Raw genomic sequence first — 111,428 nt, forward strand, 5'->3', positions numbered from 1 at the left:
CCTGTTCAATGCGGTGCCGGAGTTGGTGAAGAGCCTGTGATCGCGTGCCCGGGCGGCCCAGGGTCGCCCGGGTAGCTCGGGTCAGCCTCTTCGCGCCTTCACCGCCCCACTCAACACCTCCAGGCACTCCAGCGAATCGTCCCAGCCCAGGCAGGCGTCGGTGATGCTCTTGCCGTACTCCAGCGCGGCGGGATCGTCCTTGCCGGCGTTGAACTTCTGAGCGCCGGCCTTCAGGTGGCTTTCCACCATCACGCCGAAGATGCAGCGGCTGCCGTCGCGCAGCTGCTGTGCCACGTCGCGGGCCACGTCCAGTTGGCGCTCGTGCTGCTTGCTGCTGTTGGCATGGCTGCAATCCACCATCAGCGCGCAGTCCAGGCCCGCGGCTTCCAATTGCTGGCACGCGGCGGCCACGTGCGTGGCATCGTAGTTGGGCGCCGTGCCGCCGCGCAGGATCACGTGGCAGTCGGCATTGCCCGACGTCTCCACGATGGCCACCTGGCCGTTCTTGTGCACCGACAGGAAGTGGTGCGGCCGTGAGGCCGACTGGATCGCGTCCATTGCGATCTTGATGTTGCCGTCGGTGCCGTTCTTGAAGCCGATCGGCGCCGACAAGCCCGAGGCCAGCTCGCGGTGCACCTGGCTTTCGGTGGTGCGCGCGCCGATGGCGCCCCAGGCGATCAGGTCGCCGATGTACTGCGGCGAGATCACGTCCAGGAACTCGCTGCCTGCCGGGATGCCCAGCCGGTTGATGTCCAGCAGCAGCTGCCGCGCCATGCGCAGGCCTTCGTCGATGCGGAAGGTCTCGTCCAGGTAAGGGTCGTTGATCAGGCCCTTCCAGCCGACCGTGGTGCGCGGCTTCTCGAAGTACACGCGCATCACGATCTCCAGCGTGTCGGCGTACTTGTCGCGCTGCGCCTTGAGCTTCCTCGCGTAGTCGATCGCGGCCTCGGGGTCGTGGATGGAGCACGGGCCCATGATCACCAGCAGCCGGTCGTCCTGCTTGTGCAGGATGCGGCGGATGGCCTGCCGCGTGTCCACCACCAGCTTCTCCATCGCCGTGCCGCGGATGGGGAAGAAGCGGATCAGGTGTTCAGGCGGAGGCAGCGGCACGATGTCCTTGATGCGTTCGTCGTCGGTACGGCTGGTGCGGTCGGGCGGCGCTTGCCAGCCTTCGCTGGCGGGGGAGCTGGTGGTGGTCATGGCGGTGTGGCTCGGTGGTGGGGGCTGCAGGGGCGAAAAAAAACCGCCGGGGGGTGCCCGGCGGTTTGTGGATTCGGTTTGCTCGTTCTTTTCAGCTACGCGCTTGCCTCTCCAACCGCTGGGCGGTGCGAGAACCAAAAGTAGCCAAAAAAGAACGTGGCGAATTTCATAGGTGGCGCAATGTAGCCGTGCGCTGCGGGCCGCGTCAAGCCGTGCCGCCGACGGTCAGGCCGTCGATGCGCAGCGTGGGCTGGCCCACGCCGACCGGCACGCTCTGGCCTTCCTTGCCGCAGGTGCCCACGCCGGAATCGAGCTGCATGTCGTTGCCGATCATGCTTACGCGGGTCAGTGCGTCCGGGCCGTTGCCGATCAGCGTGGCGCCCTTGACGGGGTACTGGATCTTGCCGTTTTCCACCCAGAAGGCCTCGCTGGCCGAGAACACGAACTTGCCGCTGGTGATGTCGACCTGGCCGCCGCCGAAGTTGGTGGCGTACAGCCCCCGCTTCATGCTCGCGACGATCTCTTCCTTGGTCTTGTCGCCGCCCAGCATGTATGTGTTGGTCATGCGCGGCATCGGCACGTGCGCGTAGCTCTCGCGCCGGCCGTTGCCGGTGGGCTGCACGCCCATCAGACGCGCGTTCATCGAATCCTGGATGTAGCCGCGCAGGATGCCGTCCTCGATCAGCACGGTGCGCTGCGAGGCGTTGCCCTCGTCGTCCACGTTCAGGCTGCCGCGGCGGTCGGGCAGGGTGCCGTCGTCCAGCACCGTCACGCCCTTGGCGGCCACGCGCTTGCCGATGCGGCCGCTGAAGGCGCTGCTGCCCTTGCGGTTGAAGTCGCCTTCCAGCCCGTGGCCGATGGCCTCGTGCAGCAGGATGCCTGGCCAGCCGGGGCCCAGCACCACGGTCATCTCGCCGGCCGGCGCAGGCCGCGATTCCAGGTTCACCAGCGCGGCGTTGACCGCCTGGTCGACGTACTGCTCGATCTGCTCGTCCTGGAAATAACCCAGGCCGAAGCGGCCGCCGCCGCCGCCCGAGCCGACCTCGCGGCGCACCACGCCGCCCACGGTCTGCTCGGCGATCACGGTGACCGACAGCCGCACCAGCGGCCGCACGTCGGCAGCGCGGGTGCCGTCGGCACGGGCCACCATCACCACGTCGTACTCGGCGGCCAGGCCGGCCATCACCTGCACGATGCGCGGGTCCTTGCTGCGGGCGAGCTTCTCGGTCTTCTCGAGCAGCGCCACCTTCTGCGCGCTGTCCAGCGTGCCGATGGGGTCGGTGGGGCCGTACAGCGTGCGGCTGCCCACCACCTTGCCCTTGCCGGGCACCTTCACCCGCACGCTCTGGCCGGCCGCGGCGATGGTGCGCACGGTGCGCGCCGCATCCAGCAGCGAGGCTTCGGAGATGTCGTCGGAGTAGGCGAAGGCCGTCTTCTCGCCCGCCACCGCCCGCACGCCCACGCCCTGGTCGATGCTGAAGCTGCCGCTCTTGACGATGCCTTCCTCCAGGCTCCAGCCCTCGTGGCGGGTGGTCTGGAAGTAGAGGTCGGCGTCGTCGATGCGGTGCGCGCTGATCGTGCGCAGGGCCTTGGTCAGCGCCGCATCGGTGAGCCCGAAGGGTTCGAGCAACAGGCCTTGCGCTTGCGCGAGGCGTTCGAGGGTGGGTTCGCGCGAAATCATGCGAACCAGTATAGGGAGAGGCCCCGCCTGCGACACGCGCAGGGGGACTGGCGGCGCGCTCTCAGCCGCGCAGCGCCAGCGCCCGCTGGTACAGCGCGTTGCGCGGCGCGCCGCTCACGGCCGCGGCCAGCGACACCGCCTGCTTCAGCGGCAGCTCGGCCAGCAGCAGGCCCAGCACGCGCTCGGCCTCGGGCGGCAGCGCTGCATCGTCTTCCGCGCCAGAGGCGGCCGGCGGCGCATGCACCACCAGCACGAACTCGCCGCGCTGGCGGTTGGCATCGGCGGCCAGCCAGCCGGGCAGCTCGGCCGCGGGCATCGTGGCCACGGTCTCGAACTGCTTGGTCAGCTCGCGGCCCAGCGTCACGCGGCGTGCGGGCGCGGCCTCGGCCAGCTCGCGCAACAGGGCTTCAATGCGGTGCGGTGCCTCGAACAGCACCTGCGACAGCGGCTGCGCCAGCAGCGCCTGCAGCGCGGTGCGGCGCTCGCCGGCCTTGGTCGGCAGGAAGCCGGCGAAGGCGAAGCCGCGGCTGTCGGCATCGCCCGCCACGCTCAGCGCAGCCAGCGCGCTGCTGGCGCCGGGCAGCGGCATGGTGCGCAGGCCGGCAGCCTGCACCGCGGCCACCAGGCGCGCACCGGGGTCGGACACCGCGGGCGTGCCGGCATCGCTGATGTAGGCGATGCGCTCGCCGCGCGACAGCCGGTCGACGATGGCGGCGGCGCCTTCGAATTCGTTGTGCTCATGCAGCGCCACCAGCGGCTTGTGCAGCCCCAGGTGGCGCAGCAGGCCGGCGCTGACGCGGGTGTCCTCGCAGGCCACCGCATCCACCAGCGCCAGCACATGCACCGCCCGCAGCGTGATGTCGGCCAGGTTGCCGATGGGCGTGGCCACCACGTACAGCGTGCCGGGCGGATACTGCTGCGCACCGGCCGCCTCGGCGGCGGCCTGCACGACGACGGTCAGGGCACTGGACATGTTCAACAAGCGGCGGTTGGGCAGTACGGGCGGTACCGACGGCACGAAGGCCAGCACGAAGGAAACCGGCGCCGCGGGCGAGGAGCGTGCGCTGGCGCATCTGCGGCGCCACGGACTCACGCTGGTGGAGCGCAATTATCGGGTGGCCCGCGGGCCCAGCCGCCGCGCCGGCGAGGTGGACCTGATCATGCGCGATGCCGATGGCACCCTCGTCTTCGTCGAAGTGCGGGCCCGCGCCGGGCGCAGCCACGGCGGCGCGGCCGGCAGCGTCACCGGTCTCAAGCAGCGGCGCGTGATCTACGCGGCCCAGCACTACCTGATGCGCATGAACACGCTGCCGCCCTGCCGCTTCGACGTGGTGAGCATCGAGGGCGACGAACTGCAATGGCTGGTGGCGGCGTTTGATGCGGGTTGACAAAGCAGCAACCGCGCGGGAACCGTCTTGGTGCATCCCTGTCATATCATGCGCCGCCATGCTTGAACAGCGTATCCAGCAGCAGTTCTTCGAGAGTGCCGACCTCCAGGTGCAGGCCGCGGACAGCCTTGCGCGCCCGCTGGCCGATGCGGTGCATGCGGTGCTTGGCTGCATCACCGCCGGCGGCAAGCTGATGGTGTGCGGCAGCGGCGCCTCCACCGCCGACGCGCAGCACCTGGCGGCCCAGTTCGTCGGCCGCTTCGAGCGGGAACGGCCGGGCCTGGCGGCACTGGCCCTGGGCACCGATGGCGTGCTTTCCCTGGCCCTGGCCCGCGAGGCCGGCCTGAACGAAGTGCTGGCCAAGCAGGTGCAGGCCCTGGGCTTGCCAGGAGACGTGTTGCTGGTGCTGGCCCCTGCGGGCGACGACGAAGGTGTCATCGCCGCGGTGCAGGCTGCGCATGGCAAGGAAATGACGGTCATCGTCTTCACCGGCCGCCAGGCCCCCGGGCTGGCGGCGGAGCTGATCGAGACCGATGTACATGTGGCCGTGCCGCACGACCGTGCGGCGCGAATCCGGGAAGTTCACGTGCTGGCGCTGCACTGCCTGTGCGATGCGGTGGACGTGCAACTGATGGGCGAACAGGAACCTCTTCCATGAAGTCAACGAATCACCGCTTCGGCCGCCCGGCCGTCCTGCTGCTGTCGGCGCTGGGCGCCAGCTTGCTGCTCAGCGCCTGCGCACCGCTGCTGATCGGCGGCGCGGCCGTGGGCAGCGCGCTGGTGGTCACCGACCGCCGCTCCACCGGCACCCAGCTGGACGACCAGAGCATCGAGCTCAAGGCCGTCAACCGCATCTCGCCGATCGCCGGCGACCGCGGCCACGTGAGCGCCACCAGCTACAACAAGGTGGTGCTGCTGACCGGCGAGGTGCCGGACGAAGCCATGCGAAGCCGCGTGGAACAGCAGGTGCGCGGCATCGAGGGCGTGCGCTCGGTGGTCAACGAGCTGGCCATCATGGGCCCCAGCTCGCTGACCGCCCGCTCCAACGATTCGCTGCTGACCAGCCAGGTGAAGGCCACGCTGGTGGACGCCAAGGACGTGCAGGCCAGCGCCATCAAGGTGACGACCGAACGCGGCACCGTCTACCTGATGGGCCGCGTCACCGAACGCGAAGCCGCCCGTGCCAGCGACCTGGCCCGCAGCGTCGGCGGCGTGCAGAAGGTGGTGCGCGTGTTCGAGGTGATCTCGGAAGCCGAGCTGGCCAACACCAGGCCGGCGCCCGTCGTCGAGAAGTGAGCCACCGGGCCGGCGCCGCCACGCCGGCCGGGGCACCGCATCACAGCATGCGGTCGATCAGCTTGACGGCCACGCCGGTGCCCGGCACGACGGCGTTGGCCACCTCGGAGCTCACCTCGATCAGCATCTCGCGGGTCATCACCCGCTGCAGCTTGTCCTTGAACCACTGGCCGTTGGCGATGCCGTCGCCGGTCAGGCCGTCGATCTCGATCACGCCGGTCCGGCCGTTGGCGGTCCACACGTACTCGAAGGCGAACACCGGGCGCCAGTAGAGGTACAGCTTGTCGATCAGCAGTTCGTCGTGCGCGATCTCGTGCGCGGCGATGGCCTCGCCGGTCAGGCGCGAGGTGGCGATCTGGATCACCGAGGCGATGGACACCAGGGATTCCACCGCGTTGTCCGCAGCCATCGCCTCCACGTCCTGCGCCTTGTAGTTGCGCACGTAGGCCTCCAGCGTGCTGGCGCGGATCTCGCGCTTCAGGCCGTCCAGGTGCGTGGAGAAGTCGATCTTGCGGTGGCAGGTTTCCACCGCCGGCACCACGATCTGCCGCTTGCTGCCGCGTGCGGCCACCTCGGTGGCGAAGCTGCCGATCTGCACCCGCTGCGCATGCGCGTTGTCGATGCCGACGGTGTATTCGACCTGGCAGGTGTAGTCCACCGAGCGGCGGGCGCTCACCAGCCAGAAGGGTTCGAAGCGCAGCTCCGACTTCGACAGCGACACCGTCTCGGGCTTCGGCCCGCCGGCGATCAGCGACTGCACCCGCGCCACGGTGCCGAAGGCGCCGAGCTTGCGCTTCTCGGCCTGCTCGCGCGCCGCGCGCTCGGAATACACCTCGTCGAAGACGAAAATCCGCCGTGCGGCTTCGTCGAACTTGATCTCGATGGACACCTCGCGCCTCCGCTCGCCGGTTCTGTTACAGGCGAGTTTAGGGTCGCTCGGGCCTCAGATGATGGTCAGGTGCTCGGTGCCCGAAGCCAGGTCGGCGCCGCGCAGGCGCTTGCTGTTGAGCTTGATCTGCAGGCGCAGGTCGTTCACCGAATCGGCGTTGCGCAGGGCGTCTTCGTAAGTGACGGCTTGGGCCTCGAACAGGTCGAACAGCGCCTGGTCGAAGGTCTGCATGCCCAGCTCGCGGCTGCGCTTCATCAGCTCCTTCAGCTCGCCCACCTCGCCCTTGAAGATCATGTCGGACACCAGCGGCGTGTTCAGCAGCACTTCCACCGCCGCCACGCGGCCCTTGCCTTCCTGGCGGGGCAGCAGGCGTTGCGAGACCAGTGCCTTCAGGTTGAGCGACAGGTCCATCAGCAGCTGCTGGCGGCGCTCCTCCGGGAAGAAGTTGATCACCCGGTCCAGCGCCTGGTTGGCGCTGTTGGCATGCAGCGTGGCCATGCACAGGTGGCCCGTCTCGGCGAAGGCCACCGCATGTTCCATCGTCTCGCGGTCGCGGATCTCGCCCATCAGGATCACGTCGGGCGCCTGGCGCAGCGTGTTCTTCAGCGCGATCTCCCAGCCGTCGGTGTCCAGGCCCACCTCGCGCTGAGTGACGATGCAGTTCTTGTGCGGGTGCACGAACTCCACCGGGTCTTCGATGGTGATGATGTGTCCCTGCGAGTTCTCGTTGCGGTAGTCCACCATCGCGGCCAGCGAGGTGCTCTTGCCCGAGCCGGTGGCGCCCACGAAGATCACCAGCCCGCGCTTGGTCATCGCCACCTCCTTCATCACCGGCGGCAGGTTCAGGCCGTCGATGGTGGGCAGCGCGGCGGGGATGGTGCGCAGCACCAGGCCCACGAAGCCCTGCTGCACGAAGGCATTGCAGCGGAAACGCCCCACGCCCTGCGGCGAGATGGCGAAGTTGCATTCCTTGGTGCGCTCGAACTCGGCCGACTGCTTGTCGTTCATCAGCGCCCGGGCCAGCGCCAGCGTGTGCTGTCCGGTCAGCGGCTGGGGCGACACCTTGGTGATCTTGCCGTCCACCTTGATGGCGGGCGGAAAGTCGGCGGTGAGGAACAGGTCGGACCCGCCGCGGGCGATCATCAGCCGCAACAGGTCGCTGACGAACTTCGAGGCCTGTTCTCTTTCCATGATGTGTGATTCCTCGTACTGCGTTCAGTGATCTCAGGCCGGCGACAGCAGCGCGCCCAGGCGGGCGCTGAGCTGCCGCACCCGCAGCGACAGCCGGCGCGACAGCGCGGCCATCAGCGCCAGCGCGATGCGCGGCTGTTCCTGCATCAGCCGGTGGAAAGGCTCGGCCTGCAGCACCGCGATGCGGCAGGTTCCGACGGTGGTGACGAGCGAGAAGCGAGAGCCGGAATCCAGCAGCGACATCTCGCCCAGCATGTCGCCGGCGCGGGCCTCGGCCAGGCGCATGGGCTTGCTGCCGGGCACGGTGCGCTCCACCAGCAGCACGCCTTCCAGCACGATCAGCAGGTAGTCGCCGAATTCGTCCTGGCGGATCAGCGTGCGGCCGCCGGGCACCTCCACCACCTGCGGCCAGCCGGCCAGGCGCTGCAGTTCGTCGTCGGCCAGCGGCAGCACATGCGGCTCGCGCTGCCACACCTGCACGAACAGCGCGGCGCCTTCGTCGGCCGGCAGCGCGCGTGCATCCACCTGAGGCGCACGCTCGGGCCAGCTCACCCGCACGGGCGGGGGGCTGTCGTCGGCCTCGGCGGGCAGGTCGGCGGCGGGCAGGGGCAGGGGACGTGTCACGGCGGTGCTCAGCCCGGGAAGTTTTCGGGCGTCTTGGCCTTGCTGCGCGCTTCGGCCGGGGTGATGACGTTGCGGCGCACCAGGTCGGTCAGGTTCTGGTCGAGCGTCTGCATGCCCAGGCCCTGGCCCGTCTGGATGGCCGAGTACATCTGGGCGATCTTGTTCTCGCGGATCAGGTTCTTGATGGCCGAGGTGGCGATCATGATCTCGTGCGCCGCCACGCGGCCGCTGCCGTCGCGGGTCTTGCACAGCGTCTGCGAGATCACCGCCACCAGCGATTCGGACAGCATCGCGCGCACCATGTCCTTCTCGGCCGCCGGGAACACGTCGACCACGCGGTCGATGGTCTTGGCGGCGCTGCTGGTGTGCAGCGTGCCGAACACCAGGTGGCCGGTCTCGGCCGCGGTGAGCGCCAGGCGGATGGTCTCCAGGTCGCGCATTTCGCCCACCAGGATCGCGTCCGGGTCTTCACGCAGCGCCGAGCGCAGCGCGTTGGAGAAGCTCAGGGTGTGCGGCCCCACCTCGCGCTGGTTGACCAGGCACTTCTTGCTCTCGTGCACGAACTCTATCGGGTCTTCCACCGTGAGCACATGGCCGTACTCGTTCTCGTTGAGGTGGTTGACCATGGCGGCCAGCGTGGTGCTCTTGCCCGAGCCGGTGGGGCCGGTGACCAGCACCATGCCGCGCGGGCGCAGCGCCAGGTCGGCGAACACCTTGGGCGCCTGCAGCTGCTCCAGCGAGAGGATCTTGCTGGGAATGGTGCGGAACACCGCGCCTGCGCCGCGGTTCTGGTTGTACGCATTGACGCGAAAGCGCGCCAGGCCCTGGATCTCGAACGAGAAGTCGCACTCCAGCGTGTCCTCGTAGGCCTTGCGCTGGGCGTCGTTCATGATGTCGTACACCATGTCGTGCACGGTCTTGTGGTCCAGCGCCTCCACGTTGATGCGCCGCACGTCGCCATGCACGCGGATCATCGGCGGCAGGCCGGCGGACAGGTGCAGGTCGGAAGCCTTGTTCTTGACCGAGAACGCGAGCAGCTGGGTGATGTCCATCAAAGCGGTCCGCCCGCAGGGGCGGCTGGGTTAGGCTCGGGATTGATTATGGTGAGCATCCCGACCCGGTTGGAACAAACTCGCGCGCGCATCGCCGCTGCCTGCAATGCCGCGCACCGCCCGCTCGACAGCGTGCAGCTGCTGGCGGTCAGCAAGACCTTCGGCGCCGACGCGGTGCAGCAGGCCTTCGATGCCGGCCAGCGCGCCTTCGGCGAGAACTACATCCAGGAGGCCCTGGCCAAGATCGACGCCCTGGCCGCGCTGCGCACGCAACTCCAATGGCACCTTATCGGCCCGATCCAGAGCAACAAAAGCCGGCCGGTGGCAGAAAGTTTCGATTGGGTGCATTCGGTCGACCGGTTGAAGATCGCGCAGCGGCTGTCGGACCAGCGGCCGCCCACCCTGCCGCCGTTACAGGTCTGCCTGCAGGTCAACATCAGTGGCGAGGCCAGCAAGAGCGGCCTGACGCCGGCCGAGCTGCCTGAAGTGGCGCGCGCCGTGGCGGCGCTGCCGCGGCTGGTGCTGCGCGGGCTGATGGCCATCCCCGAGCCGGCGCAGGACGAAGCCGCGCAGCGCGTGCCGCACCGGGCGCTGCGCGGCCTGCTGGATGACCTGCGTGCCCGGCTGGGCCATCAAGCACCGCAGCTCGACACGCTGTCCATGGGCATGAGCGCCGACCTGGAAGCCGCCATCGCCGAAGGCGCCACCATCGTGCGGGTGGGCACGGCCATCTTCGGCGGCCGCGGGTAAACGCGCCCGCCCTTCGGGACTCCCACCTTTGATGGTGGCCCGCGGCGTGCGGCTGCACTAAGTTGGTCTGCAAGGGCCTGCTTCCCCGGGCCCGGCAGGAGTGCCGCCATGAACGAGACCGCCGTCGCCGCCGACCAGGGCCTGGTGTTCCAGTGGATCGTGGGCGGTGCCGTCGTGGTGCTGTATGCCCGCGACCGCTTCCGCAACCCGCGGCCGATGCGTGCCAGCACCACTTTCTGGCGCTACTGGTCGGCCTGGTGCGGCTACCTGGGCTCGATGCTGATGCTGTTCGTGGTGCTGGGCGGCGGCATCATTGCGGTGGACACCGCCACGTTGCAGGCGGTGCTGGGCATCGACGCCAAGCAGGCCACGCTGCCCGGCCCGCTGCTGGCGGCGCTGATGCTCACCTCGCTGCTGCCGCATTCGCCGGTGCTGGGCAAGGTGGACGAAGCGGTCAAGCAGTGGTTCCAGCGCGTGGGCAACATCCCGTTCGAGGTGCGCGAGCTGAGCGCCCACCTGGCCGGCGCGCGCTACGAGCCGCCGCCCGAGCTGCTGGCGCGGCTGTTGCCCACGATGGCCGAGCTGGGCGTGGATCCGGCCTGGCTGCGCGAACCGGCCGACACCCTGCGCCACCGCTGGGCGCGCAGCGTGGCGCTGTTCGCGCATGTGCAGCAGTGGGAGGGCGCGCGCGGCTATTCGCGCTACGTCGACGAGCACCGCGCGGTGCTGGCCGAGCTGCGCAGCCGCATGACGGCGCAGGCCGAGGTGCTCACCCCCGCCGCGCTCACCGAGCTGGACCGCAACACCGACTCGCTGCTGATGGCCCACCTGCGCAAGAAGCTGGCCGCCGACATCGTGGCGCTGCAGCGAGCGGTGTGCGATTTCGCCAGCGGCGGCGTGCTGCACCGCGGCTGGAACCAGGGCCAGCGCCGCATGGCGCTGCAGGAGATGGGGCTGTCGGCCGAAGGCGAGGTGCGCGGCCCGCTGAGCTCGCACGACATCGTGCTGGTCACCGGGATCGTGTTCCTGGCGATGCTGTTCGTGCCGCTGACGATGCGCCGCTTCGTGGACCCGGAGCCGCTGTCACTGAACCTGCGCGTGCTGGTGATGGTGCCCATCATCTACGCGCTGGCCATCGTGCTGGCGGTGTATCCCAAGTCGGTGTGGGCCTTCGCCACGCGGCGTCCGGGGGAGCGGCGGCCGGTGGCGGCCTATGCGGTCTCGGGCGCGCTGGCCGCGGTGGCAGCCTTCTTCGTCTCGCTGCTGTTCCGCTATGCCTTCGAGACGCCGGGCAACCTGCTGCAGGTGCTGTCCACGCCCGGCACCTTCGCCCGTGCCTGGCACCTGACGGTGGAGCGCTGGCCGTGGCTGTTGATGAGTTTCTTCGCCACCATCGCCATCGCCTGGGCGGCCGACGACCATGTGGCCACCGACCGGCCGCCGCCTCCCTGGCTGCGCCCGGCGGAGGCCGCGGCGCTGGCGGGCGTGTTCATGCTGCTGCAGTGGACGGTGGTGGAGGTGTTCGGCTACATCCTGCCACCGCAGCGGGCTGCCGCCATGCTGGCGAACCTGCCGCGCATGCTGCTGACCTCCGCGCTGATCGGCGCCACCATCGGCTGGTACGTGCCGCACCTGTGCCGCACCCACGGCAGCCGACGGGTGGGGGCGGCATTGCCCGGGCCGGCCCGGCTGGGCACGGCCTGAGCGGCGGTCTCGTCAGGGCCGCTTGCGCGGCCAGCGGTGCAGGATCTCACCCACCACGCCGCGCCGGAAGGCCAGCACGCAGATGATGAAGATGAGCCCGGTGACCAGGCTCACCGACTCGCCCAGGCCGTTGAACCAGGCCACGCCGGTGAGGTCGGCCAGGGCCTTGCCCAGGTCGCCGATCTTGTTCTCCAGCGCGATGATGATCAGCGCCCCGACGATGGGGCCCAGCAGCGTGCCCATGCCGCCCACCAGCGTCATCAGGATGACGGCGCCGGAGGTGGTCCACACCGCGTCGGTCAGCGTGGCGAAGCCCAGCACCAGCGTCTTGGTGGCCCCGGCCAGGCCGGCCAGCGCGGCCGACAGCACGAAGGCCACCAGCTTGAAGCGGTCCACGTCATAGCCCAGCGAAGTGGCGCGGGCCTCGTTCTCGCGGATCGAGGTGAGCACCTGGCCGAACGGCGAATTCACCGTGCGGTAGATCAGCCAGAAGCCGAAGGCGAAGAAGGCCAGCACCACGTAGTACAGCGTCAGGTCGCTGGTCAGGTCCAGGCCCAGCAGCGTGCCGCGCGGCACCGATTGCAGGCCGTCTTCCCCGCCGGTGAAGGGCGCCTGCAGGAAGAAGAAGAACAGCATCTGCGACAGCGCCAGCGTGATCATCGAGAAGTAGATGCCGCTGCGGCGGATGGCCAGCCAGCCGAACGCCAGGCCGGCCAGTGCGGCCATCAGCACGCCGAAGCCGATGCCGGCCAGCGTGGGCACGCCCCACACCTTGAGCGCATGGCCGGCGCCATAGGCCGCCGCGCCCAGGAAGGCTGCATGCCCGAAGCTCAGCAGCCCGGTGAAGCCGATCAGCAGGTTGAAGGCACAGGCGAAGAGGGCGTAGCACATCACCTTCATCACGAAGATGGGGTACGCGCCCAGCAAGGGCAGCACGGCCACCGCCGCGAACAGCAGTGCATAGCCCAGCAGCGGCGACCGCGCCGGGGCGGCCGCGGCCGCAGCCGCGGGGGTGGAGGTGGGAGAGGTCACAGGGGCTGTGCTCACTTCATTTTTCCTTGCCGAACAGGCCCGCCGGGCGGATGAGCAGCACCACCGCCATGATGAGGAACACCACGGTGGCCGAAGCCTCGGGATAGAACACCTTGGTCAGGCCCTCGATCACGCCCAGCCCCAGCCCGGTGAGGATGGAGCCGAGGATCGAGCCCATGCCGCCGATCACCACCACCGCGAACACCACGATGATGAGGTTGCTGCCCATCAGCGCATTCACCTGCAGGATGGGTGCGGCCAGCACGCCGGCAAAGGCCGCCAGCGCCACGCCGCCGGCGTAGGTGAGCGTGATCATGCGCGGCACGTTGATGCCGAAGGCCTGCACCAGCTTGGGGTTCTCGGTGCCGGCGCGCAGCGTGGCGCCGATGGAGGTCTTCTCGATCAAGGCCCACACCGCCAGGCACACCACCACCGAGGCCACGACCACCCAGGCGCGGTAGTTGGGCAGCACCATGAAGCCCAGGTTGGTGGCGCCCTGCAGCGCATCGGGCACCGGATAAGGATTGCCCGAGACGCCGTAGAACGAGCGGAACAGGCCTTCGGTCACCAGCGTGATGCCGAAGGTGAGCAGCAGGCCATACAGGTGGTCGAGCTTGTACAGCCACTGCAGCAGCAGCCGCTCGATCAATATGCCCAGCACGCCCACGATCAGCGGCGCCGCCAGCAGCATCATCCAGTAGTTCAGGCCCAGGTACTCCAGGCCCATCCACGCGATGAACGCCCCCATCATGTACAGCGCCCCATGGGCGAAGTTGATGATGTTGAGCATGCCGAAGATGACGGCCAGGCCCAGCGACAGCATCGCGTAGAACGAGCCGTTCACCAGGCCGAGCAGCAGTTGGCCGAGCAGGGCCGGCAGCGGAATATCAAACAGGTTCGACATCGGATGTCCTGGTCACAACCCCGTCGAGCGGGGCATCGCCCCGGCCGCCGCCGGGCCGCGCCAAGGCGGCCGGGCTCCCCCTCGGGGGGGCGACGCCGCAGGCGTCTCGGGGGCCGACGATCACTTCTTGACGAGAGGGCACTTGCTGTCGGCCAGCTTGGTATAGGCCTCGGCGGCCGGGATGGTCTGCACCACCTTGTAGTAGTCCCACGGCTCGGTGGAGTCCTTCTGCGCCTTCACCTGCATCAGGTACATGTCGTAGCGCATGCGGCCGTCGGGGCCGATCTCGCCGTTCTTGGCGAAGAAGTCGTTGATCTTCGTCGCCTTCATCTGCGCGATCACCTTGTCGGCGTCGTCGGTCTTGGTGGCCTCCACCGCCTTCAGGTAGTGCATGGTGGCCGAGTAGTCGGCGGCCTGCAGCATCGACGGCATGCGCTTCATCTTCTCGAAGAAGCGCTTGGCCCAGGCGCGCGACTCCGCGTTCTGGTTCCAGTACCAGCCGTCCGTCAGGTACATGCCCTCGGTGGCCTTCAGGCCCAGCGAGTGGATGTCGTTGATGAACATCAGCAGGCCGGCCAGCTTCATCGTCTTGGTGATGCCGAACTCGTTGGCGGCCTTCACCGAGTTGATGGTGTCGGCACCGGCGTTGGCCAGGCCCAGGATCTGGGCCTTGCTGCTTTGCGCCTGCAGCAGGAAGGAGCTGAAGTCGCTGGCGCCCAGCGGCGCACGCACGCTGCCCACCACGTTGCCGCCGGACTTCTGCACCACCGCCGTGGTGTCCGCCTGCAGCGAGTGGCCGAAGGCATAGTCGGCCGTCAGGAAGTACCAGCTCTTGCCGCCCGACTTCACCACCGCATTGCCGGTGCCGTTGGCCAGCGCCACGGTGTCGTAGGCGTAGTGGATGGTGTAGGGCGTGCAGTCCTCGTTGGTCAGGCGGGCGGTGGCCGCGCCGATGGAGATGAAGGGCTTCTTCTTCTCGGCCGCGATCTTGGCCATGGCCAGGTTGGTGGACGAGTTGGTGCCGCCGATCAGCATGTCCAGGCCCTGGGTGTCGATCCACTCGCGTGCCTTGCTGGCGGCCACGTCGGCCTTGTTCTGGTGGTCGGCGTACAGCACCTCGATCTTCTTGCCGGCCACCGCGCCCTTCATGTCGGCGATGGCCATCTTGATGGCCTCCACGCCGCCGGCACCGTCGATGTCGGCATACACGCTGGACATGTCGGTGATGATGCCGATCTTGATCACGTCGCCCGAAACCTGGGCCTGCACGGCACCGGTGAAGCCGCAGGCCGCGGCGGCGGCGATCGCGATGCGTCGAATGTTGGAAGTCATGCTCGTCTCCAGGGAAGGGATGGGTGGATGTGTGGTGGGAACGGCGATCACACGCTCAACAGCTCGTCGAGCACGGCCTGCTTCTCGGCCAGTTGGGACGCGGGGAACGATTCGACGACCTGCCCATGCTCGATCACGTGGAAGTGGTCGGCCAGCGGCGCGGCGAAGCGGAAGTTCTGCTCCACCATCACGATGGTGAAGCCCTGGGCCTTGAGCGTGGTGATCATGCGGGCCAGCGCCTGCACGATCACCGGCGCCAGGCCTTCGGAGATCTCGTCCAGCAGCAGGATGTCGGCGCCGGTGCGCAGGATGCGGGCCACGGCCAGCATCTGCTGCTCACCGCCCGACAGCCGCGTGCCCGGGCTGCTGCGGCGCTCCTGCAGGTTGGGGAACATCGCATACAGCTCGGCCTCCGTCATCGCCTTGCCGCGGCCGGCGGTGAGCTTGGGCGGCAGGCGCAGGTTCTCCTCGGTGGTGAGTGCGGCGAAGATGCCGCGCTCCTCCGGGCAGTAGCCGATGCCGATGTGGGCGATGCGGTGCGTGGGCAGGTTGATGGTCTCGGTGCCATGCACCTTGATCGATCCCTTGCGGTCGCCCGTCAGGCCCATGATGGCCCGCAGCGTGGTGGTTCGGCCGGCGCCGTTGCGGCCCAGCAGCGTGACCACCTGGCCGCTGTGCACCGTCAGGCTGATGCCGTGCAGGATGTGGCTCTCGCCATACCAGGCGTGAAGGTCTTTGATCTCCAGGGCGGGGGTGCTCATCAATGCGCCCCCTGCAGTTCGGTCGCCTCGCTGCCCATGTAGGCCTCGAGCACCGCCGGATGCCTGGACACCTCGGCGTAGTTGCCCTCGGCCAGCACCGCGCCGCGGGCCAGCACGGTCAGGCGGTCGGCGATGCTGGCCACCACGCGCATGTTGTGCTCCACCATCAGCACGGTGCGGCCTTCGGCCACGCGCTTGATGAGCTGGGTTACGCGGTCCACGTCCTCGTGGCCCATGCCCTGGGTGGGTTCGTCCAGCAGCATCAGTTCGGGCTCCATGGCCATGGTGGTGGCGATCTCCAGCGCGCGCTTGCGGCCGTAGGGCAGGTCGGCGGCCTTGGCCTGCGCCATGTCGCGCAGGTCCACCAGGTCCAGCAGCGCCAGCACCTTGGCATCCAGCAGCCGCAGCGCGGTCAGCCCCTTCCAGAAGTGGAACGAGGTGCCGGTGAAGCGCTGCAGCCCGATGCGCACGTTCTCCAGCACCGTCAGGTGCGGGAACACCGCGGAGATCTGGAACGAGCGGATCACCCCGCGCCGGGCGATCTGCGCCGACTGCTCTCCGGTGATGTCGATGCCGTTGAACAGGATGGTGCCGCGCGTGGGCGTGAGGAACTTGGTCAGCAGGTTGAAGCAGGTGGTCTTGCCGGCGCCGTTGGGGCCGATCAGCGCATGGATGTGCCCGCGCTGCACCTGCAGGTTGACGCGATCGACCGCGGTGAAGCCCTTGAACTCCTTGGTGAGGTCGCGGGTCTCGAGGATGTAGTCGCTCATGGTTGTCTAGACAGGCAGCAAGGTGGTGCTCTTCACTTCTTCGATCACCGCATAGGTGCGTGTTTCACGCACGCCGGGCAGCGTCCAGATGCCGGAGCTGATGAGGTCGCGGTAGGCGGCCATGTCGGCCACCCGGGTCTTTAGCAGGTAGTCGAACGAACCGGCCACCAGGTGGCATTCCAGGATCTCGGGCCGCGCCAGCACCTCGGCCTTGAAGGCGTCGAGCTGCCGCGGCGCGGTGCGGTCCAGCAGCACCTCCACGAAGATCAGCAGGCCAGCCCCCAGCAGCTGCGGATTCAGCCGCGCCTCGTAGCCGAGGATGAAGCCTTCGCGCGTCAGCCGTTTGACACGCTCCAGCACCGCCGTGGGAGACAGCTGCACCACCTCGGCCAGCCGCAGGTTGGACATGCGGCCATCCGCCTGCAAGGCCCGCAGGATGTTGGTGTCGATCTTGTCGAGCGATCTGCTGGCGGAAAGATCCATCATGGTGCAGAACCCGTCCAATCAGCCGTTTCCAGCGGATTTCCTTCGGCACTGTGGGGTACAGCGCGGCGGATTCTGTAGCCAACGGGCGCAGGCGGGTCCCCGCATCAACCCTCTGCGGGCAAACGCGAATGCCGCGATTAATCCGGCGCGGTGCACCGGTGGCTGTGGATCTTCCTGCCGGGCGGCAGGCGGGCCTCAGCCCGGCCGGAACATCGGGATGGCGCTGCCGTCCTCGGCCGGCTTGAAGGTCACCGTCACCGCCATGCCGATGCGCAGGCTGTCCAGGTCGGCATCCACGATGTTGGTCAGCATCGTCGGGCCCTCCTCCAGCGTCACGTAGGCCACCGCGTAGGGCACCGGCGCGTGGCGCGTCACCGTCACGCTGTAGACGGTGCCGCGGCCGCTGGCCTCCTGCCAGGCGGTGCGGGCGCTGCCGCAGAGCGGGCACACCGGGCGCGGATACCAGTGCGGCTGGCCGCAGGCCTCGCAGCGGCGCAGCAGCAGCCGGCCCTGGTCGGCGGCGTCGAAGAAGGGCGTGGTGAAGGCATCGCGCACCGGCGCGGCCAGCGGGCGGTCGGCTGCAGGCAGCGTCATCGGTCAGGCCCTTTCGAGGATGAGCGTGGCACTGCCGTGCCGCGTGCCCAGCAGGCCGCCGGTGCCATTGGCCAGCGCCAAGGTGCAGCCGGGCACCTGCACCGCGGGATGCGCTTCGCCGCGCAGCTGTCGCACCGCTTCGATCACCTTGGTGATGCCGCCGCGGTTGGCGGGGTGGTTGTTGCACAGCCCGCCGCCATCGGTGTTGAAGGGCAACCGGCCCACGCCCGAGATCAGGTTGCCGTCGGCCACGAAGCGCCCGCCCTGGCCCCGCGCACAGAAGCCCAGGTCTTCCAGCTGCATCACCACGGTGATGGTGAAGCTGTCGTAGATGGACGCGTACTGGATGTCCGCCGGCCGCACGCCGGCTTCCTCGAAGGCCTGGCGGCCGGACAGCAGGCTGCCGGAATGGGTGAGGTCGACGCGGCCGCCGCCCTGGCCCTTGATGGATTCGCCCGCGCCCAGCAGGTTGACCAGCGGCCGCTTCAGGCTGCGCGCGATCTCCGGCCGCACCACCACCAGCGCGCCGCCGCCATCGCTGACCACGCAGCAATCCAGCTTGTGCAGCGGGTCCGACAGCATCGGCGAGGCCAGCACGTCGGCCACCGTCACCACCTGCGGCAGCATCGCATGCGGGTTGTGCTGCGCATGGTGGGAGGCGGCCACCTTCACCCAGGCCAGCTGCTCGGCGGTGGTGCCGAACTCGTGCATGTGGCGCGCCGCGGCCAGCGCATAGGCGTTCAGCGTGATGAGGCCGGCATGCTGCTCGAAGGCGAATTCGGGCACGCCGGGATGGGCCGAGGCGGCGACGCCACGCGCCGGCTCGGAGCGCGGCCGGCCTGCCAGCGTGATCAGCGCCACGTCGCAGTGGCCGGCGGCGATGGCCTGCGCCGCATGGGCCACATGCACCAGGTAGGAGGAGCCGCCGGTCTCGGTGCCGTCCACATGCCGCAGGCGGTCCAGGCCCAGGTAGTCGGCCATGCTCAGCACGCCGAAGCCGGGCGCGTCGCCGGCGCAGAAGTAGCCATCGACATCCGCCAGCGACAGGCCGGCATCGGCCAGCGCGCCCTGGGCACACTCGGCATGCAGCTGTGCCGTCGTCTTGTCGGGCGCCTTGCGCGTGGGGTGTTCCCAGGCGCCGGCGATGCAGGCTTGCCGTTTCAGGCTCATGTGGGGCGCTCCGTCAGCCGGCCCGTTCCTGCCGGGCGACGCGCCGTGCCAGCGCGCCGCCGCCCAGCAGCGCGGCGGTCATGGCCAGGAACAGCGGGGCCAGGCCGAGGGCCGCGCCCAGCACGCCGAACACGAGCGGCATCGCCGTCTGGCTGGTGTTGATGAACATGGTGCGCAGGCCCACCGCCTCGCCGGCGCGGCCTTCGGGTGCCGAATGGTGCAGCAGCGTGAGCACCATCGGATGCGGCGCGCCCAGGCTGGCGCCCAGCACGAACATGATCGCCATCAGCGTGCCCACGCTGTGGCTGAACGGAATGGCGGCGTAGCTGGCGGCGGCCAGCAGCATCGAGGCGGTGATGAGCTGCCAGGGCCGCACGTGGCTGGCGACGAAGGGCATCGCCAGCCGCACCATGAAGCTGGCCGCCGCGAAGGAGCCCATCACGATGCCGATCTGCGAGGCGCTGAGGCCGATCTGCGTGCCGTACAGCGGCATCGCGAAGGTGTAGATGTCCCAGGCCACCGTCAGCACTGCGATGGCGATGAAGAGATGGCGCATGCGCGGGCTGCGCAACAGGTCGAACATGCTGGGCTTCTCGCCGGTGGCGCTGTCCACCGGCGCGGGCACCTTGCGGCGCGTGTCGGGCAGGCCCACCAGCGCCAGCACCAGGGCCGGCATCACGGTGAACAGGGCCAGCACCAGGAAGCTGGTGCGGTGGCCCAGCTGGTCGATGGCCACGCCGGTGAGCAGCGGCGCGATGAAGCTGGAGGTGGAAAAGCCCAGCGCCACATAGCTGAAGTTGGCGGTGCGGTCGTCGGCAGTGCTCAGCTCGCCCACCGCGTGGTACGCCGCCACGTTAATCAGCATGAACGAGATGCCGATCAGCACGCTGGCCACGTACAGCGCCGCGATCTGCGGCAGCAGGAAGGGCAGCAGCGTGCCGATGCCCACGCCCACCGAGCCCACCATCATCGGCCTTTGCACGCCAACGCCGTCGATCCAGCGGCCGGCGGGCACCGCCAGCAACGCGGGCAGCAGCGCGAAGGAGGCCATCAGCAGCCCCACGGTCAACGGCGTGGCGCCCTGCGAGATGGCGGTGAGCGATACCGCGATGCGGCTGCCGTTGAAGGCAACGTGGTCGAGCACCAGCAGGATGATCAGCAGGGGCAGCGGTCGCATGAAGCAACCCACTCTACCCCGCCCCTGGCGGGCCGCGCTGGCGCGGGGGCTTGGCGGCCGGCGCTCAGTCCAGCTTCAGGCCGATGCGCTCGATGATGGCGCCCCAGCGCTTCATGTCGCTGTCCACCACCTTGCGGAAGTCCGCCTGGGTGCCGCCGACGATGGTCAGGCCCTGGTTGTCCATCACCGTCTTCAGCTGCGCATCGGTGAGCGCGGCGTTCACGTCGGCATTGATCTTCTGCACCACCGCCTCGGGCGTGCCGGCGGCCACGAAGAGGCCGTTCCACGCCAGCGATTCCACGCCCTTGACGCCGCCGTCGGCCAGCGTGGGCAGGCCCTTCAGGCTCTCGGGCACCTGCGCGGCGCTCACCGCCAGCAGCCGCACCTTGCCGGCCTTCACGTGGTTGAGCAGTGCCGGCGCGGTGGTGAACGTGGCATCGGTATCGCCCTGCGCCACGGCCAGCGCGGCCGGCGGCGAGCCGTTGTAGGGCACGTGGGTGCCGGTCAGGCCGGTCTGCGACAGCAGCAGTTCCATCGTCAGGTGGCTGGAGCTGCCCATGCCCAGCGACGAGTAGTTCATCTTGCCGCCCTGCTGCTTCACCCAGGCCAGGAACTCCTGCGTCGTCTTGACCGGCAGGTTGGCGTTGACCGCCAGCACGTTGGGCTGGGAGGTGGTCATCACCACCGGCACCAGGTCTTTCGCCGGGTCGTACGGCATCTTGCGGTACATGAAGGGCGCGAAGGCGATGGGGCCGTTGAAGCCGATGGCGATGGTGTGGCCATCGGCCGGCGCCTTGGCCGCCACGTCCACGCCCAGCATGCCGCCGGCGCCGGGCTTGTTGTCCACCACCACGGGCTGGCCCCAGCGGTCCTTGAGCTTCTCGCCCAGCAGCCGGGCGATGATGTCCAGCGAGCTGCCCGCGGGCGCCGGCACCACGATGTGCACCGGCCTGCTCGGCCATTGCGGCTGCGCGGCGGCGGGTTGGGCCAGGGCCAGCACGGCGGCGGCGGTGGCGAGCAGGGCGGGCAGGACGGTACGGCGTTGCATGGGCGAATGAAAAGCGTGCCTCGAAGGGCCCGCATGGTAGACGCGCCGCCCCTGCCGCACCGCAGGGGTTGACGCGGGGGTCAGGGGTACAGGCCGCGCTCCTCGCGCGCCGTCAGGATGCGCTCGCAGGCCACGGCAAAGGTGGCGGTACGCAGCGTGATCTTGTGCTTGTCGGCCGTGTCCCAGATCTTGCACAGCGCGTCGACCATGATCTTGTCCAGGCGCACGTTGATCTCGTCCTCGCTCCAGAAGAAGCTGGAGAAGTCCTGCACCCACTCGAAATAGCTGACGGTCACGCCGCCGGCATTGCAGATCACGTCCGGCACCACCAGCACGCCGCGGTCGGCCAGGATGTCGTCGGCCGTCGGCACGGTCGGGCCGTTGGCGCCTTCCAGCACCAGCTTGGCGGTGATGCGCTGGGCGCGCTCGGCGGTGATCACGCCTTCCAGCGCGGCGGGCACGAGGATGTCGCAGCGCACGTCCCAGAACTCTTCCGCGTTCATGCGCTCGGCCCCGGCGAAGCCGGCGACGCCGCCGGTTTCCTTCACCGCGGCGGTGAGCGCGGCCACGTCCAGGCCGTTGTCGTTGTAGATGGTGCCGCTGTGGTCCTGCACCGCGACGATCTTGGCGCCCGCCTGGGCGAACAGCTCCGCCGCCGACGAACCCACGTTGCCGAAGCCCTGCACCGCCACGCGGGCGCCTTCCAGGCTCATGCCCAGGCGGCGGGCCGCCTCGCGCCCGGTGACGAACACGCCGCGGCCGGTCGACTTCACGCGGCCCAGCGAGCCGCCCAGGTGAATCGGCTTGCCGGTGACCACGCCGGTGGCGGTGCCGCCGACGTTCATCGAATACGTGTCCATCATCCAGGCCATGATCTGGCCGTTGGTGTTCACGTCCGGCGCCGGGATGTCCTGCTGCGGGCCGATGATGATGCCGATCTCGCTGGTGTAGCGGCGCGTCACGCGCTCGATTTCCTTGCGCGAGTACTGCTTCGGGTCGATGCGGATGCCGCCCTTGGCGCCGCCGTAGGGCAGGTTCACCGCAGCGGTTTTCACCGTCATCCAGGCCGACAGCGCCATCACTTCTTCCAGCGTGACGTCGGGGTGGTAGCGCACGCCGCCCTTGCCCGGGCCGCGCGACAGGTTGTGCTGCACGCGGTAGCCCTCGAAGTGGGCGACGGTGCCGTTGTCCAGCTCGATGGGGATGTCGACGATCAGCGTGCGCTTGGGGCGCTTGAGCGTTTCGATCCACTTGGCGAGGTGGCCCAGGTATGGCGCCACGCGGTCCACCTGCGACAGGTAGGTGCCCCAGGGGCTGTCGGCGGTGGGGTGGACAAAGGACAAGGCAGCTTGTGACATGGCTTCTCCGGTGCCGCGGTTGCGCGGCCACACGATGTTTTCGTGCAGCCAATGTAGTCACGGGGCGCTTCCAGCGGGAGACGCAAACTATGCGTGTTGTGCATGAGCGGCCAAACCTACACTCGCCGCCATGAGCGAACAGAGCACTTCTTCCCCGGGCACCGTGGCTTTCATCGGCGGCGGCAACATGGCCAGTGCCATCGTCGGCGGGCTCGTGCGCGCCGGCCGCGCACCCGCCTCCATCCTGGTGGTGGACCCTGGCGAGGCCCAGCGCGCCAAGCTGGAGGCCGACTTCGGCGTGCGCACGCTGCCCGCGCCGGGGGCCGCGCTGGCCGAGGCGCGGATGGTGGTGTGGGCGGTCAAGCCACAGCTGTTCAAGGAGGCCGCTCGGCCCAGCGCGGCGCATGTGGCCCAGGCGCTGCAGCTCTCCGTGATGGCTGGCATCCGCAGCGACGCGATCGCCAGCGCCACTGGCAGCCCCGCCGTGGTGCGCGCCATGCCCAACACGCCGGCCCTGATCGGCCAGGGCATGAGCGGCCTCTTTGCGCGGCCGGCCGTCAGCGCCGCCCAGCGTGCCGAGGTGGAGCAGGTGCTGGCACCTACCGGGCGCATGCTGTGGGTGGGCGAGGAAAGCGCGCTGGATGCGGTGACCGCGCTGTCCGGCTCCGGCCCCGCCTATGTGTTTTATGTGCTGGAGGCCATGATGGCCGCGGCCGAAGCCATGGGCCTCAGCGCCGAGGAAGGCAAGCAGCTGGCGCTGGGGACCTTCGCAGGCGCCACCGCGCTGGCGCAGCAGAGCAGCGAGCCGCCTTCGGTGCTGCGCGAACGTGTCACGTCGAAAGGCGGCACCACGCATGCGGCGCTTACTTCGCTGGAGTCGGATGGCGTGAAGGCCGCCTTCGTCAAGGCCTTGCAGGCGGCGCAGCGGCGTGCCGTGGAACTGGGCGACGAATTCGGCGCCGCCGGCTGAGCTTCAGCGCAGCGCCAGGTCGAGGGCGGTGCCCAGGAACACCGCAAACCCCACCCAGTGGTTCAGCCGGAAGGCCTTGAAACAGCCTTCCCGGCTGCGATGGCGGATCAGCACGTAGTGCCAGGCCACTTGCGCCGCCGCCGCCGCGACGCCGGCCAGGAACCAGCCGCCCAGTCCCAGCAGACGGCCGATCACCGCCCAGGACAGCAGGTGGATGGCATAGAAGGCCATCACGCCCGCCACGTCGAAGCGCCCCAGCGTCAACGCCGAAGTGCGGATGCCGATGCGGACGTCGTCGTCGCGGTCGACCATCGCGTATTCGGTGTCGTAGGCCAGCACCCAGAAAAGGTTGCTGACGAGCAGCCACCAGGCGTGCGGCGGCACCGCGTCGGCCACCGCGCGCCAGCGCCAGTCGGCCGCGCCGAGCACCGCGCTGAACGCCATCGGGATGCCGAAGCTGAAGGCCACCCCCAGCACCGCCTGCGGCATCGACACGAAGCGCTTGGCGTAGGGATACCCGATGGCGATGGCCAGCGCCGCGAAGGACAGCAGGATGGTCGGCGCATTGGTGGTGAGCACCAGGCCGAAGGCCACCACTGACAAGGCGGCGCCCAGCAGCAGCGCTTCCTTCACCGACACCACGCCGCTGGTGACCGGCCGGCGCGCCGTGCGCTTGACGTGGCGGTCGAACTCGCGGTCGGCCACGTCGTTCACGCAGCAGCCGGCGCTGCGCATCAGCACCGTGCCGGCGGTGAACACGGCCAGCAGGTGCCAGCCCGGAAAACCGTCCGCCGCGATCCAGAGGGCCGACAGCGTGGGCCACAGCAGCAGCAGCCAGCCGGCCGGCCGGTCGAAGCGGATGAGGTCGAGGTAGAGCCGCAGCTTGGACTCGCCCGGGCTGTTCAGGGAGGACGCTTTCACGCGCCGATTATCGGCGCCGCCGGCAAGTCGGCCGTCGCTTGGCCGCCCATGAAAAAGCCACCGGCCGGCGTGGCGGGTGGCTCGTGTGCGCCGCGGCCTGCAGCCGCGCGCGAGGTGGTTCAGGCGCGGCGGCGGCGTGCGAACCAGGCCAGCATGCCCAGGCCGCCGGCCATCAGCGCGTAAGTGCCGGGTTCCGGCACGGCGCTGACGTTGACGCTGGCGAGCACCGAGCCCACGTTGTCAACGTTGGCCGAGTCCCAGTAGAAGAGCTTGAGCGTGCCGGCCGTGCTGGCGGTGCCGCTGTAGTTGGTGCCCACCAGGAAGTAGCTGCCGGAACCAATCTGGGCCACCAGCGCGCCGAAGGGAGCGCTCAGGTTGCCCATCTCGAGGTTGCCGAAGCCTTGGCCGATCTGGACGCCGGCGGCTGCACCGCTTTCGTCGCTGCCCGTGGCGAACAGGTTGGACACCAGGCCGTCGGCGTTGGACCAGCGGGGCAGCTCACCCGCGCTCCACAGGTCGGTGGCCGCCACGCTGACGGTGAAGCCCTGGCCAGCAGCCAGCGAGACCGTGGCCAGGCCGTTGGCGGCAAAGCAGGCGCAATGGTCCACCGCGCTGACGGTGAAATCGGCAGCGCTGGCGGCGGAAGCTGTAACGGCAAGCGCTGCCGCAGCAACAACGGATTTGAAAGTGCAAGGACTCAATTGAAACTCCCTGTGAATTTGTGGCCGATTCTTAGGGATCGACTGCTTCTCGCCAGTCCCCCGAGCGGGGGGTGAACCTATCAGCCTTCCATCTGTCGCTGGAACACCAAGCCGGCGTGTTCACGCAGCGCATGGAACTTGATCTTCGGCCAGTTGGACTCGATGGCCCGCAGTTCCGGCGCGTACTCCACCAGCACCGTGGGAGCGTTCACGGCGTCATAAGCCACACGGTGCGAATTTGCATCGATGAAGCGCTGCAGTTCGCGCGCGCCGCCGTCCGCTTCGTCACAGGTCACCCAGCGCGCCACCTGGAAGCGGCTGGGCATCACGCGCGCCTTGACGCCGTATTCATGCTCCAGCCGGTGCGCCACCACTTCGAACTGCAGCTGTCCGACCGCGCCCAGCAGCAGCACCGAGCCCATCACCGGCCGGAACACCTGGATCGCACCTTCCTCGCCCAGCTGCTGCAGGCCGGCCTTCAGCTGCTTGGTGCGCAGCGGGTCGGCCACTTCCACGCTGCGGAACATCTCGGGCGCGAAGAACGGCAGCCCGGTGAACTGCAAGGATTCACCTTCGGTGAGGGTGTCGCCCAACTGCAACACGCCATGGTTCGGGATGCCGATGATGTCGCCGGCAAAGGCCTCGTCCAGCAGCTCGCGGCGCTGCGACAGGAAGCTCACCACGGTGTTCGGCCGCAGCTCCTTGCCGGAGCGCACCACCTTCAGCCGCATGCCGCGCTCGAAGTGGCCCGAGGCCACGCGCACGAAGGCGATGCGGTCGCGGTGCGCCGGGTCCATGTTCGCCTGGATCTTGAACACCACGCCGGTGAACTTGGGCTCGTCCGGCTTGACCTCGCGCTGCAGCGAGCCGCGCGGGCCGGGCGACGGCGCCAGGTTCACCAGGGCGTCGAGCACTTCCTGCACGCCGAAGTTGTTGACGGCCGAGCCGAAGAACATCGGCGTCTGCCGTCCGGCGAGGAAGTCGTCCAGCACGAACTCCGGCGCAGCCTCGCGAACCAGTTCCACCTCGCCCTGGGCCTGCTCGTACTGCATGCCGAAGCGTTCGGCGTAGACGGGGTTGTCCAGGCCGTCGATGACCTCTTCGCCACCGGCCACCCGGTCCTCGCCGGGGCTGAACACGCGCATCTGCTGCTTGCGCAGGTCCATCACGCCGTGGAAGAACTTGCCCATGCCCACCGGCCACGTGAAGGGCACGACGGTCATGCCCAGCTCGCGCTCGATCTCGTCCATCAGGGCCAACGGGTCCTTCACCTCGCGGTCCATCTTGTTGACGAAGGTGAGGATGGGCGTGTTGCGCGCCCGGCAGACCTGCAGCAGGCGGCGAGTCTGAGGCTCCACGCCGTTGGCCGCATCGATCACCATGAGCGCGGCGTCCACCGCGGTGAGCACGCGGTAGGTGTCCTCGGAGAAGTCCTGGTGGCCGGGAGTGTCCAGCAGGTTGATGACGCAGTCGCGGTATTCCATCTGCATCACCGAGCTGGCCACCGAGATGCCGCGCTGCTTCTCGATCTCCATCCAGTCGGACGTGGCATGCCGGCTTGCCTTGCGTGCCTTCACGGAGCCGGCGATCTGGATGGCGCCGGAGAACAGCAGCAGCTTTTCCGTCAGCGTGGTCTTGCCCGCGTCGGGGTGGCTGATGATGGCGAAGGTGCGACGGCGGCGCACCTGGGGCGTGAGGTCGGACATGGCGGCGCGGTGCGCCCCGGGTGGCGGGGTGCACCGACGATTGGTTGGGGCAAGCGCGGGATTATCGGCGCTCGGCCGATTCCGCCTGCAGTAGCCGGTCCGCCCGCCCGGCGGGTGGCTTCATGTACCCATGAAGCCGGGTGCCCCATCAATCTTCGAGGATCGACCGCAGCATCCAGGCCGATTGCTCGTGCACCGTCAGGCGCTGGGTCAGCAGGTCGGCGGTGGGCTCGTCGCTGGCGCCGTCGGCGATGGGGAACACGCTGCGGGCAGTGCGGGCCACGGCCTCATGGCCTTCGACCAGGATGCGCACCATCTCCATCGCGTTGGGCGGCGTGCCCGGCGCGTCCTTCAGCGAGGTGAGGGCGCCGTACTGCGCATAGGAGCCCGGAGCCGGGTGGCCCAGCGAGCGGATGCGTTCGGCGATGGGGTCGACCGCGTTCCACAGCTCGGTGTACTGGGTCATGAACATCGCGTGCAGCGAATTGAACATCGGCCCGGTGACGTTCCAGTGGAAGTTGTGCGTGGTGAGGTACAGCGTGTAGGTATCGGCCAGCAGGCGCGACAGGCCGCCGGCGATGGCGGCGCGGTCCTCCGGGCTGATGCCGATGTGGATCACCGGCGCGCTCACCGCGGGAAGCGACTTGTCCTTGCCCTTGTTCTTGCTCATTCGGTCGACTCCTGTGAATGTTCGAGACGACTGTAGCGCAGGGCTTGGCGTCCCTTCAGGCCGTCAGGCGCTCCACGCCGTCCAGCTGGCAGGCATACACCGCATTGCGCAGCGCCGCGATGGCTTCGTAGCGCGTGAAGGTGCGCCGCCAGGCCAGCACCACGCGCCGCGTGGGCACCGGCGGCTCGAAGGGCACGTAGGTCACCAGCCCCGAGGATTCCTTGGGCACCGACAGCTGCGGCACCACCGTCACGCCCATGCCGGAGGCCACCATGTGCTTGATGGTCTCCAGCGAACTGCCCTCGAAGCTCTTGCGAATGCCCTCGGCGTCGCTGGAGAAGCGCGCGTACTCCGGGCACACCTCCAGCACATGGTCGCGGAAGCAATGGCCGGTGCCCAGCAGCAGCATCGTCTCGCGCTTGAGCTCGTCGGCGCCCACCGCCGGCCGCTTGGCGAGCGCATGGCCCTTGGGCACGGCGATCATGAACGGCTCGTCGTACAGCGGCGCGATGGCCAGGCCGGTGTCGGGGAACGGCTCGGCCATGATGGCGCAGTCGAGTTCGCCGGTGCGCAGCATGTCCACCAGCTTGCTGGTGAAGTTCTCCTGCAGGATCAGCGGCATCTGCGGCGTCATCTCGATGGCGTGGCGCACCAGCTCCGGCAGCAGGTAGGGGCCGATCGTGTAGATGATGCCCAGCTTGAGCGGGCCGTTCAGCGGGTCCTTGCCGCGCTTGGCGATGTCCTTGATGGCAGCGGCCTGCTCGATCACCGATTGCGCCTGCCGCACGATGGCCTCGCCCAGCGGCGTGACGCTCACCTCGTTGGTGCCGCGCTCGAAGAGCTTGACGTCCAGCTCCTCCTCCAGCTTCTTGATCGCCACCGACAGCGTGGGCTGCGACACGAAGCAGGCTTCGGCCGCACGCCCGAAATGCTTCTCGCGGGCCACGGCGACGATGTAGCGCAGTTCGGTCAAGGTCATGCAGACATTGTCGGCAAATGCCGGGCCTTGTGTAACGCGGGGGCCGATCAGGCCTTCAGGTATTCCGCCCGCGTGGCCAGCCAGCGCTCCAGGTGCGCGCGGGCGGCGGCGGGGTGGCGCTCGAACAGCAGCGCCGCGGCGTCGCGGGCATGGGCCAGCAGCGGCGCGTCCTGCGCCAGGTCGGCAAAGCGCAGCAGCGCATCGCCGCTCTGGCGCGCGCCCATGAACTCGCCCGGGCCGCGGATCTCCAGGTCGAGCCGGGCGATCTCGAAGCCGTCGTTGGTCGAGGCCATGGCCTTCAACCGCGCCTTGCCCGAGGGCGACAGCGGGGCCGTGTACAGCAGCACGCAGATGCTGGCCACCGCGCCGCGCCCCACGCGCCCGCGCAGCTGGTGCAGCTGCGACAGGCCGAAGCGCTCGGCATGCTCGATCACCATCAGGCTGGCGTTGGGCACGTCCACGCCCACCTCGATGACGGTGGTGGCCACCAGCACCTGCATGCGGCCGGCGCTGAACTCGGCCATCACCGCGGCCTTGTCCGCCGCCGCCATGCGGCCGTGCAGCAGGCCCACGCTGCGGCCGGGCAGCGCGGCGCACAGTTCGGCATGGGTCTCGGTGGCATTGCGCAGGTCCAGCGCTTCGGATTCCTCGATCAGCGGGCACACCCAGTACACCTGCCGGCCGGCGGCCACCTCGTCGGCGATGCGGGCGATGACCTCGTCGCGCCGGCCGTCGGCGAACACCTTGGTCAGCACCGGCGTGCGGCCGGGCGGCAGCTCGTCGATGGTGCTCACCGCCAGGTCGGCGAAGTAGGTCATGGCCAGCGTGCGCGGGATGGGCGTGGCGCTCATCATCAGCAGGTGCGGCTCCAGGGCCGCGGCTTCGAGCTTGTCGCGCAGCGCCAGCCGCTGTGCCACGCCGAAGCGGTGCTGCTCGTCGACGATGGCCAGGCCCAGGCGATGGAACAGCACGTCGTCCTGGATCACCGCATGGGTGCCGACGACGAGGCCCGCCTCGCCGGACGCGACCATCTCCACCATCTGCGTGCGTGCCTTGCCCTTGCGGCTGCCGCTCAGCCAGGCCACGCGCACGCCCAGCGGCTCCAGCCACTGCACCAGCTTGCGGAAGTGCTGCTCGGCCAGCAGCTCGGTGGGCGCCATCAGCGCGCACTGCCAGCCCGCGCCGATGGCCACCGCGGCGGCCAGCGCGGCCACCACCGTCTTGCCCGATCCGACGTCGCCCTGCAGCAGCCGGTGCATCGGCTGCGGGCGGGCCAGGTCGGCGGCGATCTCCTCGCACACGCGCTGCTGGGCGCCGGTGAGCACGAAGGGCAGCGCGGCCAGCAGCTGCTCGGGCAGGCCGCCGGGCGTGGCGTGCAGCACGGGCGCCTCCAGCTTGGCCCGCTCGCGCTTGGCTTCCAGCTGGCTGAGCTGCTGGGCCAGCAGCTCCTCGAACTTCAGCCGCTCCCATGCGGGATGGGTGCGGTCCTCCAGCGCCGCGATCGGCGTCTGCGGCGTGGGGTGGTGCAGCAGCTGCAGCGCTTCCTTAAGGCTGGGCAGGCCGGGTGGCAGCACCTCGGGCGGCAGTACCTCGCCCAGCGCGGCGCGCTGCAGCCCGCTGGCCACCGCCTTGCGCAGGTAGGCCTGCGGCAGCTGGGCGCTGGCCGGGTACACCGGCGTCATCGCCTGCGCCAGCGGGGTGTCGGCGGTCACGGCCTTGACGGCGGGGTGCACCATCTCCTTGCCGAAGAAGCCCACCCGCAGCTCGCCGCGCACCCGCACGCGCTGGCCCTCGGGCATGGCCTTCTGCTGCGAGGGGTAGAAGTGGATGAAGCGCAGCGTCAGCTCGCCAGTGTCGTCGGCGATGCGCACGATGAGCTGGCGCCGCGGGCGGGTCTCGATGCGGTGCTCCAGTACCACGCCCTCCACCTGCACCGTGCCGCCTTCGCGGGCCTGGGCGATGGGGATGTTGCGGGTCTCGTCCTCGTAGCGCAGGGGCAGGTGCAGCGCCAGGTCGATGTCGCGCACCAGGCCCAGCTTGTGCATGGCGCGCTGCGGCGCCGAAAGCGTCGGGGCCGCGCGTGGGGCTGTCTCTTTCGTCGCACGATCGGCGGCTGGGCGCATGGAACAATTGTGCCGTCACGCACTCTCTTCAGGCCGGTCAAGCCTGCAGCCCATGCCCCTCTCCAACCGCCGCTTCACCCTCAGCGATTTCGACTTCGAGCTGCCGCCCGAACTCATCGCGCAATACCCGGCCGCCGAGCGCAGCGCCTCGCGGCTGCTCGACGGCACCGGCCTGATGCCGGTGGACCGCATGTTCCGCGACCTACCCACGCTGTTCCGTGCGGGCGACCTGCTGGTGTTCAACGACACCGCCGTGATCAAGGCCCGCCTGCTGGGCACCAAGGACACCGGCGGCGCGGTGGAAGCGCTGGTGGAGCGCGTGCTGCCCGGCAACGAGGTGCTGGCCCACCTGCGTGCCAGCAAGTCGCCCAAGGCCGGCGCCCAGGTGCGATTTGCCGATGCCTTCGATGCCGAGGTGCTGGGCCGCGGCGGCCCGGACAACTCGCTGTTCCACCTGCGCCTGCCCGAAGATCCGCTGGCGCTGCTGGCGCAGCACGGCCATGTGCCGCTGCCGCCCTACATCACCCATGCCGACGACGCGGCCGACGAACAGCGCTACCAGACGGTGTTCGCCAGCCGCCCCGGCGCGGTGGCCGCGCCCACCGCTTCGCTTCACTTCGACGAGGCGGTGCTGGCCGCGCTGGCGGCAGCCGGCGTGCGCACCGCGCGTGTCACCCTGCACGTGGGCGCCGGCACCTTCCAGCCTGTGCGCACCGACGACCTGAGCGAGCACAAGATGCACAGCGAATGGTTCGAGGTGAGCGAAGCCACAGTGGAGGCGATCGCCGCCACCCGCGCCGCTGGCGGCCGCGTCATCGGCGCCGGCACCACCACGCTGCGCGCGCTGGAATCGGCCGCCGTGGGCGGCACGCTGCAGGCGGGTGCGCGCGAGACCACGCTCTTCATCACGCCCGGCTTCCGCTTCAACGTGGTGGACGTGCTGCTCACCAACTTCCACCTGCCCAAGAGCACGCTGCTGATGCTGGTCAGCGCCTTCGCCGGCCATGAGCACGTGCGTGCCCTCTACCGCCACGCCATCGAGGCGCGCTACCGCTTCTTCAGCTACGGCGACGCGATGCTGCTGCAACGCAGCGCCTGACGCGCCCGCCGGGAAAACAACCGATGCTTGAGTACCAACTGCTGGCCACCGAAGGCCATGCACGCCGCGGCCGCCTGCGCCTGAACCATGGCGTCGTCGAGACGCCGATCTTCATGCCCGTGGGCACCTACGGCACCGTCAAGGGCGTCAGCGCCCGTTCGCTGCACGAGATGGGCGCCCAGATCATCCTGGGCAACACCTTCCACCTCTGGATGCGCCCGGGGCTGGACGTGATGAAGCAGTTCGGCGGGCTGCACCGCTTCGAGGGCTGGACCAAGCCCATCCTGACCGACAGCGGCGGCTTCCAGGTCTGGAGCCTGGGCGAGATGCGCAAGATCAGCGAGGAGGGCGTCAAGTTCGCCTCGCCGGTCAACGGCGACAAGCTGTTCCTGACGCCCGAGACCAGCATGCAGATCCAGACGGTGCTCGATTCCGACATCGTCATGCAGTTCGACGAGTGCACGCCCTACGAGACCAAGGGCCACATCACCACCGAGGCCGAGGCACGCAAGTCGATGGAGTTGAGCCTGCGCTGGGCCCGGCGCTGCAAGGCCGAGTTCGCGCGGCTGGAAAACCGCAACGCCCTCTTCGGCATCGTGCAGGGCGGCATGTTCGAGAACCTGCGCGAGGCCTCTCTGGAAGCGCTGGTGGACATGGACTTCCCCGGCTACGCGGTGGGCGGCGTCAGCGTCGGCGAGCCGAAGGAAGAGATGCTGCACATCATGGGCCACACGCCCCACCGGCTGCCGGCCCACAAGCCGCGCTACCTGATGGGCGTGGGCACGCCGGAAGACCTGGTGGAAGGCGTGCACCAGGGCGTGGACATGTTCGATTGCGTGATGCCCACCCGCAACGCGCGCAACGGCCACCTGTTCACCCGCTTCGGCGACCTGCGGTTGCGCAACGCCCGCTACAAGACTGACGAGCGGCCGATCGACCCCACCTGCCGCTGCATGGCCTGCGCCGGTGAGCCGGGCAGCGGCATCGGCGCGGTGAGCCGGGCGTACCTGCACCACCTGGACCGCTGCGGCGAGATGCTGGGCCCGATGCTCACCACCATCCACAACCTGCACTACTACCTGAACCTGATGCAGGAAGTGCGCGACGCGCTGGACGCCGGCCGCTTCGAGGCCTTCCGCGCGCAGTTCAAGGCCGACCGGGCGCTGGGCATCCAGCCGCAGTAGCGGCGGCGGCCTGCGCCGCCGGGCCCTTCACCAGAACTGCCAGTTCCCGGTCATCACCACCCAGATGCCCAGCACGCCGTTGGTCACCGCGTGGGCGATGACCGGCACCCACAGCTTGCCGGTGCGCACGTACAGCAGCGCATAGGCCAGCCCGGCCACGATGGCCGCCAGCCACAGCGTGTGCGCGAGCATGAACACGAAGGTGGATAGCACGATGGCCTTCAGGCCCACCCGGGCCGGCGGCACCGCTTCGAACTGCGGCTGCTGCAGCCAGCGCATCAGGTAGGAGCGCCAGAACAGCTCCTCCATCAGCGGCACCAGCAGCGCCGCCCCGATCCAGCGCACCCCGATGAGCGGCAGGTCCAGGCTGCCGTCGGCGCGCACCGGCACGAAGGCGGCGCTGGGCTCGCCCAGCACCATCCACGGCGCGTCCAGCACGATCCACAGGCCGAACACCGCCAGCCCCACCAAGACGGCCAGCGCCGTCTCGCCGGCGCCGGGCCAGGTTTGGCGCGCCAGCTCGCCGTACTCGCGGCGGAAATACAGCAGCAGCGCGCCGACGGCCACTACCGTCAGGCCGTAGATCCAGCGGGTGTCGAAGCCGCCGTCGGCTTCGGCGGGCAGGGCGCCACGGAGGGCGAGCAGCACCATGAACAGTGCAAAGGGAGCGATGCGGGCAAGGGCGGCGCGGCTGAGCGTCATGTTCCTGTCGAGGTGGCGAGGTAGCGTCGGAGTATCCGGACCCCCCATGACAGGCCGCACGCTCGAATGGGTGGAAACGGGGCCGCAACGATGTGGAAGCGCGTTGTCCCGATTGTTTTTGAAACAGTGGGTGTCAATATTTCATGGAGCCTTGGCGTTTGTTACAACGCTGGACTGTGCAGTAGTTCCTGAATGCGCAAGGCTTGCGGACCGTTGTTCGCTTTCGCTGCGAACGATTTCGCGCTTTGGCGCGGCGCTTGTTCCTCAACTCTTGCTACAGCTTCATGGCTGTGCTCGGGTGAGAATTGACCTAATAAACCAATGTGGGGTGGGGGGTGAACTTGAGACCCGGCACGAGAGACGCGTCCAACACGATCATCGGTGCGACGTTTGAGCCGCACCGCGTGGCCAATGTGGGCGTGGAGGCGAAGCCTGACGGTGCGCGTCCGCGGCTGTTCAAGATCCGCGGCGCCGACTCCCATGGCCAGCGCAGCTCGGCGAACATCCTCATCAAGCGGCGCTATGCGTGGCGGGGCTACCAGAACGCCGGACTGCCCGACCAGCAGACGCCCAACCGCATCACGCTGACGGCCACCGACCACGACGCCATCATCGGCACCATCACCGTGGGGCTGGACGGGCCGGAGGGCCTGCATGCCGAAGACACCTTCGGCCCGGAAGTGGATGCTTTGCGTGCGAATGGCCACCGCATCTGCGAATTCACCAAGCTGGCGATGGATCCGGTGGCAGGTGCCAAGCAGGTGCTGGCATCTTTATTTCACGTCGCATATATCGTTGCTTATCGATTCAAAGGATTTGATACCTTATTGATCGAAGTGAACCCGCGGCATGTGAATTATTACACCCGGATGTTGGGTTGCAAGGTGCTGGGCGAAGAGCGGATCAACAAGCGCGTCGATGCGCCCGCCGTTTTGCTGCACCTGGATTTTGGTTACACGCTGCAGCAAATCGCCAGGTTTGGCGGCCAGCCGGAGTTGTCGGCCAGCGAACGTTCGCTGTATCCGTTTTCGTTTTCGCTGGCGGAGGAGGCGGGCATCATCAGCCGGCTGCAGAAGTCGAACTGGTCGACCGAAGGGTTCAACCGCTAGGCGCGTGGGCCGCTTTGGCGGCGCGCTGCGCCGTCAGATGTCGAAGCTGGCGCCGGCGCTGGACTGCAGCGCTTGCTCCACCACCGCGCGGCCCAGTGGCGCCGCGAAGGTCTCGATGAAGGCATAGGCGTAGTCGCGCAGGAAGCTGCCGCGGCGCACGGCCAGCCGCGTCATGTTGGCGGCGAACAGGTGACGCGCGTCGATCGCCGTGAGGTGCCGGTCGCGGTCCTCGTCATAGGCGATGGCCGCCACGATGCCCACGCCCAACCCCAGTTCCACGTAGGTCTTGATGACGTCGGCGTCCATTGCAGTGAGCACCACCTGCGGCGACAGCCCGTGGCGGGCAAAGGCCTCGTCGATGTGGCCGCGGCCGGTGTAGCCGGCTTCGTACGTCACCAGCGGATGGGCGGCCAGGCTCTGCAGCGTGAGCGCGCCGCCTTCGGCCAGCGGATGGCCGGGCGGGGTGATGACCACGTGCGTCCAGCGGTAGCACGGCAGCGCCACCAGTTCGTCGTACTGCGTCAGGGCCTCCGTGGCCACGCCGATGTCGGCGCTGCCGTCCAGCAGCATCTGCGCCACCTGCTGTGGCGAGCCCTGGTGCATGTGCAGCGTGACGTCGGGGTGGCTGCGGCGGAAGTCGCGCACCGCCGTCGGCAGCGCATAGCGTGCCTGGGAGTGCGTGGCCGCGATGGTGAGCGTGCCGCGGCCGGCCCGGGCGAAGTCCTCGCCGGCGCGGCGCAGGTTGTCGGCTTCCAGCAGCATGCGCTCGACGATGGGCAGCACGGTGGCGCCCGGCGCCGTCAGCCCGGTCAGGCGCTTGCCGGCACGCACGAACAGCTCGATGCCCAGCTCTTCCTCCAGCTCACGGATCTGCCGGCTGACGCCGGGCTGTGAGGTGTGGAGGGCTTCGGCCACCGAGGTGAGGTTGAACCCCTGGCGGACGGTTTCCCGAACGGATCGCAACTGCTGGAAGTTCAAGGGCGGACGCTCGCTGATGAGAGCGCCGCATTTTGTTGCTCGCTTTTATGCGTAAGAACTACTTATTGCGCTTATGCATAGTTGCCAGGCGAATAAGCGGTTACGCCGCGGAGGCGATCACGCCGCCACCCAGGCACACCTCGCCGTCGTACAACACCGCCGACTGGCCCGGCGTCACCGCCCATTGCGGCTGGTCGAACTGCAGCGCGAAGCGGCCGTCGGCCTGCGCCACGAAGCGGCAGGCGGCGTCGCTCTGCCGGTAGCGGGTCTTGGCGGCACAGGCTTGCACCGCGGGCGGAGTGCCGGCGATCCAGCTGGTGTCGTCCGCGGTGAGCGCAGGCGATTGCAGCCACGGGTGCTCGTGGCCCTGCACCACCACCAGCACGTTGCGCTGCAGGTCCTTGCGGGCCACGTACCACGGCGCATGCTCGCCCTGCGGACCCTGCGCCGACTTGATGCCGCCAATGCCCAGGCCCTGGCGCTGGCCCAGGGTGTAGAAGCTCAGGCCCACATGCTTGCCCACTGCCTTGCCGTTCTCGTCCTCGATGCGGCCGGGCTCATGCTTCAGGTAGCGGTTCAGGAATTCGCGGAACGGCCGCTCGCCGATGAAGCAGATGCCGGTGGAGTCCTTCTTCCGGGCGTTGGGCAGGCCGATCTGCTCCGCGATGCGGCGTACCTCCGTCTTGTGCAGCTCGCCCACCGGAAACAGCGTCCGGCTGAGCTGCGACTGCGTCAGCCGATGCAGGAAGTAGCTCTGGTCCTTGGCCGGGTCCAGGCCCTTGAGCAGCTCGAAGCGGCCGTCCACCTCGCGCACGCGGGCGTAGTGGCCGGTGGCGATCTTCTCGGCGCCCAGCCGCATCGCATGGTCGAGGAAGGCCTTGAACTTGATCTCGGCATTGCACAGCACGTCGGGGTTGGGCGTGCGGCCGGCGCCGTATTCGCGCAGGAACTCGGCGAACACGCGGTCCTTGTACTCGGCCGCGAAGTTGACGTGCTCCAGCTCGATGCCGATCACGTCGGCCACCGAGGCGGCATCCAGGAAGTCCTGGCGCGAACTGCAGAACTCGCTGTCGTCGTCGTCTTCCCAGTTCTTCATGAAGATGCCGACGACGTCGTGCCCCTGCTGCTTGAGCAGCCAGGCGGTCACGGCCGAATCCACTCCGCCGGACAGGCCGACCACCACGCGCTGCTTGTTCCTTGTTTCCATCGCGCGATTGTCCCGCGCGATGGATTTCAGCGTTTGACCTCGGGCGCAAACACCGTGGGGTCGACGGTGAGCAGGTCCAGCGGATAGCGCTTGCCGGCCAGGTGGTCGTCCAGGCAGCGCAGCAGCAGCGGGCTGCGGTGCGGCACGGCGCTGGCACGGATCTCGTCGGGGGTCATCCACACCGTGCGCAGGATGCCTTCGTCCAGCACCCAGCCGGGCGCAGGCTCGCTGGCGGTGCCGGCAAAGGCGATGCGCAGGTAGGTGACGTCTTCCCCGGTGGCCGGCCGGTGGAAGCGCGAGAGGTACACGCCCAGCACATGCTGCGGCTGGAAGCTGCAGCCGGTTTCCTCCAGCGTCTCGCGGATCACGCCCTGCAGCGGCGACTCGCCGGGCTCCAGGTGGCCGGCCGGGTTGTTCAGCCGGACACCCTCGCTGGTTTCCTCTTCGATCATCAGGTAGCGGCCTTCGTGTTCGATCACGGCGGCCACCGTCACGCTGAGCTGGCATCGGTCATACGGCATCGGCGGATGGTAGCGGCGGGCAGGCGGCCTTGCCCGGCCCGCGTGAACCATGACACGGATGGCAAGGGAACTTGTGTAAGCTGCCCCGCAACATCGCAGAGGAGGAGAACCCATGCTCATCGGCGTTCCGCTCGAGACGGCCGCGGGGGAAACCCGCGTGGCCGTGACCCCCGAGACGGCCAAGAAACTGAAGGCGCAGGGCCACGAGGTGCGGGTGCAGTCGGGCGCCGGCCTGGCCGCCAGCGCCACCGACGAGGCCTACGTCGCCGCCGGCGCCGACATCACCGACCGCGCGGGCGCCTTTTCCGCCGACCTGGTGCTCAAGGTGCGCTCGCCCTCGGCGGACGAGCTGGCGCTGATGAAGCCCGGTACCGCGCTGGTGGGCATGCTCAATCCCTTCGACCGCGACAACCTGGCCGCGCTGGCCACGGCCGGCATCACCAGCTTCGCGCTGGAAGCCGCGCCGCGCACCACACGCGCCCAGAGCATGGACGTGCTGTCCAGCCAGGCCAACATCGCCGGCTACAAGGCCGTGATGATCGCGGCGGACAAGTACCAGCGGCTGTTCCCGATGCTGATGACCGCGGCCGGCACCATCAAGGCCGCGCGTGTCGTGGTGCTGGGCGTGGGCGTGGCTGGCCTGCAGGCCATCGCCACCGCCAAGCGGCTGGGCGCCGTCATCGAGGCCAGCGACGTGCGGCCCGCGGTGAAGGAGCAGGTGGAGTCGCTGGGCGCCAAGTTCATCGACGTGTCCTACGACACGCCCGAGGAGAAGGAAGCCGCGCAAGGCGTGGGCGGCTACGCCAAGCCGATGCCGCAGAGCTGGCTCGACCGGCAGAAGGTGGAAGTGGCCAAGCGCGTGGCACAGGCCGACATCGTCATCACCACGGCATTGATCCCGGGCCGGCCCGCGCCCGTGCTGGTCACCGAGGACATGGTGCGCAGCATGAAGCCCGGCTCGGTCATCGTCGACCTCGCCGCGCCGGCCGGCGGCAACTGCCCGCTGACCGTGCCCGGCCGCACCGTGGTGCAGCACGGCGTCACCCTGGTGGGCGAGACCAACCTGCCCGCGCTGGTGGCCGCCGATTCCAGCAGCCTGTACGCCCGCAACGTGCTCGACTTCCTGAAGCTGGTGCTGCCCAAGGAGGGCGGCTTCCAGGTGCCGATGGACGACGACATCGTGGCCGCCTGCCTCATGACGCAGGCTGGCGACATCAAGCGCAAGTAGGCAAGGGAAGGATCAGCCATGGACTTCGTGTCACCCACCGTCACCAACCTCATCATCTTCGTGCTGGCCATCTACGTGGGCTACCACGTGGTGTGGACCGTCACGCCCGCGCTGCACACGCCGCTGATGGCCGTGACCAACGCCATCAGCGCCATCGTGATCGTGGGCGCCATGCTGGCGGCCGCGCTCACCGAAGGCGCGCCGGCCAAGACCTTCGGCGTGCTGGCCGTGGCGCTGGCCGCGGTGAACGTGTTCGGCGGCTTCCTCGTCACCCGGCGCATGCTGGAGATGTTCCGCAAGAAGGACCGCCCGGCGGCCAAGAAGGAGGCGGCATGAGCCTGGATGTCGTCACCCTGCTCTACCTGGTGGCCAGCGTCTGCTTCATCCAGGCGCTCAAGGGCCTGAGCCACCCCACCACCTCCATCCGCGGCAACCTGTTCGGCATGGCCGGCATGGCCATCGCGGTGGTGACCACCGCGGCACTGATCGTCAAGCTGGCCGAGGGCAGCATCGGCGGGCTGGTCTGGGTGCTGCTGGGCCTGCTGGTGGGCGGCTCGGCCGGCGCGCTGATGGCCAAGCGCGTCGAGATGACCAAGATGCCCGAGCTGGTGGCCTTCATGCACAGCATGATCGGCTTGGCCGCCGTGTTCATCGCCGCGGCCGCGGTGATCGAGCCGCATGCCTTCGGCATCGCCGCCAAGGGCCTGCCCATCCCGGGTGGCAACCGCATCGAGCTGGCGCTGGGCGCCTTCATCGGCGCGGTGACCTTCAGCGGCTCGGTCATCGCCTTCGGCAAGCTGTCGGGCAAGTACAAGTTCCGGCTGTTCCAGGGCGCGCCGGTGCAGTTCCCGGGGCAGCACATCCTGAACGCGGTGCTGGGCCTGGCGGCGGCATTCTTCGTGTTCGCGTTCTGGCAGTCGCAGGGCGGCATGAGCATCACCGCGGTGATCGTGCTGGGCTTCGTGCTGGGCGTGCTGCTCATCATCCCCATCGGCGGGGCCGACATGCCGGTGGTGGTGAGCATGCTCAACAGCTACTCGGGCTGGGCGGCCGCAGGCATCGGCTTCAGCCTGAACAACAGCATGCTGATCATCGCGGGCTCGCTGGTGGGCAGCTCGGGCGCCATCCTGAGCTACATCATGTGCAAGGCGATGAACCGCTCGTTCTTCAACGTGATCCTGGGCGGTTTCGGCGGCGATGCCACGGCGGCGGCGGCGGGCGCGCAGCAGCAGCGCAGCGTCAAGAGCGGCAGCGCCGACGACGCGGCCTTCATCATGGGCAATGCCGAGACGGTGGTCATCGTGCCGGGCTATGGCCTGGCGGTGGCGCGTGCGCAGCATGCGGTCAAGGAGCTGGCGGCCAAGCTCACCGCCAAGGGCGTGACGGTGAAGTACGCCATCCACCCGGTGGCCGGCCGCATGCCCGGCCACATGAACGTGCTGCTGGCCGAAGCCGAGGTGCCGTACGACCAGGTGTTCGAGATGGAGGACATCAACGGCGAGTTCGGCCAGGCCGACGTAGCCATCATCCTGGGTGCCAACGACGTGGTGAACCCCGCCGCGCTGACAAAGGGCAGCCCGATCTACGGCATGCCCATCCTCGAGGCCTACAAGGCCAAGACCGTCATCGTCAACAAGCGCTCGATGGCCGCGGGTTACGCCGGCCTGGACAACGAGCTGTTCTACATGGACAAGACGATGATGGTCTTCGGCGATGCCAAGAAGGTGGTGGAGGAGATGGTTAAGGCGGTGGAGTAGCCGCCCAAATCGCTATCGAATCCCCTGATGCTGCACCGCGGAAGGCTCCGTCAGAATCGCCCCTTCGTTTCTGGAGCCCCCGCGATGGAGAAAACTTGGCTGAAGCAGTACCCCGCTGGCGTTCCCCCTGAGATCAAGTTCGACCTGTATCCCTCGCTCGTGGCCCTGATCGAGGAGAGCTTCCGCAAGTACCGCGACCTGCCGGCCTACGTCTTCATGGGCCGCAGCTACCGCTTCCGCCAGGTGGACGATGCCTCCCGTGCCTTCGCCGCCTACCTGCAGTCGCTGGGGCTGGAGCGCGGCGACCGCGTGGCGGTGATGATGCCCAACGTGCCCCAGTACCCGGTGGCGGTGGCGGGCATCCTGCGGGCGGGCTACGTGGTGGTGAACGTCAATCCGCTGTACACCCCGCGCGAGCTGGAGCACCAGCTCAAGGACGCCGGCGCCAAGGCGCTGGTGATCCTCGAGAACTTCGCGCACGTGCTGCAGCAGGTGGCGCATGCGGTGCCGGTCAAGCATGTGGTGCTGGCCGCCATGGGCGACATGCTGGGCCTGGCCAAGGGCTCGCTCGTCAACTACGTGGTGCGCAAGGTCAAGAAGATGGTGCCGGCCTTCGAGCTGCCCACCGCCGTGCGCTTCAACGATGCGCTGGTGATCGGCCGCCGCAAGCCCTACACCGCGCCCTCGCTGGGCCCGGACGACATCGCGGTGCTGCAGTACACCGGCGGCACCACCGGCGTCAGCAAGGGCGCGGTGCTGCTGCACCGCAACCTGGTGGCCAACGTGCTGCAGTGCGAGGCCTGGTACCAGCCGGCGCTCAAGAAGATCCCGCCGGGCGAGCAGATCGTGACCGTGTGCGCGCTGCCGCTGTATCACATCTTCGGCTTCAACACGAACATGATGCTGTCCATGCGCATGGGCGGCTGCAACCTGCTGATTCCCAATCCGCGCGACCTGCCGGCGGTGCTGAAGGAACTGAGCAAGCACCGCTTCCACAGCCTCCCGGCGGTCAACACGCTGTTCAATGCGCTGGCCAACCATCCGGCCTTCAACACGGTGGACTGGAGCCACCTGAAGATCTCGGTGGGCGGCGGCATGGCGGTGCAGAGCGCCACCGCCAAGCTGTGGCTGGAGAAGACCGGCTGCCCGATCGTGGAGGGCTACGGCCTGTCGGAAACCTCGCCGGTGGCTTCGTGCAATCCGGTAGACAGCCACAAGTTCACCGGCACCATCGGCCTGCCGATGCCCAACACCGAATTCGCGCTGCTGGACGACGATGGCCGCGAGGTGCCCGCCGGCACCGCCGGCGAGATCGCCATCCGCGGCCCGCAGGTGATGGCCGGCTACTGGCAGCGGCCCGACGAGACGGCCAAGGTCATGACGGCCGACGGCTTCTTCCGCACGGGCGACGTGGGGCTGATCGACGAGCGCGGCTTCTTCAAGATCGTGGACCGCAAGAAGGACATGATCCTGGTCAGCGGCTTCAACGTGTATCCCAACGAGGTGGAGGACGTGCTGACGCAGCTGGACGGCGTGCTGGAGTGCGCCGCGGTGGGCGTGCCCGATGACAAGGCCGGCGAGGCGGTGAAGGTGGTCATCGTGAAGAAGAACCCCGCGCTCACCGAGCAGGACGTGCGGGCCTTCTGCGAAGCCAACCTCACCGGCTACAAGCGGCCGCGGGTGGTGGAGTTCCGCACCGAGCTGCCCAAGACGCCGATCGGCAAGATCCTGCGCCGCGAGCTGCGCGACAAGCGCAGCGCCGAGCCACCCGCCACGGTGGCCAGCTGACCTTGATCGCCATCGTCAGCGCGCTGCATGAGGAGCTGAGCGCCATCGACGCCCTGCTGGAAGGCCGCAGCCTGCAGCAGCGCGGTGGCCGCAGCTTCCACCGCGGCCGGCTGCAGGGGCATGAGGTGCTGCTGGTGCTCAGCGGCATCGGCAAGGTGGCCGCCGCCAGCACGGCCACCCTGGCGCTGGATGCCTTCGGCGCGCAGGCGCTGCTGTTCACCGGCGTGGCCGGTGGGCTGGCGCCGGGGGTCCGGGTGGGCGACGTGGTGGTGGCGCGCGAGCTGCTGCAGCACGACCTGGACGTGTCGCCGCTGTTCCCGCGCTATGTGGTGCCCTCGGCGGGCCGTGCCCGCTTCGCGGCCGATGCGGTGCTGGCCGATGCGCTGGCGGCGGCGGCGGACGAAGTGCTGGCGCAGCCGCATCCCGCGCTGCAGCGCTTGGGCATCGGCACCGTGCGCAGCCACCAGGGCCTGGTGGTCAGTGGCGACCGCTTCGTCGGCACCGCGGTCGAGAGCGACGCCTTGCGCACCGCGCTGCCCGATGCGCTGGCGGTGGAAATGGAAGGTGCCGCGGTGGCGCAGGTGTGCGCCGCCTTCGGCCGGCCTTTCGCGGTGCTGCGCACCGTGTCCGACCGCGCCGACGACAGCGCGCATGTGGACTTCCAGCGCTTCATCGCCGAGGTGGCGGCCGAGTACTCGCGCGACACCGTCGCCGCCGCGCTGCGCAGCCTCTGACCCCGCCGCGCCGCGAGGCACACTCGCGGGCCTATGCAGCGAATCCATGTCGAAGCCCCGCTGGCCGCCGGCCAGCTTCTTGATCTGCCGCCTGGCGCGGCCCGCCATGTGCAGGTGCTGCGGCTGCAGCCCGGCGCACCGCTCACCTTGTTCAATGGCCAGGGCGGCGAGTGGTCGGCGCGCGTCGAGCACATCGGCCGCAGCGCGGTGCAGGTGCAGGTAGACACGCACGATGCCGTGGAGCGCGAGATCGGCCCGCAGCTGACCATCGCGCTGTCCATGCCCGCCAACGACCGCATGGACACGCTGGTTGAAAAGGCGGTGGAGCTCGGCGTGGCCGCCATCCAGCCGCTGATGAGCGAACGCTCGGTGCTGCGCCTGGCCGGTGAACGCGCCGAACGCAAGCGGGCGCACTGGCAGGGCATCGCGGTGGCGGCCTGCGAGCAGTCGGGCCGCAACCGGGTGCCGGCCGTCGGCCCCGTGCTGACCCTGCAGGCGTGGCTGGATGGCCTGGGCGACACCGGTGACGCCGCCCGCTGGCTGCTGGGCTTCGGCGAGGCCGCGCTGCCGCTGGCGCAGCGACTGCAGCCTCGGCCGCCGCCACGGCTGCTGCTGCTCAGCGGGCCGGAGGGCGGGCTCTCTGCCGCGGAGGTGGAAGCAGCGCGGCGCAGCGGCTTCCTGCCGACCTCGCTCGGCCCCGCGGTGCTGCGCGCAGACACCGCGCCGCTGGCCGCACTGGCCGCACTGGGCCTGCTGGCTGTGGTGCCAAACGCCGCAGGCTGAAGGCGCTTCGTGCGCTAATGCGCAGGCCGCCCCGGCGCGCCGGGCTGCGGCGCGCTGCGTTCCCACAATCCGGCGCTCTTTCCATCCATCACGAGGAGATCGACATGGGATTGCTGGACTTGGCCATCGGCATGCTGGGCAACAACAACGGGCAGGGCGCGCAGGGTGGCGGCCTCGGCGGTGCGCTCGGCGGCATGCTGGGCGGCGGCCACGGTGGCGGTCAAGCCGACCTGCTGCGCATCGTCGCGCTGGTGCTGTCCCAGGTGGGGCAGCAGGGTGGGCCGGGCACGGGCGGCGGGCTGGGCGCGCTGGTGGAGCAGTTCACACGCAGTGGCCTGGGCGACGTGGTGTCGTCCTGGGTGGGCACCGGCGCCAACCAGCCGGTGTCGCCGGGGCAGCTCGGCCAGGTGTTCGGCGACGATCTGCTGGGCCGGCTGACGCAGCAGACCGGCCTGTCGCAGGGCGACCTGCTCAGCCAGCTGTCGCAGGTGCTGCCGCAGGCCGTCGACCAGATGACGCCGCAGGGCCAGCTGCCGGCCGATGGCGGGCTGGGCGAGATCGGCTCGATCCTCGAGCGCTTCGCGCGCTAAGCGTCTGCGAGGGCAGCTCGCCGAACATCTGCTTGTAGTCGTGCGCGAAGTGGCCCATGTGGAAGAAGCCCCACTGCGCCGCCACGTCCTGCACCGTGGCGCCGCCTTCGCGCAGCTTGCGGCGGCAGGCGTTCATGCGCACTGCCTTCAGGAAGTCGGCCGGTGAATCACCGACCACGCTGCGGAAGTGGTTCTGCAGCGTGCGGCGGGTGAGGTGCAGCTCGGCGCACAGCTCGTCCACCGTCGTTGTGTGGTTCATCGGACGGCTTACCAGTTCGCGCGCCAGCATCACGGTGGCCAGGCGGCGGCTGGCGGCGGTGTCGGCAGGCGGGCCGTCCTCGGCCGCCCGGCCGCACAGCAGCCCGAGCAGCTGGTCCAGCAGCGTCTGCAGTGCCAGGCGGCCGCCGGGCTGGGCCGCCTGGCCGGCCGCACCCAGGTGCAGCATCGATTCGATGGTGCGGCAGATGGCCCGGTGCACCGCCGGCGTCACCTGCACCGCCTGCAGCGCCGCGCGGTGGGCGCCGGCATCGTGCACCGCCAGCGTGTCCAGCCGCCGGGACAGCCAGTCGGCGTCGATCACCACGCCATAGATGCCGAAGTCGGCCGGCGTGCGCAGCGTGAACGACGCATCGGCCGCCGCGCGCAGCACCGGCCGCGTGGCCTGCGGCGCCTGCAGCCGGCCGCAGAAATGCAGCGCATCGTGCTGGCGGCCATCGGGGATGCCGAACCACACCGCGCCGCGCCAGGGCTGGCACTGCTGGCTGGTCTGCTGGCGCGTGTGCTCATGGAACACCTGCAGCCGCGGGCCGTCGTCGGCCCACAACTCACGCACCGTGCCGGCGAAGCGGCCCTGCGAGAGCTGGTCGTACTGCTGCTGCCAGCACGACAGGTGGCTGGCGTGCTGGTCCACGTCATTGCTGGCCAGCGCCTGGTAGCGCAGGCCCGGACCCTGTAACGGTGACACGGCGAGCTCCCCCCGGACATGTCCTGTGCTTGTGGCCGCCAGCATTGCAAGAGCGATGCCACGGCGGCCGCGCCTTGCGGATTTCCGTTTTGGGATAGGGCGGCCGCAGGCGGCTTGCTTCAATCCGCCGCATTGTTCGGCTACCTGCGAGGATGACCATGGTTGCTTCCCCCACCACCGCCGCCGCGCCGGGCCTCAAGAAGGTGCTCGGGCCCTTCCAGCTCTGGGGCATCTGCGTCGGCCTGGTGATCTCGGGCGAGTACTTCGGCTGGAGCTACGGCTGGAACAGCGCCGGCACGCTCGGCTTCCTGGTGGCCACGCTGCTGGTGGCCACCATGTACACCACCTTCATCTTCAGCTTCACCGAGCTCTCCACCGCCATTCCGCATGCCGGCGGGCCGTTTGCGTATGCACGCCGGGCCTTCGGGCCCACCGGCGGCTTCATCGCCGGCTTTGCGACGCTGGTGGAGTTCGTGTTCGCGCCGCCCGCCATCTCGCTGGCCATCGGCGCCTACCTGAACGTGCAGTTCCCGGCGCTCGACCCGAAGCTGATCGCGGTGGCCGCCTATGTGGTGTTCATCGCGCTGAACTGGGTGGGCATCGGCATCGCCGCGGCCTTCGAGCTGGTGGTCACGCTGCTGGCCATCTTCGAGCTGCTGGTGTTCATGGGCGTGGTGAGCCCGGGCTGGTCGCTGGCCAACTACGTGGCCAACGGCTGGGCCGGCAGCGACGTGTTCAGCGGCGCGGCGGTGGCGGGCATCTTCGCGTCCATCCCCTTCGCCATCTGGTTCTTCCTGGCCATCGAAGGCGCGGCCATGGCGGCGGAGGAAGCGCGCGATCCGCAGCGCACCATCCCGAAGGCCTACATCGCCGGCATCCTCACGTTGGTGGTGCTGGCGTTCGGCGTGATGATCATGGCCGGCGGCGTGGGCGACTGGCGCAAGATCGCCAACATCAACGACCCGCTGCCGCAGGCGATGAAGGTGGTGGTGGGCGAGTCCAGCGGCTGGCTGCACATGATGGTGTGGATCGGGCTGTTCGGCCTCATCGCCTCGTTCCACGGGATCATCATGGGCTATTCGCGGCAGATCTTCGCGCTGGCCCGCGCCGGCTACCTGCCGTGCTCGTTCGCGGTGCTGTCGCCGCGCTTCCAGACGCCGCACCGTGCGCTGCTGGCCGGCGGCGTGGTCGGCATCGCCGCCATCTTCAGCGACCAGTGGATCCAGTTCGGCGGCCAGTCGCTCACCGCCAACATCGTGACGATGTCGGTCTTCGGCGCCATCGTCATGTACATCACCTCGATGGCCTCGCTGTTCAAGCTGCGCGCCACCGAGCCGATGCTGGCCCGGCCCTACCGCGCGCCGTTCTATCCGCTGTTCCCGGCCATCGCGCTGGTGCTGGGCGTGGTGTGCCTGGGCGCGATGGTGTGGTTCAACCCGTTGCTGACCGTGGTCTTCCTGGGGTTGATGGCGATCGCCTACGCTTACTTCCGCCTCACCTCCCGCTCCCGCGACGAGGCCCCGCAGGACAAGCTGCTGCAGGGCGCGCTCTGAACCCGGTGTCCCCGCACGATGACCTACCGCTCCACGCTCGCCGGCGAGGTCCATCGCTTCGATGACCTGAAGCAGGTGATGGCCTGCGCCAGCCCGGCCCGCTCGGGCGACCAGCTGGCCGGCGTGGCCGCCGCCACCGCGCAGCAGCGCATGGCCGCCCGCCACGTGCTGGCCGACCTGCCGCTGAAGGTCTTCCTGCAGGAAGCGCTGGTGCCGTACGAGGACGACAACATCACCCGGCTGATCATCGACACCCACGATGCGGCCGCCTTCGCGCCGGTGTCCCACCTCACGGTGGGCGCCTTCCGCGACTGGCTGCTGGGCGACGGGGCCGACACCGACGCCCTGGCCGCCCTGGCGCCCGGCCTCACGCCCGAGATGGTGGCCGCGGTGAGCAAGCTGATGCGCAACCAGGACCTGATCGCGGTGGCGCGCAAGGCCCGGGTGGTCACGCGCTTCCGCAACACCATTGGCCTGCCCGGGCACCTGGCTGTGCGGCTGCAGCCCAACCACCCTACCGACGACCTGCGCGGCGTCGCCGCTTCCACGCTGGACGGCCTGATGTACGGCGCGGGCGATGCGGTGATCGGCGTCAACCCCGCCTCCGACAGCCTGCCGGTGCTGGCCGGCCTGCTGCGCATGCTGGACGAGGTGATCCAGCGCTTCGAGATCCCGACCCAGAGCTGCGTGCTCACCCACGTGACCAACACGCTGCAACTGGCCGAGGCCGGGGTGCCGGTCGACCTGGTGTTCCAGTCGATCGGCGGCACCGAGAAGACCAACCGCAGCTTCGGCGTCACGCCCGAGCTGCTGGCCGAGGCGCAGGCCGCCGCGCTGGCGCAGCAGCGCGGCACGGTGGGCAGCAACGTCATGTACTTCGAGACCGGCCAGGGCAGCGCGCTGTCGGCCAATGCCAACTTCGGCGTCGACCAGCAGACCTGCGAGGTCCGCGCCTATGCGCTGGCGCGTCGCTACAACCCGCTGCTGATCAACACCGTGGTGGGCTTCATCGGGCCGGAGTACCTGTACGACGGCAAGCAGATCATCCGCGCCGGGCTGGAAGACCACTTCTGCGGCAAGCTGCTGGGCCTGCCCATCGGCTGCGACGTCTGCTACACCAACCATGCCGAAGCCGACCAGGACGACATGGACACGCTGCTGGTGCTGCTGGGCGCGGCCGGCATCAACTTCGTGATCGGCGTGCCGGGGGCGGACGACGTGATGCTCAACTACCAGAGCACCTCGTTCCACGACGCGCTGTTCCTGCGCGAAACACTGGGCCTGAAGCGCGCGCCCGAGTTCGAGGCCTGGCTGCAGCGCATGCAGATCACCGACCGTGCCGGCCAGGTGCTGCCGCCTTCGGCCAACCACCGGCTGCTGTCCGACATGGGCGCGCTGGCGCTGGGCCATGGCTGAGGTGCTGCCCGACCCCTGGGACGGCTGGCGCAGCCACACCTCGGCCCGCATCGCGCTCGGCCGCGCCGGCGTGGCCACGCCCACCGCCGAGGCGCTGCGCTTCGGACTGGCGCATGCGATGGCGCGCGACGCCATCCATGCGCCGCTGGACGTGCCGGCGCTGGAAGCCGATCTGCAGGCCGCCGGCTGGCCGGTGCTGCACGCCCGCAGCCGCGCCGTCGACCGCACCGAGTACCTGCGCCGCCCCGACCTCGGCCGCCAGCTGCATCAGGAGGACGCCGCGCGCCTGCGCGCCCATGCGCAGCATCAGCGCGCCGCCGGCGAGCCCGTGCCCGACCTCTGCCTCGTGATCGGCGACGGCTTGTCGTCGCTGGCGGTGCAGCGCCACGCGCTGCCGCTGCTGGCCGCGCTGCCGCAGCACCTGCCGGCAGGCTTCAAGCTCGCGCCGCTGGTGGTGGTGACACAGGCGCGGGTGGCGGTGGCCGACGAGATCGCCGAGATCCTCGGCGCATCGCTGTCGGCCATCCTGATCGGCGAGCGGCCGGGCCTGAGTTCGCCCGACAGCCTGGGGATCTACCTCACCCACGGCCCGCGCCGCGGCCGGCACGACGCCGAGCGCAACTGCATCTCCAACGTGCGCCCCGAAGGCCTGCGCCCCGAAGCCGCCGCCTTCAAGCTGGCCTGGCTGATGAAGCGCGCGCTGGTGCTGGGCTGCAGCGGTGTGGCGCTGAAGGACGAAAGCGACCTGGAGGTGCTGGAGGCGCCAGCCGCGGCCGCGCCGCCGCCGCTGGCCGCGGGCTGACTCAGCCGGGGTGCACCCTCAGTCCGAAGGCTCTTCGGCCGCGCGCGCTGCAGGTGCCGGCCGGGCCGAGCCGGCCACCAGGTCGAAGCGGAACAGCCGGCATTCGATCGGGCCGTTCCACATCGGCACGCGGCGGCTTTCCTTCAGCCGCATCATCGATGGCAGCTTCATGTCGGGGCTGAGCACCCAGGCCGTCCAGCCCGAGAACTGCCGCTTCCAGTGCGTGGCCAGCTGGGCGTAGAACTCGGCCGGGCTGCCCCCGCCTTCGAACGCCTGGCCGCCGCCCTGCCCGGTCCCCTTGGCGTCGATGCGCTCGCCGTACGGCGGGTTCATCATCAGCACGCCACGTTCGGCTGGCGCCGGGCGCTGCAGCGCGTCGGCAGTCTTGAAGTCGATGGCATGCAGCACGCCGGCCCGCTCGGCGTTGCGGGTGGCGAAGTCGGTCATGCGGAAGGACACGTCGCCTGCGAAGATCGGCACCGCCGGCGCATGCACTGCGGCCTGCGCGTCGGCCTGCATCTGCCGCCAGGCGGCCAGGTGGGGGCGGAAGGGCAGCAGCTTCTCGAACGCGAAGCGGCGCTGCGAGCCCGGCGCGATGCCGCAGGCGATCTGCGCCGCCTCGATGGCGATGGTGCCGGCGCCGCAGCAGGGGTCGAACAGCGGGCCGTCTTCGGCGCGGCCCTGCCAGCCGGCGGCGGCCAGCATGGCGGCGGCCAGGGTTTCCTTCAGCGGCGCCTCGCCCTTGGCCTCACGCCAGCCGCGCTTGAACAACGCTTCGCCGGACAGGTCGACGTACAGCGTGGCGTGGGTGGCGGTGAGGTGCAGCGCCAGCGGCAGGTCGGGCCAGCGGGTGTCGACGCTCGGCCGCTCGCCGGTGGCTTCGCGCAGGTCGTCGCACACCGCGTCCTTGATGCGCAGGTTGGCGAAGTTCAGGCTGCGCAGCGGGGAGCGCTGGGCGGTGCTGTCCACCCGCAGCGTCTGCCGCGCGGTGATCCAGTCGCCCCAGCACACGGTGCGGGCCAGCTCATACAGCTCATGCTCGTCGTGGTACGGCCCGTGGGCCACCGGCCACAGCACCCGCTGCGCCAGCCGGCAGCCGAGGTTCAGCCGCATCGCGTCGCGCTCGTCGCCGTACACGGTCACGCCGCCGCGGGCGGTTTCCATGCGCGGCTTGTCGCCCAGCAGGCGCCGGCATTCGGCGGCCAGGAATTCTTCGACGCCTGCGGCGCAGGGCAGGAACAGGGCGGTGGTCGGCATCTACATGGCCTTGCGCAGGTTGGCGGGCGCGATCTTCAGGGCTTCGCGGTACTTGGCGACGGTGCGCCGCGCCACCTGGATGCCTTGTTCTTCCAGCATCTGGCTGAGCTGGCTGTCCGACAGCGGCTTGGCCGCGTCTTCCGCCGCCACCAGCTGCTTGATGAGCGCACGCACCGCCGTGCTGGAGGCATTGCCGCCGGCATCGGTGTTCAGCGACGAGCCGAAGAAGTACTTCAGCTCGAAGGTGCCGAACATCGTGGCCATGTACTTGGCGGTGGTCACGCGGGAGATGGTGGACTCGTGCAGGCCCAGCTCATCGGCGATCTCGCGCAGCACCAGCGGCTTCATCGCGATCTCGCCGTGGGTGAAGAAGTTCTTCTGCCGCTCGACGATGGCGCTGGACACGCGCAGGATGGTGTCGAAGCGCTGCTGGATGTTCTTCATGAACCAGCGCGCTTCCTGCAGCCGGGCGCCCAGCGCGCCGTTGCCGTTCTGCCCGCGGTTGCCGCGGATGGCCTGGGCATACAGGTCGTTGATGCGCAGCTTGGGCATCACGTCGGGGTTGAGCACCACCTTCCAGCCGCGGCCGTTGCGCTGCACGATCACGTCGGGAATGATGATGTTGGCCTCGGCCCGCGAGAACGGCCGGCCCGGCTTGGGCTCGCAGCGGCGGATCAGCTCCTGCGCCGCCTTCAGCAGCTCTTCGTCGGCGCCGGTGGCGGCGATGAGCTTCTTCAGGTCGCGCCGTGCCAGCAGCTCCAGGTGGTGCTTGCACACGATGATGGCCACCGCCTGCGCCTCGCAGCGCGTCTGGGCCTTGAGCTGCAGCACCAGGCATTCGGGCAGGTCGCGTGCGCCCACGCCCAGCGGCTCCAGGCTCTGCAGCCACTTCAGCGCGCACTGCAGGCGTTCCAGCAGTTCTTCCTGCTGCTCGGGGTCGGCCTCGCCGGCCAGCTGCGCGACGATGTCTTCCAGCCGGTCGGCCAGGTAGCCGTCCTCGTTCAGCGATTCGATCAGCACGTGCAGCGCCGCGGCGTCCGCCGGCTCCAGCCGCATGCCGGCCATCTGCGCGCGCAGGTGCTCCTGCAGGGAGATGCCGCTGCCGCCGCGCTCCTGCGGCTCGAAGTCGTCGTTGTCGCTGCTGCCGCTGCCCGAGGAGGGCGTTTCGCGGATGCCGTCGAAGTCGTCACGCTCGGTGCCGTTCTCCCAGTCTTCACGCTCGGTGGTGCCGAACTCCGCGCTGTCCACGCCCGGCGCGTCGGCGCCTTCGGCCTCGCTGCTGCCGCTGGGCTCGCTGCTTGCCGCGAAGTCACCGTCGTCGCTGGCGGTCGCGCTGGCGGCCGGCCGTTCCATCGACTGCTCGAACGCCGGAACGTGTTCCTCCTCGGTTTCCAGGAAAGGGTTCTGCTCGAGCATCTGCTCGACTTCCTGGTGCAGCTCGAGCGTCGACAGCTGCAGCAGCCGGATGGACTGCTGCAGTTGCGGCGTGAGCGCCAGGTGCTGCGAGAGGCGGATCTGCAACGATGGTTTCATGACATCAACCGGGTTGCTTCAATCACATGCGGAAGTGCTCGCCAAGGTAGACCTTGCGCACGTCCGTGTTGTCGACGATCTCGTTGGGCGTGCCTTCGGCCAGCACGCGGCCTTCACTGATGATGTACGCGCGGTCGCAGATGCCCAGCGTCTCGCGCACGTTGTGGTCGGTGATCAGCACGCCGATGCCGCGTGCCTTCAGGAAACCGATGATTCGCTGGATCTCGATCACCGCGATGGGGTCGACGCCGGCGAACGGCTCGTCCAGCAGGATGAAGCGCGGTTGCGTGGCCAGCGCGCGGGCGATTTCCACCCGCCGCCGTTCGCCGCCCGACAATGCCGGCGCCGGGCTGGCGCGCAGCTTCTCGATGCCCAGGTCGGCCAGCAGGCCTTCCAGCAGCCGGTCGATCTCCTTGCCGGGCAGCGAGCGGCCGTCGGCGCCGCGCTGCAGTTCCAGCACGGCGCGGATGTTCTCCTCGACGGTGAGCTTCCGGAAGATCGACGCTTCCTGCGGCAGGTACGACAGGCCCATGCGCGAGCGCTGGTGGATCGGCTTGTGCTGCACCTCGGCGCCATCGATGCGGATCTCGCCGGCATCGGCGCGCACCAGTCCCACCACCATGTAGAAGGTGGTGGTCTTGCCGGCGCCGTTGGGGCCCAGCAGGCCCACCACCTCGCCGGCGCCCACCGCCAGGTGCACGTCCTTCACCACCGTGCGCGTGCCGTAGCGCTTCTGCAGCCGGCTGGCTTCCAGGCGGCTGTCGTTGCGCGGCACCGCGGTGGCGGGCAGCGCGCTCACCGGGAGGCTCCGGATGCTGCGGGCTCGGCGGCCTCGGAGCCCTCGCGCGGGGTGAGGATCACCCGCACGCGGCCGTTGCCCGGGCCGCTGGCACCGCTGGCCGGTGCCGGCGCGGTGCTGCCGGCCACGCTAAACACCTCGGTCGTGCTGTCGTAGGTGATGCGTTCGCCGGAAATCTGGTCCGCCGCCACGCCGTTGCGCAGCCGCTGCACCTGGGCGCCGCCGACGAAGCGCACCACGTCGCCCCGGCCTTCATATTCGATGCGATCGGCCGTGCCCTGGATGAATTCATCCAGTCCTTCGCGCTTCTGTCGGAAGCTGGCCGGCTGGCTGGCCGTGCCCACCGCCACCGCCGAGCGGAAGCCATCGGCGCCCTCGCGGATCTCGGCGCGCTCGGCGCGGATGGTGATGGTGCCCTGGGTGATGACCACGTTGCCGTTGAACACCACCACCTGCTTGAGCATGTCCACCGTGCCGGGCTTGTCGGCGTCGATGGTGATGGGCTGGCTGCGGTCTGCCCGGGCGGCCTGGGCGGCTGGGCCTGCGGCCAGCAGGCCCACGGCGGCCATGACCACCGCAAGGCTGCGCAGGCTGGACGGGAACGAATGGCGTGGGCGTTGGGTGGTCATAAAGGCATGAAACTTGCATGGCCATTCTAGCCACAGATTCATGACCGTCACCTGACGTGCAGCCCGGCGCCGTGAATTGGGGCGGGTCGGGCCCGCCCCGGCCGGCATCAGGCCGGCTTGCGGGCCATCTGGATCAGCGCATCGCTCACCGCCAGCGCACGCTCGGGCGAGCCCGCCAGCGACGGCGCGGTGAACCACCGGCCGGCCACGCCGATGGCCGGCACGCCGTCGATCTTGTACGCCTCGGACAGCGCCTTGCCCTGGCGCACCTTGGTGGCCACGCCGAACGACTTGTAGGCCTCGGTGAACTTGGCCGCATCCACGCCGTTCTGGGTCATGAAGTCGACGATGTCGGCTTCCTTGTCCAGCCGCTTGCGCTGCACATGCAGGGCCGCGAACACCTTGCGGTGCAGCGCCTCCACCTGGCCGAGAGACTCGAGCGCGTAGAAGATCTTGGCATGCGTCTCGTGCATGGCCGAGAAGCTCACCGGCACGCGCCGGAAGTTGACGTCGGCGGGCAGCTTCTTGGCCCAGGCGTCCAGCGAGGGCTCGAAGGCATTGCAGTGCGGGCAGCCGTACCAGAAGAACTCCACCACATCCACCTTGCCGCCGCTGGCCACCGGGGCGGCGGTCTGCAGCTTGACGTAGTCCTTGCCCTCGACGAGCGGGGCGCCCTGGGCGTGGGCGGCCTGGCCGACCAGGCCGAATCCCAGGGCGAGGCCCGTGCCGGCGGCGCGGGCGGTGAAGTCACGACGGTTCATGCAATTCCTCTTGGTGTCTGTGTGCTGGCAGGAACGCAGGTGGACTGCTGCGCGCCGCCTTTGGTTCGCCAGGCGGGCGAATCAGCGTTCCACCCGCACCAGTGCCGCCTCGGTGCCGGTGCCTTGCAGGCGCTGCTGGGCCGCCTCGGCGTCTTCTTTCTGTTCGAACGGGCCCAGGCGCACCCGGTACACGGTACGGCCCGATTGCTCCCGCTCGGTGACACGGGCCGCCAGGCCCTGCATCGCCAACCTGGCGCGCTGCTGTTCCGCATCCTCGGGCTTGGCGAACGCGCCCGCCTGCACGAAGTAGGTGAACGCATCGGTGCCCGTTCTGGTGGACCGCGGCGCCGAAGATGCACCGCCGGATTGGCCGGACAGGATGGCCGCCGGGTCGCGGGTGGAGCCGGTCGGCGGCGCGGCAGGCGCCGGCTGCTCGGTGGGCGGCACGGCCGGTGTGGGCGCCGGTACCGCCGGCTGCGACGGATAGGCCGGCTGCTGCACCGTGCCGGAGGCGCTGCGCGGCGGCTTGCCCGCCAGCGGCGCGTTGGGGTCCCAGTTCTTGTTCTTCTCGGCTTCGGCGGCGTCCTGGTCGGCGGAGCGCTGCGGCACCTTGTTGACGAAGGGCACCGGCACCTTGGTGACGTACAGGGCCACGCCCAGCGCCAGCGCCAGGCCGACCAGCAGGCCGACGATGAGGCCCATCACGAAGCCTCCACGTTGCGACTTCATGCGGGTTCCTTCTGGGCTTCTTCGGCCCGGTTCATGCTCTCGGGGGCGCTCACGCCCAGCAGCGACAGGGCATTGCGCAGCACCTGCCGGGTGGCAGCCAGCAGCGCCAGGCGGGCGCGGGCCAGCTCGGCATCGTCGACCAGAAAACGCTCGGCCGCGTAATAGCTGTGGAAGGCCGAGGCCACGTCGCGCAGGTAGAAGGCCACGTCGTGCGGGGCCAGGCTGGCCGCGGCGCGGGTGAGCATGGCCGGGTAGTCGGCCAGCTTCAGCATCAGCGACAGCTCGGTGGGCGCCACCAGGCGGGACAGGTCGGCCTGCGCCAGCTCGGCCGCGCTGGCCTTGGCCAGCACCGAGCAGATCCGCGCATGGGCGTACTGCACGTAGAACACCGGGTTCTCGTCGTTCTGCTTCAGCGCCAGGTCGATGTCGAAGGTGAATTCGGTGTCGGCCTTGCGGCTGATGAGGAAGAAGCGCACCGCGTCGCGGCTGGTCCAGTCGATCAGGTCGCGCAGCGTCACGTAGCTGCCGGCGCGCTTGCTGATCTTCACCTCGTTGCCGTCGCGCACCACCCGCACCATCGTGTTCAGCACGTAGTCGGGGTAGCCCTGCGGGATGCCGACGTTGGCCGCCTGCAGGCCGGCGCGCACCCGGGCGATGGTGCCGTGGTGGTCGGTGCCCTGGCAGTTGATCACCTTGGCGTAGCCGCGCTCCCACTTGGCGATGTGGTACGCCACGTCGGGCAGGAAGTAGGTGAAGCTGCCGTCGGACTTGCGCATCACGCGGTCCTTGTCGTCACCGTAGTCGGTGGTGCGCAGCCACAGCGCGTTGTCGAGCTCGTAGGTCTTGCCGGCGGCCACCAGGCGGGCCACCGTCTGATCGACGCGGCCGGAGGTGTACAGGCTGCTTTCCAGGTAGTAGCTGTCGAACTTGACGCCGAAGGCCTGCAAGTCCAGGTCTTGTTCGTGCCGCAGGTAGGCCACCGCGAACTGGCGGATGCCGTCCAGGTCGTCGGGGTCGCCGCTGGCGGTGAACTCCCGGTCGTCGGCCCGCACCGTCTTCCTGGCCATGAAATCGGCGGCGATGTCGGCGATGTAGTCGCCGTTGTAGGCCGATTCGGGCCAGCCGGCGTCGCCGGGCTTCAGGCCCTGGATGCGCGCCTGGGTGGAGGCGGCCAGGGTGGCGATCTGCACGCCGGCGTCGTTGTAATAGAACTCGCGGGTGACGGCGAAGCCCTGCGTCTCGAACAGGTGGCTCAGGCTGTCGCCCAGCGCGCCCTGGCGGGCATGGCCCACGTGCAGCGGGCCGGTGGGGTTGGCCGAGACGAACTCCACCATCAGCTTGGTGCCGTTGGCGGGCTGGCGGCCGAACTGCTCGGCGCCTTCCAGCACCTCGCGCACCACAGCCTGCTTGGCGGCTTCCTTCAGGCGCAGGTTGATGAAGCCGGGGCCGGCGATTTCCAGCGCCGACACCCAGCGCTCCACCGCGGGCTGGCGCTTGAGCGCCTCCACCAGGGCTTGTGCCAGTTCACGCGGGTTCTTCTTCAAGGCCTTGGCGAGCTGCATCGCCACGGTGACGGCGAAGTCTCCGTGGGCGGCCTGCTTGGGCGATTCGAATTCGAGGCTTTCGAGCGGGGGGACGGACGGGCCGGCTTCGGGCGCCAGTTCCGCGACTGCTGCGCGCAAGGCGGCGAGCAAGTCCTGCTTGGCTTGGATCATGGCGGCGATTCTAAGTTGGGGGGTGGCGCACCCGCCTCAAGCCGGCGGGGCGGGCGGCCGAAGATACGGGGCCATGTCCGCTGCCGAACGAACGACCCTGATGCCCGTCGCGCCGGCCGCCGCTGCCGAGCCGCACCTGCCCGCGGCCATCGGCAAGTACCGCGTCAGCCGGCGGCTGGGCGAGGGCGCCACCAGCGAGGTGTTCCTGGCGCGGGATGAATTCCACCAGCGCGACGTGGCGTTGAAGCGGGTGAGCCTGCCGGCGCACGACGGCGGCACCGAACCCCGCTACTTCGAAAAATTCTTCGCCGCCGAAGCCGCACTTGTCGGGCGCCTGCAACACCCGAACGTCGTGCAGATCTACGACGCGGTGGAAGACCCGGTCGCGCCCTACCTGGTGATGGAGTACGTGCCCGGCCACACCCTGCGGCGCTTCTGCCGCGCCGACCAGCTGCTGTCGCTGGAGCAGATCGTGGAGATCGGCTTCAAGTGCGCGATGGCGTTGGGCTACGTGTACCGCCAGGGCCTGATCCACCGTGACGTGAAGCCCGCCAACCTGCTGGCGGTGGTGGAGGGCGACCAGGTCATCGACGTCAAGGTGACGGACTTCGGCAGCGTGCTCAACCTGCGCTCGGACCGCACGCAGATCTTCCGCGTGGGCTCGCTGGCCTACATGTCGCCCGAGCAACTGGACGGCAGCACGCTGGACTGCCGGGCCGACATCTATTCGCTGGCGGCGGTGCTGTACCACCTGGTCACCGGCCGGCCGCCGTTCGACGCCGATACCCAGCCGGCGATCATGAACCAGATCTACCACCAGGACCCGCCGCCGCTGATGGCGCTGCGCGACGGCGTGCCGCCCTCGCTGGACTGCCTGGTGCGCGGTGCGCTGGCCAAGCAGCGGGACGACCGGCCCGCCGACTGGGATGCCTTCGCGCAGGCGCTGTCCGCGCTGGTGGCCAACCGCGAGGTGCCGCGCGGCAAGCTGCAGGGCGTGCTGGACTCGGAGCGCTTCACCATGCTGCGCAGCCTGGAGTTCTTCGCCGGCTTTGGCGACGTGGAGCTGTGGGAGGTGGTGCACCGCGCGCGCTGGCAGCGCTTCAAGTACGGCCATGCCCTGTACAAGCGCGGGCAGGAAGGCAACACCTTCCACATCGTCGCCCAGGGCGGGGTGGACGTGTACCGCGACGGCGCCCGGGTGGCCGAGCTGGGCGCGGGCACCTCGGTGGGCGAGATGGCCTACCTGGCGCCCAACCCGGAGCTGCGCCGCCACAGCGCCGACGTGCTGGTGACCACTTCCACCACCACCGTGTCCTTCACGCCCGAGACGCTGGAGCAGCTGTCGGTGGGCACCCGCCACCTGTTCGACAAGGCCTTCATCCGCGTGCTGGTGCGCCGGCTGCATGCCGCGCACGAACAGCTGGCGCACCCGCGCCGCATCCTGTAGCCGCCAGCCGGCTGGGTGCACCGCCGGGCAGCCTGTCGCGTTGAGCCCTTGCCGGCGGGGGCGTGGAGCGCTCCAATCGCGCCGCAACCATCACCCCAAGCGAGGAGAGTCCATGAAGCAGCTGTTGTCCGCCGCCGCCCTGTGCCTGGCCGCCGCCCTGTCCGTGCAGCCGGCCCTGGCTGCCGACGAAGCTAAGGCGCCCACCGCCCAGCAGTCGAAGATGAAGACCTGCAATGCCGACGCCAAGGACATGAAGGGCGACGAGCGCAAGGCCTTCATGAAGCAATGCCTGTCGGCCAAGCCGGAGCCCACCACGCAGCAGTCAAAGATGAAGACCTGCAACGTGGACGCCAAGGACATGAAGGGCGACGAGCGCAAGGCGTTCATGAAGAGCTGCCTGTCGGCCAAGAACCCGGCCTGAATGGAGCCCCCAAGCTCACTGCGCTCGCTGCCCCCCAGGGGGGCGCCCCGGTCCCTTGGGGCGGCCCGGCGGGACCGGGGGTGGCGCCATGGCGTCGGGCTCAGCGTGCACCCGACCAGTAACGGGGATCGGCATACGTCTGCTTGACGAAGTCGATCCACAGCCGCACCCGCAGCGGCAGGTGCTTGGCATGCGGGAACACCGCGAAGATCCCGTTGGGCGGGGCGATGTAGTCGTCCAGCACCGTCTGCAGCTCGCCGCGGGCGATTTCCGCCTCCACCTCCCAGGTGCTGCGCCAGGCAATGCCCAGCCCGGCCAGGCACCAGTCGTGCAGCACCTGGCCGTCGGTGCAGTCCAGCCGGCCGGTGGGCCGCAGGTGGTGGGTGCGGCCCTCCATCGCGAACGCCCAGCCGCGGGACTGGCTGGCGTCGGAACTCAGCGTCAGGCATTCGTGGCGCGACAGGTCGGACGGCTGCTTCGGCACGCCCGCCCGCTTGAGGTAGGCCGGCGTCGCCACGCACAGCCGGCGGTTGTCTGCCAGCCGCACGCTGACCAGGCTGCTGTCGGGCAGGTCGCCCACGCGGATGGCGCAGTCGAAGCCCTCGTGCACGATGTCCACCACCCGGTCGGCCAGGTTCAATGACACATGCACGTCGGGGTGGGCGGCCAGGAAGCGCGGCACCAGCGGCGCCACATGGCGCCGGCCGAAGCCGGCCGGCGCGGTGATGCGCAGCAGGCCGCTGGCCTTGGCGCCGCCGGCGCTGACGCCGGATTCGGCATTCGCCAGGTCGGCCAGCAGGCGTTGGCAATCCTCCAGGAAGGCGCTGCCTTCGTGCGTGAGAGTGACACGCCGCGTGGTGCGCACCAGCAGCTTCACGCCCAGCCGGGCTTCCAGCGCGTCGATGCGCCGGCCCACCACGGCCGGTGCCACGCCTTCGGCTTGTGCCGCGGCGGTCAGGCTGCCCTTGGTGGCCACCGCGACGAAGGATTCAATCTGTTTCAGCCGGTCCATCGCCGGAAAATACCTGTTGCCGGCGCATGAATCAACCCGGTGCCGGCACCGATACCTGGTGCTGGGCGCATGAATCCAGCGCTCCGATTCATGCGCTGCGGGTAAAGATGCTGCGTGGGCGGCACCACCAATCCGGGCGCCTGGCTGTCATAGAGTGCGCAGCATTGCCGAATCTCCGTGAGGACCGCACCATGACCGACCGCACCGAACAACGCACCGCCGCCCACCGCCTGCAGGTCTCGACCGACCTGTTCCGCTTCATCGAAGACAAGGTGCTGCCGGGCACCGGCGTGGACAGCGCCGCCTTCTGGCAGGGTTTCGATGCCATCGTGCACGACCTGGCGCCGAAGAATGCCGCCCTGCTGGCCGAGCGCGACCGCCTGCAGGTGGAGCTGGACAAGTGGCATGCGGCCAACCCCGGCCCCATCGCCGACATGCCGGCCTACCGCAGCTTCCTCGAGTCGATCGGCTACCTGCAGCCGCAGCCGGCCGACGTGCAGACCACCACCTCCAACGTCGACGCCGAGCTGGCGGTGCAGGCCGGCCCGCAGCTGGTGGTGCCGATCCTGAACGCCCGCTATGCGCTGAACGCGGCCAATGCCCGCTGGGGCTCGCTGTACGACGCCCTGTACGGCACCGACGCCATTCCCGAGACCGACGGCGCGGAGAAGGGCAGCGGCTACAACCCCGCCCGCGGCGCCAAGGTCATCGCCTTCGCACGCAAGTTCCTCGACGAATCGGCGCCGCTGGCCAGCGGCTCGCATGCCGACGCCACCGCCTACAAGGTGGAAGGTGGCCAGCTGGTGGTGCAGCTGAAGACCGGCGCCAGCGGCCTGGCGAACCCGGCGCAGTTCGTCGGCTACCAGGGCGACGCGGCGTCGCCCAGCTCGGTGCTGCTGGTGCACAACGGCCTGCACATCGACATCCAGATCGACCGCAGCACCGCCATCGGCCAGACCGACGCGGCCGGCGTGAGCGACCTGGTGCTGGAAGCCGCACTGTCCACCATCCTCGACCTGGAAGACTCCGTGGCCGTGGTGGACGCTGCCGACAAGGTGGTGGCCTACGGCAACTGGCTCGGCATCCAGCAGGGCACGCTGACCGAGGAAGTGGCCAAGGGCGGCAAGACCTTCACCCGCCGGCTGAACCCCGACCGCGAATACACCGGTGCGAATGGCGGCACCGTGACGCTGCACGGCCGCTCGCTGATGTTCGTGCGCAACGTGGGCCATCTGATGACCAACCCGGCGATCCTCTGGGACGGCGGCAAGGAGATCCCTGAAGGGATCATGGACGCGGTGGTCACCACCACCATCGCGCTGCACGACCTGAAGCGCCGCGGCGAGACCGGCGGCGTGCGCAACTCGCGTGCCGGCTCGGTGTACATCGTCAAGCCGAAGATGCACGGCCCGGCCGAAGTGGCCTTTGCCGCCGAGCTGTTCGACCGTGTGGAGAAGCTGCTGGGCCTGCCGGCCAACACCGTCAAGCTGGGCATCATGGACGAGGAGCGCCGCACCTCCATCAACCTGAAGGCCTGCATCGCCGCGGCCTCGGCCCGGGTGGCGTTCATCAACACCGGCTTCCTCGACCGCACCGGCGACGAGATGCACAGCTGCATGCGCGGCGGCGCGGTGCTGCGCAAGGGCGACATGAAGAGCAGTGCCTGGATCCAGGCCTACGAGCGCAACAACGTGCTAGTGGGCCTGGGCTGCGGCCTGCGGGGCCGTGCGCAGATCGGCAAGGGCATGTGGGCCATGCCCGACCTGATGGCGGCGATGCTGGAGCAGAAGATCGCCCACCCCAAGGCCGGTGCCAACACCGCCTGGGTGCCTTCGCCCACCGCGGCCACGCTGCATGCGCTGCACTACCACCAGGTCAACGTGGCCGAGGTGCAGAAGACGCTGGAGCAGACCGATGCCGACGCCGAGCGCGACACGCTGCTGAACGGGCTGCTGCAGGCGCCCATCGCCGCCGAGCGCAGCTGGTCGGCCGCCGACATCCAGCAGGAGCTGGACAACAACGCGCAGGGCATCCTCGGCTACGTGGTGCGCTGGATCGACCAGGGCGTGGGCTGCTCCAAGGTGCCCGACATCCACGACGTGGGCCTGATGGAAGACCGCGCCACGCTGCGCATCTCCAGCCAGCACATGGCCAACTGGCTGCTGCACGGCGTGGTGACCGAGGCGCAGGTGCACGAGACCTTCCAGCGCATGGCCGCCGTGGTGGACGGCCAGAACGCAGCCGACCCGCTGTACCGGCCGATGGCGGGGCACTTCGACACCTCCTACGCTTACCGCGCCGCGCTGGACCTGGTGCTCAAGGGCCTGGAACAGCCCAGCGGCTACACCGAGCCGCTGCTGCACGCCTGGCGCCTGAAGGTGAAGGCGGCCGCCTAAGCCAGCCGGAACACGGCCGCCGCCTCCACCAGTCGCACCGCCTGCTGCTGCAGGCTCTCGGCGGCGGCGGCGCTCTGTTCCAACAGCGCGGCGTTCTGCTGCGTGGCGGTGTCGAGCTGGCTGATGGCCACGCCCACCTGGCCGATGCCGGCGTTCTGCTCCGCGGTGGCAGCCGTGATCTTGCCGATCAGGTCGCCCACGCGTTTGACCTGCGCCACGATGTCGGACATCGTGCTGCCCGCCGTGCCCACCAGCGCCGAGCCGGCTTCCACCTTGCTCACGCTGTCGCCGATCAGCGACTTGATCTCGCGCGCGGCCTGCGCGCTGCGCTGCGCCAGGCTGCGCACCTCGCCCGCCACCACCGCGAAGCCGCGGCCCTGGTCGCCGGCACGTGCGGCCTCCACGGCCGCGTTCAGCGCCAGGATGTTGGTCTGGAAGGCGATGCCGTCGATGGCGCCGATGATGTCGGCGATGCGCCGCGCGCTGTGGCTGATCGCCTCCATCGTGCGCACCACGTCGCCCACCACCTCGCCGCCGCGGCCGGCCACCGCCGAGGCAGCGCTGGCGAGCTGGTTCACCTGCTGCGCGGTGTCGGCGTTGTGGCGCACCGTGGCCTGGAGCTGTTCCATCGACGCCGCGGTCTGCTGCAGGCTGCTGGCCTGGCGCTCGGTGCGCTCGCTCAAGTCGGCATTGCCCGCCGCGATCTCGCCGGCGGCCAGCCGCACCGAAGCCGAGGCCTGCTGCACCGCCGACAGCGAGGCCGACAGCCGCTGGCGCACCGCTTCCAGGTCGCGCATCAGCCGGCCCACCTCGTCGCTGCCCTGCGCCTGCAGCGGCACCGACATGTCGCCAGCCGCCATGGCCGCCACCTGGGCCGACAGCCGACGCATGCGCCTCAGCAGGCCGCGTGCACTCAGCACCGCCAGCGTGCTGCCGGCCGCGATTGCCAGCAGCGTGCACACGCCGATGGCCGCGCGCGCCCGGGCGGCGCTGGCGGCCGCCTGTTCGGCATCGGCATTGGCGGCGGCCAGCTTGGCCTGGCTGTCGGCGCGGGTCGCGGCCAGCAGGTCGTCGTAGGTCTTCTGGGCGGTGGACAGGAAAGTGGAGGCGATCGCCGGGCCGGCCGACTTCATGTCCAGCGTGTCGCGCACCGCCTTGTCGTACTGGGCCACCGACGCGGCCAGTCGCTGCAGCGCGGCCTGCTCATCGGCCGGCAGCGTCAGCGCCGCGCGGTCAGCCAGCCGTTTTTTCAGCGCGGCCAGCTCGGCCTGCAGCGCGGTGTCGATCTGGCCGACTTCCTGCGCGTTGTAACCCATCGCCTCGTAGCCGAGCGAGCGGTTGATCAGGCCGTTCAGGTCGCGCAACTGCGACTCCACCCCGGCCATGAATCCGTAGCTGGCCAGCCGGTCGTTGACCAGCACATGCAGCGCCTGCTGCTGTTTGGTGAAGCCCCACAGCGCGCCGCCGGCCGACAGCAGCATCAGCAGCAGGCAGGCCGCCGGCGCCAGCGCCAGCTTGGCCAGCAGCGACAGGTGGTCCAACCGCCTCATGGCTTGAACACGACCGAGCCGACGTACGCGTCCTGACCCGGCACGCGCTTGACCAGCATGGTCGCGTCGCCGATCTGGCGCGTGGCCGGGTTGCCCCAGCGCATCGCAATCTGGCCATCGCCGCCGGACTTGGTTGCCGCAATGGCTTCCTGCACGAAGTGCTTGCCCGCCGCATCCTTGGCTTCCAGCATGTTCTTGCCCGGAATCTTGTCGTTGGCCGAATGCGCCAGCATCGTGCCGTCGAAGCGCGCCATCACCACGTACAGGCTGCCCTTGTTCCACTTGCCGCCAGCGTTGATCGACTTGACGGTGGCGTCCATGCCGGCGGACTTCACCTCGGCCACGGCGGCCTCGAGCAGGGCCTTGGCGTCGGCCTGCGTATCGGCATTCGCGCTCCACGCGCAAAGGCCGAGCGCCGCGGCGGCGGCGGTTTGCTTCCACTTCTTCATGGGATCTCCGTCGATTTGAAAATAGTGACCGGCAGAACCAACCGACAGGGTGATTGATCTGCTCTGTTTTGATATCGGCGAAGCCGGCCGGTGCTGAAGGAGCGGCGGCCGGCTGCCTACAATCGCGCGACGTTTTCAGCCGATTTACCACCGCCATGACCGCCGCCCCCGCGTTGCTTCCCTCCTCCTGCGACGTCCTGGTGGTGGGTGCCGGCCCCGCCGGCAGCGCCTGCGCCCAGTGGCTGGCGCGCGAGGGCGTCGACGTGGTGCTGGTGGACCAGCACAACTTCCCGCGCGACAAGGTGTGCGGCGACGGCCTGATCCCCGATGCGCATGCCGCGCTCAAGCGCCTGGGCGTGTATGCCGAGGTGCAGGCCGCGGCGCAGCGCGTGAGCCATGTGGCCTGCATCGGCCCGCGCGGCGGGCGCATCGACGTGCCGGGCTCGCTGTCGGTGATGCCGCGACGCGAACTGGACGACATCCTCTGCCGCGCCGCGGTGAACGCCGGTGCCCGGCTGTTCACCCCGGTGCGCTTCGAGGCGCCGCTGCGCGAGGGTGGCCAGGTGGTGGGGGCCCGGCTGAAGCAGGGCGACACCGCGGTGGAGGTGCGCGCCCGCTGGCTGGTGCTGGCCACCGGCGCGGTGCCCAAGGCGCTGCTGGCCGCCGAGGTGTGCGAGCGCCAGCAGCCCAGCGGCGTGGCCTTGCGCGGCTATGTGAAGAACGACGCCATGGTCGGCCGCATCACCGCGATGGAGGTGGTGTGGCACCAGAAGCTGCGGCCGGGCTACGGCTGGATCTTTCCGTGCCGCGATGGCGTGTTCAACATCGGCGTGGGCCTGGCCCACAGCCACAACAAGATGAAGGACGGCCGCCGCAGCATGCAGGACGTGAACCTGCGCGAGGTGTTCGCCGCCTTCACCGAGTGCTACGCCCCGGCCAAGGCCCTGATGGCCGGCGGTACGCTGCAGGGCGAGCTGAAGGGCGCGCCCCTGCGCTGTTCATTGGAGGGCGCCAGATACTCCGAGCCCGGGCTGCTGGTCACCGGCGAGGCCGCAGGCAGCACCTATGCCTTCACCGGCGAGGGCATCGGCAAGGCGATGGAAACCGGGCTGCTGGCCGCCGAGGCGCTGGTGGTCGGGCGCCGCCGCCAGCTGGACGACGGCGCGGTGCGGGCCGACTATGAATCCCGCCTGCGGGCGCTGAAGCCGCGCTTCGACCTCTACGAACGCGCCAACCGCGTCAACGAACATCCCTGGCTGGCCGACCTGCTGATCTGGCGCGCCAAGCGCAGCCCGGGCATCGTGCGCCGCATGAGCGGCGTGCTCGACGAGACGCACAACCCCGGCAACCTCGTCACCCTGCGTGGGCTGACGAAGCTGTTCCTGCCGATCCGCTGAGCTGCTGCGCCTGCGGCGGCTGCTGCAGCGCCTGTTCCGGCGCGGTGTCCACCGCGGCCGGCGCTTCGTCCACCGCGGGCGCCGTGCTGGCCACCACCGGGTCCACCGTCACGGGCGTGGGCTCGGGCGTGGCATTGGTGGCCTCCCGCGTGGCGCTCACCAGGCGGTGCACGAAGTGCAGCTTGGCGATGGCCGGGCGCGACAGCACGAAGGGGTACTGGTCCTGCTGGCCCATGGCGCGCGCCAGCTCGTTCAGCGCCGCCGCCAGTTCCACCCAGGTGTTGATGAACTGCAGGAAGCGCTCGGCGTCGGGCGAATCGGCGATGTCCAGGTCGGCCAGGGTGAAGGGCTCGATCTCCAGCTCGATGTTCTCGCCGTTGATGCCCAGGCCGCGCGCGGTGAGCATGGTGTCCACCATGTGCAGGTAGTGGGCCCAGGTCTCGGCCCAGTCCTCCCACGGATGCATGCTGGCGTAGGCACTGACGCACCGCTGCGGCCAGTCGGGGTCGGGGCCGTTCTGGTAGTGGCGGTTCAGCGCTTCCTGGTAGTCGGCCCGCTCGTCGCCGAAGCGCAGGCGGAAGGGCTCCAGCCATTCGGTGTCGCGCACCAGGCGGTCCCAGTAGTAGTGGCCCACCTCATGGCGGAAGTGGCCGAGCATCGTGCGGTAGGGCTCGTGCATCGACTGCCGCACCTGCTCGCGGCGGGCGTCGTCGGCCTCCTCGGCATTCAGCGTGATCAGGCCTTCGTCGTGGCCGGTCATCACCGGCGGCGAGCCGGCCGAGGAGCGCAGCAGGTCGAACATGAAGCCCTGCGGGTCTTCCGACACGCGGGACTTCACCGGCAGGCCCAGGCGCAGCAGCTGCGCCACCAGCCGGCGCTTGGCGATCTCGATGCGCCGCCACAGCGCCTGGTTCTCGGGATCGGACAGGTCGGGGATGGTGCGGTTGAGCCGGCAGGCGATGCACAGCGTGGCCGGCTCGTCGGCCGACAACAGCCAGTTGCAGCCCGCCACGGTGTCGAAGTTGGTGCAGCGCTTGTACTGCACGCCCGCCTGGCCGAAGCCTTCTGCCGCCTGCCACAGCGGCGCGGCGGCGTCGGTGGGCGCGGGCATCAGCGGCAGCAGCGGCAGCACCATCGCCCGTACCGGGTCGTAGCCCAGGGCGGTGCCGCAGGCCACGCACTGGCTGTTGCGGAAGAACACGGCGCGTCCGCACTGGCAGCGGTAGCTGCTGGGGATGGGGGTTTCGGGCGTGTTGGCGGGCGCGACGCGCCAGCCGGCGGACAGGTCGTTGAGGAAGGACGGCATGGTTTTTCTCCTTGCGCATCTTCGGCGGCGGTCGCGGCGCTGGCCAGTGGCGGCAGCCGCAAGCGGTCGTCAGGCTATGCTTACATGGACATGTGCCAACTGCTGGGCATGAACGCCCATTCCCCGACCGACGTGATGTTCAGCTTCACCGGTCTCGCCACCCGCGCCGACGAACACAAGGACGGCTTCGGCATTGCGTTCTTCGAGGATCGCGGCGTGCGCCTGTTCGTCGATCACCACAGCGCGCGGCAGTCGCCGGTGGCCGAGCTGGTGAAGAACTACTCCATCAAGAGCCGCAACGTCATCGCCCACATCCGCAAGGCGACGCAAGGCCGGGTGGCGCTGGAGAACACGCATCCCTTCATGCGCGAGCTGTGGGGTCGCTACTGGGTGTTCGCCCACAACGGCGACCTCAAGGGCTTCAACCCGCGCCTGCATGCCGCCTTCCGGCCGGTGGGCGACACCGACAGCGAGCGCGCCTTCTGCTGGCTGATGCAGGAGCTGGCCAAGGCGCACGCCAGCGTGCCCACCGTGGCCGAGCTGACGCACACGCTGCGCGAGCTGCTGCCGGTGCTGGCCGCGCATGGCACCTTCAATTGCCTGCTGAGCAACGGCCAGGCGCTGTGGGCGCACTGCAGCACCCACCTGCACTGGCTGCAGCGCCGCCCGCCCTTCGGCGCGGCCCGGCTGGCCGACGAGGACCTGAGCGTGGACTTCGCGCCCCTGACCGGCCCCGACGACCGGGTGACGCTCATCGCCACCCAGCCGCTCACGCGCGACGAGCCGTGGACCGCCTTCGCGCCCGGCGAGCTGCGCGTGTTCATGGGCGGCGAACCCTGCCAAGCCGGCTGATGACCGGGCAGGCGGTGGCTGTTCCCCACGCCGCTTCGTTGCGGCGGCTGGTGACCACCGCGCTGCTGGCCTACCTGGCCTTCGTGATCTACGGCAGCCTGGTGCCGCTGCGCCTGCAGCCGCTGCCGCTGGACGAGGCGATGGCCCGCTTCGCCAGCACGCCGATGCTGAACCTGGGCCTGGCCTCGCGGGCCGACCTGGTGGCCAACCTGCTGCTCTTCGTGCCGTTGGCCTTCCTGCTGCGCGAGCGGCTGGTGGGCGCGCGGCGCGGCGCACTGGCGATGCTGGGCAGCCTGCTCATCTGGCTGGGCTGTGCCGCGCTGGCGGTGGGCATCGAGTTCACGCAGGTGTTCTTTCCGGCGCGCACCGTGTCGCTGAACGACATCACCGCCGAGGCGGCCGGCGCCGCCGGCGGCCTGATGGTGCATGCGCTGTACGGCACCCGGCTGCGCCACTGGGCGCTGGGCTGGTGGCAAGCCGAGGGTGCGCGCCCGCTGGCCGGCCGCATCCTGCGCGGCTACCTGGTGCTGATGGTGCTGTTCGCGGTGATGCCGCTGGACCTCACCGTCAGCCCGGTGGAGCTGTATCACAAGTACCAGGAAGGGCGCATCGACCTGCTGCCCTTCACCGACCTGGCGGCCGACCCGGCACAGGCGCTGTACGACATGGCGGTGGACGTGCTGCTGTGGGCGCCGGTGGGCCTGCTGTGGCGCCTGGCGGGCCGCAGCACCGGCCAGGCCGTGCTGCGCGGCGTGATGGTGGCGATGGTGCTGGAGCTGCTGCAGCTGTTCGTCTTCTCCCGCGTGACCAGCACCACCGACGTGATCACCGGCGGCCTGGGCTGCGGCCTGGGTGCGATGCTGGCCGGGCGGCCCGGCGCCGGGCCGCGCCGGGCCTGGCCGCTGTGGCTGCTGCTGTGGGTCGCGGGCGCGCTGGCGGTGTTCTGGTATCCGTTCGACTTCGGCCTGGCAGGCACCAGCCTGGCAGCGCGCTGGAACGAGGCGCTGCGCGTGCCCTTCGCCACCTACTACGCCGGCAGCGAGTTCCAGGCCCTGAACGAGCTGCTGCGCAAGTCGCTGGTGTTCCTGCCCGGCGGCCTGCTGTGGGCAGGCTGGGCCGCGCAGCAGGCCGGCGCCTCGCCGGCACGCCGGCAGGCCTGGCACCGCATCGGGGCGCTGCTGGCGGTGCTGCTGGCGCTGGTGGTGGAGGGCGGGCAGCTGGCGCTGCCGGGCAAGGTGGCCGACTTCACCGACGCGCTGCTGGAAGCGGCCGGCGCCTGGGTGGGCATCTTCCTCGGCGCGCGGCTGGGGGCCGCCGCCGCCGTGCTGCCGTCCGCGCGACCCGCCGCGGCGGTCTTTCCGCCCGCCACGCCGACTGCCAGCATGGCCGCACCGGCCGTGCCGGGCCGGGCGCCGGCCGGCCTGTGGCTGGACGCCGCCATCACCGTCGGCCTGGCGCTCCTGCTGTGGCGTGGCGCCCGGCTACCTGGCGTGCCCTACAACGTGGTGGAACTGCTGCCCGGGAGCATCGACGGCCTGTTCACCGCGCTGGGCGTGGCCGTGGCGCTGGCGCTGCTGCTGGCCGCGCCGCTGTGGCTGCATGACCGCCTGCTCGGCCTGCGCCGCCGCAGCGGCTGGCTGCTGGCCGCGGTGGTGGCCGGCGCCCTGCTGGCCGGGCTGCTGCTCGTCACCGTCACGCCCGAGGAAAGCCTGTGGGACGTGGTCGGCGCCCCGGTGCTGGGCTGGCCCGGCGAGCTGGAGGCCTGGGGTCGCTACGCCGCCCTGCATGCCGCCGCCACGCTGGCCGCGCTGGGCGCGGTGTGGGGCGTGCGCTGGCTGGGCACTGCGCAGTCGCACGGCATGCTCACCCGCTGGCTGCTGCTCACGCTGGCCTGCGCGCTGCCGCTGCACGCGGTGGTGGTGCACTGGGCCGCCACCGACAACCTCACCGAGCTGATGCGCGATGGCGGCGGCCCGCTGGCCAGCGGTCTGCTGTTCATCGGGCTGGCGGGCCTGTTCGCCGCGGCTTCCGCGGTGGCCGCCGTGCTGGCCGGGGCGCGCCGCCGTGGTCTGCTGCTGGGCCTGGCCGCCCTGGCCTGGCCGCTGGCCACGCTGGCACTGTGGCAGGGCACCGAGCCGATGCTGCTCAAGTACGGCCGGGCTTTTTCCGCCGCGCAGTTCCTGCTGTCCTCCGACCGCGAGCACTACGCCGGCGGCGCTGCGCTGCTCCAGCGCTGGGTGGCCGCCTGCGGCGCGCTGTTCCTGCTGACGGCGCTGCTGCAATGGCCGGGCTGGCGCCGCGTGGCGGCCTTGCGCGCACCTGCCGTGGCCTGGCCGGCGCGGCCCTCCACTCGCCGGGTGAGGACGGCCTGAACCCGGCACGCTCCACTGCAGCCATCGCGCTGCTTCCACGAAGTACACCACCATGACCGATGACGTGGCAGGCCTGCCTGCACTCCCCGAACCCGCCTTCGACCGCTTCTACCGGCACGATGCGCTCACCGACCTGCTGTGGGCCTATGCCGCCGCGCGGCCGAACCTGGTGCAGCTGCGCTCGATCGGCCGCAGCTACGAGGGCCGCGACATCTGGCTGGTGGTGCTGACGAACACCGCCACCGGCGACGACACCGACAAGCCGGCCTTCTGGATCGACGGCAACATCCACGCCGCCGAGCTGACCGCCAGCACCGCCTGCCTGTACTACCTGCACCAGCTGCTCGGCCGCCACGGCCACGACCGCGAGGTGACGCAGCTGCTGGACACCCGCTGCATCTACCTCTGCCCGCGCCTGAACCCCGACGGCGCCGAGCTGGCGCTGGCCGACCGGCCGCGGCACATCCGCTCCTCCGTGCGCCGCTACCCCTACGACGAGGAGCCGGTGGAGGGCCTGACGATGGAGGACGTGGACGGCGACGGCCGCATCCTCAGCATGCGCATCGCCGATCCAAACGGCCCGTGGAAGCGCCATCCCGACGAGCCGCGGCTGCTGGTGGCACGCGATCCCGGCGAGTTCGGCGGCGAGTACTTCCGTCTGCTGCCCGAAGGCACGCTGAAGAACTACGACGGCCTGCTGGCCAGCCTGAACCGCGACCCGGAAGGCCTGGACCTCAACCGCAACTTCCCCAGCGGCTGGCGGCAGGAGTTCGAGCAGAGCGGCGCCGGCCCCTATCCCACCAGCGAGCCCGAGGTGCGCGCAATGGTGGACTTCATCGTCGCCCACCCGAACATCGGCGGCGGCATCAGCTACCACACGCACAGCGGCGTGATCCTGCGGCCGCTGGGCAGCGGCAGCGACGACGACATGATTCCTGAGGACCTGTGGCTGTACCGCAAGCTCTCCGGCATCGGCGAGAAGCTCACCGGCTACCCCTGCGTCAGCATCCACCACGAGTTCAAGTACCACCCGAAGGAGCACATCAGCGGCACGCAGGACTGGCTGTACGAGCACCTGGGCGCGCTGTTCTGGACGGTGGAGCTGTGGGCGCCCAACCGGGAGGCCGGCATCACCGGCTACAAGTGGATCGACTGGTACCGCGAGCACCCGGCCGAGGACGACCTCAAGCTGCTGAAGTGGAGCGACGAGCAGTGCGGGGGCCTGGCCTTCGTCGACTGGCAGCCGTTCCAGCATCCGCAGCTGGGCGCGGTGGAGATCGGCGGCTGGGACCGCATGAACTTCTGGCGCAACCCGCCGCCGCACCTGCGCGAGCGCGAGGTGGCCCGCTTCCCGGCCTGGATGACGCAGCTGGCGCTGAGCCTGCCCAAGCTGGAGATGCTGCGCACCGAAGTGCGTGCGCTGGGCCCCGACACATGGCGGATCCGCTTCGCCGTGACCAACGCCGGCTGGCTGCCCAGCTACGTGAGCCGGCGCGCGCTGCAGCGCAAGACGGTGCGCGGCGTGGTGTTCGAGATCCACCTGCCCGAAGGCGCGGAGGTGTCGCTGGTCAGCGGCAAGCAGCGCTTCGAGGGTCCGCAGCTCGAGGGCCATGCGCCCAAGGTGTCGCAGCAGGCCTTCCTGCCCAACCGGGAGCTGACCGCCGACCGCGCCGTGGCCGAGTGGGTGGTGCGTGCGCCGGTGGGCACGCGGCTGGCGTTGACCGCACGTGCGGACCGTGCCGGCACGGTCCGCACCGAGGTGTCGCTGGACTGAGCGGCGTCCCTGCCGCTCAGATCGCCGCGGCGGGATCGATCGGCGCGTTGTGGTCGTTGAAGCGCGTGACCCGGCGCGGCCGCAGGTGGGCCGGGCTGCCGGGCTTGAGCTGCAGCTTGTCGCGCAGCACGTGCCAGGCCTCGCGCGGCAGTTCCACGTCCACGTAGCTGCCGTCGTCGGCGCGCTTGAATTCCACGCGCGTCAGCGGCCCCACCGTCAGCGCCTGCGAGAGCGTCACCGCCCAGGTGCTGTCGTCGGCCCGGTCGACGATGTCCAGCTCGTGCGGGCGCACGTAGCTCACTGCGCCCTCCGCCCCGCCGGGTGCATGGCCCAGGCGGCCGTGGAACAGGTTCACGTCGCCCAGGAACTGCAGCACGAAGGGCGTGGCCGGATGGTCGTAGACCTGGTCGGGCGTGCCCTCCTGCTCGATGCGGCCCTGGTTCATCACCACGATGCGGTCGGCCACCTCCATGGCCTCGTCCTGGTCGTGGGTGACGAACACGCTGGTCACGTGCATCTCGTCGTGCAGCCGGCGCAGCCAGCGGCGCAGCTCCTTGCGTACCTTGGCATCCAGCGCCCCGAAGGGCTCGTCCAGCAGCAGCACCTGCGGCTCCACCGCCAGCGCACGCGCCAGCGCGATGCGCTGCCGCTGCCCGCCCGAGAGCTGGTGCGGATAGCGGTCGGCGATCCAGTCGAGCTGCACCAGCTTCAGCAGCGCCGTCACCTTGCTGCGGATCTCGGCTTCGCTCGGCCGCGTGGCCTTGGGCCGCACCCGCAGCCCGAAGGCCACGTTCTCGAAGATCGACATGTGCGCGAACAGCGCATAGTGCTGGAACACGAAGCCGACGTTGCGGTCGCGCACGTCGTCGAAGGTGGCATCCTTGCCGCCGAACAGCACGGTGCCGCTGTCGGGCTTCTCCAGCCCCGCGATGATGCGCAGCAGGGAGGTCTTGCCCGATCCGGAAGGGCCCAGCAGCGCCACCAGCTCGCCCGACGGGATGTCGAGGTTGAGGTTGTCGCAGACGACCGTCTTGCCGAAGGCCTTGTTCAGGCTCCTGATTTCGATGCTCATGCTTCGTTTCCTGCGAGCGCTTTTTCAGCCCGCACCTTGCGCTCGACCAGCAGCTTCAGCACCAGCGTGACCAGCGCCAGGCCGGCCAGCAGCGAGGCCACCGCGAACGCGGCCGCAAACTGGTATTCGTTGTAGAGGATCTCGATGTGCAGCGGCATGGTGTTGGTCTGGCCCCGGATGTGGCCCGACACCACCGACACCGCGCCGAACTCGCCCATCGCCCGTGCGTTGCACAGGATCACGCCGTACAGCAGTGCCCACTTCACGTTGGGCAGGGTCACCCGCCAGAAGATCTGCCAGCCGTTGGCGCCCAGCACCCGCGCGGCTTCCTCCTGCTCGGTGCCCTGCGCCTGCATCAGCGGGATGAGCTCGCGTGCCACGAACGGGAAGGTGACGAACACCGTGGCCAGCACGATGCCGGGCAGCGCGAACACGATCTTGATGTCGTGCTCGCGCAGCGCCTCGCCAAACCAGCCCTGCAGGCCGAACACCAGCATGTAGATCAGGCCCACGATCACCGGGCTGACGGAGAACGGCAGGTCGATCAGCGTCAGCAGCACGTTCTTGCCGCGGAAGTCGAACTTGGCGATGCACCAGGCCGCGGCCAGGCCGAACACCAGGTTCAGCGGCACCGACACCGCCGCGGCGATCAACGTGAGCTTGATGGCCGACAGCGCATCGGCCTCGGTGAGCGCGGCCAGGTACACGTCCACGCCCTTCTTCAGCGCCTCGAAGAACACCGCCACCAGCGGCACGAAGAGGAAGAAGGCCAGGAAGGCCAGCGCGATGCCGATCAGCGTGCGCCGCACCCAGGCGGGCTCGGCGGTGGCGGCCAGCGCGCTGCGCGGCGCGCGCGAGGACACCGCGCCCGCGGGCGCCAGCGAAGTGGTGGATGCAGTCATCTAGTTGCCCCCCTGGCGGCGGCGCGCCCAGGCCTGCAGCAGGTTGATCAGCAGCAGCATCACGAAGGACGCCACCAGCAGCACCACCGCGATGGCGGTGGCGCCGGCGTAGTCGTACTGCTCCAGCTTCGTGATGATGAGCAGCGGCGTGATCTCCGAGATCATCGGCATGTTGCCGGCGATGAAGATCACCGAGCCGTATTCACCCAGCGCCCGCGCGAAGGCCAGCGCAAAGCCGGTGAGCAGCGCCGGCATCAGGATGGGGAAGATCACGCGACGGAAGGTCTGCGCGCGGCTGGCGCCCAGCGTGGCGGCGGCTTCCTCCACCTCCTTGTGCAGGTCTTCCAGCACCGGCTGCAGCGTGCGCACCACGAAGGGCAGGCCGATGAACACCAGCGCCACGAACACGCCCAGCGGCGTGAACGACACCTTGATGCCCAGCGGCGCCAGGTACTGGCCGATCCAGCCGTTGGTGGCGTAGATGGCGGTGAGCGCGATGCCGGCCACTGCGGTGGGCAGTGCGAAGGGCAGGTCGACCAGCGCGTCGATGATGCGCTTGCCCGGGAACTCATACCGCACCAGCACCCAGGCGATGACCAGGCCGAAGAAGCCGTTGAGCAGCGCCGCCGCGAACGAGGCACCGAAGGTCAGCCGGTACGAGGCCACCACGCGCGGCGAGGCCACGGCCTCCCAGAAGGCCGGCCAGGTCAGCGTGAAGGTCTTGAGGAACGCGGCCGACAGCGGGATCAGGACGATCAGGCTCAGGTACAGCAGCGTGAAGCCCAGCGTGATGTCGAAGCCGGGCAGCACGCTGTGCCGCTTCAGCAGGGTGCGCGAGAAGATCACTTTTTCCGGCCTGCCGCCAGGACCTGGTCGTAGATGGCGCCGTCGTCGAAATGGTCCTTCTGCGCCTTGGTCCAGCCGCCGAAGTACTCGTCGATGGTGAAGGTGGTGACGGTCGGGAAGTCCTTGGCGTACTTGGCCAGCAGCGCGGGCGAGCGCGGGCGCAGCTGGTGCTTGGCCGCGATCTCCTGTGCCGTATCCGAGTACAGGAACTTCAGGTAGGCCTCGGCCTGCTTGCGCGTGCCCTTCTTGTCCACCACCTTGTCGATCACCGCCACCGGGTTCTCGGCCAGGATGGTGGACTTGGGGTACACCACGTCGAAGTTGTCGCCGAACTCGGCCTTGATGAGGTTGACCTCGCTCTCGAACGTGGCCAGCGCGTCGCCGATGTTGCGCTGCGCGAAGGTGGTGGTGGCCGCGCGGCCGCCGCCGTCAAACACCGGCACGTTGGCGAACATCTTCTGCACCAGCTCGCGCGCCTGCGTGGCGTTGCCGCCGGCCTTCAGCACCGAGCCCCAGGCCGCCACATAGGTATAGCGGCCGTTGCCGGTGACCTTGGGGTTGGGAATGACGACGCTGATGTCGGGCTTGGCCAGGTCGGCCCAGTCCTTGATGCCCTTGGGATTGCCCTTGCGCACCAGGATCACCGTGACCGAGGTGGTGGGCGCCGAGTTGTTGGGCAGGCGCTTGGCCCAGTCCTCGGGCAGCAGCTTGCCGCGCGTGGCCAGGATGTCGATGTCGCTCGACTGGTTCATCGTGATGACGTCGGCCTCCAGCCCTTCCAGCACCGAGCGCGCCTGCTTGCTGGAGCCGCCATGGCTCTGGTTGATCGTCACGTCCTCGCCGGCCTGCTGCTTCCATTGCTTCTGGAAGGCGGGATTCACTTCCTTGTACAGCTCGCGCGAGACGTCGTAGCTCACGTTCAAGAGCGTAGGGCCGGCGGCCAGGCTGAAGCCGGCGCTGCCGGCCAGGGCCAGCGCCAGCAGGCTGCGACGGAGCAAGGAAGGTGCGCGAAAAGACGTTGCGTTCATATCAAACCGTTCTTAAATGCGAGGAGCGAATGTAAGACCGGGTAAACCCCGTTCCAACCACTTATTTCGCTTTTGCTTATGCACAAAGCAAATGAGCCGCCTCGAAGGGCGGCTCGTTCCGGCAAGGAGCAGGCCGTTACTTGCGGGTGTAGACCTGGTCGAAGGTGCCGCCATCCGCGAAGTGCGTTTTCTGGGCATTGGCCCAGCCGCCGAACACCTCATCCACGGTGAAGAGCTTGATGGCCGGGAAGTTGGTAGCGTACTTGGCTGCCACCTTGGGGTCGATCGGGCGGTAGAAGTTCTTCGCCGCGATCTCCTGGCCTTCCGGCGTGTAGAGGTACTCCAGGTAGGCCTGCGCCACGGCGCGCGTGCCTTTCTTGTCCACCACCTTGTCCACCACCGCCACCGGCGGCTCGGCCAGGATGCTGGTGGGCGGGTACACGATGTCGAACTTGCCTTCGCCGAACTCCTTCAGCGACAGGTGCGCCTCGTTCTCCCAGGCCAGCAGCACGTCGCCCAGGCCCCGCTCGGCAAAGGTGACAGTGGAGCCGCGTGCGCCGGAATCCAGCACCGGCACGTTGGCCATCACCTTGGCGATGTATTCCTTGGCCTTGGCATCGTTGCCGCCGGGCTGCTTCAGCGCCCAGCCATAGGCGGCGAGGTAGCCCCAGCGTGCACCGCCCGAGGTCTTGGGATTGGCGGTGATCACGCCGACGCCGGGCTTGGCCAGGTCGCCCCAGTCCTTGATGCCCTTGGGGTTGCCCTTGCGTACCAGGAACACGTAGGTGGAGGTGTAGGGCGAGCTGTTGTGCGGCAGGCGCTTCTGCCAGTCGGCGGGCAGCAGCTTGGCCTTGGCGGCGATCTCGTCGATGTCGTAGGCCAGGGCCAGCGTCACCACGTCGGCGTCGATGCCGTCGATCACCGAGCGGGCCTGCTTGCCCGAGCCGCCGTGCGACTGCTTGACGGTGACGGTGTCGCCCGTCTTGGCCTTGTACGCCTTGGCGAAGGCGGCGTTGTATTCCACGTAGAGCTCGCGCGTCGGGTCGTACGAGACGTTCAACAGCGTGAAGTCCTTGGCCAGCGCGCCGAACGCGGCGCCCGCCAGCGCGGCGCCGACGAGCAGGGTCTTCTTGAGGTTCATGCGGTTCCCGGGGCGAGAGTGGTGACGTTGCCGCCACTGTAGGAACCGGATGTCCTGCAAGGAACGAATTGTTCGTTCGACCCTTATTCGGATTTCAAGTAAGGCCGCGCCCGAGCTGGCAGGCCGGCCAGTTGAGCGTCGATCACCGGCTGGAAGTCGCCCTGGCGCGCATTGGCCAGCAGCCGTTGCAGCGTCTGCAGGTGCGGCGTGACGGTGCCGTAGAACAGCACCTGGTCGCCACGGGCGATCAGCAGCGTGGGGAAGTTGTCCACGTCCAGCGGGCCCAGCACCTCGTCGTGGTCCTCGATGTCGATCCAGGCCCAGTCGGCGGCGCCACCGTCGGCCGCGCGCGCGGCCTCGAAGGCGGCTTCGTATTCGCGGCAGGTGCCGCACCAGGCCGCGCACAGGCAGGCCACCAGCAGGCGATCGGAACTTTGCATGCCGTGAGTGTGCCGCGCCCGTCAGCGCTGCACGCCCCACCGCCGCACCGTCACGCGCTCCAGGGTGTCGAACACCAGGCTTTCCACCGCCAGCCCGATCAGGATGACCATGGCCAGGCCGGCGAACACACGGTCCGTGTACAGCTCATTGCGGTTCTGGAAGATGTACCAGCCCAGGCCGCCCTGGCCGGAGGAGGCGCCGAATACCAGCTCCGCCGCGATCAGCGTGCGCCAGGCAAAGGCCCAGCCGATGCGCAGCCCCGACAGGATGGCCGGCAGCGCCGAAGGCACCAGGATCAGCAGCACGTAGCGCAGCCCGCGCAGGCCGTAGTTGCGGCCGGCCATGCGCAGCGTCTCGGGCACGCCCTGGAAGCCGGCGTAGGTGTTGAGCGCCAGCGGCCACAGCACCGAGTGCACCAGCACGAAGATCAGGCTGCCGTTGCCGAGGCCGAACCACAGCAGCGCCAGGGGCAGCAGCGCGATGGCCGGCAGCGGGTTGAACATCGCCGTCAGGGTGCCCAGCAGGTCGCGCCCCAGCTGGGTGGAGACGGCCAGCGTGGTCAGCACGAAGGCGGTGGCGATGCCCAGCAGGTAGCCCTGGAGCAGCACGCCGATGGAGATGCGTGCCTTGGTCAGCAGCTCGCCGCTGCGCAGGTCGGTGAAGAAGGCCTGCGCCGTCTGGCTGAAGGTGGGCAGGAGCAGGTCGTTGTCCTGCCAGCGCGCGATCAGCTCCCACAGCAGTGCCAGGACCGCCAGGATCACCGCCTTGCGCACCGCCGACTGCTGCCAGATGCGCTGCGCCAGTGGCAGCGCGCGCTCGGCCGGCGCGTCGGTCAGGGCTTCGGGCTCCCGCTCGTACTCGGCGCGGATCGGAGGCTGCAGCGTGCTCATTGGTCGAACAGCAGGCCGTGGATGCGCTGCGCGGTGGCCTGGAAGTCGGCACCGCCCAGGCTGTGCAGGCCGAACTGGTGGCTGTTGATCTCTGCGCGCACGCGCCCCGGATGCGGCGACAGCAGCAGGATGCGGTTGCCCACCACCAGCGCTTCCTCGATCGAATGGGTGACGAACAGCAGCGTGAAGCGCACGTCGTCCCACAGCGCCAGCAGCTCTTCCTGCATGCGGCGGCGGGTCAGCGCGTCCAGCGCGGCGAAGGGTTCGTCCATCAGCAGCACCTTGGGCTGCATGGCCAGCGCGCGGGCGATGGCGACGCGCTGCTTCATGCCGCCCGACAGCGTGTGCGGATAGGCATCGGCGAACTTCGACAGGCCCACCTTGGCCAGGCAGTCCAGCGCCCGTTCCTCCGCCTCCTTGCGGCCCAGCTTGCGCGAGGCCAGCAGCGGGAACATCACGTTGGCCTTGACCGTCTTCCACGGCGGCAGCTGGTCGAATTCCTGGAACACGACGATGCGATCCGGGCCCGGCTGGTGCACCGCCTGGCCATCGAGGCGGATCTCGCCCTCGCGTGGCGCGATGAAGCCGCCGATGGCCTTGAGCAGCGTGCTCTTGCCGCAGCCCGAGGGGCCGAGCAGCACGAAGCGGTCGGCCTGGTGCACGTCGAAGCTCACCCGGTGGGTGGCGCGCACCACCCGCTCGCGCGTCGCGTATTCCAACGTCACGCCGTCCACCTGCAGCAGGGCATCGCCGGCGCCGGCCGGGGCGGCCTGGTCATGGCTGGCCGGGCGCACCGGCGGCCGGGCCTGCGGCGGCGCGCTGCCGGTGCGCAGCGTGGCGGCCGTCATGTCAATGCCCACCGGCCAGGTGCGCGTCGTCGAAGAAGTAGTCCTTCACCGACGCGGGCTTGTTCTTGATGGCGCCCACCCGGTGCATGAACTCGGCCAGCGCGAAGGTGTTCTCCGGCACCAGCTTGAACTGCACCTCGGGGTTCTTGATGATGGACAGCAGCAGCTTGCGGTCCACGTTGGATTTGTTGGTGCGGATGAAGATGTCGGCCGCCAGCTCCGGGTTGCCGCGGATCAGCTGCGCCGCCTCGTCCAGCGCAGCGACGAAGGCCTTGTAGGTCTTCGGGTTCTGCTCGCGGAATTTCTCGGTGCCGTACAGCACCGTGGCCGAGGCCGGGCCGCCCAGCACGTCGTAGCTCTTGAGCACGATGCGCGCATTCGGGTTGCCGGCCAGCGACTGTTCCTGGAACGGCGGGTTGCCGAAGTGGCCGGTGATCTCCGTGCCGCCCTTGATGATGGCCGCGGTGGCCTCCGGGTGCGGCACCGCCACGCTGATCTTGTCGAGCTTGTTGTACTGCGCATCGCCCCACAGCTTGGCCGAGGCCAGCTGCAGCACCCGCGACTGCACCGACACGCCCACCGCCGGCACTGCGATGCGGTCCTTGTCGGTGAAGTCGGCGATGGTCTTCACGTTCGGGTTGTTGCTCACCAGGTAGTACGGGAAGTTGCCCAGCGAGGCGATGCCGCGAACGTTCTGGCGGCCGCGGGTGCGGTCCCAGAGCGTGAGCAGCGGGCCCACGCCGGCACCGGCCACGTCGATGGAGCCGGACAGCAGCGCGTCATTCACCGCGGCGCCGCCGGACAGCGTGACGAACTCGACCTTCACGTCCAGGCCCTGGGCCTTGCCGTGCTTCTCGATCAGCTTCTGGTCCTTGGCCACGTCCAGCAGCAGGTAGACGATGCCGAACTGCTCGGCGATGCGGATCTGGCCTTCGGCGTGGGCGGCGGTGGCGGCGCCCAGGGAGAGGCCGGCCGCCAGCGTGGCGGCGAGGAGTTTCTTCAGCAGCATGTGGGGTACCCGGTCAGAAGGGCGCGGTGCCTTCGATGGTGGTGCGGTTCAGGCGTCGGCGCAGGTGGTCGGGGCAGCCGGCGGCCAGGTGGGTGACGGAGCGGTTGTCCCAGAACACCATGTCATGCGGCTGCCAGACGTGGCGGTAGATCAGCTCGGGCAGCGTGGTGAGCTTGAACAGCTCGTCCAGCAGCGCCCGGCTTTCGTCCTCGGGCAGGCCGACGATGCGGGTGGTGAAGTGCTCGCTGACGAACAGCGCCTTGCGACCGGTCTCCGGGTGGGTGCGCACCACGGGGTGCACCACCGGCTTCACCTCGGCGATCTGCTCGGGCGTCAGGTTGGGTCGCCACGGGTTGCGCTGCTGCAGCTCGGCGTACTTGGCCAGGTAGTGGTGCTCGGCACGCAAGCCGGCCACCCGCTCCTTCAGCGCCTCGGGCAGGCGCTCCCAGGCCAGGTGCTGGTTGGCGAACAGGGTGTCGCCGCCCTCGCTGGGCAGCTCCTGCGCATGCAGCATCGAGCCCAGGCTGGGCAGCTCCTTGTACGAGAGGTCGGAGTGCCAGTAGTGGCCGGCATCGCCCAGGCCGATGGGCTGGCCGTTTTCCTTGATGTTGGACACCACCAGGATCTCCGGGTGGCCGGCCAGCTGGAACTGCCGCAGCACATGGATCTGCAACGGGCCGAAGCGGCGGCTGAAGTCGATCTGCTGCTGCGGGGTGATCTGCAGGTCGCGGAACACCAGCACATGGTGGTCCAGGTGCGCGCGGTGGATGCGCTGGAAGTCGTCGTCGGCCAGCGGGCGGGAGAGGTCGAGCCCCAGCACCTCGGCGCCCAGCGGCGCATTCAGCGGCCGGATCTCGAGGCGGCCGGAAGCGGCCGAGCGGGCAGGGGTGGGGGCAAATACTGCAGACATGCGCCCGACTCTAGGGATTCCGCCCGGAGCGATGAACGAAGCATTGCGCATGCGCTTCCTCGTTCTGCGCATATGCGCAGGCCGCTTCCCGCCGCTACGCTCATACCCCAGGATACAAATGGAGTAGACCCATGAGCGAGCGCAAGCCGAAGTTCGAGACGCTGTCGGTGCATGCCGGTTACCGACCCGACCCCACCACCAAGTCGGTGGCGGTGCCGCTGTACCAGACGGTGGCCTACGCCTTCGACAACGCGCAGCACGGCGCCGACCTGTTCGACCTGAAGGTGGCGGGCAACATCTACACCCGCATCATGAACCCGACCACCGACGTGCTGGAGCAGCGCGTGGCGGCGCTGGAAGGCGGCATCGGCGCACTGGCGCTGGCCTCGGGGCAGGCGGCGGTGACCTACGCCATCCTCACCATCGCCGAGGCGGGCGACAACATCGTCTCGTCCACCGCGCTGTATGGCGGCACCTACAACCTGTTCGCGCACACGCTGCCGCAGTACGGCATCGACACCCGCTTTGCCGACCACCGCGACCCGGCCAGCTTCGAGCCGCTGATCGACGCGCGCACCAAGGCCATCTTCGTCGAGTCGCTGGGCAACCCGGCCGGCAACGTGACGGACATCGCCCGCATCGCCGAGCTGGCGCACCGCCACGGCGTGCCGCTGATCGTCGACAACACCGTGCCCAGCCCCTACCTGTGCCGCCCGATCGAGCATGGCGCCGACATCGTGGTGCATTCGCTGACCAAGTACATGGGCGGCCACGGCACCAGCGTGGGCGGCGTCATCGTCGATTCAGGCCAGTTCCCGTGGGCGCAGCACAAGGCGCGCTTCAAGCGCCTGAACGAGCCCGACGTGAGCTACCACGGCGTGGTCTACACCGAAGCGCTGGGCCCGGCCGCGTACATCGGCCGCGCACGCGTGGTGCCGCTGCGCAACATGGGCTCGGCCATCTCGCCGTTCAACTCGTTCCAGATCCTGCAGGGCATCGAGACGCTGGCCCTGCGCATGGACCGCATCAGCGCCAATGGGCTGGCCGTGGCCCAGCACCTGAAGCAGCATCCCCAGGTGGCCTGGGTCAACTACGCCGGCCTGGAGGACCATCCCGACCATGCGCTGGCCCGCAAGTACCTGGGCGGCAAGGCTTCAGGCCTGCTGACCTTCGGCGTCAAGGGCACCTCGGGCGACAAGCGGGCCGACGGTGCGCGCTTCCTCGATGCGCTGCAGCTCTTCACCCGGCTGGTGAACATCGGCGACGCCAAGTCGCTGGCCACGCATCCGGCCTCCACCACGCACCGCCAGCTGTCGCCGGAAGAGCTGGCCAAGACCGGCGTGGGCGAGGACACGGTGCGGCTGTCGGTGGGCATCGAGCACATCGACGACCTGCTGCACGACCTGGACCAGGCGCTGGCAGCTACCGCCTGAGCCCGTACCAGCAGCAGGCCAGGCTTGGAATGCCCAGACCCAGCCAGGCCACGGCGTCCCAGGCGCCGTCGCCCAGCAGGCCCGACAGCAGGCCGACCGCACTGACCACGCCCAGCACGATGGGCGCACGCCAGATTGGCCCTACGGCGGCGCTCATGAGGCCGCTCCGTCTGCTTGCATAGACAACTTGCCGCCGGCCACGCGCGCCTGGCGGCGCCGCACCACCCACAGGTACAGCCCGCTGGCCAGCACCACGACGGTGATGACGTCCAGCACCGCCCACAGGATCTGCATCGGCCGGCCGCCGTAGTCGCCGAAATGCAGCGGCTGCGAGATCAGCAGCGCGGTGAGGTACCAGGGCAGCTCGCGGCTGTCGGTCACCTGGCCGGTCATCGCGTCCACCAGCACCGGCTTGAGCAGCTTGCTGCTGACGGCATCGGTGCCGCGCAGGAACACGCCGTAGTGGTGCGGGCTGGCGAAGCTGGTGCCGGGAAACGCGACGAAGGCCACCTTCATGCCGGGCGCCACCGCCTTGGCCGCCTGCACCGCGGCCTGCAGCGAGCCGGGCCGTTCCAGCGGCGGCTTGCCTTGGTAGGGCGCCACCATCTGCGCCACCTCCGTGGCCTGCCAGTACTTCACCAGCAGATCCGACCAGGCATTGATCACGCCGGTGGCGCCCACCACGGTGAACCACACCAGCGTGACGATGCCCAGCAGGTTGTGCAGGTCCAGCCACTTCACCCGCGGGCTGCGGTCGCGCCGCACGTCGCCGAAGCGCAGCTTGCGCATGAAGGGCGCATACAGCACCGTGCCCGAGACGATGGCCACCAGCAGCAGCACGCCCATCAGGCCGAGGAACAGCATGCCCGGCAGGCCGGCGAACAGGTCGATGTGCAGCGAGCGCATCACCCACATGAAGCCGCTGTCCAGCGGCGGATCGCCCAGCGCCTGGGCGGTGCGGGCGTCCACCGCCACCTGCTTGAGGTTGTCGTTGGAATCGGGCCGCTCGCACATCGTCACGTACCAGACCCGGTCGTCGTCCTCCTCCTGCGAGACGAACATGCCCTGCTTGCCTGGGTAGCGCTGGCCGGCCAGGGCCATCACTTCGTCCAGGCTGGCGCGCGGCGCGTCGGCCGGCATCTCGGCGGCCTCGATCTCGGTGCCCAGCAGGTGGCCGATCTCGTGGTGGAAGATCAACGGCAGGCCGGTCAGGCACAGCAGCAGCATGAACACGGTGCACACCAGGCTGGACCAGGTGTGCACCGCCTGCCAGCCGCGGATGGCGCGGGTGCTGAGCATGGCGCGCGCTTAGAAGTCGACGCTGGCCGACAGCACCAGCGTGCGCGGCTCGCCCAGCACCAGGTAGTTGGCGCCCGGGAATCCGCCGACGGAAGCCCAGTAGTCGCGGTCGGTCAGGTTGTTGATGTTGGCGCGCAGCGTGACGGCACGCTCGGCCACGGTGAAGCCGTAGCGCGCCCCCACGTCCAGCCGCGCCCACGACTTGACGGTGAGCGTGTTGGCCGCGTTGGCGTACTGCTTGCCGGTGTAGGTGACGCGGCCGGTGAGCGCCAGGCCGGGCACGCCGGGCACGTCCCAGTCGGCATTGGCGTTGAGCTGCCACTTCGGCGCGCCGACGGCGTCGTTGTCCTGCACGTCAGTGTGCAGGTAGGTGGCGCCGCCCAGCAGGCGCAGGCCGCGGGTGGCCTCGCCGAACACCGTGGCCTCGATGCCGCGGTTGGTCTGCTTGTAGGCCGAGCCGACGAAGCGCGTGCCCACCACGCCCGACACCGGCTTCTTCGCCTGGAACAGCGCCACGGTGCCGCCGAAGCGGCCCAGGTCCATCTTGGCACCCAGCTCCACCTGCTTGGTGACGTAGGGCGCGAAGATCTCGCCCTGGTTGTCCACCGGCGTCTGGTTGCCGTCCGGGCCGATGTACGACGCCGATGCCTCCTCGCCCTTGACCAGCCCTTCGGCATAGGTGGCGTAGACGGACACTTGTCTGGACAACTTCACCAGCAGGCCGGCCATCGGCGTGACCTTGCTCTCGTCGTAGTAGGCGTTCTGCACGCCGGTGTTGTAGTCGTAGCCGCGCGTCTCGATCGACTGGTGGCGGGCACCCAGCGTCAGCTTGATGGTGTCGTCGGCGAACGAGAGCGTGTCGGCGAGCGCCAGGCTGCGGGTACGGATGCGGCCCACCACGTGCGGGTCGTCCAGCGTGCCGCCAGTGAAGCTGGGCGTGGAAGGCGGCGTCACCGTGAACGGGTCGTAGAGGCTGTTGGCTGCATTGGGGCCCTGGAAGACGTAGGCGTTGCGCTCCTTGGCGGTGAACAACGAGGCCGACGCCACCAGCTGGTGCTTCACGCTGCCGGTGGTGAGCTCGTGCCGCAGCCCCAGCTCGCCGGTGGCGATGTCGTCGCGACGCACGTTCACGAAGCGGGAGACGCTGGTGGCGCCGCCATCGCCGGTCACCGTCACGCCGGCCAGGTCGTTGTATTCCTTGCCCTTGCGCGCACCGGCAGCCAGCCAGGCGGTGGTGCGCGGCGCCAGGTCCCATTCGGCGCGCAGGGTGCCGAAGGTGTCGCGCTCGTTCGACACGGTCCACGGCTGGCCGAAGTTGCCGTCGGCATCGGGTGGCTTGGGAATGTAGGTACCGGGCGTCACGCTGGGGCGGGTGCCGCTGAGCTGCTGGTCCTGGTAGCCGATGTCGGCCGACACGCGCACGTCGCGGTTGCGCCAGTCCACGCCCACGCCCAGCAGGCCCAGTTCGCGGTCCTCGCCGTCGATGGCGGTGTCGCCGTCGCGGCGCACGGCGGTCAGGCGCAGGCCGGTGCTCTTGTCGGGGCCGAAGCGGCGCGCCACGTCGGCCGCCAGGTAGCCCTGGCCGCCGCTTTCCACGCCCACCGTCACCTGGTTCACCGGCTCATTGGGGGCGCGCTTGGGCATCACGTTGATGGCACCGCCCAGGCCGCCGCCGTTGCCGGTGGGCGCCACGCCGTTGACGAAGCTGTTCGCACCGCGCAGCACCTCCACCCGCTCGATCAGCTCGGCTGCCAGGTATTGGCGCGGCAGCAGGCCGTACAGGCCGTTGTAGGCCATGTCGTCGGAATACACCGGAAAGCCGCGGATCAGGTACAGCTGCTGGTAGTTGCCGAAGCCGCGCGCCACGCGCACGGTCGGGTCGTTGCGCAGCACGTCGCCGATGCTGGCGGCCTGCTGGTTCTGGATCAGCTCCTGCGTGTAGCTGGTCTGGCTGAACGGCGTGTCCATCACGTCCTGGTTGCCGAACAGGCCGAGCCGGCCACCGCGCGCCACCTGGCGGCCGGCGTAGGGCGCCTTCAGGCCTTCGGCCGAGGCGTCGGCACTGGCGTTGATGATGACCTGCTGCACCGCCTGCGCCTGCGCGGTGGAGGTCAGGGCCGAAGCCAGGGCCAGGGTGGCCAGCGCCAGGGCGCTCAGGGAACAAGGAACAGACTGCACAACAGCTCCAAGGCGAATCGCATCAAGAATGATTCGCATTATGAGCGCGGCAGCTGGCGTTCCGTTCGCATTCGTCCTTGCGGACGATGGGTCGCTGCCGATATCCGAAGGGCCCGCCGCACCGCCGGTGGGGAAACGGAGCGGCGTCCGCGCCGTGCTGCCTCAGTCCACCGGCCCCGCGCCGCCGTCGTCGCCCAGCCAGGCCTGCACATCGTCCTCCGCCGGGTCGGCGTTGGTGCGTGCCAACGCCATCCAGGTGGCAAAGGGCACCGTCATCGGGCGGTGCGGCGCGGGGCGGGCGATCTCGATGCCGCCGTCACCCGCCAGCATCACGCCGAAGGCCGCAGGAATCTCGTCCGCGGTGCCGATGCCCTCGCGCAGCACGTACCAGCACTGGCAGGCGGTGGCTAGATAGGCCGCGCCCTTGGCCGGCTGCCGCAGGTCGGACAGCAGGTCGGAACGCCGCACCTTGATCTCGTGCACCACCGGCTCGGCGTAGGCTTCCACGGTGGTCTGGCGCAGGGAGAACACGTCGGGCTGGCACAGCATCCAGGCATCGTCCACCCGCGCGCGCAGGCTCAGCCGGCGCCAGGTGATGCGGCCCTGGTGCCGCATGCTGCGCGCCACTCGCGCGACCAGCTCTTCGTGCGCGTCCCGCGCGGCGCGGTTGGCATGCAGCGAGGCGGCGATCGCCTGCACCCCGGCGTCGGTCACCCGCAGCGTCACCCGCCCCTGGTCGTCCAGCAGCCGCTCCAGCAGTTGCAGCGCCAGCAATTCCGCCTCGATCAGGTCCTGGCAGGGCCAGCCGGCCGAGCGCCACATCTGCCGCAGACGCCGCAGATGCGGTCGCGTGATCGTGGGCATGCCGGTCCGTGTTGCCATCACGCCAATTTACCGGTTGCCGCTTGCGTGGCGAAGTGCGCGCGGCAGGCTGCCACGCGTCGTGCTGCGTTGCAACATCCGCGCCGCGCGCCGATCATGGTGCACCTCCCCCGAAAGGGCACCCTCTTAGGGGGTAGTTACGGCCATTTCATGCTGCTACAACAAGTTCGCAAAGCCGCAACAGCGCTCCGTCGGCGCACGGGCACCACGCAAAAAGCGGGCTGCATCGCAGCTGCTGCGCTACTTGACACATATTGTTGGCAACACATCGGTAACGTGGCCGCGCTGTCCGCGCCTCCGCCGGCGCCAGCAGAACCGACCAGACGTTCTTGGGGGGTGTTTCCGTGATCCGCTTGTTCAACCACTATATTCACCGGCGCTTGTTGCTGCAGGTGTTGTTCGATTACGGATTGATTGTTTCCGCTGTCATGGCCGCCATGGTCGTCGGCCGGCAGCACAGTGAATTCCTGCTGTCGATGACGGCCACCCACGGTTTGTCGCTGGCCACCTGCACCTTCGTGATCAATATCGCGTCGGGCTTCTACCAGCAAACCCACAACCGCTCCTTCACCGAAAGCCTGGCCCGCGCCGGGCTGGCCGCTCTTTTTGCGCTGCCGCTGGCCTATGCCATGTTTTCGCTGCTGCCCGTGGAAGTGGGCAGCCCGGCCTTCCTGCCGCTGGCGGCGATGAGCGCCGTGGCCGCGGTGATCGTGCACCGCGTGTACGCGGCGCATGCCGGCAAGCACGCCCGTGCGCGTTCACGCATCCTGGTGCTGGGTTCGGGCCCGGCAGCCAAGCTGGTGGGTGAAACCCTGCGCGCCTCCGATCCGTCGGCGGAAATCGTCGGTTATTTCCCGGCGCCGAACGAGCAGCAGGTAGCGGTACCGCCTTCGCAAATGCTGAGCGGCCATTCCCTGGCCGCCGCCGCGCTGAATGCCGGGGTGAGCGAAATCGTGGTGGCGGTGACGGAGCGCCGGGGCGGAAACATGCCGCTGCGCGACCTGCTGGACTGCAAGATCAAGGGCATCCGGGTGTCCGATATCTCCACCCACTTCGAGAAAACGCTGGGCAAGCTGCGGCTGGATTACGTCAACGCCGGCTGGCTGATTTTCGGCGATGGGTTTGACCAGGGCTTTTTCCGCACCGCGGTCAAGCGTTTGTTCGACATCTTGTCGGCGGCCGTGCTGCTGGTGGTGTCGGCACCGGTGATGCTGGTGACCATGCTGCTCATCCGCATGGAAAGCCCGGGCCCCGTGTTCTACCGGCAGCAGCGCGTGGGCTTGAACGGCGAATCGTTCGACGTCGTCAAGTTTCGCAGCATGCGCAACGACGCCGAAAAGGACGGCAAGCCGCGCTGGGCCACCGCAGCGGACGACCGCATCACCAAGGTCGGCCGCGTGATCCGCAAGCTGCGCATCGACGAACTGCCGCAATTGTTCAACGTGCTCAAGGGTGAAATGAGCATCGTGGGCCCCCGGCCGGAGCGTCCCTTCTTCGTCGAGAAACTCACGCAGGAGATCCCCTATTACGCGGTGCGCCACAGCATCAAGCCGGGCGTGACCGGCTGGGCGCAGGTGCGTTACCACTACGGCGCCACGGTGGAGGATTCGCAAGAGAAACTGCAGTTCGACCTGTACTACGTCAAGAACCACACCTTGTTCCTGGATCTGCTGATCCTGTTCGAAACCGTGGCCGTGGTGCTTACCGGCAAGGGCGCCCGCTAGGCGCCTGCCATGCCGGCCATCCGCCGGCGGCAGTCCGAAGCCCGCGATGCTGGCCCTGCCGCCCTGACCGGCGGCTTCTTTCTCCGGATGTGATTTGGCTGACTTCGCGGTCTACGGCTGGGGTTTCACCGCCGTCGCCTACACGGCGTTTGCACTGAGCCTGCGCAGCGCCGCACGGCTGTTTGCCCACCACGTGGGCGCCCACCGCCTGTTCGCACTGGCAATGTCGGCCACGGCCGTGTGGGCCGCCACCGGCTGGCTGGCCCTGGCGCTGCAAAGCGTGGTGGCCACCTGGTTGTTCGCGCTGTTCGACACGGCGCGCTATGCCTTCGTATTCGTGTACCTGCTGCAGGTGTTGCAGCCGGAACAGCGCCGGTTTCGTGGCCTGCGCGCCGGTGCTGCGCTGATGGTGGCCGGCGCGCTGCTGGCCAGCCTGATGGGACTGCTGCAGGACATCTGGCCCTGGACCATTGGCCGCTGGAGTTATCTGGCGCCGCTGATGCTGCCGGTATTCGGCCTGATTCTGCTGGAGCAGCTCTACCGCCGCACCCCGCGCGAATTCCACTGGAACATCAAGCCGCTCTGCCTGGGCCTCGGTTTCGTCTTCATTTACGACGTGTACCTGTTTTCCCAGTCGGTCCTGTTCGGCGGATTGGACGACGCGGGATTGGCTACCCGGGGGCCGGTGCATGCCATGGCCGTGCCGCTGTTGTTCATCGCCACCCGCCGCCATGCGGACTGGCGCGCCAGCGCGCAAATGTCGCGCGCGGTGGTATTCCATACCGCCACCTTGATGTTCGTGGGCGCCTACCTGCTGGTGGTGGCCGCCATCGGCTATTACGTTCAGTATTTCAGTGGCGACTGGGGCCGCGCGCTGCAGCTGGCCACGGTGTTCCTGGCGCTGCTGTTCCTGGCGGTGCTGATGCTGTCGGGATCGGTGCGGGCGCGGCTGCGGGTATTCATCGCCAAGAACTTCTTCGCCTACCGGTACGACTATCGGGCGGAATGGCTGCGATTCACCGCGCGGCTGTCAGGCGACCCATCCGCGCCCGACATGGGCGCGCGCGTGGTGCAGGGCTTGGCGGAAATGCTGCAGTGCCCCGGCGGCGCCTTGTGGGCGTTGGCATCGCGGCACGAAGAGTATTCGCTGGTCGCACGCTGGAATGTCCCGCCGTTGGCGGCGGCGGAGCCGGCCCATTCCCCACTGTGCCGGTTCCTGTGTGATACCGGCTGGATCATCGACCTGGATGAATACCGTGCACGCCCCGCCGCCTACAAGGGCCTGGTGATTCCCAGTTGGCTGACCGAGCATGCGGCCTTCTGGCTGGTGATTCCCTTGTTCGTCGGCCCGGCGGATCTACTGGGTTTCGTGGTGCTCAAGCGCCCGGCGCATGCCGGCAGCGTGACCTGGGAAGTGCGCGACCTGCTCAAAACCGCCAGCCGGCAAGGTGCGAGTTTCCTCGCGCAGTCCCGCGCGACCGAAGCCTTGCTGGAAGCACAGAAATTCGATGCCTTCCACCGCATGTCGGCTTTCGTGGTGCACGACCTGAAAAACATCATCACGCAGCTGTCGCTGATGATGCAGAACGCCAAGCGCCTGAAAAACAACCCGGAGTTCCAGCAGGACATGCTGCTGACGGTCGAAAGCTCCCTGGAGAAGATGCAGGCGCTGATGCAGCAGTTGCGCGAAGGAGACAAACCGCTGGGCGTGGTCTGCGGCGTCGACATGGGCGTTGTGTCGGAGCAAGTGCGCGCTACCGCTGCAGCCCGCGGCAGAACTGTGGCGCTGGAGATACACGACACACTTTTTGTCCGCGGCCAGGAAGAACGCCTGGCACGAGTCTTGGGACACCTGGTGCAGAACGCGCTGGACGCCACCCCGCCCGACGGCCGGGTGTCGGTGAGAGTGGAGCGTTCGGGCGGCAACCAGGCCCGCGTGGTCGTGGCCGACACCGGCCAGGGCATGAGCCCGGAGTTCGTCAACACCCGGCTGTTCAAGCCGTTCAGCACCACCAAGCCGGCCGGCATGGGCATCGGTGCCTATGAAAGCCACCAGTACGTGAGCGAGCTGGGCGGCCGCATCGAGGTGGACAGCGCGGTGGGCCGCGGCACCACCATCACGCTGCTGCTGCCCCTTCATGATGCGAAGATGCCTTCCGAAGCCGACCTGATGAGCGCCCCATGAGTACCGCGAAGTCGCCCCAGCTGCTGATCGTCGAGGACGACCTCGCGCTGCAGAAACAGATCAAGTGGTCGCTCGACCGCTTCGAGTCGGTGACGGCCGCCGACCGGGACAGCGCGCTGGTGCAGTTTCGCCGCTGCACGCCGCCGGTGGTCACCATGGACCTGGGCCTGCCGCCCGACAAGGACTCGGTGTCCGAAGGCTTCGCGCTGCTGGAGAAGCTGCTCGACCTGGACCCAGGTGTGAAGGTCATCGTGCTCACCGGCCAGAACGACCGCACCAACGCCCTGCGCGCGGTGGAGCTGGGCGCCTATGACTTCCTGGCCAAGCCCTTCGAGGTGGAGCTACTGAACCTGACGGTGGAGCGTGCGCTGCGCCTGCATGAGCTGCAGGCCGAGAACCAGCGCCTGCGCGAGCTGCGCGGCACCGAGCTCACCCAGGGCGTGACCACCCGCGACCCGGAGATGCTGAAGATCTGCCGCATGGTGGAGAAGGTGGCGCCCAGCAATGCCAGCGTGATGCTGCTGGGCGAAAGCGGCACTGGCAAGGAGGTGCTGGCCCAGGCGCTGCACCAGGCTTCACGGCGCAGCGGCAAGTTCGTGGCGATCAACTGCGCGGCCATTCCGGAGAACCTGCTGGAAAGCGAGCTGTTCGGCTACGAGAAGGGTGCTTTCACCGGCGCGGTCAAGACCACGCCCGGCCGCATTGAGACGGCGCACGGCGGCACGCTGATGTTCGACGAGATCGGCGACCTGCCGCATTCGCTGCAGGCCAAGCTGCTGCGCTTCCTGCAGGAGCGCACGATCGAGCGCATCGGTGCGCGCCAGTCCATCGCGGTGGACGTGCGGGTGGTCTGCGCCACCCACCAGGACCTGAAGGCGCTGATCGGCGAACAGCGCTTCCGCGAGGACCTGTACTACCGGCTGGCCGAGATCGTGGTCAACATCCCGCCGCTGCGCAGCCGCGCGGGCGACGCCGCGCTGCTGGCCCATGCCTTCCTCAAGCGCTTCTCGCAGGAGCAGCGCAGCACCATGCGCTTCACGGAGGACGCGCTGCGCGCCATCGAGGCCTATGCCTGGCCGGGCAACGTGCGCGAGCTGGTCAGCGTGATCAAGCGCGCGACCATCATGGCCGAGGGCGACCGCATCACCTGCGAGGACCTGGGCCTGCCCGACGTGGCGCCGCCTTCGGATGCCGGCGAGACCGCCTTCGACCTGCGCCTGGCGCGCGAGACGGCCGAGCGCGAGACGATCCTGGCCGCGCTGGCCCGGGCCAACGGCAACATCCAGAAGACCTCCGAGCTGCTGGGCGTGAGCCGGCCCACGCTGTACGACCTGATCGGCCGGCTGAACATCCGCGTGGAACGGGCCTGACGGGGTAAAACCGCGGTTGTCTTCCCTCACCGCGAAAGGATTCCCATGGCCCAGACCCGCAATGTCGCCGTGCTCGTCGGCAGCCTGCGCAAGGACTCGTTGAACCGCAAGCTGGCGCTGGCGCTCGCCGCCATGGCCCCCGAAGGCCTGCGGCTGCAGATCGTCGAGATCGGCGCGCTGCCGCTGTACAACGCCGACGACGAGGCCAACCCGTCTCCGGCCGTCACCACCTTCAAGCAGCAGATCAAGCCCGCCGACGCGCTGCTGTTCATCACGCCCGAATACAACCGCTCGGTGCCCGGCGTGCTGAAGAACGCCATCGACCATGCCTCCCGCCCCTATGGCCAGAGCGTGCTCAGCGGCAAGCCCGGCGCGGTGATCACGTTGTCGCCCGGTGCGATCGGCGGCTTCGGCGCCAACCACCACCTGCGCCAGTCGCTGGTGTTCCTGGACGTGCCGGTGCTGCAGCAGCCCGAGGCCTACATCGGCGGCGCGGGCGAACTGTTCGACCAGCTGGGCGCCATCAAGAAACCCGACACCCAGGCCTTCCTGCAGAAGTTCCTGGGCGCCTTCGCCGGCTGGATCGAGCGCAACGCCGCCCCTGCGGCCTGAAGGCTTAACCGTCGGCCAAAGTGCGCGGGCTAGCATGGCCCGCATGACGCACCCCTTCCTGCTCACACGCCGGCGCACGCTCGGCAGCCTGGCGGCCGCGGCGGCCGCCACGCCCTGGCTGGCCGCCCGGGCCGCCACGCCACCGGGCCCGGGCGCCCGGTCCGCCGAGGTGGCGCTGCCTTCCCTGGGCCTGCGGCAACGCACGCTGGCCAACGGGCTGCAGGTCATCGCGCTGCCCGACCGCGGCACCGCGACCGCCAGCGTGCAGGTCTGGTACCGGGTGGGCGGCAAGGACGACCCGCCCGGCCGCTCCGGCTTCGCGCACCTGTTCGAGCACATGATGTTCAAGCGCACCCGGTACATGGCCGCGGAGATGTTCGACCGGCTGACCGAGGACGTGGGCGGCATCAACAACGCCTTCACCGCCGAGGACGTGACCGCCTACCAGAGCGAGGTGCCGGCCAACCACCTGGAACGCCTGCTGTGGGCCGAGGCCGAGCGCATGCAGCACCTGGAGGTGGACCAGCCCAGCTTCGACAGCGAACGTGCCGTGGTGCAGGAGGAACTCCGCCAGCGCGTGCTGGCCAGCCCCTACGGCCGGCTGTTCCATGCGCTGCCTGGACTGGCCTTCGAGCAGCATCCCTACCGCCGCCCGGTGGTGGGCAGCATCGAGGACCTGAACGCCGCCACGCTGGACGACGTGAAGGCCTTCCACCGCACCTACTACCGGCCGGACAACGCGGTGCTGATCGTGGCCGGCCATTTCGATGATGCCGCGCTGGACGCCGCGGTGGACCGCTACTTCGGCCACATCCCCCGGCCCGCCGAGGCCATTCCCCGCGTGGCGGTGCAGGAGCCCGCGCGCGCTCGCGACGTACGCAGCACGCTGGCCGCGCCGCGGGTGCCGCTGTCGGCGGTGGCGCTGGTGTGGAAGGGCCCCGCGGCCCGGCACGAGGACGCCGCCGCGCTGGACGTGGCCTCCGCGCTGCTGTCGGGCGGCGAATCGTCCCGCATGAACCAGGCGCTGGTGTACCGGGACCGCGTGGCGCAGGCCGCCGGCTTCCAGACCCAGCTCAACGCCGACGCCGGCATGCTGGTGGCCTATGCCATCGGTGTCGGCGGCAAGCCGGCGGCGCAGCAGCTGCCCGCGCTGGAAGCGGCGCTGATGCGCGAAATCACGGCGCTGTCGCGCGGGTCCATCGCGCAGGCCGAGTTCGACAAGGTGCGCACCCAGCTGCTCACCGCCGCGCTGGCCGAGCGCCAGACGCCCAACGGCCGCGCCACCGCCGCCGGCTGGGCGGTGATCCAGTACGGCGATGCCCGCCAGGCCGACCAGGTGCTGCAGCGGCTGCAGGCGGTGCGTGCGGCCGACGTGCAGCGTGTGCTGCGCCGCCACCTGCTGCAGGCGCGCAGCGCCACCCTCCATTACGTGCAGGCCGAAGCGCCCGCCGCCGCGCCGCCCGACGCGGCCGCCAGCCAGAAAGGCCGCCCATGATCCGCCGCCGCCAACTCATCGGCAGCCTGCCCGCCGCTGCCGCCCTGCTGGCCACGCTGCCCGCCGGCGCCGCCACGCCCGACGACCTGAGCGCACCACCACCGGCCGGCCCGCCGCACGCGGTGACGGTGCCGCCCCTGCATGAAAGCCGGCTGGACAACGGCGTGAACGTGGTGGTGGCCCCGCGCCGCGGCCTGCCGCTGGTGAGTGCCTGGCTGCTGGTGCGCGTGGGCGCCGAGACAGATCCGCTGGACCGCGCCGGTCGTGCCGACATGCTGGCCGCGCTGCTCACCCAGGGCGCGCGGCGCGACGGCCGTGCCGTGTCCGCGCCGGAGCTGGCGCGCCAGGCGGAGGCGCTGGGCGGCTCGCTGTCGGCCAGCAGCGGCTGGCGCGCCACCAGCCTGGGCATGACGGTGACCACGCCGCGCCTGGATGCGGCGCTGTCGCTGATGAGCGACGTGCTGCGCCAGCCGACGCTGGCCGCCGACGAGATGGACCGGCTGCGTGTGCAGGCGGTGGATGCGTTGAAGGTGAGCAACAGCGACCCCGGCAGCATCGCCAGCCGGGTGGCCCGCCGGCTCTACTGGGGAGGCAGCGCCTACGGCGGCGTGAGCACCGAACAGACGCTGCAGCGCCTGCGGCGCGACGACCTGCAGGCGCTGCATGCGCAGGGCTTCCGGCCGGAGGACACCCTGCTGGTGCTGGCCGGCGACCTCACGCCCGAGCGCGGGCTGGCGCTGGCGCAGCAGCACCTGGGCAGCTGGCGGCCCAGCCGCATTGCGCCGCTGGCGCGCCGCGACGGCCGGCCCGCGCCGCTGGCACCCCGCACGGTGCTGGTGAACCTGCCCGGCGTGGGCCAGAGCAGCGTGACCGTGCTGGCGCCCTTCACTTCGCTGGCGCCGGACGACGTGGCCGAGCTGCGCATCGGCCAGGTGGCCAATGCGGTGCTGGGCGGCGGGTATTCCGCGCGGCTCAACCAGGAGGTGCGCATCAAGCGCGGGCTGAGCTATGGCGTCGGCACCAGCGCCGAGCAGCATGCCGAGGGCGGCCTGTGGGAAGCCAGCGCGCAGACCGACCACCGCAATGCGGCCCAGGTGGCCGAGCTGCTGCGGGCCCAGGTGCTGGGCCTGGCCACCACGCCGCCCACCGCCGACGAACTGGCCGCACGCCAGGCCACGCTGGTGGGCGGCTTCGCGCGGCGGCTGGACACCAATGCCGGCATCGCCTCGCTGATCACCGCGCGCTGGGCCAGTGGCCGGCCGCTGTCGGAGCTCGACCGCTTCGTGCAGGAGGTGCTGGCCGTCACGCCCGGCCAGGTGCAGGAGTTCGCCCGGCGCCGCTGGCCGGCCAGCGACTTGCGCACCGTGGTGGTGGGCGACTTCAGCGCCGCGCCGGAGGTGTTCGATGCCCTGGCCGCCGCCGACGCCAGCACCCTGCGTCTGCAGGCCGGCGAGCTGGACTTCGGCGGCCCGGGACTGCAGCAGGCGGCCGCCCGCTGAGCCGTGGCGGGGGCGGCGGCGGGCGCGGTTACTTGGCCGTGGCCTGCCGCACCGCGTGCTCCCAGCCTTCCATCAGCGCCTGGGCACGCTCGCGCGGCAGCGTCGGCAGGAAGCGGCGCTGCACCTGCCACTGGGCGCTCAGCTCGTCCAGGCTGCCGAACACGCCGGTGGCCAGGCCGGCCAAGTAGGCGGCGCCGAGCGCGGTGGTCTCGATGACCTGCGGCCGCACCACCGGCACGCCCAGCAGGTCGGCCTGGAACTGCATCAGCAGATCGTTGACGCAGGCGCCGCCGTCCACCCGCAGCTCGCTCACCGGCGCGCCGCCGGCAGCCACCGCGTCGCGGCTCATCGCCTGCAGCAGTGCGGCGCTCTGGAAGGCGATGCTTTCCAGCGCCGCGCGGGCGATGTGGGCCACGGTGGTGCCGCGGGTCACGCCGACGATGGCGCCGCGCGCATCCGCGTCCCAGTAGGGGGCGCCCAGGCCGGTGAAGGCCGGCACGAACACCACGCCACCCGCATCGGGCACGCTCTCGGCCAGCGCCTGCACCTGCGCGCTGCTCTCGATGGCACGCAGGCCGTCGCGCAGCCACTGCACCACCGCGCCGCCGATGAACACGCCGCCCTCGAAGGCGTACTGCGGCGTGCCGTCGATCTGTGCGGCGGCGGTGGTCAGCAGCCCGTTGGCCGAAGTCTCGAAGCGCGGGCCGGTGGGCATCAGCATGAAGCAGCCGGTGCCGTAGGTGTTCTTGGCCAGCCCGGGGCGGAAGCAGGCCTGGCCGAACAGCGCGCTCTGCTGGTCGCCCGCCATGCCGGCGATGGGCACCGCGGCGCCCAGGAATTCGGGGTCGGCCACGCCGAACACGTGGCTGGACGGATGCACCTCGGGCAGCACGCTGGCCGGGATCTTCAGCAGCTGCAGCAGCTCCTCGTCCCACTGGTTGCGGCGGATGTCGAACAGCATCGTGCGCGAGGCATTGCTCACGTCGGTGGCATGTACCTGCCCGCGCGTGAGCTGCCACAGCAGCCAGCTGTCCACGGTGCCGAAGGCGAGTTCGCCGCGCTCGGCGGCCTCGCGTGCGCCGGCCACGTGGTCGAACAGCCAGCGCAGCTTGGTGGCCGAGAAGTAGGCGTCGATCACCAGCCCGGTGGTCCGCTGCACCCGCTCGCCCATGCCGGCGTCGCGCAGCTCGGCGCACAGCGGCTCGGCGCGGCGGTCCTGCCAGACGATGGCGTTGTGGATGGGCTCGCCGGTGCGGCGGTTCCACAGCAGCGTGGTCTCGCGCTGGTTGGTGATGCCGATGCCGGCCAGGTCGGCGGGCGCGAGGCGTGCTGCTTCCAGCGCTTCGCGGGCGGTGGCCAGCTGCGAGGTCCAGATCTCCTTCGGGTCGTGCTCCACCCAGCCGGGCTGCGGGTAGATCTGGCGGAACTCGCGCTGCGCCATCGCGACGATGGTGCCGCGGTGGTCGAACACGATGCTGCGCGAGCTGGACGTGCCCTGGTCCAGTGCCAGCAGGTAGCGGGCGGTCATGCTTTGTCTCCTGATTCGTCGGCGCCGCCCCCGGCCACCACGCACTGCACGCCGGCCTCGGCCAGCAGGTGGGCGAAGGGCGGTGGCGGCGGCTGGTCGGTGAACAGGCGGTCCACCTGCTCCAGCCGGCCCAGTTCCACCATCGCGGGGCGGTTGAACTTGCTGTGGTCGGCGGCCAGCCACACCTCGCGCGAATGCTCGAGGATGGCGCGCGCCACCTTCACCTCGCGGTAGTCGAAATCGCGCAGCGTGCCGTCGTCCTCGATGGCCGAGATGCCGATCAGCCCGATGTCCACCTTGAACTGGCGGATGAAGTCGACCGTGGCCTCGCCCACGATGCCGCGGTCGCGTCCGCGCACCACGCCGCCGGCCACGATGACCTCGCAGTCCGGGTTGTCGGACAGGATCGCCGCCACGTTCAGGTTGTTGGTGATCACGCGCAGGCCCTTGCGCTGCAGCAGCTCATGCGCGATGGCCTCGGTGGTGGTGCCGATGTTGAGGATGAGCGAGCAGCCGTCGGGCAGCGCCTGCGCTGCGGCGCGCGCGATGCGGCGCTTGGCGTCGTCGTTCAGCAACTGGCGCTGCCGGTAGGCGATGTTCTCGGTGGTGGAGCTGGGCACCCGCGCGCCGCCGTGAAAACGCGCCAGCATGCCGGCGTCGCACAGCAAACGAACATCGCGCCGCGCGGTTTGCAGCGTCACGCCGAAGTGCTCGGCCAGCGTTTCGACCGACACCGAACCGCGTGTCTTCACGAGGGCCAGCATGCCTTCCTGGCGGGGATTGGGGTTCAGCGTTTGGGCCACGGCTGGGAGGGTAGGGGCAAAAGCGCCTTCTGCCTCCCGGCGGTTTGCCTACTTGCCAAGGCTCGCTGAAGCGGCTAAAACGAAAAAAGAAGCGCGATAACGAACGCGAAACGAACTTCAAACGAACGCCGGGACGCCGGCCGCTGACCAGGAGACATGCCCTTGAACCCGCTGCCCACCGGCGACAACACCTTGTCGTGCGACGTGCTCGTCGTCGGCGGCGGCATCAATGGCGCCGGCATCGCCCGCGACCTGGCCGGCCGCGGCGCCAAGGTGGTGCTGTGCGAGCAGCACGACCTGGCGCAGCACACGTCCTCCTCCTCCACCAAGCTGATCCACGGCGGCCTGCGGTACCTGGAGTACTACGAGTTCTCGCTGGTGCGCAAGGCGCTGGCCGAGCGCGAGGTGCTGATCAAGGCGGCGCCGCACATCATGTGGCCGCTGCGCTTCGTGATGCCGCACGACCCCAAGGCCAACTTCCTGCGGCCCGCGTGGATGATCCGCGCCGGCCTGTTCCTGTACGACCACCTGGCCAAGCGCGAGGTGCTGCCCGGCAGCACCACCGTCGACCTGCGCCGCCATCCGGCCGGCCAGCCGCTGAAGCCGGGCTTCACCAAGGGCTTCGTGTATTCCGACGGCTGGGTGGACGATGCCCGGCTGGTGCTGCTGAATGCGCTGGATGCGCAGGCGCACGGCGCCCGCATCTTCACCCGCACGGCCTGCATCCAGGCCGAGCGCGGCCCGCAAGGCTGGAAGGCCACGCTGCGCCATGCCGATGGCACGCTGCAGCCGGTGCAGGCCCGCTCGCTGGTGAATGCGGCCGGCCCGTGGACGGCGCAGTTCCTCAAGCAGCAGGCCAACCTGCAGGGCACCAAGAGCCTGCGGCTGGTCAAGGGCTCGCACATCGTGGTGCCGAAGATGTTCGACCACGACCATGCCTACATCTTCCAGAACCCCGACAAGCGCATCATCTTCGCCATCCCGTACGAAGGCGACTTCACGCTGATCGGCACCACCGACATCGAGCACCACGGCGCCATCGGCACCGCGCGCATCGACGAGGCCGAGATCCGCTACCTGTGCGAGCAGGCCAGCCGCTACTTCGCCCGCGCGGTGCGGCCGGCCGACGTGGTGTGGACCTACAGCGGCGTGCGCCCGCTGCTGGACGATGAATCGAGCGACGCCTCGGCCGTCACGCGCGACTACGTGCTGGAGCTGGACACCGGCGCGGCGCCGCTGCTGAGCGTATGGGGCGGCAAGATCACCACCTTCCGCAAGCTGGCCGAGGAAGCGGCCGACATGCTGCAGGCCCCGCTGGGCCTGGCCCAGGGCGCCTGGACGGCCGGCGCGGTGATGCCCGGCGGCGACATCGCGGCCTGGCCCGAGGTGGCGCTGCCCAGCCTGTCCGCACCCGCCGCCGCGCGCCGCCGTGCCGCGCCCACGCCGGTGGCCGATGCGGACGCGATCCCGCGCTTCGAGGCCGCGCTGGGCCGCAGCCACGCCTGGCTGCCCGCCCCCCTGCGTGCGCGCTGGGCCCGCAGCTATGGCAGCCGCGTCGCGCTGATCCTGCCGCCGGAAGCCGCCGCGCTGGAGGCGCTGGGCGCCCAGGTGGCGCCGCAGCTCTTCGAGGCCGAGCTGCTCTACCTGCACGAGCACGAATGGGCCCGCAGCGCCGACGACGTGCTGTGGCGCCGCACCAAGCTCGGCCTGCACATGGCCGAGGCCCAGCGCGCCGCCGTGGCCGCGTGGTGGGCCGCCCGTTTCCCAGGCGAGAACGACCCCGCCGACCAGACCATGGCCGGCCTGCCGCCAAGCCGGGCCGCAACCGCCCGCACCGCTTCCTAGAAGACTGGACAAGATGGAACTCTCGTTGGAACGCGTCGACAAGCAGGTGGGCGCCGAAGCCCACCTGTACCCGATCGACCTGCGGCTGCAGCCGCGTGCGGTGACCGTGCTGCTGGGCGCCACCCAGGCCGGCAAGACATCGCTGATGCGCCTGATGGCCGGGCTGGACACGCCTTCGCACGGCAAGGTGCTGGTGGATGGCCGCGACGTCACCGGCGTGCCGGTGCGCGAGCGCAACGTGGCCATGGTCTACCAGCAGTTCATCAACTACCCGTCGATGACGGTGGCCGAGAACATCGCCTCGCCGCTGAAGCTGCAGGGCAAGCTGGACCGCGCCGCCATCGACCGCCAGGTGCTGGCCCTGGCCGAGCGGCTGCACATCGATCCCTTCCTGAAGCGCCTGCCGTCGGAGCTGTCGGGCGGCCAGCAGCAGCGCGTGGCCATGGCCCGCGCGCTGGCCAAGGGCGCTCCGCTGCTGCTGCTGGACGAGCCGCTGGTCAACCTGGACTACAAGCTGCGCGAAGAGCTGCGCGAGGAACTGGTCGGCCTGTTCGCCGGTGGCGATTCCACCGTGGTGTACGCCACCACCGAGCCCACCGAGGCCTTGCTGCTGGGTGGCTACACCGCGGTGATGGATGCGGGCGAGCTGCTGCAATACGGCCCCACCTCGCAAGTGTTCCACCGGCCGCAGTCCATCCGCGTGGCACGTGCTTTCAGCGATCCGCCGATGAACCTGCTGCCGGCCACCGCCGCGCCCGGCGGCGTGCAGCTGGCCGGCGGCCCGTTGCTGGCCCTGCCGCTGCCGGGCTCCACGGCGCCCGGCGCGCTGACGGTGGGCGTGCGCGCACCGGCCTTCCGCGTGGTGGGCCGGCCCGGCGACCTGGCCCTGCCCGGCCAGGTGGAGTTGGCCGAGATCAGCGGCTCCGACACCTTCGTGCACGTGGCCACCGCGGTGGGCGAGGTGGTGGCGCAGCTCACCGGCGTGCATGTGCTGGACCTGGCCAGCCAGGTGACGCTGTATCTGGACCCGGCGCAGGTGTACGTGTTCGACGCGGCCGGCGACCTGCTCGTGGCCCCGGCGGGATTGAACTGACATGGCACGCATCGACCTCGACCTGGCGCACAGCTACCGCCCCGATCCGCAGCAGGACAGCGACTACGCGCTGCTGCCGCTGAAGATGAGCTTCGTGGATGGCGGCGCCTATGCGCTGCTGGGCCCCTCGGGCTGCGGCAAGACCACCATGCTCAACATCATCTCGGGCCTGGTGCAGCCATCGCACGGCACGGTGAAGTTCGACGACCGCGACGTCACCCGCGCTTCGCCTCAGGAACGCAACATCGCGCAGGTGTTCCAGTTCCCGGTGATCTACGACACGATGACCGTGGGCGAGAACCTGGCCTTCCCGCTGAAGAACCGCGGCGTGGCGCCGGCGCGCATCAAGGAGCGCGTGGGCCGCATCGCCGAGATGCTGGAGATGAGCGGCCAGCTCGACATGCGCGCCTCCGGCCTGGCGGCCGACGCCAAGCAGAAAATCTCACTGGGCCGCGGCCTGGTGCGCGAGGACGTCAGCGCCGTGCTGTTCGACGAGCCGCTGACCGTCATCGACCCGCACCTGAAGTGGCAGCTGCGTCGCAAGCTCAAGCAGATCCACCATGAGCTCAAGCTCACGCTGATCTACGTCACCCACGACCAGGTGGAGGCACTCACCTTCGCCGACCAGGTGGTGGTGATGACCCGTGGCCGCGCGGTGCAGGTGGGCAGTGCCAGCGACCTGTTCGAGCGGCCGCGCCATACCTTCGTCGGCCACTTCATCGGCTCGCCGGGCATGAACTTCCTGCCCGCGCAATGGGACGGCCGCCTGCTCAGCGTGGCCGGCCGGCCGATGCCCGGCGTGCCGGCGCTGCCCGGGCTGGGCCAGGCCGGCGAATTCACCCTGGGCGTGCGGCCCGAGTACGTGGCCCTGGCCCGCGAAGGCGACGTGGGCGCGCTGCCGGCCACCGTCACGCGGCTGCAGGACGTGGGCACCTACCAGCTGCTCACCGCCCGCGTGGGCGAGGTGCTGCTGAAGGCCCGGCTGGCCCCCGGCACGCCGGTGCCCGGCGAAGGCAGCACCGCCTGGCTGGCCGTGGTGGGCCCGCACACCTGCTTCTACAAGAACGAGGAGCTCATCGCATGAGCGCGATCAAACCCGTCAACCAGAAGGCCTGGCTGCTCGTGCTGCCGGTCTTCATCTGCGTGGCCTTCTCGGCCATCCTGCCGTTGATGACGGTGGTGAACTACTCGGTGCAGGACATCATCAGCCCCGAGCGGCGCGTGTTCGTCGGCACCGAATGGTTCGCCAGCGTGATGCGCGACGAGGAACTGCACGGCGCACTGCTGCGGCAGATCGTCTATTCGCTGTCGGTGCTGGCGGTGGAGATCCCGCTGGGCATCATGCTGGCCCTGGCCATGCCGGCCCAGGGCTGGAAGGCCTCGGCCGTGCTGGTGCTGGTGGCGCTGTCGCTGCTGATCCCGTGGAACGTGGTGGGCACCATCTGGCAGATCTACGGCCGCGCCGACATCGGCCTGCTCGGCCACACGCTGGAGCAGCTGGGCTTCGACTACAGCTACACCGGCAATGCCACGCATGCCTGGCTCACGGTGCTGGTGATGGACGTGTGGCACTGGACGCCGCTGGTGGCGCTGCTTTGTTATGCCGGCCTGCGCAGCATCCCCGATGCGTACTACCAGGCCGCGCGCATCGACGGTGCCAGCAAGTTCGCGGTGTTCCGCTACATCCAGCTGCCCAAGATGCGCGGCGTGCTGATGATCGCGGTGCTGCTGCGCTTCATGGACAGCTTCATGATCTACACCGAGCCCTTCGTGCTCACCGGCGGCGGCCCGGGCAATGCCACCACCTTCCTCAGCCAGTACCTCACGCAGAAGGCGGTCGGCCAGTTCGACCTGGGCCCGGCGGCGGCGTTCTCGCTGATCTATTTCTTCATCATCCTGCTGCTGTGCTTCATCCTCTACAACTGGATGCAGCGCGTGGGCACGGCCGACAAGGAGCACGCAGGTGAATAAGACCGGCTTCCAGAAGAGGACGCTGTTCCTCATCCTCTACCTCGTCTTCGCCATCCTGCCGATCTACTGGATGACGATGATGTCGTTCAAGACGAACCAGGAGATCCTGTCGAGCTTCAGCCTGTGGCCGCAGGAGTTCACCTGGGACAACTACCACCGCATCTTCACCGACGAGAGCTGGTACTCGGGCTACATCAACAGCCTGATCTACGTGGCCATCAACACCGTCATCAGCATCAGCGTGGCGCTGCCGGCGGCCTATGCCTTCAGCCGCTACAGCTTCCTGGGCGACAAGCATGTGTTCTTCTGGCTGCTGACCAACCGCATGACGCCGCCGGCGGTGTTCCTGCTGCCGTTCTTCCAGCTCTACACCACCGTGGGGCTGATGGACACGCACCTGGCCGTGGCACTGGCGCACCTGGTGTTCAACGTGCCGCTGGCGGTGTGGATCCTGGAAGGCTTCATGAGCGGCATCCCGCGCGAGATCGACGAGACGGCCTACATCGACGGCTACAGCTTCCCGCGCTTCTTCCTCACCATCTTCCTGCCGCTGATCAAGGCGGGCGTGGGCGTGGCGGCGTTCTTCTGCTTCATGTTCAGCTGGGTGGAGCTGCTGCTGGCGCGCACGCTCACCAGCGTGAACGCCAAGCCCATCGTCGCGACGATGACCCGCACGGTGAGCGCATCGGGCATGGACTGGGCCACGCTGGCCGCGGCCGGCGTGCTCACCATCGTGCCGGGCGCCATCGTCATCTGGTTCGTGCGCCACTACATCGCCAAGGGCTTTGCCATGGGGAGAGTTTGAGATGTTCACCTGGATGGTCTGGACCACGCCGGTCGCGATCTTCTTCATCTGCATCGCGCTGATGCTCGCGGGCATGACCGTGTGGGAACTCCGCAGTCCCACCGTGCTGCGCAAGGGCTGGCTGCCGATGGCCACCACGCGCGGGGACAGGCTCTTCATCGGCCTGCTCACCGCGGCCTACATCAACCTGGCCTTCGTCGGCCTGGGGGAGCACCTGGCGCAGTGGTTCTCGCTGGAGAACGAGCCCAGCGTGTGGATCAGCTTCGTGCTGTCGATGGCCGTGCTGGCCGTGATCATGAAGAAGGGCTAGCGCCCGCAATGACAAAGGGAATCCGGCCCGGTGCTTCCCCGGGGCCGTGGTCACCCAAGCCGCAGTAGCGGGGAAGCACACCGAGGAGACAGACATGAATTTGCGATACAGCGCACTCGCCCTGGCGGCCCTGCTGGCCGTGGCCGGGCACACCGCGCAAGCGGGCGAGGCCGAGGCCAAGAAGTGGGTGGACAGCGAGTTCCAGCCGTCCACGCTGAACAAGGACCAGCAGATGGCGGAGATGAAGTGGTTCATCGAAGCCGCCAAGAAGCTGCAGGCCAAGGGCGTGAAGGAGATCTCCGTGGTCTCCGAGACCATCACCACGCACGAGTACGAGGCCAAGACCCTGGCCAAGGCCTTCAGCGAGATCACCGGCATCACCGTCAAGCACGACCTGATCCAGGAAGGCGACGTGGTCGAGAAGCTGCAGACCTCGATGCAGTCGGGCAAGAGCATCTACGACGGCTGGATCAGCGACTCCGACCTGATCGGCACCCACTACCGCTACGGCAAGGTGCTCAACCTGACGGACTACATGACCGGCGCCGGCAAGGAGTACACCAACCCCGGCCTGGACCTGAAGGACTTCATCGGCACCAAGTTCACCACCGCGCCCGACGGCAAGCTGTACCAGCTACCCGACCAGCAGTTCGCCAACCTGTACTGGTTCCGCGCCGACCTGTTCGCGCGCCAGGACCTGAAGGACAAGTTCAAGGCCAAGTACGGCTACGACCTGGGCGTGCCGCTGAACTGGAGCGCCTACGAGGACATTGCCGAGTTCTTCACCAACGACGTGAAGACGGTGGACGGCAAGGCCATCTACGGCCACATGGACTACGGCAAGAAGGACCCGTCGCTGGGCTGGCGCTTCACCGACGCCTGGCTGTCGATGGCCGGCACCGCCGACATCGGCGCGCCCAACGGGCTGCCGATCGACGAGTGGGGCATCCGCGTGGCCGACGACAAGTGCACGCCGGTGGGCGCCGCCGTGGAGCGTGGCGGTGCCACCAACTCGCCGGCTGCCGTCTACGCGCTGACCAAGTACGTCGACTGGATGAAGAAGTACGCGCCCAAGGAAGCCACCGGCATGACCTTCGGCGAGGCCGGCCCGGTGCCGGCGCAGGGCCAGATCGCGCAGCAGATCTTCTGGTACACGGCCTTCACCGCCGACATGACCAAGCCGGGCCTGCCGGTGGTCAATGCCGACGGCACGCCCAAGTGGCGCATGGCGCCGGGCCCCAACGGCCCGTACTGGAAGCAGGGCATGCAGAACGGCTACCAGGACGTGGGCAGCTGGACCTTCTTCAAGGACCACAACGCCGACAAGACGGCCGCCGCCTGGCTGTATGCGCAGTTCGTGACTGCCAAGACCACCAGCCTGAAGAAGACCATCGTCGGCCTGACGCCGATCCGCGAGAGCGACATCCAGAGCAAGGCCATGACCGACATGGCGCCCAAGCTGGGTGGCCTGGTGGAGTTCTACCGCAGCCCGGCGCGCGTGGCCTGGAGCCCGACCGGCACCAACGTGCCCGACTACCCCAAGCTGGCCCAGCTGTGGTGGAAGAACGTGGCGCAGGCGGTGACCGGCGAGAAGACGCCGCAGGCCGCGATGGACACGCTGGCCAAGGAGATGGACGACGTGATGGCCCGGCTGGAACGTGCCGGCATGGCCAAGTGCGCGCCCAAGCTCAACAAGCGTGAAGACGCGAAGAAGTGGCTGAGCGACAAGCAGGCGCCGTGGGCCAAGCTGCCCAACGAGAAGCCCAAGGGCGAGACCATCGCCTACGACAGCCTGCTGAACGCGTGGAAGGCCGGCAAGGCACGGTGAGCGGGGCAACCGGCTTCATGAGTCCATGAAGCCGCCCCCCGGGCGGGCGCGGCACGCACAAGGCCAAACGGGCCCTCTCGAGGGCCCGCTGGGTCGGTGGTGGCGCCTGCCCGGCGCCTGGGGAGGGCTGCTTCAGCGGCCCTTCACGACATCCTTGATGTCTTCCTTGGCATCGCCGTAGTTCTTCTGCGTGGTGCCCTTGACCTGGTCGGCCACGCCTTCGGCGGCCAGACGGTCGTTGCCCACGGCCTTGCCCACGGCTTCCTTCACATGGCCCTTGGCGTCGTCGACGCGGCCCTTGACTTGGTCGTTGTTCATGCTGAGTCCTTCGTAGGGGGTTGAGGCGGCGTTGCCGCTGCCGGCCGCTGGCGTTCAGCGGTGAAGCTACTGTGCCGCGTGGTCACACCCGTAACCGTCGGCCCCGGGCGCGGTTGCATGTAGGGCGATGCCGCATGCCATCATCGGCCGCATGCAGGGCGTACCCGACCAGTTCGAGCACCCGGCCGACCGGGCCGAGTTCCGCCGGCCTGCGCACCGCGCGGGCATGGAGCTGTACCGGGCGCATATCGTGCGCCATGCCTTCGAGCCGCATACCCACCAGGCCTTCGGCATCGGCGCCATCGTCAGCGGGGTGGAGCGTTTTCGCTACCGCGGCACCGAGCACCTGGCGCCTGCCGGCTCGGTGGTGCTGATGAATCCCGACGAGCTGCACACCGGCCGCGCCGAGACCGCGCAGGGCTGGAGCTACCGCATGCTGTACCTGGACGCCGAGCTGCTGCAGGCGCTGACCGGGGATGCCGGCTGGTGGTTCGACGGCGCGGTGCGGCATGACGCGCTGCTGGCCGCGCGGCTGCAGCAGCAGCTCCACCGGCTGTGGCAGGCCACCGATGCGCTGGCGGTGGACGGCGCGCTGCTCGATCTGCTGCAGTTGCTGCGGCCCGCCGCGCGCATCGGCCGGCCGCTGCAGCCGGCGTCCGCCCTGCGCTTCGGCGCAGTGATCGACTGCATGCACGACCGCCTGGCCGAGCCGCTGACCCTGGCGGAACTGGCCGCGGTGGCGGACCTGAGCCCGTTCCATTTCCAGCGCAGCTTCAAGGCCGCCCATGGCGCCACGCCGCACCAGATGCTGATGGCCCTGCGGCTGCTGCAGGCCAAGCGCCGGCTGGCGGCCGGCCAGCCGCCGGCGTCGGTGGCTGCGGCGGTGGGGCTGGCCGACCAGGCGCACCTCACCCGTGCCTTCAGCCGCCGCTACGGCGTCACGCCCGCACGCTACGCGCGGCAGGTGGGCTGAGGCCGCCGCGCGCGGCAGCGCAATCCGGTACAAGACCCGGGCCCGTCGGCTGGCCGACACTGCGGCCATGCTCATCGGTACCTTGTTCGCCCTGGCCGCCGGCCTGATGTGGGGCCTCGTCTTCATCGCGCCCACGCTGCTGCCGGGTTATCCGGCGGCCATGCTGTCCTTCGGCCGCTACCTGGCCTTCGGCCTCATCGCGCTGCCGCTGCTGTGGCTGGACCGCCGGCGCATGGCGCAGTTCACCCGCGCCGACTGGCTGGAGGCGGCCAAGCTTTCGCTCGTCGGCAACCTGCTGTACTACCTGTGCCTGGCCGCGGCCATCCAGCGCGCGGGCGGGCCGCTGCCCACCATGATCATCGGCACGCTGCCGGTGGTGATCGCCATCTGCTCCAACCTGCGCGATGCCGCGCGCGATGGCCGGCTGCCGTGGCTGAAGCTGGCGCCTTCGCTGGCGCTCATCGCGGCGGGCATCGGCTGCGTCAACCAGGTGGAGATCCAGCACCTGCGCGCCGACCCCGCTGCCGACGTGGGCCGTTACGCCAGCGGCGCGCTGCTGGCGCTGGCGGCGGTGGCCTGCTGGACCTGGTACCCGATCCGCAATGCCGACTGGCTGCGCCACCATGCCGACCGCAGTCCGCGCAGCTGGGCCACGGCGCAGGGCATCGCCACGCTGCCGATGGCGATGCTGGGCTTTGCCGGCCTCTGGGCCTGGGCCACCGCCACCGCGCAGCCGCTGGCCATGCCCTTCGGCCCCACGCCGGCGCGCTTCATCGGCCTGATGGTGGCCATCGGCCTGCTGGCCTCCTGGCTGGGCACGCTGTGCTGGAACGAGGCCAGCCAGCGCCTGCCCACCACCCTGGTGGGCCAGCTCATCGTGTTCGAGACGCTGGCCGCGCTGGCCTATGCCTTCATGCTGCGCGGGCGCTGGCCGGAGCCGGTCACGCTGCTGGGCATCGTGCTGCTGGTGGCCGGCGTGGCCTGGGCGCTGCGCGTGCGGCCGGAGCCGGTGGCGGCGGTGCAGGCGCACGCTGGTTAGGAGGCCGCCGCGGGCTCCAGGAACACCGTGAGCACGCCGGTGTAGCCGTAGAGGTGGTGGTGCGCGATCTCGCCGCCGGCGAAGAAGCCGATCAGCGGCACGTCGCCCAGCGCATGCTGCAGGATCTGCATTTCGGCGGACGGTGCGCCGAAGTGCGGCCCGCCGCGGCCGGCGCAGCTGATGTACAGCGCACCGGCCACCCGCTGCAGCGGATCGCCAGGGCCGGTGGAGCTGCCGGCCTCGGGCTCCAGCTCCTCGCGGATCTCGCTGCAGATGCGCACCAGGTCGCGCCGGGCGGCTTGCACGTCGCGTGCGCAGAAGGCCAGCTGCATGCCGGGCTCCACCACGTCGGCCACGGCGATGCCGCGGGCGGCCGGGTCCAGGCCCACCAGGTGGCGCACGCGGGTGTCGGTGCCGAACTGGCCGGGCCGGGTGAGCACGTCGCTGCGGCCGTCCGACAGGCCCACCAGCGTGGCGCGCAGCTTGGGCAGCGCCGCATGCGGGTCGTCGAGCGCCACGCCCAGGTCGGCCAGCAGGCAGTCCAGCGCGGGCTCGCCATCGAGTGCGGTGACCACGTTGCGCTGCGCGGCCGTCACGCGCCGCACCGGGCCGACCGGCTGGCAACCCTGGGTGACGCGCGACAGCAGCGGCACGGCCTGCGTGAAGCCCACGCCCGAGAGGCCGCCGCGGCACACCGCGTCGGCCAGGTGCACCGCACCCTGGCGGCCGGCGGCCAGGCCGCCGAACAGGTAGCCGGAAGCGGTGCGCCCGCTCAGCTCGCCGATCAGCTCCGCCAGCTCGGGCGTGCCGGGGTCGGCATGCACCAGCGCGGCGAAAGGCTCGGTGCTGCCCAGCGGCCGGGCGCCGGAGAACACCTGGAAGGTCTCGGGCGGCAGCGCGGCCAGCATCAGCGCCAGCGCCGGCTCGTCGATGTATTCCACGCCGCTGGCGGCCACGCCCACGCCCACCGAGCCCACCCACTGCACGCCCGGCCAGCGGCTGCGCAGGTCGTCCAGCAGGGCGTCGGCGTGCGCGGTGTAGTGGTCGCTGAAATAGACGAAGCCCAGCGTGAAGGGCCGGCCGGCGGCCTCGGTGGCACGGGCCTGGGCGGCCCGTTGCGCATCGACCTGGGCGGCCACGAGGGCCAGGGCCATGCGCCAGTCGGGATGGGTGGCGTGGGCGTGGATGAACGGGATCATGGGCCCAGTGTGCACCCGCCGCGCCAGCCGGCCTCCGGTGGCGGCCTCAGCTGCCGGTGCCGCGCTTGCGCGCCGCGGTCTTGACGGCCGGCCGCGCCTTGCGGGCCGGCGCGGCCGCGGGTGCATCGGCCGCGGCCTCGTCCGGTGCCGCGGCCACCGGCCCGGGCTTGAGCTTGGCCATCTGCGCCACCTGCGCGGCCTGGGCGCTGCCTTCCTTGATGGCCTCGGTGGCCAGCTCGGTGAACTGCTTGGTCAGCGCGCCCCACCACTGCATCGGGTCCACCACGCCGGCCGGCGCGGGCGCGGCCGCGGGCTCGTCGGTGGCCGCGGGCTCGGCCGGTGCCGCCGCCTTGGCGGGCGCCGGGGCGGCCGCGGGCTCGGGCATCTTGATCTTCATTGCCTCCTGCAGGTCCTGCACCTGCACGTTCATCGTCTTCAGCGTGGACAGCGTCATGCGCTGCACCTCCAGCGCCTGGATGGTGGCGGCCAGCATGCGGGCGTTCTGCTCCAGCCAGAACTGCACGGTCTTCAGCTCGTCGATGCGCTTGGTAAGTTCGGCAGGGTCCAGCGTGGGCGCCACCCACTGGCCGATCGAGGGCATCGCGGTGCCGGCGCCCTTGACCAGGTTCTGCAGGAAGTCGAAGCCGGGCACGAGGGATTTGAAGGGGGAGGCGCTGTCGGCCATGGTGAGTCTCCTGGTGGGGGTTCGGTGGACTGCTGCAGCCGATTGTGGGTCAGCGCAGCGGCACGCGCTCCACGCGGAAGCCGCGCTGGGCCAGCAGCCGCGGCAGCGCCTGCGGGCCGGTCATGTGCAGCGCACCCACCGCGACGAAAAGCTGGCGGCCTTCGCGGTGCAGCGCCTCGATGCGGTCGGCCAGGCCCGGGTTGCGGGCATCGTTCAGCCGCTGCATCTGCTGGCGATCGTCTTCGGTCTCCACGCAATCGCACCAGGCCTCGTAGCGCTCGATCTGCGCCAGGTCGCCGCGCTCCCACACGTCGGCCAGGCGCAGCAGCAGGGCCTGGGCGCGCTGCGCCTCCAGCTGCTCCACCATCTGCTGCACCATGCGCAGCGATTGCGCGGGGTCGGCGGGCACCAGGGCCGCCATCTGCAGCTCCGGCGTTTCCAGCGACACCACGTTGCGCTGCAGCGCCCGCATGAAGCCGGCGAGCGAGAACTCCTGGGCGAAGGCCGGGTCCAGGCCCTCGCGGCGGGCGGACATCAGGGTGAGCGACAGCGCCTGCATCACCGGATGCTGGCCCTGCAGGCTGTCCGGCGGCAGGCAGGCGGCTTCGACCAGGCGGGCCAGCCGCGCCTGCAGCGCCGGCGGCAGCGGCACGCCGTGGCCGCCGTCCGGCGCGGCCACCATCGCGGCCAGCTTGCGCGCCATCGCGGGGTCGGTGAAGTCCAGCTCCAGCGCCAGCGTGTCGGCGGCCATCAGCGCCTGTCGCACGCGGGGCCCGGGCACCGTCCAGGCCAGCTTGCCGATGTGCACCGTGCCGTAGAGGTGGCTGGCCTGGCCGTCGCGCTCGATGCGCCAGAGCAGGCCGCGGTCGCGCGCCTGGGCGACCGCGCTGCGCATCTGCGCCTCGGTGGGCGCGGTGGCCACCGGCGGGCAATCGACCGGCGGCGCGGCCGGCGTGTCGGCGGCCCGTGCGCCGGGGGCGACGAGGCCCGCCAGGCCGCACAGCAGCAGCGCAGCCAGGCGCTGGCGAAGGGTCCGGCGAACGGTTCGGGCGAAGGTCATGCGGTCTCCGGAAGGCGCATCGAAGGTCAGGGGCCGGCCGGCTCGAAGCGCAGCACGCCGCCGCGCTGGCTGAAGTGCATGCGCGACAGCACGTCCATGCCCAGCAGCGGCGCCTCCAGCGCGGGCAGCACCGTCACCCGCAGGCGCTCGGCGCGGATGCCGCCCTGCAGCGCCACGTCGGCCCGCGCCAGGCCGCCGCGCACCGTGCCGTTCGCGGTGCTGGAGGTGATGCTGCCTTCCACCGTCAGGCCCGCGCGGTCGGCCAGCCACTGGGGCAGCGCAGTGCTGGTGGCGCCGGTGTCCACCAGGAAGTCCACCGCCACGCCGTTGACCTGGCCCGGCCAGTGGAAATGCCCGTCGGGTGCGCGGCGCAGCTCCACCACGCCGCCTTCGGCGCTGAAGCGGGTCTGCCGCTGCTGCGCCTGCCACCACTGCACGCCCAGGAACACGGCCGCGCCGATCAGCAGCCACAGCGTCGCCAGCTTGAAGGTGCGGGACAGCTCGCCCATGCCGCGGCCCGCGCTCAGCGGGCGGCCTCCACCACCACGCGCTGCTCGATGGCGCCGAACACGCTCTGGCCGTCGCTGCCCTTCATCTCGATGCGGATGGTGTCGCCGTCGCGCATGAAGCCGGTCTTGGGCTCACCGCTTTCGATGGTCTCGATGGCGCGTTTTTCGGCAATGCAGGCATAGCCATGGGACCAGTCCTGGTTGCTCACGGTTCCGCTGCCCACGATGCTGCCGGCACGCACGCGGCGTGTCCTGGCCATGTGGGCGATGAGCTGGCCGAAGTGGAAGGTCATCTCCGGCCCGGCCTCGGTCAGGCCCACGGTGCGGCCGTTCCAGGCGCTGTGCAGCGTCAGGTGCAGGCGGCCACCTTTCCAGGCGTCGCCCAGTTCGTCGGGTGTCACCGCAAC

Annotated in this window: 104 protein-coding genes (1 of these 104 running past the window's edge); 42 read left to right on the forward strand and 62 right to left on the reverse strand. The window is 69.6% G+C overall.

The features are described from left to right. Nucleotides 1-81: 81 nt before the first annotated feature. The 3 genes from VO99_RS12385 to rsmI all read right to left on the reverse strand — a co-directional run bounded on the left by VO99_RS12385 (nucleotide 82) and on the right by rsmI (nucleotide 3,854). Nucleotides 82-1,200: a 3-deoxy-7-phosphoheptulonate synthase gene (locus tag VO99_RS12385; RefSeq protein ID WP_046113196.1), complete on the reverse strand. Its 1,119-nt coding sequence runs from the start codon at nucleotides 1,198-1,200 to the stop codon at nucleotides 82-84. A 205-nt stretch (nucleotides 1,201-1,405) separates the two neighbouring features. Then, complete coding sequence (gene tldD, locus VO99_RS12390; RefSeq protein WP_046113197.1) at nucleotides 1,406-2,881, reverse strand: metalloprotease TldD; 1,476 nt, start codon at nucleotides 2,879-2,881, stop codon at nucleotides 1,406-1,408. A gap of 61 nt (nucleotides 2,882-2,942) precedes the next feature. Then, entirely contained in the window at nucleotides 2,943-3,854 is a 912-nt protein-coding gene (gene rsmI, locus VO99_RS12395; protein WP_046113198.1) for a 16S rRNA (cytidine(1402)-2'-O)-methyltransferase, read from the reverse strand. Between rsmI and VO99_RS12400 the strand changes: the two genes are divergently transcribed. The 3 genes from VO99_RS12400 to VO99_RS12410 are packed head-to-tail and all read left to right on the forward strand — an operon-like array spanning nucleotide 3,847 to nucleotide 5,565. After that, nucleotides 3,847-4,269, forward strand: coding sequence for a YraN family protein (locus VO99_RS12400; RefSeq protein ID WP_375136394.1), 423 nt, complete (start codon nucleotides 3,847-3,849; stop codon nucleotides 4,267-4,269). The two genes, rsmI and VO99_RS12400, sit on opposite strands and share 8 nt — an antisense overlap. A 58-nt stretch (nucleotides 4,270-4,327) precedes the next feature. Continuing rightward, entirely contained in the window at nucleotides 4,328-4,927 is a 600-nt protein-coding gene (locus tag VO99_RS12405) for an SIS domain-containing protein (RefSeq protein WP_046113200.1), read from the forward strand. After that, a complete protein-coding gene (locus tag VO99_RS12410) occupies nucleotides 4,924-5,565 on the forward strand; it encodes a BON domain-containing protein (RefSeq protein ID WP_046113201.1) in 642 nt (213 codons plus the stop codon). Before VO99_RS12405 ends, VO99_RS12410 begins: the two co-directional genes overlap by 4 nt. Before the next feature lie 40 nt (nucleotides 5,566-5,605). Here the strand turns inward: VO99_RS12410 and VO99_RS12415 are convergent, their stop codons facing one another. Genes VO99_RS12415 through VO99_RS12430 form a run of 4 tightly spaced genes read right to left on the reverse strand, consistent with a single transcriptional unit; the run spans nucleotide 5,606 to nucleotide 9,321 of the window. Next, entirely contained in the window at nucleotides 5,606-6,454 is an 849-nt protein-coding gene (locus VO99_RS12415) for a hypothetical protein (protein ID WP_046113202.1), read from the reverse strand. 54 nt (nucleotides 6,455-6,508) lie between these two features. Next, nucleotides 6,509-7,645, reverse strand: a complete 1,137-nt coding sequence (locus VO99_RS12420; protein ID WP_046113203.1) for a PilT/PilU family type 4a pilus ATPase — start codon at nucleotides 7,643-7,645, stop codon at nucleotides 6,509-6,511. A 33-nt stretch (nucleotides 7,646-7,678) separates the two neighbouring features. Then, nucleotides 7,679-8,269, reverse strand: a complete 591-nt coding sequence (locus VO99_RS12425; RefSeq protein WP_046113204.1) for a Crp/Fnr family transcriptional regulator — start codon at nucleotides 8,267-8,269, stop codon at nucleotides 7,679-7,681. 8 nt (nucleotides 8,270-8,277) lie between these two features. Beyond that, entirely contained in the window at nucleotides 8,278-9,321 is a 1,044-nt protein-coding gene (locus tag VO99_RS12430; protein ID WP_046113205.1) for a type IV pilus twitching motility protein PilT, read from the reverse strand. A 51-nt stretch (nucleotides 9,322-9,372) separates the two neighbouring features. On the opposite strand from VO99_RS12430, the gene VO99_RS12435 reads away from it, so the two are divergent. Both VO99_RS12435 and VO99_RS12440 read left to right on the forward strand, forming a co-directional pair. After that, nucleotides 9,373-10,071, forward strand: coding sequence for a YggS family pyridoxal phosphate-dependent enzyme (locus tag VO99_RS12435; RefSeq protein ID WP_375136393.1), 699 nt, complete (start codon nucleotides 9,373-9,375; stop codon nucleotides 10,069-10,071). Nucleotides 10,072-10,179: 108 nt separating this feature from the next. Then, nucleotides 10,180-11,775 (forward strand): hypothetical protein, encoded by a 1,596-nt coding sequence (locus VO99_RS12440; protein WP_046113207.1) that lies wholly within the window; start codon nucleotides 10,180-10,182, stop codon nucleotides 11,773-11,775. 12 nt (nucleotides 11,776-11,787) lie between these two features. On the opposite strand, the gene VO99_RS12445 is transcribed toward VO99_RS12440, so the two are convergent. The 11 genes from VO99_RS12445 to VO99_RS12495 all read right to left on the reverse strand — a co-directional run bounded on the left by VO99_RS12445 (nucleotide 11,788) and on the right by VO99_RS12495 (nucleotide 22,407). After that, on the reverse strand, nucleotides 11,788-12,747 hold the full coding sequence (locus VO99_RS12445) for a branched-chain amino acid ABC transporter permease (RefSeq protein WP_046113383.1): 960 nt from the start codon (nucleotides 12,745-12,747) through the stop codon (nucleotides 11,788-11,790). Between the two features lie 76 nt (nucleotides 12,748-12,823). Beyond that, nucleotides 12,824-13,711 carry a branched-chain amino acid ABC transporter permease gene (locus VO99_RS12450; protein ID WP_046113208.1) on the reverse strand — a complete coding sequence of 296 codons (888 nt, stop codon included), beginning with the start codon at nucleotides 13,709-13,711 and terminating at the stop codon, nucleotides 12,824-12,826. A gap of 120 nt (nucleotides 13,712-13,831) precedes the next feature. Continuing rightward, nucleotides 13,832-15,043, reverse strand: coding sequence for an ABC transporter substrate-binding protein (locus VO99_RS12455; protein WP_046113209.1), 1,212 nt, complete (start codon nucleotides 15,041-15,043; stop codon nucleotides 13,832-13,834). A 47-nt stretch (nucleotides 15,044-15,090) separates the two neighbouring features. Further along, complete coding sequence (locus VO99_RS12460) at nucleotides 15,091-15,804, reverse strand: ABC transporter ATP-binding protein (RefSeq protein WP_046113210.1); 714 nt, start codon at nucleotides 15,802-15,804, stop codon at nucleotides 15,091-15,093. Beyond that, on the reverse strand, nucleotides 15,804-16,574 hold the full coding sequence (locus VO99_RS12465) for an ABC transporter ATP-binding protein (protein WP_046113211.1): 771 nt from the start codon (nucleotides 16,572-16,574) through the stop codon (nucleotides 15,804-15,806). Before VO99_RS12465 ends, VO99_RS12460 begins: the two co-directional genes overlap by 1 nt. A gap of 6 nt (nucleotides 16,575-16,580) precedes the next feature. Then, nucleotides 16,581-17,060, reverse strand: coding sequence for an Lrp/AsnC ligand binding domain-containing protein (locus VO99_RS12470; RefSeq protein WP_046113384.1), 480 nt, complete (start codon nucleotides 17,058-17,060; stop codon nucleotides 16,581-16,583). A 195-nt stretch (nucleotides 17,061-17,255) separates the two neighbouring features. Further along, nucleotides 17,256-17,654 (reverse strand): Zn-ribbon domain-containing OB-fold protein, encoded by a 399-nt coding sequence (locus VO99_RS12475; RefSeq protein ID WP_046113212.1) that lies wholly within the window; start codon nucleotides 17,652-17,654, stop codon nucleotides 17,256-17,258. 3 nt (nucleotides 17,655-17,657) lie between these two features. Next, the gene (locus VO99_RS12480; RefSeq protein ID WP_046113213.1) at nucleotides 17,658-18,824 is read right to left on the reverse strand and encodes a thiolase family protein; all 1,167 of its coding nucleotides are present in this window, start codon (nucleotides 18,822-18,824) and stop codon (nucleotides 17,658-17,660) included. A gap of 13 nt (nucleotides 18,825-18,837) precedes the next feature. Next, nucleotides 18,838-20,001 carry an MFS transporter gene (locus VO99_RS12485; RefSeq protein ID WP_046113214.1) on the reverse strand — a complete coding sequence of 388 codons (1,164 nt, stop codon included), beginning with the start codon at nucleotides 19,999-20,001 and terminating at the stop codon, nucleotides 18,838-18,840. Between the two features lie 64 nt (nucleotides 20,002-20,065). Next, nucleotides 20,066-21,049 carry a Bug family tripartite tricarboxylate transporter substrate binding protein gene (locus VO99_RS12490; protein ID WP_046113215.1) on the reverse strand — a complete coding sequence of 328 codons (984 nt, stop codon included), beginning with the start codon at nucleotides 21,047-21,049 and terminating at the stop codon, nucleotides 20,066-20,068. Nucleotides 21,050-21,129: 80 nt separating this feature from the next. Beyond that, nucleotides 21,130-22,407: a Glu/Leu/Phe/Val family dehydrogenase gene (locus VO99_RS12495; protein WP_046113385.1), complete on the reverse strand. Its 1,278-nt coding sequence runs from the start codon at nucleotides 22,405-22,407 to the stop codon at nucleotides 21,130-21,132. 130 nt (nucleotides 22,408-22,537) lie between these two features. On the opposite strand from VO99_RS12495, the gene proC reads away from it, so the two are divergent. After that, entirely contained in the window at nucleotides 22,538-23,377 is an 840-nt protein-coding gene (gene proC / locus VO99_RS12500) for a pyrroline-5-carboxylate reductase (RefSeq protein ID WP_046113216.1), read from the forward strand. Nucleotides 23,378-23,380: 3 nt separating this feature from the next. Here the strand turns inward: proC and ubiA are convergent, their stop codons facing one another. From ubiA to recG, 6 genes are all read right to left on the reverse strand, one after another. Next, nucleotides 23,381-24,298: a 4-hydroxybenzoate octaprenyltransferase gene (ubiA, locus tag VO99_RS12505; RefSeq protein ID WP_232315346.1), complete on the reverse strand. Its 918-nt coding sequence runs from the start codon at nucleotides 24,296-24,298 to the stop codon at nucleotides 23,381-23,383. Nucleotides 24,299-24,417: 119 nt separating this feature from the next. Beyond that, entirely contained in the window at nucleotides 24,418-24,906 is a 489-nt protein-coding gene (locus tag VO99_RS31290) for a PEP-CTERM sorting domain-containing protein (protein ID WP_046113217.1), read from the reverse strand. A 173-nt stretch (nucleotides 24,907-25,079) separates the two neighbouring features. Further along, nucleotides 25,080-26,705 (reverse strand): peptide chain release factor 3, encoded by a 1,626-nt coding sequence (locus tag VO99_RS12515; protein WP_046113218.1) that lies wholly within the window; start codon nucleotides 26,703-26,705, stop codon nucleotides 25,080-25,082. A 148-nt stretch (nucleotides 26,706-26,853) separates the two neighbouring features. After that, nucleotides 26,854-27,375, reverse strand: a complete 522-nt coding sequence (locus tag VO99_RS12520) for a Dps family protein (RefSeq protein WP_046113219.1) — start codon at nucleotides 27,373-27,375, stop codon at nucleotides 26,854-26,856. 55 nt (nucleotides 27,376-27,430) lie between these two features. Beyond that, the gene (locus tag VO99_RS12525) at nucleotides 27,431-28,354 is read right to left on the reverse strand and encodes a LysR substrate-binding domain-containing protein (RefSeq protein WP_046113220.1); all 924 of its coding nucleotides are present in this window, start codon (nucleotides 28,352-28,354) and stop codon (nucleotides 27,431-27,433) included. A 47-nt stretch (nucleotides 28,355-28,401) separates the two neighbouring features. Then, nucleotides 28,402-30,477, reverse strand: a complete 2,076-nt coding sequence (gene recG, locus VO99_RS12530) for an ATP-dependent DNA helicase RecG (protein WP_046113221.1) — start codon at nucleotides 30,475-30,477, stop codon at nucleotides 28,402-28,404. 52 nt (nucleotides 30,478-30,529) lie between these two features. On the opposite strand from recG, the gene queA reads away from it, so the two are divergent. Together queA and tgt are read left to right on the forward strand one after the other, a co-directional pair. After that, entirely contained in the window at nucleotides 30,530-31,576 is a 1,047-nt protein-coding gene (queA, locus tag VO99_RS12535) for a tRNA preQ1(34) S-adenosylmethionine ribosyltransferase-isomerase QueA (protein WP_046113222.1), read from the forward strand. Nucleotides 31,577-31,599: 23 nt separating this feature from the next. Beyond that, nucleotides 31,600-32,760, forward strand: a complete 1,161-nt coding sequence (gene tgt / locus VO99_RS12540) for a tRNA guanosine(34) transglycosylase Tgt (RefSeq protein ID WP_046113223.1) — start codon at nucleotides 31,600-31,602, stop codon at nucleotides 32,758-32,760. A gap of 27 nt (nucleotides 32,761-32,787) precedes the next feature. Here tgt and VO99_RS12545 read toward each other — a convergent pair whose 3' ends face one another. Then, complete coding sequence (locus VO99_RS12545; RefSeq protein WP_046113224.1) at nucleotides 32,788-33,462, reverse strand: CAAX prenyl protease-related protein; 675 nt, start codon at nucleotides 33,460-33,462, stop codon at nucleotides 32,788-32,790. A gap of 335 nt (nucleotides 33,463-33,797) precedes the next feature. On the opposite strand from VO99_RS12545, the gene VO99_RS12550 reads away from it, so the two are divergent. Beyond that, on the forward strand, nucleotides 33,798-34,571 hold the full coding sequence (locus VO99_RS12550; RefSeq protein ID WP_046113225.1) for an N-acyl amino acid synthase FeeM domain-containing protein: 774 nt from the start codon (nucleotides 33,798-33,800) through the stop codon (nucleotides 34,569-34,571). A 33-nt stretch (nucleotides 34,572-34,604) separates the two neighbouring features. Here VO99_RS12550 and VO99_RS12555 read toward each other — a convergent pair whose 3' ends face one another. The 3 genes from VO99_RS12555 to VO99_RS12565 all read right to left on the reverse strand — a co-directional run bounded on the left by VO99_RS12555 (nucleotide 34,605) and on the right by VO99_RS12565 (nucleotide 37,277). Further along, nucleotides 34,605-35,549: a CysB family HTH-type transcriptional regulator gene (locus VO99_RS12555; RefSeq protein ID WP_046113226.1), complete on the reverse strand. Its 945-nt coding sequence runs from the start codon at nucleotides 35,547-35,549 to the stop codon at nucleotides 34,605-34,607. Nucleotides 35,550-35,649: 100 nt separating this feature from the next. After that, complete coding sequence (gene mnmA / locus VO99_RS12560; RefSeq protein WP_046113227.1) at nucleotides 35,650-36,756, reverse strand: tRNA 2-thiouridine(34) synthase MnmA; 1,107 nt, start codon at nucleotides 36,754-36,756, stop codon at nucleotides 35,650-35,652. Nucleotides 36,757-36,782: 26 nt separating this feature from the next. After that, nucleotides 36,783-37,277: an NUDIX hydrolase gene (locus tag VO99_RS12565; protein WP_046113228.1), complete on the reverse strand. Its 495-nt coding sequence runs from the start codon at nucleotides 37,275-37,277 to the stop codon at nucleotides 36,783-36,785. Nucleotides 37,278-37,389: 112 nt separating this feature from the next. Between VO99_RS12565 and VO99_RS12570 the strand changes: the two genes are divergently transcribed. The 7 genes from VO99_RS12570 (at nucleotide 37,390) to VO99_RS12600 (ending at nucleotide 44,157) form a co-directional block, all read left to right on the forward strand. Further along, the gene (locus VO99_RS12570) at nucleotides 37,390-38,505 is read left to right on the forward strand and encodes a Re/Si-specific NAD(P)(+) transhydrogenase subunit alpha (RefSeq protein ID WP_046113229.1); all 1,116 of its coding nucleotides are present in this window, start codon (nucleotides 37,390-37,392) and stop codon (nucleotides 38,503-38,505) included. 18 nt (nucleotides 38,506-38,523) lie between these two features. Then, entirely contained in the window at nucleotides 38,524-38,841 is a 318-nt protein-coding gene (locus tag VO99_RS12575) for an NAD(P) transhydrogenase subunit alpha part 2 (protein WP_046113230.1), read from the forward strand. Then, the gene (locus VO99_RS12580) at nucleotides 38,838-40,262 is read left to right on the forward strand and encodes an NAD(P)(+) transhydrogenase (Re/Si-specific) subunit beta (protein WP_046113231.1); all 1,425 of its coding nucleotides are present in this window, start codon (nucleotides 38,838-38,840) and stop codon (nucleotides 40,260-40,262) included. Before VO99_RS12575 ends, VO99_RS12580 begins: the two co-directional genes overlap by 4 nt. Before the next feature lie 84 nt (nucleotides 40,263-40,346). Next, on the forward strand, nucleotides 40,347-42,050 hold the full coding sequence (locus tag VO99_RS12585; protein ID WP_046113232.1) for a long-chain-fatty-acid--CoA ligase: 1,704 nt from the start codon (nucleotides 40,347-40,349) through the stop codon (nucleotides 42,048-42,050). Then, nucleotides 42,047-42,784 carry a 5'-methylthioadenosine/adenosylhomocysteine nucleosidase gene (locus tag VO99_RS12590; protein WP_046113233.1) on the forward strand — a complete coding sequence of 246 codons (738 nt, stop codon included), beginning with the start codon at nucleotides 42,047-42,049 and terminating at the stop codon, nucleotides 42,782-42,784. The genes VO99_RS12585 and VO99_RS12590 overlap by 4 nt, the downstream gene beginning before the upstream one ends. A gap of 33 nt (nucleotides 42,785-42,817) precedes the next feature. Next, the gene (locus VO99_RS12595; protein ID WP_046113234.1) at nucleotides 42,818-43,567 is read left to right on the forward strand and encodes a 16S rRNA (uracil(1498)-N(3))-methyltransferase; all 750 of its coding nucleotides are present in this window, start codon (nucleotides 42,818-42,820) and stop codon (nucleotides 43,565-43,567) included. A 104-nt stretch (nucleotides 43,568-43,671) separates the two neighbouring features. Beyond that, complete coding sequence (locus tag VO99_RS12600) at nucleotides 43,672-44,157, forward strand: YidB family protein (RefSeq protein WP_157039549.1); 486 nt, start codon at nucleotides 43,672-43,674, stop codon at nucleotides 44,155-44,157. Here VO99_RS12600 and VO99_RS12605 read toward each other — a convergent pair. Continuing rightward, the gene (locus VO99_RS12605; protein ID WP_232315347.1) at nucleotides 44,039-45,121 is read right to left on the reverse strand and encodes a helix-turn-helix domain-containing protein; all 1,083 of its coding nucleotides are present in this window, start codon (nucleotides 45,119-45,121) and stop codon (nucleotides 44,039-44,041) included. The two genes, VO99_RS12600 and VO99_RS12605, sit on opposite strands and share 119 nt — an antisense overlap. Nucleotides 45,122-45,273: 152 nt before the next feature. On the opposite strand from VO99_RS12605, the gene eat reads away from it, so the two are divergent. From eat to eutC, 3 genes are read left to right on the forward strand one after another with little or no spacing between them, the layout of a single operon-like run. After that, nucleotides 45,274-46,674: an ethanolamine permease gene (gene eat, locus VO99_RS12610; RefSeq protein ID WP_046113235.1), complete on the forward strand. Its 1,401-nt coding sequence runs from the start codon at nucleotides 45,274-45,276 to the stop codon at nucleotides 46,672-46,674. 18 nt (nucleotides 46,675-46,692) lie between these two features. Next, complete coding sequence (locus tag VO99_RS12615) at nucleotides 46,693-48,090, forward strand: ethanolamine ammonia-lyase subunit EutB (protein ID WP_046113236.1); 1,398 nt, start codon at nucleotides 46,693-46,695, stop codon at nucleotides 48,088-48,090. Beyond that, nucleotides 48,083-48,892 (forward strand): ethanolamine ammonia-lyase subunit EutC, encoded by an 810-nt coding sequence (eutC, locus tag VO99_RS12620; protein ID WP_046113237.1) that lies wholly within the window; start codon nucleotides 48,083-48,085, stop codon nucleotides 48,890-48,892. The genes VO99_RS12615 and eutC overlap by 8 nt, the downstream gene beginning before the upstream one ends. 18 nt (nucleotides 48,893-48,910) lie before the next feature. Here the strand turns inward: eutC and VO99_RS12625 are convergent, their stop codons facing one another. The 7 genes from VO99_RS12625 to argS all read right to left on the reverse strand — a co-directional run bounded on the left by VO99_RS12625 (nucleotide 48,911) and on the right by argS (nucleotide 56,315). Then, nucleotides 48,911-50,149 (reverse strand): THUMP domain-containing class I SAM-dependent RNA methyltransferase, encoded by a 1,239-nt coding sequence (locus tag VO99_RS12625; protein WP_046113238.1) that lies wholly within the window; start codon nucleotides 50,147-50,149, stop codon nucleotides 48,911-48,913. Further along, nucleotides 50,150-51,682, reverse strand: a complete 1,533-nt coding sequence (locus tag VO99_RS12630) for an RNA polymerase factor sigma-54 (protein ID WP_046113239.1) — start codon at nucleotides 51,680-51,682, stop codon at nucleotides 50,150-50,152. It lies immediately after the preceding gene. A gap of 22 nt (nucleotides 51,683-51,704) precedes the next feature. Beyond that, entirely contained in the window at nucleotides 51,705-52,481 is a 777-nt protein-coding gene (lptB, locus tag VO99_RS12635) for an LPS export ABC transporter ATP-binding protein (protein ID WP_198156932.1), read from the reverse strand. Then, complete coding sequence (lptA, locus tag VO99_RS12640; protein ID WP_046113240.1) at nucleotides 52,478-53,110, reverse strand: lipopolysaccharide transport periplasmic protein LptA; 633 nt, start codon at nucleotides 53,108-53,110, stop codon at nucleotides 52,478-52,480. The genes lptB and lptA overlap by 4 nt, the downstream gene beginning before the upstream one ends. Nucleotides 53,111-53,217: 107 nt before the next feature. Beyond that, a complete protein-coding gene (locus tag VO99_RS12645) occupies nucleotides 53,218-53,871 on the reverse strand; it encodes a thiol:disulfide interchange protein DsbA/DsbL (RefSeq protein WP_046113241.1) in 654 nt (217 codons plus the stop codon). A gap of 81 nt (nucleotides 53,872-53,952) precedes the next feature. Next, nucleotides 53,953-54,600: an SPOR domain-containing protein gene (locus VO99_RS12650; RefSeq protein ID WP_046113242.1), complete on the reverse strand. Its 648-nt coding sequence runs from the start codon at nucleotides 54,598-54,600 to the stop codon at nucleotides 53,953-53,955. Beyond that, complete coding sequence (gene argS, locus VO99_RS12655; RefSeq protein WP_046113243.1) at nucleotides 54,597-56,315, reverse strand: arginine--tRNA ligase; 1,719 nt, start codon at nucleotides 56,313-56,315, stop codon at nucleotides 54,597-54,599. Before argS ends, VO99_RS12650 begins: the two co-directional genes overlap by 4 nt. 100 nt (nucleotides 56,316-56,415) lie before the next feature. Here argS and VO99_RS12660 point away from each other — a divergent pair, with 100 nt between their 5' ends. Together VO99_RS12660 and VO99_RS12665 are read left to right on the forward strand one after the other, a co-directional pair. After that, a complete protein-coding gene (locus tag VO99_RS12660) occupies nucleotides 56,416-57,762 on the forward strand; it encodes a serine/threonine-protein kinase (RefSeq protein WP_046113244.1) in 1,347 nt (448 codons plus the stop codon). A gap of 112 nt (nucleotides 57,763-57,874) precedes the next feature. Continuing rightward, nucleotides 57,875-58,183, forward strand: a complete 309-nt coding sequence (locus VO99_RS12665; RefSeq protein WP_046113245.1) for a PsiF family protein — start codon at nucleotides 57,875-57,877, stop codon at nucleotides 58,181-58,183. 100 nt (nucleotides 58,184-58,283) lie between these two features. On the opposite strand, the gene VO99_RS12670 is transcribed toward VO99_RS12665, so the two are convergent. Beyond that, nucleotides 58,284-59,195: a LysR family transcriptional regulator gene (locus VO99_RS12670; RefSeq protein ID WP_046113246.1), complete on the reverse strand. Its 912-nt coding sequence runs from the start codon at nucleotides 59,193-59,195 to the stop codon at nucleotides 58,284-58,286. Nucleotides 59,196-59,386: 191 nt separating this feature from the next. On the opposite strand from VO99_RS12670, the gene VO99_RS12675 reads away from it, so the two are divergent. After that, nucleotides 59,387-61,591 carry a malate synthase G gene (locus tag VO99_RS12675; RefSeq protein ID WP_046113247.1) on the forward strand — a complete coding sequence of 735 codons (2,205 nt, stop codon included), beginning with the start codon at nucleotides 59,387-59,389 and terminating at the stop codon, nucleotides 61,589-61,591. Here the strand turns inward: VO99_RS12675 and VO99_RS28815 are convergent. After that, a complete protein-coding gene (locus tag VO99_RS28815) occupies nucleotides 61,588-63,141 on the reverse strand; it encodes a methyl-accepting chemotaxis protein (RefSeq protein WP_083440553.1) in 1,554 nt (517 codons plus the stop codon). The genes VO99_RS12675 and VO99_RS28815 overlap by 4 nt on opposite strands. Then, on the reverse strand, nucleotides 63,138-63,590 hold the full coding sequence (locus VO99_RS12685) for a cache domain-containing protein (protein WP_046113248.1): 453 nt from the start codon (nucleotides 63,588-63,590) through the stop codon (nucleotides 63,138-63,140). The genes VO99_RS28815 and VO99_RS12685 overlap by 4 nt, the downstream gene beginning before the upstream one ends. 155 nt (nucleotides 63,591-63,745) lie before the next feature. Here VO99_RS12685 and VO99_RS12690 point away from each other — a divergent pair, with 155 nt between their 5' ends. After that, nucleotides 63,746-64,987, forward strand: coding sequence for an NAD(P)/FAD-dependent oxidoreductase (locus VO99_RS12690; RefSeq protein ID WP_046113249.1), 1,242 nt, complete (start codon nucleotides 63,746-63,748; stop codon nucleotides 64,985-64,987). Here the strand turns inward: VO99_RS12690 and VO99_RS12695 are convergent. Beyond that, a complete protein-coding gene (locus VO99_RS12695) occupies nucleotides 64,944-66,293 on the reverse strand; it encodes a zinc-binding metallopeptidase family protein (protein ID WP_083440554.1) in 1,350 nt (449 codons plus the stop codon). The two genes, VO99_RS12690 and VO99_RS12695, sit on opposite strands and share 44 nt — an antisense overlap. A gap of 90 nt (nucleotides 66,294-66,383) precedes the next feature. Between VO99_RS12695 and VO99_RS12700 the strand changes: the two genes are divergently transcribed. The 3 genes from VO99_RS12700 to VO99_RS12710 are packed head-to-tail and all read left to right on the forward strand — an operon-like array spanning nucleotide 66,384 to nucleotide 71,291. Beyond that, on the forward strand, nucleotides 66,384-67,145 hold the full coding sequence (locus VO99_RS12700; protein WP_046113392.1) for a class II glutamine amidotransferase: 762 nt from the start codon (nucleotides 66,384-66,386) through the stop codon (nucleotides 67,143-67,145). A gap of 14 nt (nucleotides 67,146-67,159) precedes the next feature. After that, the gene (locus VO99_RS12705; RefSeq protein WP_198156933.1) at nucleotides 67,160-69,517 is read left to right on the forward strand and encodes a VanZ family protein; all 2,358 of its coding nucleotides are present in this window, start codon (nucleotides 67,160-67,162) and stop codon (nucleotides 69,515-69,517) included. A gap of 52 nt (nucleotides 69,518-69,569) precedes the next feature. Then, nucleotides 69,570-71,291 carry a M14 family metallopeptidase gene (locus VO99_RS12710; RefSeq protein ID WP_046113250.1) on the forward strand — a complete coding sequence of 574 codons (1,722 nt, stop codon included), beginning with the start codon at nucleotides 69,570-69,572 and terminating at the stop codon, nucleotides 71,289-71,291. Between the two features lie 16 nt (nucleotides 71,292-71,307). Here VO99_RS12710 and VO99_RS12715 read toward each other — a convergent pair whose 3' ends face one another. The 10 genes from VO99_RS12715 to VO99_RS12760 form a co-directional block, all read right to left on the reverse strand. Further along, nucleotides 71,308-72,363, reverse strand: coding sequence for a sulfate/molybdate ABC transporter ATP-binding protein (locus tag VO99_RS12715; protein ID WP_046113251.1), 1,056 nt, complete (start codon nucleotides 72,361-72,363; stop codon nucleotides 71,308-71,310). Then, nucleotides 72,360-73,265, reverse strand: a complete 906-nt coding sequence (cysW, locus tag VO99_RS12720; protein ID WP_083440556.1) for a sulfate ABC transporter permease subunit CysW — start codon at nucleotides 73,263-73,265, stop codon at nucleotides 72,360-72,362. The genes VO99_RS12715 and cysW overlap by 4 nt, the downstream gene beginning before the upstream one ends. Continuing rightward, nucleotides 73,266-74,111, reverse strand: a complete 846-nt coding sequence (gene cysT, locus VO99_RS12725; protein WP_046113252.1) for a sulfate ABC transporter permease subunit CysT — start codon at nucleotides 74,109-74,111, stop codon at nucleotides 73,266-73,268. Further along, nucleotides 74,108-75,139: a sulfate ABC transporter substrate-binding protein gene (locus tag VO99_RS12730; RefSeq protein ID WP_046113253.1), complete on the reverse strand. Its 1,032-nt coding sequence runs from the start codon at nucleotides 75,137-75,139 to the stop codon at nucleotides 74,108-74,110. The genes cysT and VO99_RS12730 overlap by 4 nt, the downstream gene beginning before the upstream one ends. Nucleotides 75,140-75,275: 136 nt before the next feature. After that, on the reverse strand, nucleotides 75,276-76,280 hold the full coding sequence (locus VO99_RS12735) for a sulfate ABC transporter substrate-binding protein (protein ID WP_046113254.1): 1,005 nt from the start codon (nucleotides 76,278-76,280) through the stop codon (nucleotides 75,276-75,278). Nucleotides 76,281-76,363: 83 nt separating this feature from the next. Continuing rightward, nucleotides 76,364-76,720, reverse strand: a complete 357-nt coding sequence (locus VO99_RS12740) for a thioredoxin domain-containing protein (protein ID WP_046113255.1) — start codon at nucleotides 76,718-76,720, stop codon at nucleotides 76,364-76,366. 21 nt (nucleotides 76,721-76,741) lie between these two features. Further along, a complete protein-coding gene (locus VO99_RS12745; RefSeq protein ID WP_046113256.1) occupies nucleotides 76,742-77,611 on the reverse strand; it encodes an ABC transporter permease in 870 nt (289 codons plus the stop codon). Then, on the reverse strand, nucleotides 77,608-78,459 hold the full coding sequence (locus tag VO99_RS12750; RefSeq protein ID WP_083440557.1) for an ABC transporter ATP-binding protein: 852 nt from the start codon (nucleotides 78,457-78,459) through the stop codon (nucleotides 77,608-77,610). The genes VO99_RS12745 and VO99_RS12750 overlap by 4 nt, the downstream gene beginning before the upstream one ends. A gap of 1 nt (nucleotide 78,460) precedes the next feature. Then, on the reverse strand, nucleotides 78,461-79,468 hold the full coding sequence (locus VO99_RS12755) for an ABC transporter substrate-binding protein (protein ID WP_046113257.1): 1,008 nt from the start codon (nucleotides 79,466-79,468) through the stop codon (nucleotides 78,461-78,463). A gap of 13 nt (nucleotides 79,469-79,481) precedes the next feature. Then, complete coding sequence (locus VO99_RS12760; protein ID WP_046113258.1) at nucleotides 79,482-80,378, reverse strand: TauD/TfdA dioxygenase family protein; 897 nt, start codon at nucleotides 80,376-80,378, stop codon at nucleotides 79,482-79,484. Between the two features lie 131 nt (nucleotides 80,379-80,509). Here VO99_RS12760 and VO99_RS12765 point away from each other — a divergent pair, with 131 nt between their 5' ends. Next, nucleotides 80,510-81,811 (forward strand): O-acetylhomoserine aminocarboxypropyltransferase/cysteine synthase family protein, encoded by a 1,302-nt coding sequence (locus VO99_RS12765; RefSeq protein ID WP_046113259.1) that lies wholly within the window; start codon nucleotides 80,510-80,512, stop codon nucleotides 81,809-81,811. On the opposite strand, the gene VO99_RS30820 is transcribed toward VO99_RS12765, so the two are convergent. From VO99_RS30820 to VO99_RS12785, 4 genes are all read right to left on the reverse strand, one after another. Further along, entirely contained in the window at nucleotides 81,801-81,968 is a 168-nt protein-coding gene (locus tag VO99_RS30820) for a hypothetical protein (RefSeq protein WP_046113260.1), read from the reverse strand. The genes VO99_RS12765 and VO99_RS30820 overlap by 11 nt on opposite strands. Further along, nucleotides 81,965-83,110: a PepSY-associated TM helix domain-containing protein gene (locus VO99_RS12775; RefSeq protein WP_046113261.1), complete on the reverse strand. Its 1,146-nt coding sequence runs from the start codon at nucleotides 83,108-83,110 to the stop codon at nucleotides 81,965-81,967. The genes VO99_RS30820 and VO99_RS12775 overlap by 4 nt, the downstream gene beginning before the upstream one ends. A 9-nt stretch (nucleotides 83,111-83,119) precedes the next feature. Beyond that, nucleotides 83,120-85,288 (reverse strand): TonB-dependent receptor, encoded by a 2,169-nt coding sequence (locus tag VO99_RS12780; protein ID WP_232315349.1) that lies wholly within the window; start codon nucleotides 85,286-85,288, stop codon nucleotides 83,120-83,122. A gap of 162 nt (nucleotides 85,289-85,450) precedes the next feature. After that, nucleotides 85,451-86,170, reverse strand: coding sequence for a hypothetical protein (locus VO99_RS12785; RefSeq protein ID WP_046113263.1), 720 nt, complete (start codon nucleotides 86,168-86,170; stop codon nucleotides 85,451-85,453). Nucleotides 86,171-86,514: 344 nt separating this feature from the next. On the opposite strand from VO99_RS12785, the gene VO99_RS12790 reads away from it, so the two are divergent. The 6 genes from VO99_RS12790 to VO99_RS12815 all read left to right on the forward strand — a co-directional run bounded on the left by VO99_RS12790 (nucleotide 86,515) and on the right by VO99_RS12815 (nucleotide 95,055). Next, entirely contained in the window at nucleotides 86,515-87,894 is a 1,380-nt protein-coding gene (locus VO99_RS12790) for a TIGR03013 family XrtA/PEP-CTERM system glycosyltransferase (protein ID WP_046113264.1), read from the forward strand. Nucleotides 87,895-87,988: 94 nt separating this feature from the next. Next, nucleotides 87,989-90,079, forward strand: coding sequence for an XrtA/PEP-CTERM system histidine kinase PrsK (gene prsK, locus VO99_RS12795; RefSeq protein ID WP_046113265.1), 2,091 nt, complete (start codon nucleotides 87,989-87,991; stop codon nucleotides 90,077-90,079). After that, nucleotides 90,076-91,449 (forward strand): PEP-CTERM-box response regulator transcription factor, encoded by a 1,374-nt coding sequence (gene prsR, locus VO99_RS12800; RefSeq protein ID WP_046113266.1) that lies wholly within the window; start codon nucleotides 90,076-90,078, stop codon nucleotides 91,447-91,449. The genes prsK and prsR overlap by 4 nt, the downstream gene beginning before the upstream one ends. A 45-nt stretch (nucleotides 91,450-91,494) precedes the next feature. After that, complete coding sequence (locus tag VO99_RS12805; RefSeq protein WP_046113267.1) at nucleotides 91,495-92,061, forward strand: NADPH-dependent FMN reductase; 567 nt, start codon at nucleotides 91,495-91,497, stop codon at nucleotides 92,059-92,061. 43 nt (nucleotides 92,062-92,104) lie between these two features. Next, nucleotides 92,105-93,556, forward strand: a complete 1,452-nt coding sequence (locus VO99_RS12810; protein ID WP_083440575.1) for a M16 family metallopeptidase — start codon at nucleotides 92,105-92,107, stop codon at nucleotides 93,554-93,556. Beyond that, nucleotides 93,553-95,055: a M16 family metallopeptidase gene (locus tag VO99_RS12815; RefSeq protein WP_046113268.1), complete on the forward strand. Its 1,503-nt coding sequence runs from the start codon at nucleotides 93,553-93,555 to the stop codon at nucleotides 95,053-95,055. Before VO99_RS12810 ends, VO99_RS12815 begins: the two co-directional genes overlap by 4 nt. Before the next feature lie 28 nt (nucleotides 95,056-95,083). On the opposite strand, the gene glpK is transcribed toward VO99_RS12815, so the two are convergent. After that, nucleotides 95,084-96,583, reverse strand: a complete 1,500-nt coding sequence (glpK, locus tag VO99_RS12820) for a glycerol kinase GlpK (protein ID WP_046113269.1) — start codon at nucleotides 96,581-96,583, stop codon at nucleotides 95,084-95,086. Continuing rightward, nucleotides 96,580-97,374, reverse strand: coding sequence for a DeoR/GlpR family DNA-binding transcription regulator (locus VO99_RS12825; RefSeq protein WP_198156938.1), 795 nt, complete (start codon nucleotides 97,372-97,374; stop codon nucleotides 96,580-96,582). Before VO99_RS12825 ends, glpK begins: the two co-directional genes overlap by 4 nt. A gap of 168 nt (nucleotides 97,375-97,542) precedes the next feature. On the opposite strand from VO99_RS12825, the gene glpD reads away from it, so the two are divergent. The 7 genes from glpD (at nucleotide 97,543) to VO99_RS12860 (ending at nucleotide 105,238) form a co-directional block, all read left to right on the forward strand. Beyond that, complete coding sequence (gene glpD / locus VO99_RS12830; RefSeq protein WP_046113271.1) at nucleotides 97,543-99,231, forward strand: glycerol-3-phosphate dehydrogenase; 1,689 nt, start codon at nucleotides 97,543-97,545, stop codon at nucleotides 99,229-99,231. A 13-nt stretch (nucleotides 99,232-99,244) separates the two neighbouring features. Next, entirely contained in the window at nucleotides 99,245-100,324 is a 1,080-nt protein-coding gene (locus VO99_RS12835) for an ABC transporter ATP-binding protein (protein WP_046113272.1), read from the forward strand. 1 nt (nucleotide 100,325) lies between these two features. After that, complete coding sequence (locus VO99_RS12840) at nucleotides 100,326-101,408, forward strand: ABC transporter ATP-binding protein (RefSeq protein WP_046113273.1); 1,083 nt, start codon at nucleotides 100,326-100,328, stop codon at nucleotides 101,406-101,408. Then, on the forward strand, nucleotides 101,405-102,295 hold the full coding sequence (locus VO99_RS12845; protein ID WP_046113274.1) for a carbohydrate ABC transporter permease: 891 nt from the start codon (nucleotides 101,405-101,407) through the stop codon (nucleotides 102,293-102,295). Before VO99_RS12840 ends, VO99_RS12845 begins: the two co-directional genes overlap by 4 nt. Continuing rightward, nucleotides 102,288-103,100, forward strand: a complete 813-nt coding sequence (locus VO99_RS12850) for a carbohydrate ABC transporter permease (protein ID WP_046113275.1) — start codon at nucleotides 102,288-102,290, stop codon at nucleotides 103,098-103,100. Before VO99_RS12845 ends, VO99_RS12850 begins: the two co-directional genes overlap by 8 nt. A gap of 1 nt (nucleotide 103,101) precedes the next feature. Next, nucleotides 103,102-103,410 carry a DUF2160 domain-containing protein gene (locus VO99_RS12855; RefSeq protein ID WP_046113276.1) on the forward strand — a complete coding sequence of 103 codons (309 nt, stop codon included), beginning with the start codon at nucleotides 103,102-103,104 and terminating at the stop codon, nucleotides 103,408-103,410. A gap of 94 nt (nucleotides 103,411-103,504) precedes the next feature. After that, nucleotides 103,505-105,238 (forward strand): ABC transporter substrate-binding protein, encoded by a 1,734-nt coding sequence (locus VO99_RS12860; RefSeq protein WP_046113277.1) that lies wholly within the window; start codon nucleotides 103,505-103,507, stop codon nucleotides 105,236-105,238. 132 nt (nucleotides 105,239-105,370) lie between these two features. Here the strand turns inward: VO99_RS12860 and VO99_RS12865 are convergent, their stop codons facing one another. Then, nucleotides 105,371-105,556 (reverse strand): CsbD family protein, encoded by a 186-nt coding sequence (locus tag VO99_RS12865; RefSeq protein ID WP_046113278.1) that lies wholly within the window; start codon nucleotides 105,554-105,556, stop codon nucleotides 105,371-105,373. A gap of 127 nt (nucleotides 105,557-105,683) precedes the next feature. Between VO99_RS12865 and VO99_RS12870 the strand changes: the two genes are divergently transcribed. Further along, on the forward strand, nucleotides 105,684-106,529 hold the full coding sequence (locus tag VO99_RS12870; RefSeq protein ID WP_046113279.1) for an AraC family transcriptional regulator: 846 nt from the start codon (nucleotides 105,684-105,686) through the stop codon (nucleotides 106,527-106,529). A gap of 67 nt (nucleotides 106,530-106,596) precedes the next feature. Next, a complete protein-coding gene (locus tag VO99_RS12875; RefSeq protein WP_046113280.1) occupies nucleotides 106,597-107,568 on the forward strand; it encodes a DMT family transporter in 972 nt (323 codons plus the stop codon). Here VO99_RS12875 and VO99_RS12880 read toward each other — a convergent pair. The 5 genes in view from VO99_RS12880 to VO99_RS12900 are tightly spaced (at most 49 nt apart) and all read right to left on the reverse strand, a layout consistent with a single transcriptional unit that may run on beyond the window. Beyond that, a complete protein-coding gene (locus VO99_RS12880; protein ID WP_046113281.1) occupies nucleotides 107,565-108,767 on the reverse strand; it encodes an FIST signal transduction protein in 1,203 nt (400 codons plus the stop codon). The genes VO99_RS12875 and VO99_RS12880 overlap by 4 nt on opposite strands. A 46-nt stretch (nucleotides 108,768-108,813) precedes the next feature. Further along, nucleotides 108,814-109,452, reverse strand: a complete 639-nt coding sequence (locus VO99_RS12885) for a PhaM family polyhydroxyalkanoate granule multifunctional regulatory protein (RefSeq protein WP_046113282.1) — start codon at nucleotides 109,450-109,452, stop codon at nucleotides 108,814-108,816. 49 nt (nucleotides 109,453-109,501) lie between these two features. Beyond that, nucleotides 109,502-110,512 (reverse strand): TraB/GumN family protein, encoded by a 1,011-nt coding sequence (locus VO99_RS12890; protein ID WP_046113283.1) that lies wholly within the window; start codon nucleotides 110,510-110,512, stop codon nucleotides 109,502-109,504. Nucleotides 110,513-110,538: 26 nt separating this feature from the next. Next, nucleotides 110,539-111,021, reverse strand: a complete 483-nt coding sequence (locus tag VO99_RS12895) for a retropepsin-like aspartic protease family protein (protein WP_046113284.1) — start codon at nucleotides 111,019-111,021, stop codon at nucleotides 110,539-110,541. 14 nt (nucleotides 111,022-111,035) lie between these two features. Then, nucleotides 111,036-111,428: the 3' end of a fumarylacetoacetate hydrolase family protein gene (locus VO99_RS12900; RefSeq protein WP_046113397.1), read on the reverse strand. 597 nt of this gene lie beyond the right edge of the window; only the last 393 of its 990 coding nucleotides appear in the window; the start codon falls outside the window, past its right edge; the stop codon is at nucleotides 111,036-111,038.

Origin of the sequence: Aquincola tertiaricarbonis, from assembly GCF_000969605.1 — a bacterium.
Lineage (GTDB): Bacteria > Pseudomonadota > Gammaproteobacteria > Burkholderiales > Burkholderiaceae_C > Aquincola > Aquincola tertiaricarbonis.

Excerpts from the sequence above, each read along its gene's own strand:
- VO99_RS12385 (WP_046113196.1), bottom strand. The coding sequence starts at position 1,200 with ATGACCACCACCAGCTCCCCCGCCAGCGAAGGCTGGCAAGCGCCGCCC.
- tldD (WP_046113197.1), bottom strand. The coding sequence starts at position 2,881 with ATGATTTCGCGCGAACCCACCCTCGAACGCCTCGCGCAAGCGCAAGGC.
- rsmI (WP_046113198.1), bottom strand. The coding sequence starts at position 3,854 with ATGTCCAGTGCCCTGACCGTCGTCGTGCAGGCCGCCGCCGAGGCGGCC.
- VO99_RS12405 (WP_046113200.1), top strand. The coding sequence starts at position 4,328 with ATGCTTGAACAGCGTATCCAGCAGCAGTTCTTCGAGAGTGCCGACCTC.
- VO99_RS12410 (WP_046113201.1), top strand. The coding sequence starts at position 4,924 with ATGAAGTCAACGAATCACCGCTTCGGCCGCCCGGCCGTCCTGCTGCTG.
- VO99_RS12420 (WP_046113203.1), bottom strand. The coding sequence starts at position 7,645 with ATGGAAAGAGAACAGGCCTCGAAGTTCGTCAGCGACCTGTTGCGGCTG.
- VO99_RS12430 (WP_046113205.1), bottom strand. The coding sequence starts at position 9,321 with ATGGACATCACCCAGCTGCTCGCGTTCTCGGTCAAGAACAAGGCTTCC.
- VO99_RS12440 (WP_046113207.1), top strand. The coding sequence starts at position 10,180 with ATGAACGAGACCGCCGTCGCCGCCGACCAGGGCCTGGTGTTCCAGTGG.
- VO99_RS12450 (WP_046113208.1), bottom strand. The coding sequence starts at position 13,711 with ATGTCGAACCTGTTTGATATTCCGCTGCCGGCCCTGCTCGGCCAACTG.
- VO99_RS12455 (WP_046113209.1), bottom strand. The coding sequence starts at position 15,043 with ATGACTTCCAACATTCGACGCATCGCGATCGCCGCCGCCGCGGCCTGC.
- VO99_RS12460 (WP_046113210.1), bottom strand. The coding sequence starts at position 15,804 with ATGAGCACCCCCGCCCTGGAGATCAAAGACCTTCACGCCTGGTATGGC.
- VO99_RS12465 (WP_046113211.1), bottom strand. The coding sequence starts at position 16,574 with ATGAGCGACTACATCCTCGAGACCCGCGACCTCACCAAGGAGTTCAAG.
- VO99_RS12470 (WP_046113384.1), bottom strand. The coding sequence starts at position 17,060 with ATGATGGATCTTTCCGCCAGCAGATCGCTCGACAAGATCGACACCAAC.
- VO99_RS12475 (WP_046113212.1), bottom strand. The coding sequence starts at position 17,654 with ATGACGCTGCCTGCAGCCGACCGCCCGCTGGCCGCGCCGGTGCGCGAT.
- VO99_RS12480 (WP_046113213.1), bottom strand. The coding sequence starts at position 18,824 with ATGAGCCTGAAACGGCAAGCCTGCATCGCCGGCGCCTGGGAACACCCC.
- VO99_RS12485 (WP_046113214.1), bottom strand. The coding sequence starts at position 20,001 with ATGCGACCGCTGCCCCTGCTGATCATCCTGCTGGTGCTCGACCACGTT.
- VO99_RS12490 (WP_046113215.1), bottom strand. The coding sequence starts at position 21,049 with ATGCAACGCCGTACCGTCCTGCCCGCCCTGCTCGCCACCGCCGCCGCC.
- VO99_RS12495 (WP_046113385.1), bottom strand. The coding sequence starts at position 22,407 with ATGTCACAAGCTGCCTTGTCCTTTGTCCACCCCACCGCCGACAGCCCC.
- proC (WP_046113216.1), top strand. The coding sequence starts at position 22,538 with ATGAGCGAACAGAGCACTTCTTCCCCGGGCACCGTGGCTTTCATCGGC.
- VO99_RS12515 (WP_046113218.1), bottom strand. The coding sequence starts at position 26,705 with ATGTCCGACCTCACGCCCCAGGTGCGCCGCCGTCGCACCTTCGCCATC.
- VO99_RS12520 (WP_046113219.1), bottom strand. The coding sequence starts at position 27,375 with ATGAGCAAGAACAAGGGCAAGGACAAGTCGCTTCCCGCGGTGAGCGCG.
- VO99_RS12525 (WP_046113220.1), bottom strand. The coding sequence starts at position 28,354 with ATGACCTTGACCGAACTGCGCTACATCGTCGCCGTGGCCCGCGAGAAG.
- recG (WP_046113221.1), bottom strand. The coding sequence starts at position 30,477 with ATGCGCCCAGCCGCCGATCGTGCGACGAAAGAGACAGCCCCACGCGCG.
- queA (WP_046113222.1), top strand. The coding sequence starts at position 30,530 with ATGCCCCTCTCCAACCGCCGCTTCACCCTCAGCGATTTCGACTTCGAG.
- tgt (WP_046113223.1), top strand. The coding sequence starts at position 31,600 with ATGCTTGAGTACCAACTGCTGGCCACCGAAGGCCATGCACGCCGCGGC.
- VO99_RS12545 (WP_046113224.1), bottom strand. The coding sequence starts at position 33,462 with ATGACGCTCAGCCGCGCCGCCCTTGCCCGCATCGCTCCCTTTGCACTG.
- mnmA (WP_046113227.1), bottom strand. The coding sequence starts at position 36,756 with ATGGAAACAAGGAACAAGCAGCGCGTGGTGGTCGGCCTGTCCGGCGGA.
- VO99_RS12565 (WP_046113228.1), bottom strand. The coding sequence starts at position 37,277 with ATGCCGTATGACCGATGCCAGCTCAGCGTGACGGTGGCCGCCGTGATC.
- VO99_RS12570 (WP_046113229.1), top strand. The coding sequence starts at position 37,390 with ATGCTCATCGGCGTTCCGCTCGAGACGGCCGCGGGGGAAACCCGCGTG.
- VO99_RS12575 (WP_046113230.1), top strand. The coding sequence starts at position 38,524 with ATGGACTTCGTGTCACCCACCGTCACCAACCTCATCATCTTCGTGCTG.
- VO99_RS12580 (WP_046113231.1), top strand. The coding sequence starts at position 38,838 with ATGAGCCTGGATGTCGTCACCCTGCTCTACCTGGTGGCCAGCGTCTGC.
- VO99_RS12585 (WP_046113232.1), top strand. The coding sequence starts at position 40,347 with ATGGAGAAAACTTGGCTGAAGCAGTACCCCGCTGGCGTTCCCCCTGAG.
- VO99_RS12595 (WP_046113234.1), top strand. The coding sequence starts at position 42,818 with ATGCAGCGAATCCATGTCGAAGCCCCGCTGGCCGCCGGCCAGCTTCTT.
- VO99_RS12600 (WP_157039549.1), top strand. The coding sequence starts at position 43,672 with ATGGGATTGCTGGACTTGGCCATCGGCATGCTGGGCAACAACAACGGG.
- eat (WP_046113235.1), top strand. The coding sequence starts at position 45,274 with ATGACCATGGTTGCTTCCCCCACCACCGCCGCCGCGCCGGGCCTCAAG.
- VO99_RS12615 (WP_046113236.1), top strand. The coding sequence starts at position 46,693 with ATGACCTACCGCTCCACGCTCGCCGGCGAGGTCCATCGCTTCGATGAC.
- eutC (WP_046113237.1), top strand. The coding sequence starts at position 48,083 with ATGGCTGAGGTGCTGCCCGACCCCTGGGACGGCTGGCGCAGCCACACC.
- VO99_RS12625 (WP_046113238.1), bottom strand. The coding sequence starts at position 50,149 with ATGCCGACCACCGCCCTGTTCCTGCCCTGCGCCGCAGGCGTCGAAGAA.
- VO99_RS12630 (WP_046113239.1), bottom strand. The coding sequence starts at position 51,682 with ATGAAACCATCGTTGCAGATCCGCCTCTCGCAGCACCTGGCGCTCACG.
- lptA (WP_046113240.1), bottom strand. The coding sequence starts at position 53,110 with ATGACCACCCAACGCCCACGCCATTCGTTCCCGTCCAGCCTGCGCAGC.
- VO99_RS12645 (WP_046113241.1), bottom strand. The coding sequence starts at position 53,871 with ATGAACCGTCGTGACTTCACCGCCCGCGCCGCCGGCACGGGCCTCGCC.
- VO99_RS12650 (WP_046113242.1), bottom strand. The coding sequence starts at position 54,600 with ATGAAGTCGCAACGTGGAGGCTTCGTGATGGGCCTCATCGTCGGCCTG.
- argS (WP_046113243.1), bottom strand. The coding sequence starts at position 56,315 with ATGATCCAAGCCAAGCAGGACTTGCTCGCCGCCTTGCGCGCAGCAGTC.
- VO99_RS12660 (WP_046113244.1), top strand. The coding sequence starts at position 56,416 with ATGCCCGTCGCGCCGGCCGCCGCTGCCGAGCCGCACCTGCCCGCGGCC.
- VO99_RS12665 (WP_046113245.1), top strand. The coding sequence starts at position 57,875 with ATGAAGCAGCTGTTGTCCGCCGCCGCCCTGTGCCTGGCCGCCGCCCTG.
- VO99_RS12670 (WP_046113246.1), bottom strand. The coding sequence starts at position 59,195 with ATGGACCGGCTGAAACAGATTGAATCCTTCGTCGCGGTGGCCACCAAG.
- VO99_RS12675 (WP_046113247.1), top strand. The coding sequence starts at position 59,387 with ATGACCGACCGCACCGAACAACGCACCGCCGCCCACCGCCTGCAGGTC.
- VO99_RS28815 (WP_083440553.1), bottom strand. The coding sequence starts at position 63,141 with ATGAGGCGGTTGGACCACCTGTCGCTGCTGGCCAAGCTGGCGCTGGCG.
- VO99_RS12685 (WP_046113248.1), bottom strand. The coding sequence starts at position 63,590 with ATGAAGAAGTGGAAGCAAACCGCCGCCGCCGCGGCGCTCGGCCTTTGC.
- VO99_RS12690 (WP_046113249.1), top strand. The coding sequence starts at position 63,746 with ATGACCGCCGCCCCCGCGTTGCTTCCCTCCTCCTGCGACGTCCTGGTG.
- VO99_RS12695 (WP_083440554.1), bottom strand. The coding sequence starts at position 66,293 with ATGCCGTCCTTCCTCAACGACCTGTCCGCCGGCTGGCGCGTCGCGCCC.
- VO99_RS12700 (WP_046113392.1), top strand. The coding sequence starts at position 66,384 with ATGTGCCAACTGCTGGGCATGAACGCCCATTCCCCGACCGACGTGATG.
- VO99_RS12710 (WP_046113250.1), top strand. The coding sequence starts at position 69,570 with ATGACCGATGACGTGGCAGGCCTGCCTGCACTCCCCGAACCCGCCTTC.
- VO99_RS12715 (WP_046113251.1), bottom strand. The coding sequence starts at position 72,363 with ATGAGCATCGAAATCAGGAGCCTGAACAAGGCCTTCGGCAAGACGGTC.
- cysW (WP_083440556.1), bottom strand. The coding sequence starts at position 73,265 with ATGACTGCATCCACCACTTCGCTGGCGCCCGCGGGCGCGGTGTCCTCG.
- VO99_RS12730 (WP_046113253.1), bottom strand. The coding sequence starts at position 75,139 with ATGAACGCAACGTCTTTTCGCGCACCTTCCTTGCTCCGTCGCAGCCTG.
- VO99_RS12735 (WP_046113254.1), bottom strand. The coding sequence starts at position 76,280 with ATGAACCTCAAGAAGACCCTGCTCGTCGGCGCCGCGCTGGCGGGCGCC.
- VO99_RS12740 (WP_046113255.1), bottom strand. The coding sequence starts at position 76,720 with ATGCAAAGTTCCGATCGCCTGCTGGTGGCCTGCCTGTGCGCGGCCTGG.
- VO99_RS12745 (WP_046113256.1), bottom strand. The coding sequence starts at position 77,611 with ATGAGCACGCTGCAGCCTCCGATCCGCGCCGAGTACGAGCGGGAGCCC.
- VO99_RS12750 (WP_083440557.1), bottom strand. The coding sequence starts at position 78,459 with ATGACGGCCGCCACGCTGCGCACCGGCAGCGCGCCGCCGCAGGCCCGG.
- VO99_RS12755 (WP_046113257.1), bottom strand. The coding sequence starts at position 79,468 with ATGCTGCTGAAGAAACTCCTCGCCGCCACGCTGGCGGCCGGCCTCTCC.
- VO99_RS12760 (WP_046113258.1), bottom strand. The coding sequence starts at position 80,378 with ATGTCTGCAGTATTTGCCCCCACCCCTGCCCGCTCGGCCGCTTCCGGC.
- VO99_RS12765 (WP_046113259.1), top strand. The coding sequence starts at position 80,510 with ATGAGCGAGCGCAAGCCGAAGTTCGAGACGCTGTCGGTGCATGCCGGT.
- VO99_RS30820 (WP_046113260.1), bottom strand. The coding sequence starts at position 81,968 with ATGAGCGCCGCCGTAGGGCCAATCTGGCGTGCGCCCATCGTGCTGGGC.
- VO99_RS12775 (WP_046113261.1), bottom strand. The coding sequence starts at position 83,110 with ATGCTCAGCACCCGCGCCATCCGCGGCTGGCAGGCGGTGCACACCTGG.
- VO99_RS12785 (WP_046113263.1), bottom strand. The coding sequence starts at position 86,170 with ATGGCAACACGGACCGGCATGCCCACGATCACGCGACCGCATCTGCGG.
- prsR (WP_046113266.1), top strand. The coding sequence starts at position 90,076 with ATGAGTACCGCGAAGTCGCCCCAGCTGCTGATCGTCGAGGACGACCTC.
- VO99_RS12805 (WP_046113267.1), top strand. The coding sequence starts at position 91,495 with ATGGCCCAGACCCGCAATGTCGCCGTGCTCGTCGGCAGCCTGCGCAAG.
- VO99_RS12810 (WP_083440575.1), top strand. The coding sequence starts at position 92,105 with ATGACGCACCCCTTCCTGCTCACACGCCGGCGCACGCTCGGCAGCCTG.
- VO99_RS12815 (WP_046113268.1), top strand. The coding sequence starts at position 93,553 with ATGATCCGCCGCCGCCAACTCATCGGCAGCCTGCCCGCCGCTGCCGCC.
- glpK (WP_046113269.1), bottom strand. The coding sequence starts at position 96,583 with ATGACCGCCCGCTACCTGCTGGCACTGGACCAGGGCACGTCCAGCTCG.
- glpD (WP_046113271.1), top strand. The coding sequence starts at position 97,543 with ATGCCCTTGAACCCGCTGCCCACCGGCGACAACACCTTGTCGTGCGAC.
- VO99_RS12835 (WP_046113272.1), top strand. The coding sequence starts at position 99,245 with ATGGAACTCTCGTTGGAACGCGTCGACAAGCAGGTGGGCGCCGAAGCC.
- VO99_RS12840 (WP_046113273.1), top strand. The coding sequence starts at position 100,326 with ATGGCACGCATCGACCTCGACCTGGCGCACAGCTACCGCCCCGATCCG.
- VO99_RS12845 (WP_046113274.1), top strand. The coding sequence starts at position 101,405 with ATGAGCGCGATCAAACCCGTCAACCAGAAGGCCTGGCTGCTCGTGCTG.
- VO99_RS12855 (WP_046113276.1), top strand. The coding sequence starts at position 103,102 with ATGTTCACCTGGATGGTCTGGACCACGCCGGTCGCGATCTTCTTCATC.
- VO99_RS12860 (WP_046113277.1), top strand. The coding sequence starts at position 103,505 with ATGAATTTGCGATACAGCGCACTCGCCCTGGCGGCCCTGCTGGCCGTG.
- VO99_RS12865 (WP_046113278.1), bottom strand. The coding sequence starts at position 105,556 with ATGAACAACGACCAAGTCAAGGGCCGCGTCGACGACGCCAAGGGCCAT.
- VO99_RS12870 (WP_046113279.1), top strand. The coding sequence starts at position 105,684 with ATGCCGCATGCCATCATCGGCCGCATGCAGGGCGTACCCGACCAGTTC.
- VO99_RS12875 (WP_046113280.1), top strand. The coding sequence starts at position 106,597 with ATGCTCATCGGTACCTTGTTCGCCCTGGCCGCCGGCCTGATGTGGGGC.
- VO99_RS12880 (WP_046113281.1), bottom strand. The coding sequence starts at position 108,767 with ATGATCCCGTTCATCCACGCCCACGCCACCCATCCCGACTGGCGCATG.
- VO99_RS12885 (WP_046113282.1), bottom strand. The coding sequence starts at position 109,452 with ATGGCCGACAGCGCCTCCCCCTTCAAATCCCTCGTGCCCGGCTTCGAC.
- VO99_RS12890 (WP_046113283.1), bottom strand. The coding sequence starts at position 110,512 with ATGACCTTCGCCCGAACCGTTCGCCGGACCCTTCGCCAGCGCCTGGCT.
- VO99_RS12895 (WP_046113284.1), bottom strand. The coding sequence starts at position 111,021 with ATGGGCGAGCTGTCCCGCACCTTCAAGCTGGCGACGCTGTGGCTGCTG.